This window comes from Pseudomonas sp. H1_A03, from assembly GCF_054685145.1.
The window spans coordinates 1,197,692-1,313,034 of record NZ_CP162829.1 but is presented as its reverse complement, the minus strand read 5'-3'; the positions used below and the strand labels follow the sequence as shown (position 1 = coordinate 1,313,034).

99 protein-coding genes and 1 pseudogene (2 of these 100 running past the window's edge) are annotated in these 115,343 nt (G+C 60.2%); 52 read left to right on the top strand and 48 right to left on the bottom strand.

Features of this window, described 5'->3' with window-relative positions:
- Window positions 1–1,474, bottom strand: the 5' portion of a protein-coding gene (locus tag AB4O35_RS06125) for a CHASE2 domain-containing protein (RefSeq protein ID WP_065946091.1). 806 nt of this gene lie to the left of the window's left edge; the window shows 1,474 of its 2,280 coding nt (coding positions 1–1,474); its start codon is at window positions 1,472–1,474; its stop codon lies off the left edge, out of view.
- A 3-nt stretch (window positions 1,475–1,477) separates the two neighbouring features.
- Window positions 1,478–2,410, bottom strand: coding sequence for a FecR family protein (locus AB4O35_RS06120; protein WP_065946090.1), 933 nt, complete (start codon window positions 2,408–2,410; stop codon window positions 1,478–1,480).
- Window positions 2,411–2,695: 285 nt separating this feature from the next.
- Between AB4O35_RS06120 and AB4O35_RS06115 the strand changes: the two genes are divergently transcribed.
- Window positions 2,696–3,418 (top strand): response regulator transcription factor, encoded by a 723-nt coding sequence (locus tag AB4O35_RS06115; protein WP_049710807.1) that lies wholly within the window; start codon window positions 2,696–2,698, stop codon window positions 3,416–3,418.
- Window positions 3,419–3,523: 105 nt separating this feature from the next.
- Here the strand turns inward: AB4O35_RS06115 and gyrB are convergent, their stop codons facing one another.
- The 4 genes from gyrB to dnaA are packed head-to-tail and all read right to left on the bottom strand — an operon-like array spanning window position 3,524 to window position 9,723.
- Window positions 3,524–5,941, bottom strand: coding sequence for a DNA topoisomerase (ATP-hydrolyzing) subunit B (gyrB, locus tag AB4O35_RS06110; RefSeq protein WP_065875581.1), 2,418 nt, complete (start codon window positions 5,939–5,941; stop codon window positions 3,524–3,526).
- Window positions 5,942–5,945: 4 nt separating this feature from the next.
- Window positions 5,946–7,049 (bottom strand): DNA replication/repair protein RecF, encoded by a 1,104-nt coding sequence (gene recF / locus AB4O35_RS06105; protein WP_012721452.1) that lies wholly within the window; start codon window positions 7,047–7,049, stop codon window positions 5,946–5,948.
- 20 nt (window positions 7,050–7,069) lie between these two features.
- Window positions 7,070–8,173: a DNA polymerase III subunit beta gene (dnaN, locus tag AB4O35_RS06100; RefSeq protein WP_065875580.1), complete on the bottom strand. Its 1,104-nt coding sequence runs from the start codon at window positions 8,171–8,173 to the stop codon at window positions 7,070–7,072.
- 38 nt (window positions 8,174–8,211) lie between these two features.
- Window positions 8,212–9,723, bottom strand: a complete 1,512-nt coding sequence (gene dnaA, locus AB4O35_RS06095; RefSeq protein WP_065875579.1) for a chromosomal replication initiator protein DnaA — start codon at window positions 9,721–9,723, stop codon at window positions 8,212–8,214.
- Window positions 9,724–10,308: 585 nt separating this feature from the next.
- Here dnaA and rpmH point away from each other — a divergent pair.
- The 5 genes from rpmH to mnmE all read left to right on the top strand — a co-directional run bounded on the left by rpmH (window position 10,309) and on the right by mnmE (window position 14,258).
- The gene (gene rpmH, locus AB4O35_RS06090) at window positions 10,309–10,443 is read left to right on the top strand and encodes a 50S ribosomal protein L34 (RefSeq protein WP_003213577.1); all 135 of its coding nucleotides are present in this window, start codon (window positions 10,309–10,311) and stop codon (window positions 10,441–10,443) included.
- Between the two features lie 13 nt (window positions 10,444–10,456).
- On the top strand, window positions 10,457–10,864 hold the full coding sequence (gene rnpA / locus AB4O35_RS06085; RefSeq protein ID WP_020302575.1) for a ribonuclease P protein component: 408 nt from the start codon (window positions 10,457–10,459) through the stop codon (window positions 10,862–10,864).
- Window positions 10,857–11,102, top strand: coding sequence for a membrane protein insertion efficiency factor YidD (gene yidD / locus AB4O35_RS06080; RefSeq protein ID WP_083207160.1), 246 nt, complete (start codon window positions 10,857–10,859; stop codon window positions 11,100–11,102). The genes rnpA and yidD overlap by 8 nt, the downstream gene beginning before the upstream one ends.
- Window positions 11,103–11,104: 2 nt before the next feature.
- On the top strand, window positions 11,105–12,808 hold the full coding sequence (gene yidC, locus AB4O35_RS06075; protein ID WP_065875578.1) for a membrane protein insertase YidC: 1,704 nt from the start codon (window positions 11,105–11,107) through the stop codon (window positions 12,806–12,808).
- 79 nt (window positions 12,809–12,887) lie between these two features.
- Entirely contained in the window at window positions 12,888–14,258 is a 1,371-nt protein-coding gene (mnmE, locus tag AB4O35_RS06070) for a tRNA uridine-5-carboxymethylaminomethyl(34) synthesis GTPase MnmE (protein ID WP_065946088.1), read from the top strand.
- A 17-nt stretch (window positions 14,259–14,275) separates the two neighbouring features.
- Here the strand turns inward: mnmE and AB4O35_RS06065 are convergent, their stop codons facing one another.
- From AB4O35_RS06065 to AB4O35_RS06055, 3 genes are all read right to left on the bottom strand, one after another.
- Window positions 14,276–16,714, bottom strand: coding sequence for a TonB-dependent siderophore receptor (locus tag AB4O35_RS06065; RefSeq protein WP_065946087.1), 2,439 nt, complete (start codon window positions 16,712–16,714; stop codon window positions 14,276–14,278).
- A 90-nt stretch (window positions 16,715–16,804) separates the two neighbouring features.
- A complete protein-coding gene (locus tag AB4O35_RS06060) occupies window positions 16,805–17,749 on the bottom strand; it encodes a FecR domain-containing protein (RefSeq protein WP_065910160.1) in 945 nt (314 codons plus the stop codon).
- Window positions 17,749–18,255, bottom strand: a complete 507-nt coding sequence (locus tag AB4O35_RS06055; protein WP_065875574.1) for a sigma-70 family RNA polymerase sigma factor — start codon at window positions 18,253–18,255, stop codon at window positions 17,749–17,751. Before AB4O35_RS06055 ends, AB4O35_RS06060 begins: the two co-directional genes overlap by 1 nt.
- 563 nt (window positions 18,256–18,818) lie before the next feature.
- Here AB4O35_RS06055 and mnmG point away from each other — a divergent pair.
- The 17 genes from mnmG to AB4O35_RS05970 all read left to right on the top strand — a co-directional run bounded on the left by mnmG (window position 18,819) and on the right by AB4O35_RS05970 (window position 35,073).
- Window positions 18,819–20,711, top strand: coding sequence for a tRNA uridine-5-carboxymethylaminomethyl(34) synthesis enzyme MnmG (mnmG, locus tag AB4O35_RS06050; protein WP_065880387.1), 1,893 nt, complete (start codon window positions 18,819–18,821; stop codon window positions 20,709–20,711).
- Window positions 20,708–21,352 carry a 16S rRNA (guanine(527)-N(7))-methyltransferase RsmG gene (rsmG, locus tag AB4O35_RS06045; protein WP_065880334.1) on the top strand — a complete coding sequence of 215 codons (645 nt, stop codon included), beginning with the start codon at window positions 20,708–20,710 and terminating at the stop codon, window positions 21,350–21,352. Before mnmG ends, rsmG begins: the two co-directional genes overlap by 4 nt.
- An 18-nt stretch (window positions 21,353–21,370) precedes the next feature.
- Window positions 21,371–22,168, top strand: coding sequence for a ParA family protein (locus tag AB4O35_RS06040; protein WP_065880333.1), 798 nt, complete (start codon window positions 21,371–21,373; stop codon window positions 22,166–22,168).
- Between the two features lie 9 nt (window positions 22,169–22,177).
- Window positions 22,178–23,050 carry a ParB/RepB/Spo0J family partition protein gene (locus tag AB4O35_RS06035; RefSeq protein WP_065875572.1) on the top strand — a complete coding sequence of 291 codons (873 nt, stop codon included), beginning with the start codon at window positions 22,178–22,180 and terminating at the stop codon, window positions 23,048–23,050.
- 148 nt (window positions 23,051–23,198) lie between these two features.
- Window positions 23,199–23,606: a F0F1 ATP synthase subunit I gene (locus tag AB4O35_RS06030; protein ID WP_003177069.1), complete on the top strand. Its 408-nt coding sequence runs from the start codon at window positions 23,199–23,201 to the stop codon at window positions 23,604–23,606.
- 16 nt (window positions 23,607–23,622) lie between these two features.
- Window positions 23,623–24,492, top strand: coding sequence for a F0F1 ATP synthase subunit A (gene atpB, locus AB4O35_RS06025; RefSeq protein ID WP_049710820.1), 870 nt, complete (start codon window positions 23,623–23,625; stop codon window positions 24,490–24,492).
- 133 nt (window positions 24,493–24,625) lie between these two features.
- Window positions 24,626–24,883 carry a F0F1 ATP synthase subunit C gene (gene atpE, locus AB4O35_RS06020; protein WP_002555987.1) on the top strand — a complete coding sequence of 86 codons (258 nt, stop codon included), beginning with the start codon at window positions 24,626–24,628 and terminating at the stop codon, window positions 24,881–24,883.
- 55 nt (window positions 24,884–24,938) lie between these two features.
- A complete protein-coding gene (locus tag AB4O35_RS06015; protein ID WP_008439543.1) occupies window positions 24,939–25,409 on the top strand; it encodes a F0F1 ATP synthase subunit B in 471 nt (156 codons plus the stop codon).
- A gap of 12 nt (window positions 25,410–25,421) precedes the next feature.
- Window positions 25,422–25,958: a F0F1 ATP synthase subunit delta gene (locus tag AB4O35_RS06010; RefSeq protein WP_049710821.1), complete on the top strand. Its 537-nt coding sequence runs from the start codon at window positions 25,422–25,424 to the stop codon at window positions 25,956–25,958.
- Window positions 25,959–25,979: 21 nt separating this feature from the next.
- Window positions 25,980–27,524: a F0F1 ATP synthase subunit alpha gene (atpA, locus tag AB4O35_RS06005; protein ID WP_053127456.1), complete on the top strand. Its 1,545-nt coding sequence runs from the start codon at window positions 25,980–25,982 to the stop codon at window positions 27,522–27,524.
- 50 nt (window positions 27,525–27,574) lie between these two features.
- Window positions 27,575–28,435, top strand: coding sequence for a F0F1 ATP synthase subunit gamma (gene atpG / locus AB4O35_RS06000; RefSeq protein ID WP_028618578.1), 861 nt, complete (start codon window positions 27,575–27,577; stop codon window positions 28,433–28,435).
- Between the two features lie 27 nt (window positions 28,436–28,462).
- Complete coding sequence (gene atpD / locus AB4O35_RS05995) at window positions 28,463–29,839, top strand: F0F1 ATP synthase subunit beta (RefSeq protein ID WP_057725772.1); 1,377 nt, start codon at window positions 28,463–28,465, stop codon at window positions 29,837–29,839.
- 44 nt (window positions 29,840–29,883) lie between these two features.
- Window positions 29,884–30,300 (top strand): F0F1 ATP synthase subunit epsilon, encoded by a 417-nt coding sequence (locus AB4O35_RS05990; RefSeq protein ID WP_003195825.1) that lies wholly within the window; start codon window positions 29,884–29,886, stop codon window positions 30,298–30,300.
- Window positions 30,301–30,423: 123 nt separating this feature from the next.
- Window positions 30,424–31,791, top strand: coding sequence for a bifunctional UDP-N-acetylglucosamine diphosphorylase/glucosamine-1-phosphate N-acetyltransferase GlmU (gene glmU, locus AB4O35_RS05985; protein WP_065946086.1), 1,368 nt, complete (start codon window positions 30,424–30,426; stop codon window positions 31,789–31,791).
- Window positions 31,792–32,024: 233 nt separating this feature from the next.
- Window positions 32,025–32,792 (top strand): DeoR/GlpR family DNA-binding transcription regulator, encoded by a 768-nt coding sequence (locus AB4O35_RS05980; protein ID WP_065891283.1) that lies wholly within the window; start codon window positions 32,025–32,027, stop codon window positions 32,790–32,792.
- A 10-nt stretch (window positions 32,793–32,802) separates the two neighbouring features.
- On the top strand, window positions 32,803–34,635 hold the full coding sequence (gene glmS / locus AB4O35_RS05975; RefSeq protein ID WP_065891284.1) for a glutamine--fructose-6-phosphate transaminase (isomerizing): 1,833 nt from the start codon (window positions 32,803–32,805) through the stop codon (window positions 34,633–34,635).
- Window positions 34,636–34,695: 60 nt separating this feature from the next.
- On the top strand, window positions 34,696–35,073 hold the full coding sequence (locus AB4O35_RS05970) for a hypothetical protein (protein ID WP_065875569.1): 378 nt from the start codon (window positions 34,696–34,698) through the stop codon (window positions 35,071–35,073).
- On the opposite strand, the gene pbpC is transcribed toward AB4O35_RS05970, so the two are convergent.
- The 3 genes from pbpC to AB4O35_RS05955 all read right to left on the bottom strand — a co-directional run bounded on the left by pbpC (window position 35,070) and on the right by AB4O35_RS05955 (window position 43,859).
- Entirely contained in the window at window positions 35,070–37,367 is a 2,298-nt protein-coding gene (gene pbpC / locus AB4O35_RS05965; RefSeq protein WP_065875568.1) for a penicillin-binding protein 1C, read from the bottom strand. The two genes, AB4O35_RS05970 and pbpC, sit on opposite strands and share 4 nt — an antisense overlap.
- Window positions 37,348–43,152: an MG2 domain-containing protein gene (locus AB4O35_RS05960; RefSeq protein ID WP_065880386.1), complete on the bottom strand. Its 5,805-nt coding sequence runs from the start codon at window positions 43,150–43,152 to the stop codon at window positions 37,348–37,350. Before AB4O35_RS05960 ends, pbpC begins: the two co-directional genes overlap by 20 nt.
- A gap of 77 nt (window positions 43,153–43,229) precedes the next feature.
- Entirely contained in the window at window positions 43,230–43,859 is a 630-nt protein-coding gene (locus AB4O35_RS05955; RefSeq protein ID WP_065875567.1) for a LysE family translocator, read from the bottom strand.
- Between the two features lie 136 nt (window positions 43,860–43,995).
- On the opposite strand from AB4O35_RS05955, the gene AB4O35_RS05950 reads away from it, so the two are divergent.
- Window positions 43,996–44,469: an Lrp/AsnC family transcriptional regulator gene (locus AB4O35_RS05950; protein WP_065875668.1), complete on the top strand. Its 474-nt coding sequence runs from the start codon at window positions 43,996–43,998 to the stop codon at window positions 44,467–44,469.
- A gap of 149 nt (window positions 44,470–44,618) precedes the next feature.
- Here AB4O35_RS05950 and AB4O35_RS05945 read toward each other — a convergent pair whose 3' ends face one another.
- From AB4O35_RS05945 to AB4O35_RS05920, 6 genes are read right to left on the bottom strand one after another with little or no spacing between them, the layout of a single operon-like run.
- On the bottom strand, window positions 44,619–45,551 hold the full coding sequence (locus AB4O35_RS05945; protein ID WP_065910146.1) for a phosphatidate cytidylyltransferase: 933 nt from the start codon (window positions 45,549–45,551) through the stop codon (window positions 44,619–44,621).
- 1 nt (window position 45,552) lies between these two features.
- Window positions 45,553–46,173, bottom strand: coding sequence for a lysophospholipid acyltransferase family protein (locus AB4O35_RS05940; protein WP_065875565.1), 621 nt, complete (start codon window positions 46,171–46,173; stop codon window positions 45,553–45,555).
- Between the two features lie 9 nt (window positions 46,174–46,182).
- Complete coding sequence (locus AB4O35_RS05935; protein ID WP_065875564.1) at window positions 46,183–46,626, bottom strand: hypothetical protein; 444 nt, start codon at window positions 46,624–46,626, stop codon at window positions 46,183–46,185.
- On the bottom strand, window positions 46,616–47,914 hold the full coding sequence (locus AB4O35_RS05930) for a phosphatase PAP2/dual specificity phosphatase family protein (protein ID WP_065875563.1): 1,299 nt from the start codon (window positions 47,912–47,914) through the stop codon (window positions 46,616–46,618). Before AB4O35_RS05930 ends, AB4O35_RS05935 begins: the two co-directional genes overlap by 11 nt.
- Before the next feature lie 2 nt (window positions 47,915–47,916).
- The gene (locus AB4O35_RS05925; RefSeq protein WP_065910144.1) at window positions 47,917–49,671 is read right to left on the bottom strand and encodes a bifunctional alpha/beta hydrolase/class I SAM-dependent methyltransferase; all 1,755 of its coding nucleotides are present in this window, start codon (window positions 49,669–49,671) and stop codon (window positions 47,917–47,919) included.
- Between the two features lie 10 nt (window positions 49,672–49,681).
- Window positions 49,682–50,299 carry a CDP-alcohol phosphatidyltransferase family protein gene (locus tag AB4O35_RS05920; RefSeq protein ID WP_065875561.1) on the bottom strand — a complete coding sequence of 206 codons (618 nt, stop codon included), beginning with the start codon at window positions 50,297–50,299 and terminating at the stop codon, window positions 49,682–49,684.
- Window positions 50,300–50,545: 246 nt separating this feature from the next.
- On the opposite strand from AB4O35_RS05920, the gene hflK (AB4O35_RS05915) reads away from it, so the two are divergent.
- From hflK (AB4O35_RS05915) to cfaB, 8 genes are all read left to right on the top strand, one after another.
- The gene (gene hflK / locus AB4O35_RS05915) at window positions 50,546–52,450 is read left to right on the top strand and encodes a protease modulator HflK (RefSeq protein WP_065875560.1); all 1,905 of its coding nucleotides are present in this window, start codon (window positions 50,546–50,548) and stop codon (window positions 52,448–52,450) included.
- Window positions 52,451–52,462: 12 nt separating this feature from the next.
- Entirely contained in the window at window positions 52,463–53,443 is a 981-nt protein-coding gene (gene hflC, locus AB4O35_RS05910) for a protease modulator HflC (protein WP_065891291.1), read from the top strand.
- Complete coding sequence (gene hflK, locus AB4O35_RS05905; protein WP_065891292.1) at window positions 53,440–54,474, top strand: protease modulator HflK; 1,035 nt, start codon at window positions 53,440–53,442, stop codon at window positions 54,472–54,474. Before hflC ends, hflK (AB4O35_RS05905) begins: the two co-directional genes overlap by 4 nt.
- Window positions 54,471–56,357, top strand: coding sequence for a cation-translocating P-type ATPase (locus tag AB4O35_RS05900; protein ID WP_065946085.1), 1,887 nt, complete (start codon window positions 54,471–54,473; stop codon window positions 56,355–56,357). The genes hflK (AB4O35_RS05905) and AB4O35_RS05900 overlap by 4 nt, the downstream gene beginning before the upstream one ends.
- A 117-nt stretch (window positions 56,358–56,474) precedes the next feature.
- A complete protein-coding gene (bufA2, locus tag AB4O35_RS05895; protein ID WP_065875556.1) occupies window positions 56,475–56,726 on the top strand; it encodes a BufA2 family periplasmic bufferin-type metallophore in 252 nt (83 codons plus the stop codon).
- Between the two features lie 64 nt (window positions 56,727–56,790).
- Entirely contained in the window at window positions 56,791–57,636 is an 846-nt protein-coding gene (bufB, locus tag AB4O35_RS05890; protein WP_065875555.1) for an MNIO family bufferin maturase, read from the top strand.
- Window positions 57,627–58,415: an HvfC/BufC N-terminal domain-containing protein gene (locus tag AB4O35_RS05885; protein WP_065891294.1), complete on the top strand. Its 789-nt coding sequence runs from the start codon at window positions 57,627–57,629 to the stop codon at window positions 58,413–58,415. The genes bufB and AB4O35_RS05885 overlap by 10 nt, the downstream gene beginning before the upstream one ends.
- 87 nt (window positions 58,416–58,502) lie before the next feature.
- A complete protein-coding gene (cfaB, locus tag AB4O35_RS05880; protein ID WP_065946084.1) occupies window positions 58,503–59,684 on the top strand; it encodes a C17 cyclopropane fatty acid synthase CfaB in 1,182 nt (393 codons plus the stop codon).
- Here cfaB and AB4O35_RS05875 read toward each other — a convergent pair.
- Both AB4O35_RS05875 and cls read right to left on the bottom strand, forming a co-directional pair.
- Window positions 59,675–60,142: a hypothetical protein gene (locus tag AB4O35_RS05875; protein WP_225930662.1), complete on the bottom strand. Its 468-nt coding sequence runs from the start codon at window positions 60,140–60,142 to the stop codon at window positions 59,675–59,677. The two genes, cfaB and AB4O35_RS05875, sit on opposite strands and share 10 nt — an antisense overlap.
- Window positions 60,143–60,253: 111 nt before the next feature.
- Window positions 60,254–61,693, bottom strand: a complete 1,440-nt coding sequence (gene cls, locus AB4O35_RS05870) for a cardiolipin synthase (protein ID WP_065891296.1) — start codon at window positions 61,691–61,693, stop codon at window positions 60,254–60,256.
- 130 nt (window positions 61,694–61,823) lie between these two features.
- Between cls and AB4O35_RS05865 the strand changes: the two genes are divergently transcribed.
- Window positions 61,824–62,345 carry a DUF3617 domain-containing protein gene (locus AB4O35_RS05865; RefSeq protein WP_065875551.1) on the top strand — a complete coding sequence of 174 codons (522 nt, stop codon included), beginning with the start codon at window positions 61,824–61,826 and terminating at the stop codon, window positions 62,343–62,345.
- Here the strand turns inward: AB4O35_RS05865 and AB4O35_RS05860 are convergent.
- Genes AB4O35_RS05860 through folE2 form a run of 6 tightly spaced genes read right to left on the bottom strand, consistent with a single transcriptional unit; the run spans window position 62,342 to window position 67,551 of the window.
- Complete coding sequence (locus tag AB4O35_RS05860; protein ID WP_065875550.1) at window positions 62,342–63,679, bottom strand: dihydroorotase; 1,338 nt, start codon at window positions 63,677–63,679, stop codon at window positions 62,342–62,344. The two genes, AB4O35_RS05865 and AB4O35_RS05860, sit on opposite strands and share 4 nt — an antisense overlap.
- Before the next feature lie 3 nt (window positions 63,680–63,682).
- A complete protein-coding gene (locus AB4O35_RS05855) occupies window positions 63,683–64,243 on the bottom strand; it encodes a gamma carbonic anhydrase family protein (protein ID WP_049710848.1) in 561 nt (186 codons plus the stop codon).
- Window positions 64,240–65,118, bottom strand: coding sequence for a metal ABC transporter substrate-binding protein (locus tag AB4O35_RS05850; RefSeq protein ID WP_065875549.1), 879 nt, complete (start codon window positions 65,116–65,118; stop codon window positions 64,240–64,242). The genes AB4O35_RS05855 and AB4O35_RS05850 overlap by 4 nt, the downstream gene beginning before the upstream one ends.
- 11 nt (window positions 65,119–65,129) lie before the next feature.
- Window positions 65,130–65,996 (bottom strand): metal ABC transporter permease, encoded by an 867-nt coding sequence (locus AB4O35_RS05845; RefSeq protein ID WP_065880322.1) that lies wholly within the window; start codon window positions 65,994–65,996, stop codon window positions 65,130–65,132.
- Window positions 65,996–66,664 carry a metal ABC transporter ATP-binding protein gene (locus AB4O35_RS05840; protein WP_065875547.1) on the bottom strand — a complete coding sequence of 223 codons (669 nt, stop codon included), beginning with the start codon at window positions 66,662–66,664 and terminating at the stop codon, window positions 65,996–65,998. Before AB4O35_RS05840 ends, AB4O35_RS05845 begins: the two co-directional genes overlap by 1 nt.
- A complete protein-coding gene (folE2, locus tag AB4O35_RS05835) occupies window positions 66,661–67,551 on the bottom strand; it encodes a GTP cyclohydrolase FolE2 (RefSeq protein WP_065946082.1) in 891 nt (296 codons plus the stop codon). The genes AB4O35_RS05840 and folE2 overlap by 4 nt, the downstream gene beginning before the upstream one ends.
- 127 nt (window positions 67,552–67,678) lie before the next feature.
- Here folE2 and AB4O35_RS05830 point away from each other — a divergent pair, with 127 nt between their 5' ends.
- The gene (locus AB4O35_RS05830; protein ID WP_065875545.1) at window positions 67,679–68,881 is read left to right on the top strand and encodes an N-acetylmuramoyl-L-alanine amidase; all 1,203 of its coding nucleotides are present in this window, start codon (window positions 67,679–67,681) and stop codon (window positions 68,879–68,881) included.
- Here the strand turns inward: AB4O35_RS05830 and AB4O35_RS05825 are convergent.
- Complete coding sequence (locus tag AB4O35_RS05825; protein WP_065875544.1) at window positions 68,878–69,246, bottom strand: glutamine synthetase; 369 nt, start codon at window positions 69,244–69,246, stop codon at window positions 68,878–68,880. The two genes, AB4O35_RS05830 and AB4O35_RS05825, sit on opposite strands and share 4 nt — an antisense overlap.
- A gap of 142 nt (window positions 69,247–69,388) precedes the next feature.
- Between AB4O35_RS05825 and zigA the strand changes: the two genes are divergently transcribed.
- Genes zigA through AB4O35_RS05810 form a run of 3 tightly spaced genes read left to right on the top strand, consistent with a single transcriptional unit; the run spans window position 69,389 to window position 72,247 of the window.
- Window positions 69,389–70,597, top strand: a complete 1,209-nt coding sequence (gene zigA, locus AB4O35_RS05820; RefSeq protein ID WP_065875543.1) for a zinc metallochaperone GTPase ZigA — start codon at window positions 69,389–69,391, stop codon at window positions 70,595–70,597.
- Window positions 70,597–71,241 (top strand): DUF1826 domain-containing protein, encoded by a 645-nt coding sequence (locus tag AB4O35_RS05815; RefSeq protein WP_065875542.1) that lies wholly within the window; start codon window positions 70,597–70,599, stop codon window positions 71,239–71,241. The genes zigA and AB4O35_RS05815 overlap by 1 nt, the downstream gene beginning before the upstream one ends.
- 43 nt (window positions 71,242–71,284) lie before the next feature.
- Window positions 71,285–72,247: a CobW family GTP-binding protein gene (locus AB4O35_RS05810; protein ID WP_065946081.1), complete on the top strand. Its 963-nt coding sequence runs from the start codon at window positions 71,285–71,287 to the stop codon at window positions 72,245–72,247.
- Here the strand turns inward: AB4O35_RS05810 and AB4O35_RS05805 are convergent.
- Window positions 72,241–72,636, bottom strand: a complete 396-nt coding sequence (locus AB4O35_RS05805; protein ID WP_015886608.1) for a DUF3301 domain-containing protein — start codon at window positions 72,634–72,636, stop codon at window positions 72,241–72,243. The two genes, AB4O35_RS05810 and AB4O35_RS05805, sit on opposite strands and share 7 nt — an antisense overlap.
- Window positions 72,637–72,752: 116 nt before the next feature.
- Between AB4O35_RS05805 and pdxY the strand changes: the two genes are divergently transcribed.
- A complete protein-coding gene (pdxY, locus tag AB4O35_RS05800) occupies window positions 72,753–73,625 on the top strand; it encodes a pyridoxal kinase PdxY (protein ID WP_049710858.1) in 873 nt (290 codons plus the stop codon).
- 82 nt (window positions 73,626–73,707) lie between these two features.
- Entirely contained in the window at window positions 73,708–74,739 is a 1,032-nt protein-coding gene (locus tag AB4O35_RS05795) for a hypothetical protein (protein WP_065880318.1), read from the top strand.
- Between the two features lie 3 nt (window positions 74,740–74,742).
- On the opposite strand, the gene AB4O35_RS05790 is transcribed toward AB4O35_RS05795, so the two are convergent.
- Window positions 74,743–75,228: an acyl-CoA thioesterase gene (locus AB4O35_RS05790; RefSeq protein WP_065946080.1), complete on the bottom strand. Its 486-nt coding sequence runs from the start codon at window positions 75,226–75,228 to the stop codon at window positions 74,743–74,745.
- A 289-nt stretch (window positions 75,229–75,517) separates the two neighbouring features.
- Here AB4O35_RS05790 and AB4O35_RS05785 point away from each other — a divergent pair, with 289 nt between their 5' ends.
- Window positions 75,518–77,281 (top strand): cation:proton antiporter, encoded by a 1,764-nt coding sequence (locus AB4O35_RS05785; protein WP_065875539.1) that lies wholly within the window; start codon window positions 75,518–75,520, stop codon window positions 77,279–77,281.
- A gap of 18 nt (window positions 77,282–77,299) precedes the next feature.
- Here the strand turns inward: AB4O35_RS05785 and AB4O35_RS05780 are convergent, their stop codons facing one another.
- The 3 genes from AB4O35_RS05780 to uvrD all read right to left on the bottom strand — a co-directional run bounded on the left by AB4O35_RS05780 (window position 77,300) and on the right by uvrD (window position 81,086).
- On the bottom strand, window positions 77,300–77,707 hold the full coding sequence (locus AB4O35_RS05780) for an SMI1/KNR4 family protein (RefSeq protein ID WP_017739032.1): 408 nt from the start codon (window positions 77,705–77,707) through the stop codon (window positions 77,300–77,302).
- A gap of 136 nt (window positions 77,708–77,843) precedes the next feature.
- Complete coding sequence (locus AB4O35_RS05775; RefSeq protein WP_049710861.1) at window positions 77,844–78,713, bottom strand: Tim44 domain-containing protein; 870 nt, start codon at window positions 78,711–78,713, stop codon at window positions 77,844–77,846.
- Between the two features lie 189 nt (window positions 78,714–78,902).
- The gene (gene uvrD / locus AB4O35_RS05770) at window positions 78,903–81,086 is read right to left on the bottom strand and encodes a DNA helicase II (RefSeq protein ID WP_065946079.1); all 2,184 of its coding nucleotides are present in this window, start codon (window positions 81,084–81,086) and stop codon (window positions 78,903–78,905) included.
- Window positions 81,087–81,333: 247 nt separating this feature from the next.
- Between uvrD and AB4O35_RS05765 the strand changes: the two genes are divergently transcribed.
- From AB4O35_RS05765 to AB4O35_RS05755, 3 genes are all read left to right on the top strand, one after another.
- The gene (locus tag AB4O35_RS05765; protein ID WP_065880316.1) at window positions 81,334–84,210 is read left to right on the top strand and encodes an EAL domain-containing protein; all 2,877 of its coding nucleotides are present in this window, start codon (window positions 81,334–81,336) and stop codon (window positions 84,208–84,210) included.
- 158 nt (window positions 84,211–84,368) lie between these two features.
- Window positions 84,369–85,235: a transcriptional regulator HexR gene (hexR, locus tag AB4O35_RS05760; protein WP_010168370.1), complete on the top strand. Its 867-nt coding sequence runs from the start codon at window positions 84,369–84,371 to the stop codon at window positions 85,233–85,235.
- A gap of 161 nt (window positions 85,236–85,396) precedes the next feature.
- A complete protein-coding gene (locus AB4O35_RS05755; protein ID WP_082224397.1) occupies window positions 85,397–85,594 on the top strand; it encodes a PA3496 family putative envelope integrity protein in 198 nt (65 codons plus the stop codon).
- Here AB4O35_RS05755 and AB4O35_RS05750 read toward each other — a convergent pair.
- Window positions 85,524–86,498 (bottom strand): LysR family transcriptional regulator, encoded by a 975-nt coding sequence (locus AB4O35_RS05750; RefSeq protein ID WP_065875535.1) that lies wholly within the window; start codon window positions 86,496–86,498, stop codon window positions 85,524–85,526. The genes AB4O35_RS05755 and AB4O35_RS05750 overlap by 71 nt on opposite strands.
- Window positions 86,499–86,693: 195 nt before the next feature.
- Between AB4O35_RS05750 and AB4O35_RS05745 the strand changes: the two genes are divergently transcribed.
- A complete protein-coding gene (locus AB4O35_RS05745; RefSeq protein ID WP_049710865.1) occupies window positions 86,694–88,109 on the top strand; it encodes an acetyl-CoA carboxylase biotin carboxylase subunit in 1,416 nt (471 codons plus the stop codon).
- Between the two features lie 11 nt (window positions 88,110–88,120).
- Window positions 88,121–89,929, top strand: a complete 1,809-nt coding sequence (oadA, locus tag AB4O35_RS05740) for a sodium-extruding oxaloacetate decarboxylase subunit alpha (protein ID WP_065875534.1) — start codon at window positions 88,121–88,123, stop codon at window positions 89,927–89,929.
- 71 nt (window positions 89,930–90,000) lie between these two features.
- Here oadA and AB4O35_RS05735 read toward each other — a convergent pair whose 3' ends face one another.
- From AB4O35_RS05735 to AB4O35_RS05725, 3 genes and pseudogenes are all read right to left on the bottom strand, one after another.
- A complete protein-coding gene (locus AB4O35_RS05735) occupies window positions 90,001–91,284 on the bottom strand; it encodes an autotransporter outer membrane beta-barrel domain-containing protein (protein WP_065946078.1) in 1,284 nt (427 codons plus the stop codon).
- 188 nt (window positions 91,285–91,472) lie between these two features.
- Window positions 91,473–92,297, bottom strand: coding sequence for an amino acid ABC transporter permease (locus AB4O35_RS05730; protein ID WP_065875532.1), 825 nt, complete (start codon window positions 92,295–92,297; stop codon window positions 91,473–91,475).
- A pseudogene (locus tag AB4O35_RS05725) lies at window positions 92,294–93,114 on the bottom strand (ABC transporter substrate-binding protein). The gene AB4O35_RS05730 and the pseudogene AB4O35_RS05725 overlap by 4 nt, the downstream one beginning before the upstream one ends.
- A 114-nt stretch (window positions 93,115–93,228) precedes the next feature.
- Between AB4O35_RS05725 and AB4O35_RS05720 the strand changes: the two are divergent.
- A complete protein-coding gene (locus AB4O35_RS05720; RefSeq protein ID WP_065880312.1) occupies window positions 93,229–94,125 on the top strand; it encodes a homocysteine S-methyltransferase family protein in 897 nt (298 codons plus the stop codon).
- A 303-nt stretch (window positions 94,126–94,428) separates the two neighbouring features.
- Here AB4O35_RS05720 and AB4O35_RS05715 read toward each other — a convergent pair whose 3' ends face one another.
- From AB4O35_RS05715 to AB4O35_RS05705, 3 genes are read right to left on the bottom strand one after another with little or no spacing between them, the layout of a single operon-like run.
- The gene (locus AB4O35_RS05715) at window positions 94,429–95,100 is read right to left on the bottom strand and encodes a GNAT family N-acetyltransferase (protein ID WP_065946077.1); all 672 of its coding nucleotides are present in this window, start codon (window positions 95,098–95,100) and stop codon (window positions 94,429–94,431) included.
- Between the two features lie 10 nt (window positions 95,101–95,110).
- Complete coding sequence (locus AB4O35_RS05710) at window positions 95,111–95,557, bottom strand: GNAT family N-acetyltransferase (protein ID WP_065946076.1); 447 nt, start codon at window positions 95,555–95,557, stop codon at window positions 95,111–95,113.
- Window positions 95,554–96,192 (bottom strand): FMN-binding negative transcriptional regulator, encoded by a 639-nt coding sequence (locus AB4O35_RS05705; RefSeq protein ID WP_065946075.1) that lies wholly within the window; start codon window positions 96,190–96,192, stop codon window positions 95,554–95,556. The genes AB4O35_RS05710 and AB4O35_RS05705 overlap by 4 nt, the downstream gene beginning before the upstream one ends.
- A gap of 87 nt (window positions 96,193–96,279) precedes the next feature.
- On the opposite strand from AB4O35_RS05705, the gene pdxR reads away from it, so the two are divergent.
- Complete coding sequence (gene pdxR, locus AB4O35_RS05700) at window positions 96,280–97,818, top strand: MocR-like pyridoxine biosynthesis transcription factor PdxR (RefSeq protein WP_065946074.1); 1,539 nt, start codon at window positions 96,280–96,282, stop codon at window positions 97,816–97,818.
- On the opposite strand, the gene AB4O35_RS05695 is transcribed toward pdxR, so the two are convergent.
- From AB4O35_RS05695 to aspA, 7 genes are all read right to left on the bottom strand, one after another.
- On the bottom strand, window positions 97,819–98,910 hold the full coding sequence (locus AB4O35_RS05695) for a polyamine ABC transporter substrate-binding protein (RefSeq protein WP_065946073.1): 1,092 nt from the start codon (window positions 98,908–98,910) through the stop codon (window positions 97,819–97,821).
- Entirely contained in the window at window positions 98,907–99,944 is a 1,038-nt protein-coding gene (locus AB4O35_RS05690; protein WP_065946072.1) for a histone deacetylase family protein, read from the bottom strand. Before AB4O35_RS05690 ends, AB4O35_RS05695 begins: the two co-directional genes overlap by 4 nt.
- A gap of 147 nt (window positions 99,945–100,091) precedes the next feature.
- Window positions 100,092–101,084, bottom strand: coding sequence for an AraC family transcriptional regulator (locus tag AB4O35_RS05685; protein WP_065880307.1), 993 nt, complete (start codon window positions 101,082–101,084; stop codon window positions 100,092–100,094).
- 72 nt (window positions 101,085–101,156) lie between these two features.
- On the bottom strand, window positions 101,157–105,764 hold the full coding sequence (locus AB4O35_RS05680; protein ID WP_065946071.1) for a hypothetical protein: 4,608 nt from the start codon (window positions 105,762–105,764) through the stop codon (window positions 101,157–101,159).
- A 108-nt stretch (window positions 105,765–105,872) separates the two neighbouring features.
- Window positions 105,873–106,850 (bottom strand): asparaginase, encoded by a 978-nt coding sequence (locus tag AB4O35_RS05675; protein WP_065875521.1) that lies wholly within the window; start codon window positions 106,848–106,850, stop codon window positions 105,873–105,875.
- Between the two features lie 77 nt (window positions 106,851–106,927).
- The gene (locus AB4O35_RS05670; RefSeq protein ID WP_065875520.1) at window positions 106,928–108,379 is read right to left on the bottom strand and encodes an alanine/glycine:cation symporter family protein; all 1,452 of its coding nucleotides are present in this window, start codon (window positions 108,377–108,379) and stop codon (window positions 106,928–106,930) included.
- Window positions 108,380–108,769: 390 nt separating this feature from the next.
- On the bottom strand, window positions 108,770–110,194 hold the full coding sequence (gene aspA / locus AB4O35_RS05665; protein WP_025854459.1) for an aspartate ammonia-lyase: 1,425 nt from the start codon (window positions 110,192–110,194) through the stop codon (window positions 108,770–108,772).
- A 182-nt stretch (window positions 110,195–110,376) separates the two neighbouring features.
- Between aspA and AB4O35_RS05660 the strand changes: the two genes are divergently transcribed.
- The 5 genes from AB4O35_RS05660 to AB4O35_RS05640 all read left to right on the top strand — a co-directional run bounded on the left by AB4O35_RS05660 (window position 110,377) and on the right by AB4O35_RS05640 (window position 114,108).
- Window positions 110,377–111,285 carry a LysR substrate-binding domain-containing protein gene (locus AB4O35_RS05660; RefSeq protein WP_065875519.1) on the top strand — a complete coding sequence of 303 codons (909 nt, stop codon included), beginning with the start codon at window positions 110,377–110,379 and terminating at the stop codon, window positions 111,283–111,285.
- Between the two features lie 268 nt (window positions 111,286–111,553).
- The gene (gene purE, locus AB4O35_RS05655; RefSeq protein WP_003176980.1) at window positions 111,554–112,045 is read left to right on the top strand and encodes a 5-(carboxyamino)imidazole ribonucleotide mutase; all 492 of its coding nucleotides are present in this window, start codon (window positions 111,554–111,556) and stop codon (window positions 112,043–112,045) included.
- An 11-nt stretch (window positions 112,046–112,056) separates the two neighbouring features.
- On the top strand, window positions 112,057–113,142 hold the full coding sequence (locus tag AB4O35_RS05650) for a 5-(carboxyamino)imidazole ribonucleotide synthase (protein ID WP_065946070.1): 1,086 nt from the start codon (window positions 112,057–112,059) through the stop codon (window positions 113,140–113,142).
- A gap of 106 nt (window positions 113,143–113,248) precedes the next feature.
- Complete coding sequence (locus AB4O35_RS05645; protein ID WP_003231726.1) at window positions 113,249–113,494, top strand: GlsB/YeaQ/YmgE family stress response membrane protein; 246 nt, start codon at window positions 113,249–113,251, stop codon at window positions 113,492–113,494.
- A gap of 77 nt (window positions 113,495–113,571) precedes the next feature.
- Window positions 113,572–114,108 (top strand): DUF3299 domain-containing protein, encoded by a 537-nt coding sequence (locus AB4O35_RS05640; protein WP_010207590.1) that lies wholly within the window; start codon window positions 113,572–113,574, stop codon window positions 114,106–114,108.
- A gap of 117 nt (window positions 114,109–114,225) precedes the next feature.
- Here the strand turns inward: AB4O35_RS05640 and AB4O35_RS05635 are convergent, their stop codons facing one another.
- On the bottom strand, window positions 114,226–115,125 hold the full coding sequence (locus tag AB4O35_RS05635; RefSeq protein ID WP_065875516.1) for a D-hexose-6-phosphate mutarotase: 900 nt from the start codon (window positions 115,123–115,125) through the stop codon (window positions 114,226–114,228).
- A 57-nt stretch (window positions 115,126–115,182) separates the two neighbouring features.
- On the bottom strand, window positions 115,183–115,343 hold the final stretch of the coding sequence (locus AB4O35_RS05630; protein ID WP_003176975.1) for an acyl-CoA thioesterase. 244 nt of this gene lie beyond the right edge of the window; 161 of the gene's 405 nt are visible here — the last part of the coding sequence; the start codon falls outside the window, past its right edge; the stop codon is at window positions 115,183–115,185.

The window sequence follows — 115,343 nt, the reverse complement described above, 5'->3', positions numbered from 1 at the left end:
GGCGGACGCCATTGTGCAGCGGCGGGTAGCCGAGGTCTGCCAGTTGCTCCAACAGGTTTTCATTGACCAGGACATTACCGAATACTTCGCGGGCGATGCGGTTGGCCAGCAGGATATTGCCCTTGGGATCGGTAATCAGCGTCGCTACCGGCAAACACTCCAGACCGTCGGCCATGAAGCGTCGTGTGTCGCGCGTGCGGCTTACGGCTTGTTCCAGGGCAAAGATACGCGCCTGTAACACGTCGCCTTTGCTGGCGGGCGCACGGCGACGTTCGGGCAGTACTTTGGGTTCGTTATCAAGCCGGGTCAGTTCCCAGCCGAAGTAGGCGATGATCACGCTGAGACGACGCCAGTTCCAGATCAGGTAGCTGAGCAACAAGCCGATCAAACAGGCCGCGGGCGACCACCAATGGCCGAGGCGCAACAACGCCCAGGCACCCAGCAGTGAGGTGGCCATGCAGCCCAGGGTCATCCAGAGCGCATAGCGCGGTCGGTAGAGCAGCAGGCCCAGCAGCAACGCCACCAGAGAGGTCGCCATCAGCGCCGCGAGCCAGCCCGGCAGATCAACGATGCTGCGGCCTTGCAGCAAGCCATTGAGCACGTTGGCCTGGATCTCCACGCCTGCCGTGTTGCCGACCGTGGAGGAGAGCGGCGTGACGAACCGATCGCCCATCCCGGAAGCCGTCGACCCGACCAGGATCAGGCGATTGCGCAGCTGCTCGGGAGGTACTTCACCGCGCAGGACACTGACATAGGACACACTGGGAAAACGCGCCTGTGGCGCGATAAACGGGATACGGATGGCATGTTCACGATGCCAGGATTGGGTGATCGACTGCTGAGGTTCACCCGGCATCTCTGATAACTCGCCACTCATCTCGTAGGCCAGCCAGGCCAGTTGCGGCGCCGTGGCATCGGGTGGACCTTCACGCATATATAGGCTGCGGACCACGCCATCACTGTCCGCCTCTACATTGATATGGCCCACGCCCTTGGCGCATTTGAGCAACGGCAGCATCTGCGCGCCGGGTTGGCTGTAGCTCGCTGTACCTTCGCGCACCAGCGGCAACACAACATTGCCGGCGTTGCAGACCGACTCGGCCAGGCGCTTATCATGGGTGGGGTCGCCGGGTTCGCTGAAGATCACATCGAACAGAATACCCGCCGGCTGGGCGGCACTCAGACGGTCGATCAGATCCGCGTGCAGGCTTCGCGGCCAGGGCCATTGGCCAAGCTTTTTCAGGCTGGGATCATCGATGGTCACCAGCAGGATGCGCGGGTCGACCGGCAGGGGAGTGAGACGGCGCAGGCTGTCGTACAACGGATTATTCAGAGCCAGGCCTGGGCTCAATGACAGGTAAGCGGTAAAGGGCAGCAGCAGCAAACCGATCCATAACCACTCACGCACCAAGCCGTGGAACAGGCGCTGAGCATGGGTAGGATGACGTTTCTCGGTCTTGCGCCAGAGCATCATTGGTCAATGTGCCTGAGTGGTGGGCGGGTAGTAAAAAATGTCATAGACCCCGGTTTCTCCCTCCAGGCCGTTTTCGTCGTATGCCGATAGGCGCACGTGATAGAACGAGGCTTTGAGCCCAGTGAAGCTCATTTTCGGCACGCTGGAAAAATTTTCCTGCTTGATGTTCATAAAGGCTTTATCAGTGGCGACTTGGGCGCGGTATCGCTGGGCGCCGGGCAACGGCCGAAGGTACAAACTCCAGACGGGTGCGTCGCCTTTCTGGCCATCCTGCCCAACAAGCTTCGGTGCGGCGAGCAGTTCCACGGGTTTCAGCTCACCCTGTGTCTTGAAAAGCAGACCTTGGCGGGCGCCCACTTTTACCTCGTTTTCCACTGGCTTGCTTTTCATCTCGCGTTTGACCGCTACCTGGCCGTCCAGCACTTCGAGCACCGATTGCTGCGCGTCATTGCGCACCCGAAAGTGGGTACCTCGCACGCCCAGCACACCCACCGGCGTCACGATCTGGAAACGGTCATGGTCACTGGCGCGCTTGATCACATAGGCCTCGGCCTGGCCCTGTTCGAGCACGACCTGGGGAATCGAAAGCTTTTTCTCCAGGTGCAATCGCACTTGGGAGCTGGCGGGCAACACCACACGGGAACCATCGCCGAGCAACAGGCTGACAAACGCGGTCGACGAGGTCTTCACGCCTTCCTGTTCATCAATGGTCATGCCTTCAAGCAAAGGGCTCGCCTTGCCCTTGGGATCGAGCTTCCAGGCGTCCCCCGTGAGGTGCAGGACTACTGCCGGCAAAGGCTGGGCGCGACACAGCTGGTTGTCATCAATGTAAGGCGAGCGAATCTTGGCGGCAGCATCCACAGAACCGAACACCATGATCAACAATGAGGGGAGGGCAAGGCGCAAGCAGTTGGGGGAAAGGATCATGGTGCTCATCACGGTTGGGATTCCAGAGGGCATCTGACATCAGCACACACGAGTTTACGACAGCGCATGCGTCGGCTGATCCTTTTCCTTACGGTCGGGAGCCGGTATCTTTCCCCCATCGGTATCGAAGACTTTCAATGGGTTAATAGCTCATTGATGTCATCGTATAGAGAGATCCAAGGGGTCGACGAATCTGAGCACAATTATTCAGATTCAAAGACCGGCATCTGCGCTGTATGTGCCTGTAAATAAACCGGCCGACGGCTGCTGTACTCTTCAAGAAAGGACCCACTCATGCGTGTCGCAATACTGGATGACGAGCCCGCGGAATTGCGACGGGTGGAACAGACACTGCGACAAATCCCCAGCACCGCCGAACAGCCCTGGACCCTGCATTGCTTCGAACGCGGTGAAGACCTGCTACGCCAACTGCGTCGCGAAACCTTCGACCTGTTGATACTCGACTGGCAACTGCCGGACATCACCGGTATCGCGCTGCTGCGCTGGACCCGTGAACACATGGAGTCGCCACCCGCGGTAATCATGCTCACCAGCCGTGATGCCGAGAGCGATATCGTCACTGCGCTGAACAGCGGCGCCGATGATTACGTCAGCAAACCCTTTCGTCCTAATGAGTTGAAAGCACGAGTCACCGCGGTTCTACGTCGCCACGGCCTGCAGAAGTCAGCAACTCACGAAGTACAGAGTTTTAATGACCTGACCTTTGACGATGCTGAACTGACAGTGACGCGCGCAGGTAAACCGATCAACCTCACCGAACGTGAGTATCGTCTGGCTAGCTGCTTGTTTGCCAACCTGGCGCGGCCACTGTCCCGAGAGTATCTCTACGAGCGGTTCTGGACCCATGAAGAAATGGTCTCGTCGCGGCCGCTCGATACGCATATCTATCGGCTGCGCAACAAGCTGGGGTTGACCGCAGACCGCGGTTGGCAGTTGCTGACGATCTACGGGTACGGGTATCGGTTGGAGAGTGTGGCAGCGGCATCTCAAGACTGAAAATGATGATGTTCCACGTGGAGCATTTGGAAAGTCACCCATCTGCACTCAATAAAAAAGGCCAACGCTAAGCGTTGGCCTTTTTTGTGTTTGCGATTATCTGTATCAGAAGTCCAGGTTAGAAACCGCCAACGCATTGCTCTCGATGAAGTCACGGCGAGGTTCGACCGCATCACCCATCAGGGTGTTGAAGATCTGGTCTGCGCCAATGGCGTCTTCGATGGTCACACGCAGCATGCGGCGCTGAGCGGGGTCCATGGTGGTTTCCCACAGCTGGTCGGGGTTCATCTCGCCCAAACCTTTGTATCGCTGGATGGTGTGGCGCTTGGTGCTTTCAGCCATCAGCCAGTCAAGGGCTTCCTTGAATTCCCTGACCTGCTTCTTGCGTTCGCCACGCTGAATGTAAGCGCCGTCATCCAGCAGGGTGCTCAACTGCGCGCCCAGGGTAACCACTGTCTTGTAGTCATTGCTGCCGAAGAAGTCGCGGTTGAAGGTGACGTAGTTGGAAAGGCCATGGGAGATCAGTTCAACCTCTGGCAGCCACACGTTACGTTCACGGTCTTCACGCAGGCTGGCTTTGTACACCAGGCCAGACTTCTCGACAGTGCGCAGGCGCACTTCGTACTGGGCCAGCCAATCCTGCATATGCGCATGATCGCCCAACTGTTCCAGGCTCACGGCTGGCAGGTAGATGAAGTGCTCGGTCAGTTCCTGAGGGTACAGGCGCGACAAACGCTTGAGGGTTTTCATCACCATGCGGAAGTCGTTAACCAGACGCTCCAACGCCTCACCGGAGATGCCCGGGGCTTCGTCGTTCAAGTGCAAGCTGGCATCTTCCAGAGCCGACTGCGTCATGTACTCTTCCATGGCGTCGTCGTCTTTGATGTATTGCTCTTGCTTGCCCTTTTTCACTTTGTACAACGGCGGCTGGGCGATGTAGATATAGCCACGCTCGATCAGCTCCGGCAACTGACGGAAGAAGAAGGTCAGCAGCAAGGTACGGATGTGCGAACCGTCGACGTCAGCATCGGTCATGATGATGATGTTGTGATAGCGCAGCTTGTCGATGTTGTACTCATCACGGCCAATACCGCAGCCCAACGCCGTGATCAAGGTCCCGACTTCCTGAGAGGAAATCATCTTGTCAAAGCGAGCCTTCTCGACGTTGAGGATCTTGCCTTTCAACGGCAGGATGGCCTGGGTGCGACGGTTACGACCCTGCTTGGCGGAGCCGCCAGCAGAGTCACCTTCCACCAGGTACAGTTCGGAGAGGGCAGGGTCTTTCTCCTGGCAGTCAGCCAGTTTGCCCGGCAGGCCGGCGATATCCAGCGCACCTTTACGACGGGTCATCTCACGGGCCTTACGCGCAGCTTCACGGGCGCGTGCAGCATCGATCATCTTGCCGACAACCAGCTTGGCTTCGTTCGGGTTTTCCAGCAGGAAGTCGGAGAAATATTTACCCATCTCCTGTTCCACTGCGGTCTTCACTTCGGAAGACACCAGCTTGTCTTTAGTCTGGGAACTGAACTTAGGGTCCGGCACTTTCACCGAAATGATCGCCGTCAGGCCTTCGCGAGCATCGTCACCGGTCGTGGCGACTTTATGCTTCTTGGCCAAACCTTCGGCTTCGATATAGGTATTGAGGTTACGCGTCAGTGCGGAACGGAAACCCACCAAGTGAGTACCACCGTCGCGCTGTGGAATGTTGTTGGTGAAGCACAACAGGTTCTCGTTGAAGCTGTCGTTCCACTGCAGGGCGATTTCCACGCCGATGCCGTCTTCACGCTGGATGTTGAAGTGGAACACCTGGTTGACCGCAGTCTTGTTGGTGTTCAGGTATTCAACGAACGCACGCAGACCGCCTTCGTATTTGAACAGCTCTTCCTTGCCGCTGCGCTCGTCCTTGAGGACGATACCCACACCGGAGTTAAGGAAGGACAACTCGCGAATACGCTTGGCCAGGATGTCCCAGCTGAAGTGGATATTCTTGAAGGTTTCGGCAGACGGTTTGAAGTGAATCTGCGTACCGGTAGTTTCGCTGTCACCGACAATTTTCATCGGTTCTTGTGGAACACCGTGCACGTAGGTCTGTTCCCAGATCTTGCCGCTACGGCGAACAGTCAGGATCAGCTCTTCGGACAGCGCGTTCACGACTGACACACCTACGCCGTGCAAACCACCGGAGACTTTATAGGAGTTATCGTCAAACTTACCGCCGGCGTGGAGCACAGTCATGATGACCTCTGCCGCCGAAACGCCTTCTTCTTTGTGCACGTCTACCGGAATACCGCGACCGTTGTCGCGCACGGTAATAGATTCATCCGGGTGGATGATGATGCTGATGTCGTCGCAGTGACCGGCCAGAGCTTCGTCGATGGAGTTGTCGACCACCTCGAACACCATGTGGTGCAGACCGCTACCGTCATCAGTGTCGCCAATGTACATACCGGGACGTTTGCGTACGGCATCCAAACCTTTCAGCACTTTAATGCTGGTCGAGTCGTACGTGTTTTCTTCGCTCATGCCTTCACTCCCGATGGTCGTGGGTCTGGGTGATACGGCCTTGTTCCACGTGGAACAAAGCGACTGGCGTTTCCGTCTGCCAGCCTTCCCTCAATAATTCGTGGTCTACACAGGTGATAAACACCTGGCAGCGTAATTCTTCCAACAAACGGCATAACGCGCGGCGATGTTGCTCGTCTAGTTCGGACGGCAAGTCATCCACCAGATAAATACACTGACCGCGCCGGGCCTGGCTAACCAAATGGCCTTGGGCGATCCGCAGCGCACACACCACCAACTTTTGCTGACCACGGGACAAAATGTCCGCAGCATTGTGAGCGCCTAATCTAAGACGCAAATCAGCCCGTTGGGGTCCGGCCTGGGTATGGCCAATTTGCTGATCCCGCTGTAAGGACGTCGCGAGCACAGCACTCAGCTCACGCTCTTTGTCCCAACCACGGTAGTAACTCAGCGTCAGGCCCTCGAGGTCCAACAACTCACTCAAGGTCTGCTCAAAGACTGGTTTCAAGGCTTTGATATAGGCACGGCGGTATTCATCTATTTCGTCGCTGGCCAGGCACAGTTCCCGGTCCCAGGCCGCTTGCGAAGCGGCGTCAAGTGTACCATGCCGCAGCCATGAGTTCCGCTGCCGCAGGGCCTTCTGCAGGCGCTGCCAAGTGGCCATGAAACGCGGTTCCACGTGGAACACTCCCCAATCGAGGAATTGCCTACGGATTTTCGGCGCGCCTTCCAACAGACGAAAGCTGTCAGGGTTGATCAGTTGCAGTGGCAGGATTTCCGCCAACTGCGCAGCACTGCGAGCATTTTGCCCATCAATGCGAATCTGGAACTCTCCGCCGCGGTCACGGGATATTCCAAGACTGCTGTGCCCACCCTCAGCCAGTTCGACCTGGCCAAACACCGTGCACGCCAATTGTTCATACTGGATAACCGGTAGCAGGCGGGCACTGCGAAATGAACGGGCAAGCCCCAGCAAGTGGATGGCTTCCAGCACGCTGGTTTTGCCACTGCCATTAGCGCCGTGGAGGATATTGATGCGGGGAGAAGGGGAGAAGGTCACCGGGTGCAGATTGCGCACCGCGGTGACCGAGACGCGACTGAGGGACATCTAGCTTCTGCTGAGCATGATTACAGGCGCATCGGCATGACAACATAAGCCGAGTCGTCGTTATCGGATTCCTGCACCAGAGCGCTGCTGTTAGAGTCCGACAAGATCAGGCGAACCTGTTCAGTGGTCATCACACCCAGCACGTCCAGCAGGTAACTCACGTTAAAGCCGATTTCCAGCGAACCGCCGTTGTAGTCGACGCCCACTTCTTCTTCCGCTTCTTCCTGCTCAGGGTTGTTGGCCTGGATTTTCAGCTGACCGTTGGCCAACTGCAGACGAATACCACGGTACTTTTCGTTGGAAAGAATCGCGGTGCGGCTGAAAGCTTCACGCAGGGCCTGACGGTCACCGATCACCAGCTTGTCGCCACCTTTAGGCAGCACGCGCTCGTAATCCGGGAATTTGCCATCGACCAGTTTGGAAGTGAAGGTGAACTCGCCGGTGGTGGCGCGAATATGGTGCTGGCCCAGCACAATGCTGACATTACCTTCCGGCTCGGTGAGCAGGCGCGCCAGCTCGAGAATACCTTTACGCGGCACGATCACCTGGTGACGGTCTGGCTGACCGATATCGGCGCGCATCGAGCACATCGCCAGGCGGTGACCGTCGGTAGCCACGGCACGGATGATGCCTTCCGACACTTCCAGCAGCATGCCGTTGAGGTAGTAACGCACGTCCTGCTGCGCCATGGCGAAACTGGTGCGCTCGATCAAGCGACGCAGTTTGCTCTGCTCCAGGCTGCAGGTCAGCGAACCTGGGCCTTCTTCAACCGTTGGGAAATCATTGGCTGGCAAAGTGGACAGGGTAAAACGGCTGCGACCCGCCTTGACCACCAACTTGGCTTCATCAACCTTGATGTCGATCAACGCGTCATTTGGCAGGCTTTTGCAGATATCCATCAGCTTGCGCGCAGGCACAGTGATCTCGCCAGGTTCGGCAGGCTCTTCCAGCTGCACACGACCGACCAGCTCCACTTCCAGATCGGTACCGGTCAGGGACAACTGCTGGCCTTCGACGACCAACAATACGTTGGAAAGCACCGGCAAGGTCTGTCGGCGCTCGACGACGCCTGCGACCAGTTGCAGGGGTTTCAACAGGGCTTCGCGTTGAATGGTGAAATGCATGGTCTAGTCCCTTGCCTTAATAAGCTGCGCTGGTGTCATCAAGTTGTCAGTGTACGCAGCAGGTTCTTGTAGTCCTCGCGAATATCCGCGTCGGATTCCTTAAGTTCATTGATCTTGCGGCATGCGTGCAAGACTGTCGTGTGGTCACGCCCGCCAAACACATCACCGATTTCCGGCAGGCTGTGGTTGGTCAGCTCCTTGGAGAGCGCCATGGCCACCTGACGGGGACGTGCTACCGAACGCGAACGGCGCTTGGACAGCAGGTCGGAAATCTTGATCTTGTAGTACTCGGCCACAGTGCGCTGGATGTTATCCACACTCACCAGTTTGTCCTGCAGTGCCAACAAGTCTTTGAGGGATTCACGAATCAGCTCGATGGTGATGTCGCGGCCCATGAAGTGCGAGTGCGCGATAACCCGCTTGAGCGCGCCTTCCAGCTCACGAACGTTGGAACGAATGCGTTGGGCGATGAAGAACGCCGCGTCGTGCGGCAAGTCGACCTTGGCCTGGTCGGCCTTTTTCATCAGGATCGCGACACGGGTTTCCAGTTCCGGCGGCTCTACAGCTACGGTCAAGCCCCAGCCAAAGCGCGATTTCAGACGTTCTTCCAGGCCTTCGATTTCTTTCGGATAACGGTCACTGGTCAAGATGACCTGTTGGCCGCCTTCGAGCAGGGCGTTGAAGGTGTGGAAAAACTCTTCCTGGGAACGTTCCTTGCGGGCGAAGAACTGAATGTCATCGATCAGCAAGGCGTCAACCGACCGGTAGAACCGCTTGAATTCGTTGATGGCATTGAGCTGCAAGGCCTTGACCATGTCAGCCACGAAGCGCTCCGAGTGCAGGTACACGACCTTGGCATTCGGGTTCTTCTTTAATAGGTGGTTACCCACAGCGTGCATCAAGTGAGTCTTACCCAAGCCAACGCCGCCATAAAGGAAGAGTGGGTTGTAGCCGTGCTTGGGGTTATCGGCTACCTGCCAAGCAGCTGCACGAGCCAGCTGGTTGGATTTACCCTCAACGAAGTTCTCGAAGGTAAACGTGCGGTTCAGGTAACTCGTGTGCTTGAGCGCGCCTTCTACCTGCACGGTGCGCTGTTCAGCGCGAACCGGTGCTTGCTGGGAGGCGGCCCCGGCCATCGGGTCAAAACTGTCACGGGACGGCTCTTCATGCTGTGCTGCATTCTTTTGCGCAGAGGACTTGGAGGCTGTCGGCGCAGGTGCACTGGGGGCCGGTGCAGCAGCGGCTTGAGCGTGCGACGCAGCAGCGGCCAACGGCGCATTCGGCGCAGCACGAGGTGCGGAGCTGCGTTTGCTGCCTATTAATAAGGAAAGCACGGGCGCGAGGCCGTTGCCATGTTCGTCGAGCAATTCGAGAACGCGGCTCAGGTACTTCTCGTTGACCCAGTCGAGGACAAAACGATTGGGCGCGTAGACACGCAACTCGTCGCCTTCGGCTTCGACCTGTAGCGGACGGATCCAGGTGTTGAATTGCTGGGCAGGCAGCTCATCGCGCAAAAGCTCCACGCACTGCTGCCAAAGTTCCACTGACACGGATATCCCCTAAGTTGAAAGCCGGTGAGGCAAAAACAGCCGCCATTGTAGCGGCGAGCCGCCCACTTATCCACATGTAGGTTGATCAGAGGCCAGCCAAAATCAACGTCTTAACGGTAAAGAAGTCGACCAATGGTCTGTGCATAAGCTCTGTGGATAAGCGCTCCTAAGGTCGTTGTACAAGTGGGGGCGAAAGTCTGTGGGTAACTGGCCTGTGGATAACAGACCATTCCACACACAGCTTATCCGACAGCGCAGCACAGGCAGAGCACCGTTTCTCCCCCGTGTTGTCATTCTCTGTACATCACGTGGAATATGGCCTAAAGGCACTTATCCACAGAGGATGGCCTGCCTAGCTTTTATAAGCTTTACAGAAAAGCTTTAAATAACTTCCTTTTTTATTTTTATATCTATGCCACTGCCCGTGAAGGCCAAGCAGACAGAAAAGGCCAAATGGAGCCTAGAGATCTAATTGAAGGAAAAGCTGGTTGGAAATTGACCTAGAGGCTTGCTTTCTCTAGAATCGCCGGTCTCTTAAAACGGGGGCCATTCCGGCCCGTTGTGGACGAACCAGGTAACAACGCCATGAAACGTACTTTCCAACCAAGCACCATCAAACGCGCCCGCACTCACGGCTTCCGTGCTCGCATGGCTACCAAGAACGGCCGTGCTGTCCTGTCGCGTCGTCGCGCTAAAGGTCGTGCGCGTCTGGCAGTTTGATAATCCGGTACTGGTGGTGAGTCAGGACTTCAGTCGGGAAAAGCGTTTGCTGACCCCCCGGCATTTTAAGGCAGTCTTTGACTCCCCCACCGGCAAGGTTCCGGGGAAAAATCTCCTGCTCCTTGCGCGTAACAACGATCTTGATCACCCCCGTCTCGGGTTGGTGATCGGCAAGAAGAGCGTAAAGCTCTCCGTTGAGCGCAATCGCCTCAAGCGTCTGATGCGCGAATCGTTTCGCCTCCACCAGGACACTCTGGTTGGTTGGGATATTGTTATCGTCGCGCGCAAAGGCTTGGGGGACGTAGAAAACCCCGAATTGATTCAGCATTTCGGCAAGCTCTGGAAACGTTTGGCGCGTACCCACAAGCCAGCACCAGCAGTCAGCACCGAAACTGTAGGGGTAGACAGCCTTGATGCGTAAACTGGCAATCGTTCCGATCCAGTTTTATCGCTATGCCATTAGTCCTCTGATGGCCAGCCACTGTCGTTTCTACCCCAGTTGTTCCTGCTACGCGTTAGAGGCCATAGAAAATCATGGTCTTCTGCGCGGTGGCTGGCTGACCTTTCGTCGTTTAGGTCGCTGTCATCCGTGGAATCCCGGTGGTTATGACCCGGTTCCATCTATCCCTACCTCCCGTTCTTCTTCGATGGCCGAGTAATCATGGATATTAAACGCACGATCCTGATCGTCGCCCTGGCAATCGTGTCCTACGTCATGGTTCTTAAGTGGAACCAGGACTACGGCCAAGCTGCCCTGCCGACTCAGAATGTTGCTGCCAATGCTGTTCCTGCGGGGCTTCCCGACACAGTGAGTGGCACCAAAACTGCCGCCAGTGACGACATTCCACGTGCACCGGGCGAGACAAACGCACCTGCCGAAGTTCCAGTTGCCGCCAGCACGGACCTCATCCAGATCAAGACGGATGTATTGGACCTGGCTATCGACCCGCAAGGTGGCGATGTTGCCAAGCTGACGCTTCCGCTGTATCCGCGCCGTCAGGATCATCCGGAAATTCCATTCCAGCTGTTCGATAACGGTGGCGAGCGTGTTTACCTGGCTCAAAGTGGCCTGATCGGCACCAACGGTCCCGATGCAAGCGCTACCGGTCGTCCGGTTTTCTCTTCGGAGAAGAAGAGTTACCAACTGGCCGACGGCCAGGACCAATTGGTTGTTGACTTGAAGTTCAGCAAGGACGGCGTCAACTACATCAAGCGGTTCACCCTCAAACGTGGCCTGTACGACGTTGTTGTCACCTACTTGATCGACAACCAGAGCGCTCAGCCTTGGACCGGCGCGATGTTTGCGCAGCTCAAGCGTGATGCCAGCTCCGATCCGTCGTCCAGCACCGCCACTGGCACCGCGACGTACCTGGGCGCAGCCCTGTGGACAAGTTCGGAGCCTTACAAAAAAGTGTCGATGAAAGATATCGACAAGGTCAACGAAGACAAACAAAAGGCACCGATCACCTATAACGTGAACGGCGGCTGGGTTGCCTGGTTGCAACACTACTTTGTGACCGCGTGGATTCCTCAGCCTGGCCAGAACAATGTGGTTGCGGCTCGCAAGGACACCAAAGGCAATTACATCATTGGCTACACTGGCCCGGCATTGACCGTTGCTCCAGGTGCCAAGGCAGAAACCAGCGCCACCCTGTACGCCGGTCCGAAAAGCCAGGCTGTACTGAAAGAGTTGTCCCCAGGTCTCGAACTGACTGTGGATTACGGCTTCCTGTGGTTCATTGCCCAGCCGATTTTCTGGCTGCTGCAACATATCCACAGCATTGTCGGTAACTGGGGCTGGTCGATTATCTTCCTGACCATGCTGATCAAAGGGATCTTCTTCCCTCTGTCGGCAGCCAGCTACAAGTCGATGGCGCGCATGCGTGCCGTGGCGCCGAAACTGGCGGCACTGAAAGAGCAACATGGCGATGACCGGCAGAAAATGTCGCAGGCCATGATGGAGCTGTACAAGAAAGAGAAGATCAACCCGCTGGGTGGATGCTTGCCGATTCTGGTACAGATGCCGGTATTCCTGTCGCTGTACTGGGTACTCCTGGAAAGCGTGGAAATGCGCCAGGCACCGTTCATGCTGTGGATAACTGACCTGTCGATCAAAGACCCGTTCTTTATCCTGCCGATCATCATGGGCGCAACCATGTTTATCCAGCAGCGTCTGAACCCGACTCCGCCGGACCCGATGCAGGCCAAGGTAATGAAAATGATGCCAATCATCTTCACCTTCTTCTTCCTGTGGTTCCCAGCTGGTCTGGTGCTGTATTGGGTGGTCAACAACGTGTTGTCGATCTCTCAACAGTGGTACATCACACGTAAAATCGAAGCGGCTACCAAAAAAGCCGAGGCGTAATTTACTCTGTGGATAACCACTCAAGACGCCCCCTAGTGGGGCGTTTTGCTTTCCGTCACTTTTGTTCTGGAACCTGCTGATGAGCGCTCGTCGTGAAACCATCGCTGCTGTCGCTACCGCTCAAGGTCGCGGCGGTGTCGGTATCGTTCGAATTTCCGGGCCGCTCGCGGGCTTGGCAGCGAAGGCCATCAGTGGTCGTGAGTTGAAACCGCGCTATGCGCATTACGGCCCGTTCCTGGACGCTGACGAAAGCGTATTGGACGAAGGCCTGGCAATTTATTTCCCGGGCCCAAATTCCTTCACCGGCGAAGACATCCTCGAATTGCAGGGCCATGGCGGCCCCGTTGTGCTGGATATGTTGTTGCAGCGCTGCCTGCAATTGGGCTGCCGCTTGGCCCGCCCAGGAGAATTCAGCGAACGCGCGTTTTTGAACGACAAGCTCGACCTGGCTCAGGCCGAAGCGATCGCTGACTTGATCGAAGCCAGTTCTGCACAAGCGGCGCGCAATGCGTTGCGCTCGCTGCAGGGGGCGTTCTCCTTGCGTGTGCATAACTTGACCGAACAATTGATCAGCCTGCGTATCTACGTCGAGGCGGCGATTGATTTTCCCGAGGAAGAAATTGACTTTCTTGCCGATGGCCACGTATTGGCGATGCTGGACAAGGTGCGCGACGAGTTATCCACAGTGCTGCGCGAAGCCGGGCAGGGCGCCTTGTTGCGTGATGGAATGACGGTAGTGATCGCTGGGCGGCCCAATGCGGGCAAATCCAGTCTGCTCAACGCACTGGCGGGACGTGAAGCAGCCATCGTCACTGAGATCGCCGGCACGACCCGGGATATCCTGCGCGAACATATCCACATCGACGGCATGCCACTGCACGTGGTTGACACTGCGGGTTTGCGCGATACCGATGACCAGGTTGAAAAGATCGGCGTGGAACGCGCCCTTAAGGCCATCAGCGAAGCGGATCGGGTGTTGCTGGTGGTGGATGCGACGGCGCCCGAGGCTGTGGATCCTTTCGCCCTATGGCCGGAATTCCTCGAGCAACGTCCAGACCCGGCCAAGGTCACGTTGATTCGCAACAAAGCCGATTTGACGGGTGAAGCCATCGCGATGGAAACCAGCGCGGATGGCCATGTCACTATCAGCCTCAGCGCAAAGTCAGCAGGTGATGGCTTGGAATTGCTGCGTGATCACCTCAAGGCCTGCATGGGCTACGAGCAGACCTCGGAAAGCAGCTTCAGTGCGCGCCGCAGGCACCTGGAGGCGTTGCGCCACGCGAGCGCAGCCTTGGAGCACGGTAGGGCACAATTAACCTTGGCGGGCGCAGGGGAGCTGCTGGCTGAGGATTTACGTCAGGCGCAGCAGCTGCTGGGGGAAATCACCGGCGCATTCAGCTCCGATGATTTGTTGGGCCGGATCTTCTCCAGCTTCTGCATTGGTAAATAACCGAGTTATCCACAACCTTACCAGTTGTAAGACACCGTACCGAGCAAGGTACGGCTGTCACCCCAATAGCAACGCCCTGCATCGTTGCAACCAGATACATATTCCTTGTCGAACAGGTTCTTGGCGTTTAAATCGACTGACCAGTTTTTGTCGATTTGATAGCCAACTGCAGCGTCTACCAGCGTCACGCTGCCGGCATCCAGTTTTCCGTAAAGGCTGGGTGCCGTGTAGGAAAACGTACTGTCGAAGTAGCGCACACCACCCCCCAGGGACAGACCTTTGAGTTGACTGTCGAGGAATCGATACTTGCCCCAAATCGACGCTTGGTTACGCGGCACGCCGGTCATCTGGTGCCCCTCAACCAGAGAGGTGGCCGAATCCTTGGTAATCCGCGCGTCAGTGTAGGTGTAGGCAGCAGTCACATTCAGGTTAGGCGTGATGGCGCTGTTCACTTCAACTTCCACGCCCTTGGCCCGGCTTTCGCCGACTTGACGATAGCTGTTGGTGGTGGCATCGAGGTAAGTGTCGTCCTGCTTGCGCAAGTCATACACCGAAACCGTCATCGCCGTATCCCATCCGATCGGCTCGTATTTCACGCCCACTTCGTATTGGCTGCTGGTGATCGGTTTCAACGGTGAACCCGCGTTGGAAATCTGCTGCACCGGGACGAACGCAGTGGAGTAGCTGACATAGGGCGTAAGCCCATTGTCGAACTGGTACATCACCCCACCCTGGTAGGTGAACTTGCGGTCTTCGGAGCCTGTGTTGCTGGCCTTGTTCACCTTGTCGCGATAATCGCTGTCGACCCAATCCTGGCGACCGCCAAGCAAGAACAACCAGTGGTCATACTTGCTCTGGATCTGTGCATAAACCCCTTTCATCTGTTGTTCGAGCAAGGTGTTTTGCACAGCCACCGGCGTCAAAGGATCTCGCAAGTACACAGGGTTATACACATTGATGGTGCCGGCAGAGCCTGCGTCCCAATCCTGGTTGAACGAGGTACGGTCATAGCTCGCGCCGAACAGCACGGTATTTTCCAGCCCGCCGACCTGGAATTTGCCTTCCAGTTGGTTATCCAGGGAGTAGACCATCGACTTGTTGTAGCGGTCGTAGGCAGTCATGTTCAGCTGAGTGCCAAAGCCACGGTTATTCAACGCGCCAGGCCAGGTTTCATGACGGTTAATGCGCGACTGCATATAGCGCGAGTTCTGGCGGAACTGCCAATCGTCGTTGAAGCTGTGGCTGAATTCGTAGCCGGTGCTCCAGGATTCGCGTTCAAAGGTGTTCCAATCCGGGTTACCGAGCATGGTGTGCTTGGACAGCTTGCCATTGGGGTTTGTAAGCAAGGTACCTGCGGCTGGTAGGCCAAGTTCGAGGTTGGTGTGGTCCTTCTGGTAATTGGCCAACAGGGTGAGGGTGTTGTAGTCGTCAAAATTCAGGGTCAGGGAAGGCGCAATGTAGAGTCGATCGTCTGGGACGTGATCGGTCTGTGTATCGGACTTGCGGCCAAGCATCACCACTCGCCCAAGAATGTTGTCGCTGTCATTGAGCGGGCCGGAGATATCCACACCCACTTGGCGTCGGTTGTTTGAGCCGGAACCCAGTTGCAACTCACCTTGCGGTGTGGCGGTCGGGTGTTTGCTGACCAGGTTCACCAACCCACCTGGTGCGTTTTCACCGTAGAGCAGGGAAGAAGGGCCGCGGAATACTTCGACTCGCTCTAGACCGTAAGGCTCGCTCGTGGTGTCGTACCGATTGCCTTGTACGCGTAGGCCGTCTCGCAGTAGGCCGTAGCCGTAATCCGTGGCGTTGAAACCGCGGATGAAGAACAGGTCACCGGCCAAGCCATCGCCGGCCGCAAAAGGGGGGGCGAAGATGCCAGGCACATAGCCCAATACTTCAGTCAGCGTTTGCGACTTCTGGTCCTTGATGCGTTGGCCGGTGACAACCGAAACCGAACGTGGTGTTTCTGACAAAGGCGTGCTGGTCTTGGTGCCGATGCGACTGTTTTGCGCCTTGTAGCCCACGTCACCGGCGATCTCCTGATTGAAACCAGCCTGTTGATAAGTGCTTACCGTGGTGGGCGCCAGTGTGAGTTCGCCAGCAGGCATGGCCTGCAGGACATAACTGCCGGGCGCCTGGACGACCGCCTGCAATCCCGAGTTTTGCAGCAGTAGCGCAAAGCCTTGATCCACCGAATAGTCACCTTCCAACCCTGGCGTGTTCAAACGCGTGGTTTGCTGGGGCGAAAAAGACAGAATCACATTCGCCCTGGCAGCAAATTGGCTCAAGGCATTATCCAGCGGGCCTGCAGCAATGGCGTAGTGTTGCACCGTGCTGGCGGCCATGGCGCTGGTTGATAGCAAAACAGCGGCCGTGGCTGCAGTACTGAGCAGTAGGCTGCCGGTCAAACCGTGGTAGGAAAGCCGCTGGCGAAACTTGGTAGGGAGGCGCATAGGTGGGTTAGCCCTGAAGGTTGCGTCGTGATTACCTGTAGGGCCGCACCAGGCAAAAAAAGATAACCCCCTTATGGATAATTTTTCCAGTCAGCTGATTCGCTTCACCGAAACCCAATAGCGAGTGAAATACTTCACTTTGATCGGCAAGGTCGCTTGCAGATTGGCCAGTACCGCATCCGTTGAATCCAGGCGCAACGTACCGGAAACGCGCAGACGTGCCGAAGCCACGTCGCATTGCAATACGCCCGGCCGATAACGCGCGAGCTCGTCGAGTACATCCCCGAGTCGAGCATCCAATACGATCAACTGGCCATCGACCCAGGCCGCCTGGGAACCGCGATACACAATGTTCGGCCCGACGTTTTGGCGATCAAAGTCAGCGCTTTCACCTGCTCCGAGCACGCGGACATGGTTGGGCTGGTCACCTGGCGACACGCTCACGCGATCCTCCAGAACGCCGACACGTGTGGTGTCCGACAGTTGGCGCACGGTAAATCGGGTACCCAATGCCTGGACTCGCCCTTGGCGGGTTTCGACATAAAAGGGCGTGTGCCCGCTCAATTTTCCCGTGTGGATAAGTACTTCACCTTCGCGCAGGCGGATCAAACGCTGACGCCCGTCGAACACCACATCAATCGCCGTGCCGGTGTTGAGATCAAGCCGCGTGCCATCGGCCAATTCGATACGCCGGCGTTCACCCACGGAAGTCCGGTAGTCGGCCAATACATTGCCCAGAGACGTGTGTTGCTGAACATTCCAGCCCAAGTACCCGGTACCGCCCAACACCAGCATCCACTTCAGTACCTGGCGACGTTGCTGCGTGGTCGACAATGCACGGCGGGTTAAATCCTGGGGCAGAGCGCCAAGACTGCGCTGTAATTGCTCCATCTGGTTCCATGCCGCCTGATGGGCCGGATCATCGTTGAGCCATTGCTGCCAGGCCTGGCGTTCTGCGGGTGTAGCCGGTTGGGATTGAAATTGCACATACCAACTGGCTGCGGACTCGAAGGTCTTGCGATCGGGAATCGCCATTACAGGCTGGCCATGATCAGCGAACACTCAGTCAATGCCCGAATCATATGCTTCTTCACTGTGGTCAGTGACACCTGCAGTTGATTGGCGATCTGTTGATAAGTCAGCCCTTCGATCTGCGACATCATGAAAATCCGCCGCGCCCGCTCGCCGAGTCCGGACAGGGCTTTATCCACAGCCACCAGGGTCTCAATGATGATGGCCTTGTCTTCTTCACTGATGGCGGTGCCTTCAGGCCGTTCAGCCAGTGTTTGTCTGTAGGCCTGTTCGATGGCGTGCCGGCGATAACGATCAATCACCAGGCCCTTGGCGATGGTCGCCAGATAGTCCCGCGGTTCAACGATCTGCGCCGCATGCCGTCCGCCTAGTATCCGCACGAACGTATCGTGCGCCACATCGGCGGCATCGCAGGCGTTATGCAACTTCCCTTTGAGCCACCCGTGCAACCAGGAATGGTGCTGCTCATAGATATGCTGGACTGCAACCGTGTGTGAAGAAGGGGACATAGGGCATGACGAACTAGGTTAATGATAATCGCTATTATTAACTGCCCTACGGTGTTCCCACAATAGATCTCTACTTTCTGCGCTTACCAACGAATGTGAGGATTTGGTTGGCCTGCGTGTGGGCGAAATACACACGGTTGAACCAATTTCTGTGGATTAAACCCTGTGAATAACCGCCCTTGTGCCCAGTTGATAACAGGGCCTGAAACCTGAGTAAAAACCTGCCTGTGGATAACCACCTGTTTAATCCACAGGCTTAAACCACTTATCCAAGGGCCTCATTGGCACATGACCACAGACTTTTGAATCTCTGTACACATAGTAAATAGGGGCTTGTAGAGATCTATCCACAGAAAAGGTGATCAGTAGAAATAAACATAAAAACAAAGATTTAATAAATTTCTCTCTTTTAATTTCTATTGTCTGTGATTCATCCACAGCTGGTTAAATTTTGTGCAAAGGGTTCTTTAGCAAGGGCTAAGTCCCTATACTTGCCGGCATTGCTCCAATCTCTTTCAACAGACAATTCCTGATTACCTACATAAGCAGGCACGAGGTGCGTGGTGGATTTCCCTTCCCGTTTTGAAGTGATCGTCATCGGCGGCGGTCATGCCGGTACCGAGGCAGCACTGGCGTCAGCACGCATGGGTGTCAAAACCCTGTTGTTGACGCATAACGTGGAAACCCTCGGTGCCATGAGCTGCAACCCCGCCATCGGTGGGATCGGCAAAAGCCATCTGGTCAAGGAAATCGACGCCCTTGGCGGCGTGATGGCCATGGCGACTGACAAAGGTGGTATTCAATTTCGCGTGCTCAACAGCCGCAAAGGCCCGGCCGTACGGGCTACCCGGGCTCAAGCCGACCGCATCCTGTACAAGGCGGCGGTACGCGAAACCCTGGAAAACCAGCCGAACCTGTGGATATTTCAGCAGGCAGCGGATGACCTGATCGTCGAGCAAGACCAGGTACGCGGTGTTGTCACGCAGATGGGCCTGCGTTTTCACGCAGAATCCGTGGTGTTGACCACCGGTACGTTCCTCGGCGGACTTATCCACATCGGTATGCAGAACTATTCCGGCGGCCGTGCGGGTGACCCCCCCTCGATCGCCCTGGCTAAACGACTGCGTGAATTGCCGCTGCGCGTCGGCCGTTTGAAAACCGGGACCCCGCCGCGTATCGACGGGCGTTCTGTGGATTTCTCGGTGATGACCGAACAAGCCGGCGATACACCGATCCCGGTCATGTCGTTCATGGGCTCCAAAGAACAGCACCCCAAACAGGTCAGCTGCTGGATCACCCACACCAATGCACGCACCCACGAAATCATCGCGGCGAACCTCGACCGTTCGCCGATGTATTCCGGGGTGATCGAAGGCATCGGCCCACGTTATTGCCCGTCGATTGAAGACAAGATCCACCGCTTTGCCGACAAGGAAAGCCACCAGGTCTTCATCGAGCCCGAAGGCTTGACCACCCACGAGCTGTACCCGAACGGGATTTCCACCTCACTGCCGTTCGACGTACAGATCCAGATCGTGCAATCGATTCGCGGTATGGAAAACGCGCACATCGTGCGTCCGGGCTACGCCATCGAGTACGACTACTTCGACCCGCGTGACCTGAAGTACAGCCTGGAAACCAAAGTCATTGGCGGTTTGTTTTTCGCCGGGCAAATCAACGGCACCACCGGTTACGAAGAAGCCGGCGCCCAAGGTTTGCTGGCCGGGACCAACGCGGCATTGCGCGCGCAGGGCAAAGACAGCTGGTGCCCGCGCCGCGATGAAGCGTATATCGGCGTATTGGTCGACGACCTGATTACCCTGGGTACCCAGGAACCGTACCGGATGTTCACTTCCCGGGCGGAATACCGATTGATCCTGCGCGAAGACAACGCCGACCTGCGTCTGACCGAAAAAGGCCGCGAGCTGGGCCTAGTCGATGACGCACGCTGGGAAGCTTTCTGCAAAAAACGCGAAAGCATTGCGTTGGAAGAGCAGCGCCTGAAAAGCACTTGGGTTCGCCCGGGCACCGAGCAGGGCGACGCGATCGCCGAAAAATTCGGCACGCCGCTGACCCACGAATACAACTTGCTGAACCTGCTGTCCCGTCCGGAAATCGACTACGCTGGCTTGGTCGAAGTGACCGGCCACGGCGCAGAAGACCCACAGGTTGCCGAGCAGGTCGAAATCAAGACCAAATACGCCGGTTACATTGACCGCCAGCAGGACGAGATCGCTCGGCTGCGTGCCAGTGAAAACACCAAGCTGCCTGTGGATATCGACTACACCGGGATTTCCGGGCTGTCGAAAGAAATTCAAAGCAAGCTGGGGATAACTCGGCCAGAAACCTTGGGGCAGGCGTCACGTATTCCCGGTGTCACCCCGGCAGCCATTTCGCTGTTGATGATTCATTTGAAAAAACGCGGCGCGGGCCGTCAGTTGGAGCAAAGCGCTTGAGTTCGTCTGTTACCTCGCAACACGCCGAAGAGTTATCCACTGGGGCGCTCCAGCTGGGCGTTGACCTGACCCCGGCCCAGCACGAATTGCTGTTGGGCTACCTGGCCCTGTTGATCAAATGGAACAAGGCTTACAACCTGACTGCTGTGCGTGACCCTGATGAAATGGTTTCGCGTCACTTGCTCGATAGCTTGAGCGTAATGCCATTCATCGAAAACGGTCGCTGGTTGGACGTGGGCAGTGGCGGTGGCATGCCTGGCATCCCGCTGGCCATCCTGTTTCCCGAGTCGCAAGTGACCTGCCTTGACAGCAACGGCAAGAAAACCCGCTTCCTGACCCAGGTCAAACTTGAACTCAAACTGGACAACCTGCAGGTTATCCACAGCCGCGTCGAAGACTTCACGCCTGAACAGCCCTTCAACGGAATTGTTTCCCGGGCGTTCAGCAGCATGGAGAACTTCAGCAACTGGACTCGCCACCTTGGCGACCGTGACACGCGCTGGCTGGCAATGAAGGGCGTTCATCCAAGCGACGAGCTGTTAGCATTGCCGGCAGACTTCCACCTCGATAGCGAACACGCCTTGGCCGTACCCGGTTGCCAAGGCCAACGCCATCTGCTGATACTGCGCCGCACGGCATGATTGGGAACACAAGCAAGAATGGCTAAGGTATTCGCAATAGCGAACCAGAAAGGTGGCGTGGGTAAAACCACCACCTGCATCAACCTCGCAGCATCCCTGGTCGCCACCAAGCGTCGGGTGCTGTTGATCGATCTCGATCCACAGGGCAACGCCACCATGGGTAGCGGTGTGGATAAACACGGCCTGGAAAACTCGGTGTACGACGTGCTGATTGGCGAGTGCGACCTGGGCCAGGCCATGCACTACTCCGAGCACGGCGGTTATCAACTGCTGCCGGCCAACCGCGATTTGACCGCGGCGGAAGTGGTGCTGCTCGAAATGCAGATGAAAGAAAGCCGTCTGCGCAGCGCCTTGGCGCCGATCCGCGAGAACTACGACTACATTTTGATCGACTGCCCACCGTCGCTATCGATGCTCACGCTCAACGCGTTGGTGGCCGCCGATGGGGTGATTATCCCCATGCAGTGCGAATACTTCGCACTGGAAGGTTTGAGCGACCTTGTGGATAACATCAAGCGAATCGCCGAGTTGCTCAACCCGAACCTGCAGATCGAAGGCTTACTGCGCACGATGTACGATCCGCGCCTGAGCCTGATGAACGATGTGTCGGCGCAGCTCAAGGAACACTTCGGCGAGCAGTTGTACGACACCGTGATTCCACGCAACATCCGCCTGGCCGAAGCGCCAAGCTATGGCATGCCCGCGTTGGCCTATGACAAAACGTCGCGCGGTGCCATTGCTTACCTGGCACTGGCCGGCGAGATGGTTCGTCGCCAACGCCGCAACTCACGCACCGCTGCAGCCCAGCCAACTTAAGGAATCCCCATGGCCGTCAAGAAACGAGGTCTCGGACGTGGACTGGATGCACTGCTGAGTGGTCCGACCGTCACATCGCTTGAAGAACAAGCGGTGCAGGCCGACGAGCGCGAGCTGCAACACCTGCCCCTGGACCTGATCCAGCGCGGCAAATACCAGCCACGCCGGGACATGGACCCCCAGGCGCTGGAGGAGTTAGCCAATTCGATCAAGGCCCAGGGCGTGATGCAGCCAATCGTGGTACGCCCGATTGGTGACGGCCGTTATGAAATCATCGCCGGTGAACGCCGCTGGCGCGCGAGCCAGCAGGCTGGCAAGGAAACCATCCCGGCGATGGTGCGCGATGTGCCGGATGAAACCGCCATCGCCATGGCGTTGATCGAGAACATCCAGCGTGAAGACCTCAACCCGATCGAAGAAGCGATTGCCTTGCAGCGTCTGCAGCAGGAATTCCAGTTGACCCAGCAACAAGTCGCGGACGCGGTGGGCAAGTCCCGCGTGACCGTGTCCAACTTGCTGCGCCTGATCGCATTGCCGGAAGTCATCAAGACCATGTTGTCCCATGGCGACCTGGAAATGGGCCACGCCCGTGCCTTGCTCGGTTTGCCGGAAAATCAACAGGTTGAAGGGGCGCGACACGTTGTCGCACGGGGTCTCACCGTTCGTCAGACCGAGGCCCTAGTTCGCCAGTGGCTCAGCGGCAAACCCGCACCGGTTGAAACGGCCAAACCTGATCCGGATATCGCGCGTCTTGAGCAGCGTCTGGCCGAGCGGCTGGGCTCTTCGGTGCAAATTCGTCACGGCAAGAAGGGCAAAGGGCAACTGGTTATCGGGTATAACTCGCTGGATGAGCTTCAGGGTGTTCTTGCTCACATCCGCTGAAACATTTGCTCATGTAGCGCGCGATCGGAAATCACTACCCGGCAGTTGAATAGGGGCTGAACCGCCCCTATACTCTGCGCGCATTTTGTCGGCACAAATTATGCCAAGTTATTGATTTCCGGCAGCCGACCATTGAGGAGCAAAAGTGATGGAAACCCGCACGCCAAACACGTTGCCGTTCCATCGCTTGGCCGTTTTTCCGGTTTTATTGGCTCAATTTGTGATTTTACTGATCGCCGCTTTGGCGCTTTGGTACGGGCATGGAGTCGTAGCCGGATATTCAGGACTCTGCGGAGGCCTGATAGCCTTGCTGCCCAATATGTATTTTGCTCACAGGGCCTTTCGGTTTTCCGGCGCCCGAGCAGCCCAGGCTATCGTCCGGTCTTTTTATGCCGGCGAGGCGGGGAAACTGATTTTGACGGCAGTGCTGTTTGCACTGACCTTTGCAGGTGTGAAGCCATTGGCGCCGCTGGCTGTATTCGGCGTCTTCGTGTTGACCCAACTGGTCAGCTGGTTCGCTCCCCTGCTAATGAAAACAAGACTTTCGAAACCTTAGGGCGTTTGAGGCAACCATGGCAGAAACAACCGCTTCGGGCTATATCCAGCACCACTTGCAGAACCTGACCTTCGGTCAGCTTCCTAATGGCGGCTGGGGCTTTGCCCACTCCGCAGCAGAAGCCAAAGAAATGGGTTTCTGGGCTTTCCACCTGGATACTCTGGGCTGGTCGGTCGCATTGGGTCTGATCTTCGTTCTGATTTTCCGCATGGCGGCCAAGAAGGCAACTTCCGGTCAGCCAGGTGCTTTGCAGAACTTCGTTGAAGTATTGGTCGAATTCGTCGATGGCAGCGTGAAAGACAGCTTCCATGGCCGTAGCCCGGTGATTGCACCGCTGGCACTGACCATCTTCGTCTGGGTGTTCCTGATGAACGCCGTCGACCTGATCCCGGTTGACTGGATTCCTCAGCTGGCCATCCTGATCTCCGGCGACCCGCACATTCCATTCCGCGCGGTATCGACCACTGACCCGAACGCTACCCTGGGCATGGCCTTGTCGGTGTTCGCGCTGATCATTTTCTACAGCATCAAGATCAAGGGCATCGGCGGCTTCATCGGCGAACTGACCCTGCACCCGTTCGGCAGCAAGAACATCTTTGTTCAAGCCCTGCTGATCCCGGTGAACTTCCTGCTGGAATTCGTGACCCTGATCGCCAAGCCGATTTCCCTGGCTCTGCGACTGTTCGGCAACATGTATGCCGGCGAGTTGGTGTTCATTCTGATCGCTGTGATGTTCGGCAGCGGCCTGCTCTGGCTTAGCGGCCTGGGCATCGTTCTGCAGTGGGCGTGGGCTGTGTTCCACATCCTGATCATCACCCTGCAGGCCTTCATCTTCATGATGCTGACCATCGTCTACCTGTCGATGGCGCACGAAGAGAACCATTAAGGCCAGTCTCGACTAGTCTGATGTCCTTCCCGGTGAAACGGGAAGGTGGCCCACCAGGGCTATGAAACGATTTGTTTTACCGCTTTAAAATCTAAAAAACCTAAACCATACGACGTAAAAGTCGGGAGGAAAGATGGAAACTGTAGTTGGTCTAACCGCTATCGCTGTTGCACTGTTGATCGGCCTGGGCGCCCTGGGTACTGCCATTGGTTTCGGCCTGCTGGGCGGCAAATTCCTGGAAGGCGCCGCGCGTCAGCCAGAAATGGTTCCAATGCTGCAAGTTAAAATGTTCATCGTCGCCGGCCTGCTCGACGCCGTGACCATGATCGGTGTTGGTATCGCTCTGTTCTTCACCTTCGCGAACCCTTTCGTTGGTCAACTCGCCGGTTAATCACTCGTTTTTCGAGTGATTGGTGTGTTGTGCAACGAATGAGCGAGGTATTGGCGTGAACATTAATGCAACCATTATTGGTCAGTCCTTAGCGTTCTTGATTTTTGTCGTTTTCTGCATGAAGTTCGTATGGCCTCCGGTCATCGCAGCTCTGCACGAGCGTCAGAAGAAGATCGCGGATGGACTGGACGCTGCAGCCCGAGCAGCTCGCGACCTGGAGTTGGCCCAAGATAAAGCGGGTCAGCAACTGCGCGAAGCGAAAGCCCAAGCAGCCGAGATCATTGAGCAAGCCAAGAAACGCGGTAACCAGATTGTTGAAGAGGCTGTTGAAAAAGCCCGTATCGACGCTGACCGTGTGAAGGTTCAGGCTCAGGCCGAGATCGAGCAGGAACTGAACGGTGTCAAAGATGCGCTGCGTGCCCAACTGGGTGCTCTGGCCGTCGGCGGTGCTGAGAAGATCCTGGGCGCCACAATCGATCAAAACGCGCACGCGGAGCTGGTTAACAAACTGGCTGCTGAAATTTAAGCGAGGGCGATCATGGCAGAATTGACCACGTTGGCCCGACCTTACGCTAAGGCAGCCTTCGAGCACGCCCAGGCCCACCAGCAGCTGGCCTCTTGGTCAGCCATGCTCGGCCTGGCTGCAGCAGTGTCGCAAGACGACACCATGCAGCGCGTGCTCAAGGCCCCGCGACTGACGAGCGCAGACAAGGCCGCCACGTTTATTGACGTGTGCGGCGACAAGTTTGATGTGAAAGTGCAGAACTTCTTGCACGTCGTTGCCGAAAACGACCGTCTCCTGCTTTTGCCGGAGATTGCCGCTCTGTTCGACCTGTACAAGGCCGAGCAAGAGAAGTCGGTAGACGTTGAAGTGACCAGTGCTTTCGCATTGAACCAAGAACAGCAAGACAAACTCGCCAAGGTTCTCAGTGCACGACTCGACCGGGAAGTGCGCCTGCAAGTTGCGGAGGATGCCACCCTGATTGGTGGTGTCATCATTCGCGCCGGCGACCTGGTTATCGATGGTTCGATTCGCGGCAAACTCGCGAATCTTGCCGAAGCATTGAAATCTTGAGTTTGAAGGGGCAGCAGAGCAATGCAGCAACTCAATCCTTCCGAAATAAGTGAAATTATCAAGGGCCGCATCGACAAGCTCGATGTGACCTCCCAAGCCCGTAACGAAGGCACTGTCGTCAGCGTATCTGACGGTATCGTGCGGATTCACGGTCTGGCCGACGTAATGTACGGCGAGATGATCGAGTTTCCGGGCGGCGTCTTCGGTATGGCCCTCAACCTGGAGCAAGACTCCGTAGGTGCCGTTGTATTGGGCGCTTACACCAGTCTGGCTGAAGGCATGAGCGCCAAGTGCACTGGCCGCATCCTGGAGGTTCCGGTAGGTAAGGAACTGCTGGGTCGCGTAGTCGACGCACTGGGTAACCCTGTTGACGGTAAAGGTCCACTGGGCAACACCGAGACCGACGCGGTCGAGAAAGTTGCTCCAGGCGTGATCTGGCGTAAGTCGGTAGACCAGCCTGTACAGACTGGCTACAAGGCTGTCGATGCCATGATCCCAGTCGGCCGTGGCCAGCGTGAGCTGATCATCGGTGACCGTCAGATCGGTAAAACCGCTCTGGCCATCGACGCGATCATCAACCAGAAGAACAGCGGCATTTTCTGCGTCTACGTAGCGATCGGTCAGAAGCAATCGACCATCGCCAACGTGGTTCGCAAGCTGGAAGAAAACGGCGCCCTGGCCAACACGATCATCGTGGCTGCCAGTGCTTCGGAATCTCCTGCGCTGCAATTCCTGGCACCGTACTCCGGTTGCACCATGGGTGAATTCTTCCGCGACCGCGGTGAAGACGCGCTGATCGTTTATGACGATCTGTCCAAGCAAGCAGTGGCTTACCGCCAGATTTCCCTGCTGCTGCGCCGTCCACCAGGCCGTGAAGCTTACCCAGGCGACGTGTTCTATCTCCACTCCCGTCTGCTGGAGCGCGCATCCCGCGTTTCGGAAGAATACGTAGAGAAGTTCACCAACGGCGCAGTGACCGGCAAAACCGGTTCCCTGACCGCACTGCCGATCATCGAAACCCAGGCTGGCGACGTTTCCGCGTTCGTTCCGACCAACGTGATTTCCATCACTGACGGTCAGATCTTCCTGGAATCGGCCATGTTCAACTCGGGCATCCGCCCAGCAGTGAACGCCGGTGTTTCGGTATCCCGTGTGGGTGGTGCCGCTCAGACCAAGATCATCAAGAAGCTCTCCGGTGGTATCCGTACCGCTCTGGCTCAGTACCGTGAATTGGCGGCATTCGCCCAGTTTGCTTCTGACCTGGACGAAGCGACCCGTAAGCAACTTGAGCATGGTCAGCGCGTTACCGAGCTGATGAAGCAGAAGCAATACGCCCCAATGTCGATCGCTGACATGGCGTTGTCGCTGTATGCCGCTGAGCGTGGGTTCCTGACCGACGTTGAAATCGCCAAGGTTGGCAGCTTTGAACAAGCGCTGATTGCTTACTTCAACCGCGATCACGCCGAATTGATGGCGAAGATCAACGTGAAGGGTGACTTCAATGACGATATCGACGCTGGCATGAAAGCCGGTATCGAGAAGTTCAAGGCCACCCAAACCTGGTAAGCCGCAGCGGGAGCCGCAAGGCTCCCGCTTGCTAACCTGATAGGTGTTACATGGCAGGCGCAAAAGAGATTCGCAGTAAGATTGCGAGCATCAAAAGCACGCAAAAGATTACCAGCGCCATGGAAAAAGTGGCGGTCAGCAAAATGCGCAAGGCACAAATGCGCATGGCTGCTAGCCGTCCTTATGCGGAGCGTATCCGCCAGGTAATTGGGCATTTGGCCAACGCCAACCCGGAATACCGCCACCCATTCATGATCGAGCGTGAAGTCAAGCGCGTCGGTTATGTGGTTGTGAGCAGTGACCGTGGTTTGTGCGGTGGTCTGAATACCAACCTGTTCAAGGCCCTGGTCAAGGACATGGCGGTAAACCGCGAAAACGGCGTCGAGATCGATCTGTGTGTTGTTGGTAGCAAGGGTGCGGCCTTTTTCCGCAACTTCGGCGGTAACGTCGTTGCAGCTATCAGCCACCTGGGTGAAGAGCCGTCGATCAATGATTTGATCGGCAGTGTGAAGGTGATGCTGGATGCATACCTGGAAGGCCGGATTGACCGCCTCTCCGTGGTATCCAACAAGTTCATCAACACCATGACCCAGCAGCCAACCGTGGAGCAATTGATTCCACTGGTGGCGACTCCGGATCAGGAACTCAAGCACCACTGGGACTACCTCTACGAACCAGACGCCAAAGAGCTGCTTGACGGCTTGATGGTGCGCTACGTGGAGTCGCAGGTGTACCAGGCGGTGGTCGAGAACAACGCAGCTGAACAAGCAGCGCGGATGATCGCGATGAAAAACGCTACCGATAACGCCGGTGATCTGATCAGCGATTTGCAGCTGATCTACAACAAGGCGCGTCAGGCTGCGATCACCCAAGAGATCTCGGAAATCGTCGGCGGCGCTGCCGCGGTTTAACGGTTCAAATATTCAGAGGATCCAGCTATGAGTAGCGGACGTATCGTTCAAATCATCGGCGCCGTTATCGACGTGGAATTTCCACGCGACAGCGTACCGAGCATCTACAACGCGCTGAAAGTACAAGGCGCGGACACTACTCTGGAAGTTCAGCAGCAGCTGGGCGACGGCGTAGTTCGTACCATTGCGATGGGTTCCACCGAAGGCTTGAAGCGCGGTCTGGACGTAATCGACTCTGGCGCAGCCATCTCCGTACCGGTCGGTAAAGCGACCCTGGGCCGGATCATGGACGTACTGGGCAACCCGATTGACGAAGCTGGCCCGATCGACACCGAAGAGCGTTGGGGCATTCACCGTCCAGCACCTTCGTTCGCCGAACAAGCTGGCGGCAACGACCTGCTGGAAACCGGCATCAAGGTTATCGACCTGGTTTGCCCGTTCGCCAAAGGCGGTAAAGTCGGTCTGTTCGGTGGTGCCGGTGTAGGCAAGACCGTAAACATGATGGAACTGATCCGTAACATCGCCATCGAGCACAGCGGTTATTCCGTGTTCGCCGGTGTGGGTGAGCGTACCCGTGAGGGTAACGACTTCTACCACGAGATGAAGGACTCCAACGTTCTGGACAAAGTGGCACTGGTTTACGGTCAGATGAACGAGCCGCCGGGTAACCGTCTGCGCGTAGCACTGACTGGCCTGACCATGGCCGAGAAGTTCCGTGACGAAGGTAACGACGTTCTGCTGTTCGTCGACAACATCTACCGTTACACCTTGGCCGGTACTGAAGTATCCGCACTGCTGGGCCGTATGCCTTCCGCAGTAGGCTACCAGCCGACCCTGGCTGAAGAGATGGGCGTTCTGCAAGAACGTATCACTTCGACCAAGGAAGGTTCGATCACTTCGATCCAAGCGGTATACGTACCTGCGGATGACTTGACCGACCCGTCGCCTGCGACCACCTTCGCCCACTTGGACGCCACCGTCGTTCTGTCCCGTGACATCGCTTCCCTGGGTATCTACCCAGCGGTCGATCCACTCGACTCGACTTCGCGCCAGCTGGACCCGAACGTGATCGGCCAGGAGCACTACGACACCGCTCGCGGCGTTCAGTACGTGCTGCAGCGTTACAAAGAACTGAAGGACATCATTGCGATCCTGGGTATGGACGAGCTGTCGGAAGCCGACAAGCAGTTGGTAAACCGTGCTCGTAAGATCCAGCGCTTCTTGTCGCAGCCGTTCTTCGTGGCTGAAGTCTTCACCGGTGCTTCGGGTAAATACGTTTCCCTGAAAGACACCATTGCTGGCTTCAAAGGCATCCTCAACGGTGACTACGACCACCTGCCAGAACAAGCGTTCTACATGGTCGGCGGCATCGAAGAAGCGATCGAGAAAGCCAAGAAACTGTAATCCAGGCGCCCGGTAACGGGCGCTCATCAGGTTGAGGCAATCAGATGGCTATGACAGTCCATTGCGATATCGTCAGCGCGGAAGGGGAAATTTTCTCCGGTCTGGTCGAGTTTGTTACAGCGCACGGCGACCTGGGTGATCTTGGTATCGCCATGGGTCATGCCCCGCTGATCACAAGCTTGAAACCAGGTCCGATCACGCTGACCAAGCAAGGCGGGGAACGTGAGGTGTTTTACATCTCCGGTGGTTTCCTCGAGGTTCAGCCGAATATGGTCAAGGTACTTGCCGACACCGTGCAACGTGCTGGCGACCTGGATGAAGCCTCCGCTCAGGAAGCCGTCAAGGCTGCCGAGAAGGCCCTGAACGAAAAGGGTGCCGACTTCGACTACAGCGCTGCTGCTGTACGTCTGGCCGAGGCTGCAGCTCAGCTGCGCACGCTCCAGCAGATCCGCAAGAAGTAAGCGGCCATGCCGTCATGCTTTATGCGCGATTGATTAAAAAGGGTAGCCTCGGCTACCCTTTTTCTTTTTTTGCAAAACACTTCTCTGGTCTGAAGTCGGACCGCCCAGGATTGGTAGCCACTCATGTCTCTTGAAATCGTCATTCTCGCCGCAGGCCAGGGCACCCGTATGCGTTCGGCCCTACCCAAGGTGCTGCACCCGGTGGCCGGCAATTCCATGCTTGGCCATGTTATCCACAGCGCCCGGCAACTCGACCCGCAACGCATCCACGTGGTGATTGGCCACGGTGCCGATGTGGTCCGTGAGCGCCTGGCCGCGGATGACCTGAATTTCGTTTTGCAGAACAAACAACTCGGCACCGGCCATGCCACCGCACAAGCCGTGCCCTTCATCACTGCCGACACCGTGCTGATCCTGTACGGCGACGTACCGCTGATTGAAGTGGAAACCCTGCAACGCCTGCTCAAGCATGTCGTGCCTGGCCAGATGGGCCTGCTGACCGTTGAACTGGATGACCCTACCGGTTACGGGCGCATTGTGCGCAATGCCGACGGCAAGGTCGCGGCCATCGTTGAGCACAAGGATGCCAGCGAAACTCAGCGCGCCATTACCGAAGGCAATACCGGAATTCTGGCGGTCCCTGCCAACAAGCTCGCCGACTGGATGAGCCGCCTGTCCAACAACAATGCCCAGGGCGAGTACTACCTCACCGACGTCATCGAAATGGCCGTGAGCGATGGCCTGCTGGTCGCGACCGAACAGCCACACGACCCGATGGAAGTGCAGGGCGCCAACGACCGCAAGCAGCTTGCAGAGCTTGAACGTCACTACCAGCTGCGCGAAGGCCGCCGCTTGATGGCCCAGGGCGTGACCCTGCGCGACCCGGCGCGCTTCGATGTGCGTGGCGAAGTCACTGTCGGCCGCGACGTGCTGATCGACATCAACGTGATCCTCGAAGGCCGCGTGATCATCGAAGACGACGTGGTGATTGGCCCGAACTGCGTGATCAAGGACAGCACCCTGCGCAAAGGCGCGGTGGTCAAGGCCAACAGCCATATCGACGGCGCCGTGATGGGCGAGGGCAGCGATGCTGGGCCGTTTGCGCGGTTACGTCCAGGAAGCGTATTGGGCGCTAAAGCCCATGTGGGTAACTTTGTTGAATTGAAAAACGCCACATTGGACGACGAAGCCAAAGTCGGACACCTGACCTACTTGGGTGATGCCACTGTAGGTGCGCGAACTAACATCGGGGCGGGCACCATCACCTGCAACTACGATGGCGCCAATAAGCACCAGACCACCATTGGTGCGGATGTATTTATCGGTTCCAATAATTCGTTGGTCGCCCCGGTTACCCTCGACGATGGCGCCAGCACAGCCGCGGGCTCAACCATCAACCAGGATGTGGATAAGTCCCAACTGGCAGTCGCCCGTGCCCGCCAACGCAACATTGATGGCTGGAAACGCCCGGTCAAAATCAAAAAGACCTGAGTTATCCACAATCTGTCTGGCTGAACGCTGCCTCCTGTGGGAGCTGGCTTGCCTGCGATAGCGGTCTGGCATTCAACATTTATGTTGCCTGACACTCCGCTATCGCAGGCAAGCCAGCTCCCACATTTATTTTGGGGTGTGCACCTAAAAATTTCGCACGCCCCACTTGACGATGTTTCGCCAATAGGTTTTGATTGCCTTCGTTATCTTTCGAAACGAAACTTACCATCACCATGTCGAAACGAAATACCCCCCAACGACGCCACAACATCCTGACCTTGCTCAATGAACAGGGCGAAGTCAGCGTGGACGAATTGGCCAAGCGTTTCGAAACGTCGGAAGTGACCATCCGCAAGGACTTGGCTGCCCTCGAAAGCAACGGCCTGCTGTTACGCCGTTACGGTGGCGCAATTACCATGCCCCAGGAACTGGTCGGCGACGCCGCCCAACCCATCTCGATCTACAAGCGCGCCATCGCCCGTGCCGCCGTGACGCGCCTGCGCGAACACGCGCGCATCATCATCGACAGCGGCAGCACCACCGCCGCGATGATCCCCGAACTGGGCCACCAGCCCGGCCTGGTGGTGATGACCAACTCCCTGCACGTGGCCCGCGCCTTGAGCGAGCTGGAGCACGAGCCGGTGCTGTTGATGACCGGCGGCACCTGGGACCCGCATTCGGACTCGTTCCAGGGCCAGGTCGCCGAGCAAGTGCTGCGTTCCTATGACTTTGATCAACTGTTTATCGGCGCCGACGGCATCGATCTGCAGCGCGGTACCACCACCTTCAACGAACTGCTGGGCCTGAGCCGCGTCATGGCAGAGGTCGCCCGTGAAGTGGTGGTGATGGTCGAATCCGACAAGATCGGCCGCAAGATTCCCAACCTGGAACTGCCCTGGAGCAGCGTCCATACCCTTATCACCGATGATCGCCTGCCGCTTGAGGCCCGCGACCAGATTCAAGCCCGCGGCATTACGCTGATATGTGCGGCAATCATCTAGGAGAAACACCATGTGTGGCATCGTAGGCGCAGTCGCTGAACGCAACATCACTCCCATCCTGCTCGAAGGCCTCAAGCGCCTGGAATACCGTGGCTACGACAGCGCCGGTGTGGCCGTCTTCTCCAACGCCGGCAAGCTTGAGCGCATGCGTCGCCCGGGCAAAGTCAGTGAACTGGAGCAAGCCCTGGCCGGTGAGCCGTTGGTTGGCCGTCTGGGCATCGCCCACACCCGTTGGGCTACCCACGGTGCGCCGTGCGAACGCAACGCCCACCCACACTTTTCCGGCGACCTGGCGGTGGTGCACAACGGCATCATCGAAAACCACGAAGTGCTGCGTGAGCAACTTAAGGGGCTGGGCTACGTATTCACTTCGGACACCGACACCGAAGTCATCGCCCACCTGCTGAATCACAAGCTCAAAGACCTGGGCGACCTGACTGTCGCCCTCAAAGCCACCGTAAAAGAACTGCACGGCGCCTACGGCCTGGCCGTGGTCAGCGCCAGCCAGCCCGATCGCGTGGTTGCCGCCCGCAGTGGCAGCCCGTTGGTGATCGGCCTGGGCTTGGGTGAGAACTTCCTGGCTTCCGACCAGTTGGCCCTGCGCCAGGTCACCGACCGCTTCATGTACCTGGAAGAAGGCGATATCGCTGACATCCGCCGTGAAAGCGTGCAGATCTGGGACGTTAACGGTCAGTCTGTCGAGCGTGAAGCGGTGCAATACCGCGACGGCGCCGAAGCCGCCGACAAAGGCGAATACCGCCACTTCATGCTCAAGGAAATCCACGAGCAACCGGCCGTGGTGCAACGCACGCTGGAGGGTCGCCTGGGCGACAAGCAAGTGCTGGTCAACGCCTTTGGCCCACAAGCCGCCGAGTTGTTCGCCAAAGTGCGCAATGTGCAGATCGTGGCTTGCGGCACCAGCTACCACGCCGGCATGGTTGCCCGTTATTGGCTGGAAGAACTGGCCGGCATTCCATGCCAGGTCGAAGTGGCCAGCGAGTTCCGCTACCGCAAAGTGGTGGTCCAGCCTGACACCCTGTTCGTGACCATCTCGCAGTCCGGCGAAACCGCCGACACCTTGGCCGCCTTGCGTAACGCCAAGGAGCTGGGCTTCCTCGCCAGCCTGGCGATCTGCAACGTCAGCATCAGCTCCCTGGTGCGCGAATCCGACCTGACCCTGCTGACCCAGGCCGGTCGCGAAATCGGCGTGGCCTCCACCAAAGCCTTCACCACCCAGCTGGTCGGCCTGTTGCTGCTCACCCTGTCCCTGGGCCAAGTACGTGGCACCCTCGCCGCAGGTGTTGAAGCCACCCTGGTCGAAGAACTGCGCCGCCTGCCAACCCGCCTGGGTGAGGCCCTGGCCATGGACAGCATCGTGGAAAAAGTCGCCGAGCTGTTCGCCGACAAAAACCACACCCTGTTCCTCGGCCGTGGCGCGCAATACCCGGTGGCAATGGAAGGCTCGCTCAAACTCAAGGAAATCTCGTACATCCACGCCGAAGCCTACCCGGCCGGCGAGCTCAAGCACGGTCCATTGGCCCTGGTGGATGACGACATGCCAGTCGTCACGGTCGCGCCAAACAACGAACTGCTGGAAAAGCTCAAGTCCAACCTGCAGGAAGTCCGCGCCCGTGGCGGCCAACTGGTGGTGTTCGCCGACGAGAAAGCCGGCATGACCAATGGTGAAGGCACCCACGTCATCAACATGCCGCACATCAACGACACCCTGTCGCCGATTCTCTACACCATCCCGCTGCAACTGCTGTCTTACTACGTCGCCGTGCTCAAGGGCACTGACGTTGACCAGCCGCGCAACCTGGCGAAGTCGGTGACGGTGGAGTAATACGGCACGCGCCTGGAGGCCCTTGGGGTCTCCAGGTTCCAGCGAAAGGATGCGACCTCGATGCAACCCTCTTCCCAGATTCACGCACGTTTGAACAATCGCCGGTTTGCGGTCGCAAACAATACCCAAGGTCTCTCAGGTACGGGCACGGTGTTTCATTACCTTGTCGATGGCGATGCCATCTCGAGCACTTACCAAGGCGCAAGGATTCGTCTGGGCCAGCAGGTCGGGCGTGTAACCGGCCCTGATACCATCGAATTGCTTTATCAGTGCGTGACGACAGAAGGCGCACTACTGGCCGGTTGGTCTCGTGGCACGGTCGACGTCGACCAGGCCGGGCGTACCACGCTGAGCTTCGTCTGGGGGTGGTTATCGGGTGCGACGGGAGGCGGGGAGTCAAGCTACGTTGAACTTGCTGAGTGCGACAACCACTCCTAAGGCACAAACTCCACCCGCAACCCCCGGCTCGCACTGCGCCCCTGATCATCACTGACTCGCAACCGATACTCCCCCGACTTGCCCGGCCGCCAATTCAGCGTGGTTTGCGGCGGCCCTTGGCCGATCAAGGTTTGATCAGCGAACCAGTACAACGTCGCCGCATCGCTGGCCGCATTGGCATTCAGCGGGATGCTTTCCTGTGGCTGGGACAGGCGCAGCTGATAGCTCACCTGGGTCAGCGGCGAACGGATCTGCGGCGCTTCGCTCTGGTCGCTGATGCGGTTGGGTTGGCAGTTTTTCATCACGTTGGGCGGCGTGCGCCGCGGCAGGCCGGCGGCGCGGTACAGGCGTTGCACGTCGCTGGGCCAGAACTCGAAGACTTCTTCGCGGGTGTATTGCGCCTCGAACGGCGGGCAGGCGGCTTTACCGGTGCGGGTGTCGATCAGCACCGGGCGGTGCAGGTTGGACACGCGAATCGGCGAGACGCCGGGGATATACCAAGTCTTGCGGGTTTGCGGGCACCAGCGGTTGGGCAACTCGCCGGAGGCGGCGCAGATGTCGATGCGCACCAGTCCGGCGGGTGGCTTGTCGGGTTTGATCACCACATTCGGCAGGGCCAGGGGCAGGGCGTCGGCGATGCGGAAAAACAGCGGCGCAGCCGTCTTGGCGCCGATAAACGCCGGGTTTGGCCGGCCATCAAAGTTGCCCACCCACACCACCAGCACGTACGGCCCGACCAGGCCTGCGCTCCATGCATCATGGAACCCCCAAGAGGTGCCGGTTTTCCAGGCGGTGCGCCAGTGGCGGCCAGGCAAGCCATCCGGGCGTGGGTTGCGACGCAGCATGTCGCGCACCATGAAGGCGGCTTGGGGCGTTAGCAGTTGGGCGCCGGTGGTCTGGGGCTGTTCCTGCAAATAGCGCAAGGGCCGCAAGTGCCCGTCACCGGCCACCATCACATACAGCCGCGCCAGTTCTTCCGGGGTCATCTCACCGCCGCCGAGGGCCAACGCCAGACCGTAGTGGCTTTCGTCGCGCAGGCCTTTGATACCGGCGCGCTGCAGCAATCCATATAAGGACGGCGACTTAACCTGGCTGGCCAGCCACACCGCCGGGATATTTCGACTACGGATCAACGCATCCCGGGCTGTCAGCGGCCCGACAAAACTGCCGTCGAAATTTTCCGGCTGGAAGTAGCCGAAATTACTTGGCAGATCCTTGAGGATACTCATTGGGTGGATCACCCCCTGGTCCAGCGCCAGGCCGTACAAAAACGGCTTAAGCGTCGACCCCGGCGAGCGTCGCGACAGCACTCCATTCACTTGACCGTGGAGGCTTGTGGATAAGTAATCCGCCGACCCTACCAGCGCCTTGACGCTCTGGTCGCGGCTGTCGATCAGGATGGCCGTAGCGTTTTCCACACCGGTGCTGCGCCGCTCGGCGATAAACCCGGTGATCAGGCGTTCGAGTAACTGTTGCAAGGGCAAGTTGAGGGTGCTGTTCAACTCGTTGCCGGGCTGGGATGCCAGCAATTGCTCGCTCAGGTGCGGCGCCAGGAAAGGAATCTGCTGGCGGTTGCGCGCCTCCAGAGGCAGGTCCAACAAACTGTCGTTACGCGGGTCCTGTGGATAAGTCTCGCGCCAGTCAGCCATCAAGCGCAGCCGCGCGTTTTGCAATGACGGCCCGAAGCGCGCACGTCGCCCCGGTTGCTGCGGGATCACCGCCAACGCCAGCGCTTCGGACAACGACAACTGCGCCGCCGACTTACCAAAGTAGATACGGCTGGCCGCTTCGGCGCCCTCGATATTGCCGCCCATGGGCGCCAGGTTCAGGTAGGCCTCAAGAATATCGTGCTTGCTGTAGCGTGCTTCCAGCCATAGCGCCAACGCCATCTGCTGCAACTTGCCTGGCACTTGGCGGGTGTTCAGATCCCACAAGCGCCGCGCCAGTTGCATGCTCAAGGTCGACCCGCCCTGGCGTTGGCCACCGCTGTAGGTGGCCAGGGCTGCGCGCAGCAACGCCGGGGGATTGATCCCCGGGTGCCAGTAGAAATTACGGTCTTCCTTGAGCAGCAAGGCCTCTACCAATGACGGCGACATGCGCTCCAGCGGCAGCCACAGACGGTATTGCCCGTCATCCGCCAACGTCATGCGCAGCAGTGAACCGTCGTCGGCCAATACCACCCGTGACGAGGTCACGGCCTGTTCCAGCGGGGCATGGGGCCACAGCCGCAACCCCGCCAGTAGAACCGCCGCTGCCAGCAGCGGCGTCAGGCGCTTAAGGCTTGGTAATTTCAAGCTGGCCTACTTTGCCGCGCCCTTGCAGGGTGGTTTCGTACATGCCTTCGGCGTAGGCCGGTGGCGTATTGAAGGTGCCGGCGTTGGTGGCGCGCACACGGTAGACGAAAGTGCCTACATCGCGCAGCGCAGTGCCGTACAACACCACTCGATCATCACGCACATCCACATAGTCCGGCTGCCAGGTGCTCAGCTCGGTTTCGCCGATGGGCGCTTGCCATGTGTCCGCTTCCTGGCTGTCTTCTTCCACGTATTCGGACGCTTCGCCTTCACCTTCCTCACTGCTGGCGGCTTCCGGCTCCGGCGGCAAGTTATACACAGGCTCTACGCCACCCGGCAGCAAGTCGACCACGGCCACTTGCTGCACCTGATCACGGTTTGTAGCACGCAGACGCAGGCGCACCAGGAACTCATCACCTACCGCCACCTTGCTCACCGGCTCGCCCTTGAGGTCGAGGTATTCGTGGATGATTTCCAGGCCATTGTTGATCGGCTTGAGCTTGGCGCCCTTGTCGAAACCGGCTTCGCTGAGCATGTAGAACGCGGCCGGGCCATCGGATTTTTCCATCACCAGCTTTTGCGTGGTGCCTGGCACGGCGGCGCGCGGTGGCTGACCGGCCATCTCCAGCAATTGCTGCTGCTTGTCACCCAGCCAGGCGGTGGCCTTGAGGGTCATATCGCTTTGCGCGCGCTGGCCATAGTTGTCCAGGGCGCGCAGCAACAGCGCCGCCGACAGCGAGTTGTAACGCTGCTCATTGAGGCGCTTGCCGAGTTTATCCAGCAAGGCCGTGGGCACATCGTCCATCAGCTCGGGGAAGTGGCGCGCCAGCAGGTGCAGGTGTTCGGCATCATGCACCAGCGGGTCGTAATACAAACCGTCGCTGTCCCACTTATCCACAAGCGAACGCCATGGGATTTTGCGGAACAGTGCATCGGCCTGGCGATCCTGCTTGAGCAATTTGTAGCTGGCAGCCAGGTAAGCGGCGCCCAGGTCGTTCTGCCAGGTGTCCTTGAAGTAGCTCTCGTAGCGCTCGCGGATATCGCTCAATGCACCACTTACCAGAATCCCCTGACGGCTCAGCAGGTAACTGGCGTAGGCGCGGTTGCGCAATTCCGACAGGCCTTCGCTAGGACCGTTGGCCAGGTCTGTCAGATACGCGTTCGAGCGCACCAGCAGATCTTCCGGTACCGGCAACCCGCGCTCCTTGGCTTCGATCAGGAAGTCGGTGGCGTACAGGCTGGCGTACGGCGCCACGTCCGGGTTGGCTGCCCACAAACCGAAGCCACCGGCCTGGTTCTGGCGTTGGCGCAGCATGCGCACGGCACTGCTGAAGGCTTGTTCGGCTTCCGGTGCGTTACCGCCCCAGATCACCGCCGGCATGGCCTTGGACACCCATTGCTCGGTGCAGGCATAGCCGTAGTCATCCAGGTAATGCTTGAGGCCATTGGCCCATACCAGCGGCGAGGCGGCCACGCCCAGTTGCACGTCACGCAGCTGGCTGAACAGTTCGCGAGTAGGTTTGAGTTCTTTGCTGGCGCTGTCGAAGCGGCCCAGGCTCAGTGCCACGCGATGTTCGCTCAGCGGGCGGATCGAGGTAGTTTCCGCCACCTGGATACGCTTGCCGTTGGGCAATACGGCGACAAAGCGCAGGTCAGCCGAACCGAGGATTTCACCCACCTTGATCTTGAACTCGGCCGTGCCTTCCTTGCGCGGTTGCAGTGACAACGTGCTGCCCTTGTCGCCCTGTACCTTCAGGCCATCGCTGGTCTGAAGTTCAAACTTCACGTCCGCCGCTGCATCGAGGTTGCTGAACACCCCGGCGCTGACGTTGAACACATCCCCCGGCGCCACAAAGGCCGGTACGTTTGGCGTGATCACGATCGGCCCGCGCACCTCGGTATTGGCTTCGCTGACACCGACGCTGTCGCTGTCCACTGCCACCGCAAACAGGTGCAGCTTGCCGTTGAAGCTGTCCGGCACCTGGTAATGCAGCAGGGTTTCGCCGGCTGGCAGGTCTACCAACCCAGACCACCACGCCACGGGCGGCTGATGTTTACGCTTGAATGGGTTGAGGTGATTGGCCAGGGCGCCTTCCGTATCGCCACCGGGCGCCGCCCCACTCAGCAGGCGGCTGAATTCCGGCAGGATCAGGTCAAGGATCTGACTGGTGCCTACCTCCAGCGCACGCTTCTGGAAGAAGAAGCCCAGCGGGTCCGGCGTCTGGTAGCGCGCCACTTGCAGGATGCCTTCATCTACCGCGTACACCACTGCGCGGCCCGGGCGGTCGGCGGTGACCTTGATATCCAGCATCTGCCCCGGCTCGATTTTCGCCGGGCCTTCAACCTTCAGCGCCATGCGTCGCGCATCCAGGTTGATGCTGAACGGCACCACACCATAGGACAGCGGGCTCATGTACACCTCGGCCGAACCCATATCGCGCACAAACTGCACGTTGACGTAGGCATTGCCCTCAAGCCCTGCCGGCACACGGATATGTTGCACGCTGTTGGTGCTGTCGGCCTTGAACCACTGCTGGGTGTAGACCTTGTCGCGCTCGATGGTGATCAAGCCGGCGCCGGTGTAGGGCGCACGGATGCTGATGGCGATCTCATCACCGGTGGCGTAGCTGCGTTTATCCAGGCGCAGTTGCAGCTCGGCGTTGCGTTCCAGTGAGCGCGAAGTGTTGCCACGCCCGGCCACGCTGTAGTCGATCTGGTTGAGCAGGTTGCCGTTGGCGTCTTTGAGTTGCAGAGTGAAATCGCCCGGGGTTGCGGTGTTCAGGGTCTGCTTAGCGCCTTGCGCGGTCATCACCAGTGGCTGCGCCGGCTGGCTGATGTTCTTGATGCGCGACTCGTACTTGTAGGTGCCGTTGGACTGTTTCACCAGCACCGACACATAACGGTGTTCGACCACTTCGCTGGTCAGGCCGTCCACCGCCAGCGGCGTAAGGTCTGGCGCGACAGCCAGCCATTGCACCTGGCGCGGCGCGTCTTTGGCGACGTACGACAGCGAATCCTGACTTTTCACACCGACCAGGTAGGGCGCGGATGACACCAGCAAGGCACTCTGCGCCGCCACATTGCGTCCGCCTTCGGCTTCGAACACCTGGGTCATCACCTGCAGGCGATAGGTGCTGTTGGCGAAGCGTTGCAGGTTGAGGTCGAGCACGGCCTGGCCGTTGTCGTCGACGGTGGTTTCAGCCAGGTCTTCGGTGCTGGCCTCTTCCAGGGAGTCGTTGAGGCGGAAACGGTAATCGGGGTAGCGATCAAACGCCGCGAGCGTTGGGCTCAGGGACATTTTCGCGGTGACGCGGCGGCCGGACGCCGGGGCGCCGAACAGGTGCATAGCGGTGACTTTGGCCACCACTTGGTCCGGTGGAATCCAGCCCTGCACAGGCGTGTCGTGCAGGCTCAGGCTGACCTTCATGCGGTCCGGCTCGAAGTCGCGGACCTTGAAGCTCACGCTGCCCAGGTCGGTGCGGGTCTGCTTCTGGCCAATCAGTTGCAAAGTAGCGGTGTACTCCCCGGCAGGGGCCACTTCGCTGCTCGGGAAATCAAAGGTTTCAAAGCCGCTGGCGGACAGCTTCAACGGCTGGCGGATGACTTCCAGGCCACGCGGGTCGGTGATTTGCAGCTCCACCGGCAGGCCTTGCAGCGCGCCTTTCCAGTTGCCGCTGCGCACGATCATGCCCAGGTGCGCGGTTTCGCCGGGCCGGTACAGGCCACGGTCGGTAAACAGGTAGGCGCTGAGGCGATCAATCGCACCGTCTTCTTCCAAACCACCTACGTCGAAGCGCGACAAATCCAGTTGCTGGGACTGGCGGGCAATCGGCAGGAACGACTGGTCATTACCGCGCGTGACCACATACATCAGTGGCGTTTTCTCACGACGCAGTTCATCCAGCTTGGCGAAATGCGCGTGGCCTTCGCCGTCGGTATGGCCGCTGGCGACCGGCAACCCGTTGCGACCGATGATATCGACTTGCGCATCGGACACCGGCGAGCCATTGCCGATGGATTGCACATACACATCATGGCTGCCGTCGCTGGAGCGCTTGGCGATGATGCCGAGGTCGGTCACCACGATAAAACGCAGGTCGCTGGTGCTGTTGCGCTCGTACTCGAACGTACGCTCGGCGGGATCGTCCTGCGGGCTGAGCTTGAGGACAAAAATACCGCGACGGCCACCATTGGCGGTGAGGTAGTGGCTGAGGTCGACATTGTCGTAGACGGTTTTTGCCGGGTCATTGGATGACAGAGGAATATCCAAAGACTGACGCTCGACCATGCGATCGAAGTACTCATTGCCAAAGTTCGGCCGCGCAAAGCTGCCGCTGCTCTGGTCCACCAGGTGTTGCAACTGGTTGGGCAGCAAGCGGGCGATTTCCACATGGGCGCCGGGCACGCCACGGGCCATGAAGCCCAGGCGTTTTTCGCCATTGAGGCTGAGCAAGGCGCCGTCAGACAAGAACTGCAAGGTGCGTGGATACGCCGGCATGCTGATCAGCGACGCCGTAGGATTCTTCGCCAGGTAGCCACCGATGGCTTCCAGGTTGGCGGGCACTCGCACATACACTGCGCGACCGGCCGGGGCCTTGAATTTAAAGGCGTGCAGGGTGTTCAGCGGTTCGACGCTGGGCACGTGGGTCAGGTTGACCTTGGTGCTGCGGGCGAGCAGGGCGTCGTCGATCTCGTTGCTGTTGTAGGGACGCGTGTCGTCCTGGGCTTTTTCTGGCAACAGCCAGGCCTGCACCTTACCGGCGATGGTCTCGTCGGCTACGGCACTGGAGCTGCTGAACATCAGCACCGGCTCCGGCTCGCCACGTTCGTTGTCGACAAAACTCACTTCGGCCCCGGTAAAGGTCAGGCGATAGCGACCGGGTACGGTGACCTCCGCCACCAGCGGTGCGCTGCTGGCGTTGCCGCCGTCGCGGGCCTTGATGCCTTCGTCGAGCTTGGCGCTGACCGGCGTGCTTTCCAGGGGCGTGGCGAGGGCGGCGGAGCGTACGTAGGCGTTGAGCTTTTTCTCGTCGAAAGTGATTTCCGGGCGGTTGGGCAATTGGGCGTCGCGGTAGGCCAGGCCTTTGCCAAGAGTCACCGTTACGCGTTTGCGTAGGTTGTCTTCATCCACAGGGTGGGAAAAATGGAAGGTGGCCACCAGCTGTTTCAGCGTCGGATTGGACGGGTCTTGGTACAGCTCGTTTTGCGCCAGGGTCGCGCGGAACGGTTGGGTGGAAAACTGCGTGCTGTATTGGTCCAGCAACACGCCGTCGGCCAGCAGGTTTTTCTTCGCCAGGTCGAGGGTGTAATGGGCGTCGATGGGCCAGTCTTTCTCAGGTACGAACTGCAGGGTGCGGTCGTCGGACCAACGCCAGGTGCCCGCAACCGCAGGGTTGAGGGTAATGCCATCGGTGACCGGTTTGCCGATGGCCGCCAACGGGGCCACGGATTCGCCGAAACGCACCTGCAAGTTATCCACAACCGGCGGCTGCTGGGTGTAGTCGGTGAGGTTCGGTTTGTGCAGCGAATAGCTCGCGGTGTGCGGCTGCGGCAGGTTGGAATACCAATGCCAGCCGTAGAACCCGGCGGCGGCCAGCAGGACCAAGCCTAATAAGCCGGCACCGGTCTGGCGCGGATAAGCGCGGGCTTTGCTGCCCAGGTTCGCCAACCCACGGCCGGTAGCGCGCAGCCAAAGCGGCGGATGCCATTGGCCAAAGACGGCCCCCACCACTGTCAATAACGCGCCGACAATACGGCGGCTGATCGCTTTGAACGAATCGAACATGGTGAGCATCCCTGGCTAAGTGCGGCGTATCTTACACGCGTCTTTGATACAAAAGATGACGCGATACGCCGACGTGCTCAGGCGTGTTGCACAAAGGTGAGACGCACCGCAAAACCGATCAAAAGACTGCCGAATAACCATTGCTGCATCCGCTGCGCCGAGCGGCTGCGTGCCAGCCATTGGCCGAGGCGCGCACCGGCCAGGGCGTAGCAGCAGTCGAAGGCGAAACCGACTGCCACCAGAATGACCCCCAGCCACGCAAATTGCCCAGCCACCGGGCCGGCATGCGGATTGATGAACTGCGGCAGCAGTACCGAGCAGAACAGCAGGGCCTTTGGGTTCAACAGATTGGTCAGCAAACCGCGCTGAAACGCTGCGCGCCAGGCATGCACCGTTGACGGAGTATTAGCAGTGTCGAGGGCCGGCAGCATGTTCGCCCGCAGGCACTGCACACCCAGCCACAACAGATAGGCCGCGCCACCCAGGCGCACCACGTCGAAGGTCCACGGCGCGACCTTGAACAACGTCGCCAGCCCCATGCCCGCCAACGCCACATGGCACGCGCGGGCCAGCCCCAGGCCAATCGCCGTGGTCAGCGCCAAGGCCTTGCCCTGGCGCGCGCCGGTTTGCAGCAACAGGATCATGTCCGGCCCGGGCAACAGATACGCCACCGACAGGGCCACCAGAAATAACCAGAGTTCCGCCATGTTCCACTCCCCTTATGTGCCGGCCAATTCTAGGGCCGAAGGGGGACGCAGGTGCTTGCGTAGTCAGCCGGAAAAGCGTCTAGTCTTGGCACTATCTGCCACTGATAACAATGCCGGCCATTCACTTATGCCAAATCTGAAATTCGATGCGTTCGACCGCAAGATTCTAGAGGCCCTGCAACGCGATGGCCGCTTGAGCAATGTGCAACTGGCCGACGAGATCGGCCTGTCCGCCTCACCTTGCCTGCGACGCGTGCGGTTGCTGGAAGAAGCCGGGGTGATTCGCGGCTATCAGGCCACCCTCGACCGCGATGAGGTGGGGTTGGGGATGATGGTGTTCGTGGGCGTGAAAGTTGAGCGGCATAACGACACCGAAGCCAATGCCTTCCGCGAGGCGGTGATGGCATTGCCGGAAGTGATCTCAGCGTTTCTGGTCTCGGGGGAATCGGACTTTTTGCTGCAGGTGGTGGTGCCGGATTTGCGCGGGTATGAGCGGTTTGTCACTGGCAGCCTGCTGAAGCTGCCGGGCGTGAGAGATATCCGCAGCAACTTCGCGATCCAGACCGTGAAAACCCCAGGGGCTTTGCCGCTGGGGCATTTGCCGGGTTAATAAGTTCTGAAACCAACACAAAACACATGTGGGAGCGGGCTTGCTCGCGAATGCGGTGGATCAGTCAACCTATCCAGAGACTGACACACCGTATTCGCGAGCAAGCCCGCTCCCACATTTTGATCTTCATAGGGCTTGAGGTCGGTGGGTCAGGTCCACCAATACCGCACAAGATGAAAGAAAATCGGCGCCGCAAAACACACCGAATCCAGCCGATCCAGCATCCCGCCGTGCCCTTCGATCATATGCCCCCAGTCCTTCACGCCCCGGTCGCGCTTGATCGCCGACATGACAATGCCGCCGGCAAACCCCAGCAAGTTGATCAACAACGCAATCAGGAACGACTGCCACGGATTGAACGGTGTGGTCCACCACAGTGCCGCGCCGATCAGGGATGACAAGAGGATGCCGCCGACAAACCCTTCCACCGTTTTCGACGGTGACAAGTTAGGCGCGATCTTGTGTTTGCCGAACAGCTTGCCGCACACGTACTGCAGCACGTCTGACAGTTGCACCACGATCACCAGGTAGGCAATCAACAAGAGGTTGCGGCCTTCGTAGCCGGGGATGTCGAGGGTGAGCAAGGCGGGCACGAAGGATACGCAGAACACCGCGATCATCAGGCCCCATTGCACCTTCGACGCGCGCTCAAGGAAGTGCGTGCTGTCGCCGCCCAGCGAGGCGAGGATCGGCAACAGCAGGAACACATACACCGGGATGAAGATCGAGAACAACCCGTACCAGTCCGAATAAATCAGCAGGTATTGCAGGGGCAACGCCAGGTAGAACGCGGCGACCAGTGCCGGGTAGTCGCTGCGGCGGGTGGGCGTGAGCGTGAGGAATTCGCGCAGGGCGTAGAACGACACGGCGTAGAACAGCAGGATCACCGCGCCGGTGCCGAGCCAGAAGGCGACACCGATGACCACCACCATCACCCACCAGGCGTTGATGCGCGCGTTGAGGTTGTCGATCACCGCGTTCGGGTTGCCACGGGTACGCAGTTTGAGGATCAGGCCGATCAGCGAGGCGAGCACCAGGATCGCGCCGATGCCGCCGAACAACATCAGGGTTTGGCTATCCATCTCAGGAATGCTCCGGGGCAAGGGCGAGCAGAGCATCGCGAGTACGGGCGAGGAAGGCGACTTTGTCTTCACCTTCTTCCAATTGCAGCGGCGCGCCGAAGCTGGTGGTGCACAACAATGGCAGCGGCAATACGCGACCTTTGGGCATTACACGGTTCAGGTTGGCGATCCACACAGGAACCAGTTCGGCCTGTGGGTAACTTTTCGCCAGGTGGTACAGGCCGCTTTTGAACGGCAACAGGCCATCCTCAAGATTGCGCGTGCCTTCGGGGAAGATGATCAGCGAGTCGCCGCCTTCCAGGGCATTGAGCATGGGCTGCAATGGGTTATCCACAGGGTCTTTGCGTTCGCGGTCGATCAGCACGCCGTTGAACACGCGGTTGATGATGTAGCGGCGCAAGGCGCTTTTATTCCAGTAATCGCTGCCGGCTACCGGGCGCGTGAATTTGCGCAGGTTTTGCGGTAACGAGGCCCACAGCAGCACAAAGTCGCCGTGGCTGCTGTGGTTGGCGAAATAGATGCGTTGCACCGGCACCGGCGCGCAACCGAGCCACAGGCTGCGGGCGCCAGTGACGGTGCGGGCCATGGAGGTAATCAGCGTGGCGACCACGGGTTCGAACATGGGGATTCCTTATCCGGCGAAAGGCAGCCAAGGGCTGGCGAGGATCACGGCCAGGGTCAGCAGCGCTTGCGCACCGAGCAGCCAGGCTTGTTTGCGCAGCAGTTTGAGCGCGCCGCGACGGCGCTCGGTCCAGGGCCGGCCAGCGCGTTTGGGCGACTGCAGGCTGAGGTTTTGCAGGGCCTGGTCGAGGTCGGCGGTGCGCTCGATGTCGCGCGCCAGCAGGGCGAAGAGGTCAGCGTCAAACGCCACACGCAGCGCCCAGTACTTTTGCAGCAGCCCGAGGATAATCATCCACAGGCTCAGCAGCAGGCAAATCGGCGAAATACTCGCCATCAACAGTTGAGCCAAGCCGAATAATACGCCGACCAGCGTCAGGCCTGTGGATAACTGATCCAGCGAACGGCCGCGACGCAGCAGGCTGGCGACGACCTGGAGTTCCATATCAGCGGGCATGGGACAAATCCTCCAGCGCTTCTCGGTGAGCAGGGTGCAGGACCACTTCGGCCCGCGCTGTACGAATGATAGTCAGCGCATCCTCTACCGTCGCGGCACGTCGGGTATGCAACAGCCAGGCGGCGACGGCGGTGGCGCTGCGCGAATAGCCAAGCGCGCAGCACACCAGCAATGGGCCGCTGGCGCGCAAGCGTTCGATGGCGTGTGCGGCTTGTCGGCATTCGTCGGGTGTCGGTGCGATAAGGTCCAGCACGGGAATGGACTGATAGGCGCGCCCCTGTGGATTAATCGGCAATTCGGCGCAGAGATCGACGATGGCCATGAAGGGCGCCTGCTCACTTGTCGTAGGAATGCGCCCAAGCCAGACGTTATCCACAATCAAATCGGGTTGTGGATGTTTGCGTGTCCACAGGCGTGAGTTGATCCAGGCAGCTGCCAGGTAGGGCGCGTATAGCCAGCGCGCGGCGGGGGTTAATTGGCCATCTGCGCGTTTCTGAAAGCCGGAAGCACCGAGTACTAAATAATTGGTTTTGATCAACGCGAGAGAAACCGCCGGCCAGAGTATCCACAGCCAGCCACCGCCCAGTACAAAGGCAAGAATCGCCAACAGCAACCCGCCCACGCCGTAACGCACGCCCAACCGCCAGCGCTTGGGGTCGCGCGTCAGCCGGGCACTCAACAATGGGCTCGGGTGTTCAACCGGCCACAACCACACGCAAATCCACCCCGCGAGGGCGCCTGTGGGTAAGTCAATAAAGTGATGTTGATAAGTGGTCAGTACCGAAATACCGATCAACGCGAACCAACCATGCACCACCCACCGCCAGAACCCGTGGGTGTGGCGCTGGAACATGACCCACAGGATTACCAGCAGCGCGATATGCAGCGAAGGTGCCTGGTTGAACGGTTTGTCGAACCCGGCCAGCACCGCAAATAGCCAGCCGAATACGCCATCCAGTTCCGGCCGCTCGAAGGTAAAGCGCAGCGGCCAGATCAGAAAGCAGCTCACGGCAATCACCTGCGCACTCAGCAGCCGCAACGCATGTTGTTTCAACTCGTGGCGGGTATTGGGCAGCAGGAGTGAGAACCCATACAGCAGGTCAATGGTCCAGTAGGGCACGATGGTCCAAGCCCAAAACGGCATATGGGTTTCCCAGCCGAACACCAGCGTGCCGACGTCGCTGCGCTGGCTGGTGACCCAGGTGGCAAAGCCGTAGGTGCTGAAGAACAGCGGCGCCAACAGCAGCAGCCACAACACTGCGGGTTTCAATAAACCGGGTTCGCGCATGCTTAGATCTTCTGTGCCAGGGACACGGTAAAGATGCCCCACTCATCCACACGCTGGGTGATCTTGCGAAAGCCCGCAGCCTCGACCAACTGATCCATTTCCGCCTGGCTGCGGCGGCGCATCACCCAGGCCTGGCCCTGGCGGTGGCTGGTCAGCGCACGCGCGATCAGTTCCAGCTGCGGGTGCCACGGTTGGCCGGTGTACACCAGGTAACCGCCGGGCTCCATCGCTTCTGCCAGGCCGGCCAGCGAACCGCCGACCATGCCGTTATCGGCAAACAACTCATACAGCCCAGACACCACTGCCAGCGTCGGCTTGGGGTCCAGCGCGGCCAGGTCGAGGCGATCAAATGCATCGCCTTTGACGAACTGCGCGATATCCCCCAGGCCCTTCTCGCGAATCAAGGCGCCACCGTCGCGCACGTTGATGTCGCTGTAGTCGCGCAGCAGGATCGATTCCGGCAGCGGCGAAACGCCCTGCAGGGCTTCCAGGATGTAGCGACCATGACCGGCGGCGATATCCACGATGCGCACTTCGCGATCATCCGCGCGTAACTTGGCCATGGCCAGGCGCAGCAGTTCCTCGACGTTCAGCTTGCGCTGGCGAATGCCACGCCAGCCGATGGAGTTGAGGTAGTTGGAATCGATCATGCGCCCCAGCCCGCCCTTGCCGGTGGGCGTGTTGCGGTACACGTAGTCCAGGGTGCTGCCGGAGTCGAAGCCCGTGTCGAAACCCAGTTTCACCCCATCCGACAGGTTTTTGCCCAGGCCCATGCTGGCGCGGGTCATGCGCCAGTACAAATCGCGCAAGGAGTTGCGCGGCAGAGGCGCTGCAAGGGATTCAGATTCGGCGCAGGTGGCGCCGATTTTGTCGGCGTCGAGTAACGAGGCGCGGTCCAGCGGGTGTTCGAAGTTCTGCAGGATAAAGCGCTTGGCGCTGCTCACGGCGGTAGCGCGGTCGCGTTCGCCGAGCGTGTCGTGGAAAAAACCGGGAAGGATATGCAGCTCTTTTTTCAGGCTGCCGAGACGATCGAAAAATTGCTGCTGGGGTTTGCGGTGCACCACAAAGTCGGAGCCCGAGATCAGCAATTGGGTCGGCACCTGGATCGCCTGGGCATCGGCTACAACACGGTCGGCCGCTTCGTACAGGCCGAGCAGCACATTCACCGAAATGGCCTTGGTGATCAGCGGGTCACTGTCGTAGGACGCCACGCGTTCCGGGTCATGGCTGAGGAACTTGGCCTTGACGTAACTGTTGACGAAAAAGTTGCCACGAAACTTGCGCATCAGCGCCAGGCCCGGCCGGGCGAATGGCACGTAGAGCTTGACCTTGAACGCCGGGGACGCAAGTACCAGGGCGCGGATCTTCGGTGCGTAATCGTGCACCCAGGTCGCGGCAATCACCGCGCCGACGCTTTGGGCGATGACGGCGAAGTTTTCTTCTTCGATGCCATAGGTGGCGCCGATGTGATCGCAGAACGTCTGCACATCGCGGGCGCTGGTGGCGAAGCTCGGGCTGTCACCGCGCTCGCCGGGCGATTGGCCGTGGCCACGGGCATCCCAGGCGAAAAAGTCGAATTGCGGCAGGTCCAGTTCATCCACCAGATGGGCGATGCGCCCCGAATGCTCGTGGCCGCGATGGAACAGCACGATCGCCTTGCGCGGCTCCTCGCCAAACGCAGCGGTAGCGGGCCAGTGCCGGTAGAAAAGTTCGACGCCATCGTGGGTACTGAAGGTGTGCTCTTGCTGTTCGCGCATCGCAAAATCCTTATGCAGAAGGGGATGTCGTTTCTTTAAGACCTTGGCGCACGCGGTTGACCAGGGTGTAGGCGAGCAGGGCAGCGACCAGCCACATCACTGCATCGACCCAACCCGCGCCCAGCCAGCCCAGCGCCACGCCGGTGGCCAGTACGCCCAATACAAACGCTCGATCACTCTTGCCCATCGGCCCGTCATAGCGGCGCGATGCGCCCACCATCGGCCCAAGCACTCCGGCGTATTCGCTGAACACTGCGAGCAAAGCCACCAGCAACACCGGCGCCAGGCTTACGCCGGGGATCAACGCAAACGGCAGGATCAACGCGCTGTCGGCGATTACGTCGCACAGTTCATTGAGGTAGGCGCCCAGGCGCGACTGCTGGCCGAATTCGCGGGCGAGCATGCCGTCGATGGCATTGAGGGCCATGCGCAGGATCATCCACAGCGGGATCAGCGCAAACAGCCACAGGTGTTGGGCAAAGCTGGCGATCAACAGGCCGACCAGCAGCGAAATCACGCCGGCCAAAACGGTGATCTGGTTGGCGGTGGTGCCGTTGTCGTAGAGGCGCTGCACCAGCGGGCGCAGCAGGTTTTGAAAGCGCGGCTTGAGCTGATAGATCGAAATCATAAGGGGTGACGCTTCCTTGTCCGTTGACCCGCGAAAAACTGTTCTGGAGTGTGCCGATTAATCGTGGCGTGCACCAGTGATGGCGCGTGTTTATGGGGGTTTAGTCACGATCTTGAACACAACAATGTTCCACACAAGCCCGCATCCACAGGAATTTAGGGTGTACTGAAACTGCCGGTTTTCGAACAAAAATTTCACGCGTCGTGTTATATCGTAACGAATTGTGTACATGCGGACGCTAAGTGGATGCAAATGGATCTGGAAGCTGACGGCGCTTCGGTGGAAGGCCTTCCGCGGTTTCAACAGGGGCTGTTCCATGCCCGTCGATTGCGCCAAGCCGGTATCAGCCTGACGGTGCTGGCCGTTGCCGGCTGGGTGCTGGCGCTGTTTGTCGCGCTGTTTGCGCCGCTGTCGATTTGGCCGGTGGTGTTGATCAACGGTGCGTCGGCGTTGCTGCTGCTGGTGGCTGGTTTGCAATCGGCATGGTGGGTGGCGGATTGGCGCGCCCAGGCGTTGGAAGCGCCGGCGGTTGAAGAACCGGTTGAAGACACCGGCCGGTACGCGCGCCTTGCAGAGCGTTTTGGCAAGCAGATCGGCGCGCCGGTGCTGTGGCTTGGCGGTTGGTCGCTGCTGGCACTGGTCAGCGTTATCGAGTTCTGGAACCTGGCCTTGCCCGCCGCGCCGGTCGGTCAATCGGCAAGCATCGGTGCGGCGCTGGCGCTGGCCTTGGCATTTGGCCTGCTGGTGTTCGAACGTCGTCTGGCCCAGGAAACCGCTGCGCAGTGGCCGGAAGCCGCGCAACTGGCGCAGCTAAGCCGAGTGGCGATTATTTGCCTGGTGATCAGTGCGATTTGCCTGCTGTTCGCAGGGGCGAATTCCGTCTGGCCCCTTAGGTTGGCCGTGTTGATCGGCCTGCTGCCGGCGCTGGTCTCGCTGGAGTTTCTTTTAAGAGCAGTGCTGTCACTGTTTAGCCCGCGTCAGCCACGCCTCGAACCCCGCCTGATGGCGCAAAGTTTTATCGCGGGGCTGCTGCGCTGGCCGCCACAACCCTTGCTTGCGTTGCAGCACGAGTTGCACAACCGCTTCGGTATCGATTTGCGCCAGATCTGGGCGTTTACCTACATGCGTCGCGCGTTTCTGCCGGTGCTGTTGGTGGTGCTGGCGGTAGGCTGGGGGCTGACCGGCGTGCACGAAGTGCCGCTGCAAGGGCGTGGGATTTATGAGCGCTTCGGCAAACCGGTGCAGGTCTTCGGCCCTGGCCTGCATGCGGGTTTGCCATGGCCGTTGGGCCGCGTAATAAGCGTGGAAAATGGTGTGGTGCATGAGCTGGCCACCAGCGTCAGTGAAGCCGCCGCCCCGGAACTCGCCCCCGCCGAAGGCCCACCGCCGCTGATCGCCAACCGCTTGTGGGATGCCAGCCATGTGAATGACAAATCCCAAGTGATCGCCAGCAGCAGCGGCGACAAACAGAGCTTCCAGATCGTCAATATGGATGTGCGTTTTGTCTACCGCATTGGCCTCACCGACCAGGCCGCGCTTGCCGCCACCTATAACAGTGCGGATGTGCCGACCCTGATCCGCAGCACCGCCAGCCGCATCCTGGTGCACGACTTTGCCTCGCGCACCCTCGATGAACTGCTCGGTGAACAACGCACCAGCCTGGCCGACGAGATCGGCCGCGCGGTGCAGGCGGACCTGCAAAAGCTCGACAGCGGCGTGGAAATCCTCGCCACCGTGGTCGAGGCGATCCACCCACCGGCCGGTGCCGCCAACGCCTATCACGGCGTGCAAGCCGCACAAATTGGCGCCCAAGCGTTGATCTCTCGCGAACGCGGCGCGGCCAGCGAACAAACCAACCAGGCCTTGCTCCAGGCCAGCACCGCGCGCGACCAGGCCCAGGCCACTGCACGCGAAGTGAATGCGGGCGCCCAAGCGGCCGACCTGCGTTTTATCGCCGAACAAAAGGCCTACGCCACGGCCGGCCAGGCGTTCGTGCTGGAACAGTATTTGGGCCAACTCAGCCAGGGCCTGGCTCACGCCAAGCTGTTAATTCTGGATCATCGCTTGGGCGCCGATGGCGCGCCGACGATCGATCTGCGTTCTTTTACCTTGCCGGCCGATCCCTCGGTGCCGCGTAAAGCCGTTCAATAAGGAGTTTGTCTGTTGAGCGCTCATTCTCACGATCATCATCACGGCCATCACCACCATCATCACGGTAGCGAGCAAGCCGCCGGCCCATTCCCATGGCGGCGCATGGCCTGGGCGCTGTTGCTGGTGCTGTTTGCGGTCGCGGCCGCCAGCCTGGTGCAGGTGCGCTCCGGCGAGGCCACGGTGATTACCCGTTTCGGCAACCCATCGCGGGTGCTGCTGGAACCGGGCCTTGGCTGGCGCTGGCCGGCGCCGTTCGAAGCAGCGATCCCGGTGGACTTGCGCCTGCGCACCACCTCCAGCGGGTTGCAGGATGTGGGCACCCGTGATGGTCTGCGCATCATCGTGCAGGCCTATGTGGCGTGGCAGGTGCAGGGTGACGCCGAGAATGTGCAGCGCTTTATGCGCGCCGTGCAGAACCAGCCGGATGAAGCGGCGCGACAGATCCGTACCTTTGTGGGGTCGGCGCTGGAAACCACGGCGGCCAGTTTCGACTTGTCCAGCCTGATCAACACCGATGCCAGCCAGGTGCGCATTGCCGATTTCGAAGCGCAGTTGCGCCAGCAGATTGATCAACAATTACTCACCACTTACGGCGTGCGCGTGGCCCAAGTGGGGATCGAGCGGCTGACCCTGCCGTCGGTGACCCTCACCGCCACTGTCGACCGCATGCGCGCCGAGCGTGAAACCATCGCCACCGAACGCACCGCTGTGGGCAAGCGCGAAGCGGCGCAGATCCGTTCTGCCGCCGAGCGCGATGCGCGCATCGTACAGGCCGATGCCACGGTAAAAGCCGCCGATATCGAAGCGCAGTCGCGGGTCGAAGCCGCGCAGATTTATGGCCGCGCCTACGCCGGTAATCCCCAGCTGTATAACCTGCTGCGCTCGCTGGATACCTTGGGCACCGTGGTCACGCCGGGGACCAAGATCATCCTGCGCACCGATGCCGCCCCGTTCCGCGCCTTGGTGGACGGGCCGAAGGACGTTCAGCCATGACCGAGCGTGCCAGTCCGGACAGCCCATGGATCCAAGCCGGGCGTCTGACCTTCCTGGCGTTGTACGCGGTGACCGTGTTGGCGGCGTTGGCTTGGGCGTTTTCCAATGTGCGCCAGATCGACCCGCAGAACCGCGCCGTGGTGCTGCACTTTGGCGCCCTCGACCGTATCCAGAATGCCGGGTTGCTGTTGGCGTGGCCGCAGCCGTTCGAGCAGGTGGTGCTGTTGCCGGCCGCCGACCGGGTGATCGAACGTCGGGTGGAGAACCTGCTGCGTTCCGACGCGGCGATCCAGGCCGACCGCGTGGCCAGCTTCGCCACGCCGTTGAGTGATGCGCTGGCCGGCTCCGGCTACCTGCTGACCGGCGATGCCGGTGTGGTGCAGCTGGATGTGCGGGTGTTCTACAAAGTCACTGAACCTTACGCCTTTGTGTTGCAGGGCGACCATGTGTTGCCGGCTTTGGATCGGCTGGTGACCCGCAGCGCCGTGGCCCTGACGGCCGCGCGTGACCTGGACACGATTTTGGTGGCGCGCCCCGAACTGATCGGTACCGACAATGGCGCCGCCGAGCGCCGTGAGCGGCTGCGCGGCGATCTGGTGCAAGGCATCAATAAGCGCCTCACGGAGCTGGCTTCCACAGGCTTGGGATTGGGCATCGCAGTGACCCGCGTCGATGTGCAATCGAGCCTGCCGGGCCCGGCGGTGAATGCCTTCAATGCCGTCCTCACTGCCAGTCAACAAGCCGATAAAGCCGTGGCCAACGCTCGCACCGAAGCCGAAAAGCTCACCCAAAATGCAACCCAACAAGCTGATCGCCTGGTGCAAGTTGCCCACGCCCAGGCCAGCGAACGCCTGGCCAATGCCCAGGCGCGAACCGCAACCGTCGCCAGCCTGGCCCAGGTGAAAGACCCGGGCCTGTTGTTGCGCCTGTACCGTGAACGTCTGCCGAAGATTCTCGGCCAGGCCGGTTCCGTGACCACGGTCGATCCAAAAGACGACTCCCGCTTGATCATCCAGGGAGCCGAACAATGAGCGTGCTCATGCTGACCTCCGCCGAACAGCGCAGCGCCGCCCGGCAATTGACCCTGGCCATGTTGGCCTTGGGCTTGCTGATACTGGGCCTGGTATGGCGCTGGCTGGCACCGGACCAGAACGGTGTGAGCCAATTGCTGCTGGGCGTGGCGTCCTTGCTGGTGGCCGTGCCGGTGATGCGTTCGGCCTGGTACAGCCTGCGGTTCCCCAGCCTGCATGGCATCACCGACCAACTGATCGCCCTGGCCATGCTCGGTGCTTGGGCTACGGGGGATCTGCTGACCGCCGCGCTGTTGCCGATCATCATGATTTTCGGCCACGTGCTGGAAGAACGCAGCGTAATCGGCTCACAGGAAGCGATCCATGCCCTGGGCAAACTGACCCGCAGCCATGCGCGGCGGGTGCAGGCTGACGGCAGCATTGTTGAAGTGGATAACGGCACGCTGAACACTGGCGATGTCGTCGAGGTGCGCGCGGGTGATCGGGTGCCCGCCGATGGCGTGGTGCTGTCGGGCCAGGCGAGCCTGGACACGGCGCCGATTACCGGTGAGTCGGTACCGTTGGAAGCCAGCGCAGGGGTGCTGGTGTTTGGCGGCGCGATCAACCTCGACGGCCTGCTGCGCCTTGAGGTGACCCGCACCGGTAACGAATCCACCTTAGGCAAAGTCATCGCGCTGATGCAGAACGCCGAGCGTTCCAAGCCACCGATTACGCGGCTGCTGGAGCGCTATGCCGGCAGCTATATGGTGTTGGTGTTGTTGCTGGCGGCGGTGACCTGGTTTGTGACCAATGACGCCCAGGCGATGCTCGCCGTGCTGGTGGCGGCATGTCCATGTGCGCTGGTGCTGTCGGCGCCGGCCACGGCGATTGCCGGAATTGCGGTGGCGGCGCGGCACGGGATTCTGATTCGCAGCTCGGCGTTTCTGGAGGAGTTGGCGGACCTGACTTCACTGGTGGTCGACAAGACCGGCACCCTGACCTTTGGCACCTTGCGTCTGCAATCCATCGAAACCACGGCGCCGGATCGGCAGGTGGTGTTGAACCTGGCTGCCAGCCTGGGCTCGGCCAGCAGCCACCCGGTCAGCCGGGCGTTGGCGGGGTTGGCGACGCAGGACCAGATGCACGTGTTGACGGACATTCGCGAACGCCAGGGGCTGGGCGTCGTGGCGCAAACCCAGCAGGGCGAAGCGGCCTTGGGCCGGCCAGAGTTATTCGAGCAACTGGGCATTGTCACCACGGCTGTGCCGAACCACGATGGCCCGATCGCCGGGCTGGCGCTGAACGGGCAATTTCTGGCCTGGCTGCTGCTGGCCGACAGTGTCAAACCGGAAGCACGCCAAGCCCTGCAAGAGCTGCGCGAGCTCGGCCTCGGTCGGCAACTGCTGCTCACGGGCGATCGCCAAAGCGTGGCCGACAGCCTCGCGCTGGAGGTGGGCATCAGCGACGTCGAAGCCCAGGCCCTGCCGGAAGACAAGCTCAACCGCGTGCTGGGGGAAATCGGCAGCGGTTTTCGCCCGATGGTGGTGGGCGACGGCATCAATGATTCCCTGGCGCTCAAGGCCGGTGTGGTCGGCGTGGCCATGGGCGCGGGCGGCGCGGATATTGCGCTGGCATCGGCTGACGTGGTGCTGATCGGCAGCGACCTGCGGCGCCTGGGTACTTGTGTGCGCTTGAGTCGCCAGTGCCGGCAGACGTTGCAGGTCAATGTGATCATCGGCTTGGGCTGGACCTTGGCCATCGTCGTGTTTGCGGCGTTCGGTTGGCTGGGTGCGGCGGGCGCGATGATTGCGGCGGTGCTGCATAACCTCAGCACGTTGCTGGTACTTGGAAATGCCGGGCGTTTGTTGCGGTTTCAGGAACCCCTGTTGAAGCTTGAAGAATAATCTTCAGAAATAGTTGAAAGGCGCTGTAACGCCGATGGGGGACCTCGCTCTAGTGGTGTGTCGAGACTGAACAATCCGTTCAGACCGACACCCACACTGATCCCTGAGGACTACAAAATGAACATCAAAAATGCCGTTTCCGGTGCTGCCCTGGCTTTCGCTGCCGCCACTATGTTTGCCGGTGTCGCCACCCAGGCACAGGCCGCCGACGCTACTGTTCATTGCTACGGCGTAACTTCCTGCAAAGGCATGAACGACTGCAAGACCGCTGAAAATGCCTGCAAAGGGCAGGGCTCCTGCAAGGGTCATGGTTTCAAGGCCATGACCAAGGCTGCCTGTGACGCCGCTGGCGGCAAAGTCGGCGAGTAATCGCAAGCCGAGTGCTACCGCAGCGGTTTACCGTCCGCTGCGGACACTTTCCCAGGAGTGTCTTATGCCTACCCCCCTTGCGAGCCTCGGTTACGGCCTGGGTTTACGCAGTGAGTACTACCCGCAGATTCTTGAACAGTCGCCGCCCGTGGATTGGTTTGAAGTGATCTCCGAGAATTATCTGGTCCAGGGCGGTAAAGCCTTGTACTACCTGGATGCGATAGCCGAGCGCTATCCCCTGGTGATGCACGGCGTGTCCTTGTCCATCGGCGGGCCCCATGCCCTCGATACCGATTACCTGAAGCAAATCAAACAGCTCGCCGAGCGTATCCAGCCGGCATGGATTTCCGATCACCTGTGCTGGAGCCGCGGCAGCGCCCACCAGTTACATGACTTGCTGCCGCTGCCTTACACCGAAGAAAGCCTCTACCACGTCGCTGCCCGCGTGCGCCAAGTACAGGACGTGTTGCAACGCCCTCTGGTGCTGGAAAATGTCTCCAGTTATGTGCGCTCCAAGGCCGACGAATTCACCGAGTGGGAGTTCCTCAACGCGTTGGCTCACTTGTCGGGGTGCCAGTTGTTGCTGGACGTCAACAATGTGTATGTCAGCTCGCGCAATCATGGCTTCGACGCTTGGACGTTTATTCGTAACCTGCCACCTGAGAGCATCCGCCAGCTGCACCTGGCGGGGCATATGGACTACGGCGACTACGTGGTCGACACCCATGACCATCCTGTGTGTGACCCGGTGTGGGCGCTTTATCAACAGACGCTCGAGCACCTGGGGCCTGTGTCGACGCTACTGGAGCGCGACGACCATTTCCCACCCTTTGAAGAGCTGCTCACCGAATTAAGCAAGGCCCGTGAGTTGGGCGCTAAGGCCCTGGCCGGGAGGCATTTATGCGCCTGACCGATTGGCAGCTGGCCTTCGAACAGCACCTGTTAGCCGAAACACCGACCGCCAGCAGTGGCTTCGCCGCCAGTTTGCTGGGTGGGCCGACGCTGGATGTGGACACGGGCCTGGCGATTTACCACAACGCCTATATCGCGCGGCTGCAGGAAGTTTTGCGGCATGACTTCCGCGCTATCCATTATTGGTTGGGCGATGATGAATTCGCCTCGCTGACCCAGGCCTATGTGCGCCGTTACCCATCGGCCCATTACAGCCTGCGCTGGCTGGGTCAGCGTTTCCCTGGGTTTATCCTTGAGCATTTGGTGGCGGCACAAAGTGCGCCGCTGGCGGAACTGGCGCGGTTGGAGTGGGCGTTTACCCTGGCCTTTGATGCACCGCAGGGCGAAGCGCTGACGCTGAACGATATGGCGTTGTTGCCACCTGAAGAATGGCCAGTGTTGCAGGTCACCCTGGCGCCATCGGTGCAACAAGTGCTGTGTCATTTCAATAGCGTGGCGATCTGGCGCGCCAGCAAGGACGAGTCGGATTTTCCCGACAGCCAGGCGTTGAGCCCGGCACAGATCTGCCTGGTGTGGCGCCATCAGAATGTTTGCCATTACCGTAGCCTGGAACCTGAAGAAGCCTGTGCCCTGGCGGGAATGGCGACCACCGGCTGGACCTTTGCCGAACTGTGCGCAGCGTTGGCAGTCAGTTACGCAGAGGGTGCACCGTTGCAGGCCGTCACGTGGCTTAAACAATGGGTTCAGGACGGCTTGCTCGAGCGCCGGGCCTTATAGGCGAGCGCTATCAAATCGATAGCCTCCTACTTTGTCTTCGGATGGTCTACCCTCAAGCCAGACGTCTGAAACAAGGGGGGACTACTCATGCTCGCGCAACTTCCACCGGCCTTACAGAATCTTCAGCTACCGCTGCGTCTGCGACTCTGGGATGGCCATGAATTCAACTTGGGCCCCGAGCCCAGTGTGACCATCGTGGTGAAGGACCCCGCGGTTGTCAGCCAATTGACCCATCCCACGCTCAACTCACTGGGCGAAGCCTTTATCGAAGGCAAGCTGGAGCTGGAAGGCTCTATTGCCGAAGTGATCCGGGTGTGTGATGAGCTGAGTCACGCGCTGGTGCACGACGATGAAACCCGTCCGGTGCGCTCGATTCACGATAAGGCCACTGACGCAGCCGCTATTTCCTACCATTACGACTTGTCCAACGCGTTCTACCAGCTGTGGCTGGACCAGGACATGGCGTACTCCTGCGGGTATTTCGAAACCGGCAGCGAATCCATCGATCAGGCCCAACAAGACAAATTCCGCCACTTGTGCCGCAAATTGCGGTTGCAGGCCGGCGAGTACTTGCTGGACGTCGGTTGTGGCTGGGGCGGCCTGGCGCGTTTTGCCGCGCGGGAGTTCGGGGTCAAGGTGTTTGGCATCACCTTGAGTAAAGAGCAGTTGGCACTGGCCCGCGAGCGGGTGAACGCCGAGGGCCTGGAAGATCAGGTGGACCTGCAACTGCTCGACTACCGCGACCTGCCGCAAGACGGTCGTTTCGACAAGGTGGTCAGCGTGGGCATGTTTGAACACGTCGGCCACGCCAATCTGGCGGAGTACTGCAAGACGTTGTACGGCGCCGTGCGTGAAGGCGGCCTGGTGATGAACCACGGCATTACCGCCAAGCACACCGACGGTCGCCCTGTGGGCCGTGGCGCGGGGGAGTTTATCGAGCGTTATGTGTTCCCCAACGGCGAGCTGCCGCACCTGGCGATGATGACCGCCGAAATCAGTGAAGTCGGGCTGGAAGTGGTCGACGTCGAGAGCCTGCGCCTGCACTACGCCCGCACGCTGGACCATTGGAGCGAGCGCCTGGAAGACAACTTGGAAGCGGCGGCGAGGATGGTGCCGGAGCAAGCGTTGCGCATTTGGCGGTTGTACCTGGCTGGTTGCGCGTATGCGTTTGCGCGGGGCTGGATAAATCTGCATCAAATCCTTGCAACCAAGCCCCATGCAGATGGCAGCCATGAACTGCCGTGGACGCGCGAGGATATTTATCGCTGATCGAGTTTCGGGTGAGGGATGTTATCCCAGGTGAGCGGGCGCGGGTCGATGACGTTGTTTGACGTCACGTGGAACCTGCCGTGCTGCTTGGGAATGTCTGGATCAACTTGCAGATAAGCCTGCTGTCCGAATACTTTGCTGGTTCTGTTGAAGGTGAGGTCATGCCGCGCCACGTTGCCACCCCAGTCTGGATGAGGGATGGAAAGGAAGGTTATCTCCCATCGTTCCCCACTGATTTCTCCCTTGATGACATAGACACCGTAGTGGTTTTCACCGGGGGAAATGATTTTGTAGACGCCGTTGTCGTAGAGATACACGACGGCGTCCTCAAAGGGTTTGGCGTCGTAAAGCACCTCGTACCGCAGGTAGATAATGTAGGTGGGGGCGCCGATATCTACCTCTATCGAGATGGCCGTCTGAGTGGGTCGTTGGGGTTGGTCCATCAATGAGGGTGCCATGATTAGCTCCAATTGTCGGAAGTGACAGATTTGAGCCTAGAGCAGGTGCTGCACGAATGAAGATGTCACTGGTCGGCTATCGACAAATCAGTCGTAAATCGGCCGTGCTGCCTACAATATGGGCGAAATCAGCCGCGCCACCCGCATACCCAGCTGTTGCAGGCGTCGGGTCTCGCGGCTTTCTTCCTGGCTGACCTCATGGGCCAGGGCGAAGTCGTCCAGCAGCATGTGCTCGACTTGTTTAGCGAACGCTTCGTCGACCGTCAGCAGCATCACTTCGAAATTCAACCGGAACGAGCGGTTGTCCATGTTGGCACTGCCGATGGCGCTGATTTCGCTGTCCACCAGCACCACCTTCTGATGCAGAAAACCTGGCGTGTAGCGGAACACGCGCACTCCGGCGCGCACGGCTTCGGCCGCATAAAGGCTGGACGCGGCGTAAACGATGCGGTGATCGGGCCGTGACGGCAGCAACAGGCGCACATCCACACCCCGCAGAACCGCCAGGCGCAGGGCGGCGAATACCGCCTCATCGGGCACAAAGTACGGGCTGGTGATCCACACGCGTTGGGTGGCTGCGTGAATGGCTTCTACGAAAAACAGTGAGCAGGTTTCATAAGGATCGGCGGGGCCGCTGGCGAGTAATTGGCAGAGCACGCCGTCCTCGGGGTAGGCGTCCGGCAGAATCAATGGCGGCAGTTCTCGCGCGGCCCAGAACCAGTCTTCGGCAAATGACTCCTGCAAGCACGCCACCACCGGGCCGGTGACCTGCACATGCGTATCACGCCACGGCGCCAGCGGCGGTTTTTTGCCCAAGTACTCATCGCCGACGTTATGCCCGCCCACAAACCCGGTGATGCCGTCCACCACCACGATCTTGCGATGGTTACGGAAGTTGACCTGGAAGCGATTAAGCCAGCCGCTGCGCGTGGCGAATGCTTTGATATGCACGCCGGCTTCACGCAGTGATTGCACATAGCGATGGGGCAGGGCGTGGCTGCCGATACGGTCGTACAGCACGTAAACGGCTATGCCCTGAGCGGCTTTTTTGTTCAACAAGGTGTGCAATTGGCGGCCCAGTTCGTCGTCATGAATAATGAAAAACTGGAACAGCACGGCGGTTTTCGCGTTTCGGATGGCTTCAAAAATCGCGCTGAAGGTCGCGTCGCCGTTCACCAGCAGACGCACCTCATTATTGGCCAGGCACGGCATGCGGCCCAGCTTGGGCATGGCGCGCAGCGAGGCGTAGGCGCTGGAGTTACGCGCAGCAAGTGCCTCCTCGACCCACGGGCGCCAATTGAGTGCGGTGATTGCCTTGTGCATTTCCTGGTTGGCCTGGCGACGCGCCTGGATGTAAGCATCGAACGTGCTGCGACCAAAGATCAGGTAAGGGATCAGCGTGAGGTAAGGCATGAACATCAGCGACAAGGCCCAGGCGATCGAGCCTTGGGCGGTCCTGACGGTCAGCACCGCATGAATCGCGGCGAGGGTCCCGAGAAAGTGCAGCGTGGCAATGAAGTAGGCAAGCAGGTGCGGGCCAAAGAAATCCATGGACGACGGTACTCCAGGCAATCCAATGCCTAACAGACCATGTCTGGTCACGAATGTCGCTATTTTATTTGCCGTGCAACACTGGCGCTTTTGCGGCGTCTAACGCCCACAATTGCCCAGGAGTTACCCGATGAATGCTCGTCTGCTAGGTTTGGCCATGGTTGTTGGTTTGTCGCTGCCCGTGGCAGCGCAGGCGCAGATGCTGGCGCCGGGCTTGTGGGAATTGACCACCAGCAATATGAAAGTCGATAACCAGGACCTGCCGGACTTGTCGCTGATCCTCGGTCAACTCAAGCAACAGATGACCCCCGAACAGCGCGCCATGCTCGAAAAACAAGGCATCACCATGGCCGGTAAAGGTGTGCAGGTGTGCCTTACACCGGCACAGGTCGCCTCCGATTCGATCCCCCTGACCGACCCGCAATCGGGCTGCAAACAGGAAGTGACCGACAAGACCGGCAACCAGTGGAAATTCCGCTTCAGTTGCCCGAAAGCCCAGGGCACGGGCGTGGCGACGTTCCAGAGCCAGAAGGAATTCACCACCACCGTCAACGGCACCTTCAATGCCACTGGCATCCAGCAGAAGGGCAGCCTGGACAGCCATGCCCAGTGGCTGGGTACCGATTGCGGTACGGTCAAGCCCCGCGCTTAACGCAGAAAATGCAGGGGTAAACCCTGACAGCTATCGACCACTTGGCCGTTGTGCCAGGCCAGGTGGCCGGATACCAGGGTGGTGCTGACGCTGTGGCGAAAGCTGCGTTCAGCGAAGGGCGTCCAGCCGCAGCGGGCCAGGATCGGCTGGCTGCTGACGGGCTTTCCCTCGGGCTCGGGTTTGATCAGTACCAGATCGGCCCAATACCCTTCGCGTAGATAACCTCGGTCCGGGATGGCAAACAGGTCGGCGACCCGGTGGCTGGTCTTCGCTACCAAGGTGGTGATGGGCAGCAGCCCGTCCGCAACCAACTCCAGTAATGCCGGCAAGGCGTGCTGCACCAACGGCAGCCCTGACGGCGCTTCGCGATATCCCAGCTGTTTTTGCGCCCAGGTATGCGGTGCGTGGTCGCTGCCGATCACATCCAGACGATCACTCAACAACGCTTGGCGTAAGGCGTCGCGGTCGGCGCGGGTCTTGATCGCCGGGTTGCATTTGATCTGGTGGCCGAGGCGGTGATAGTCGCGGTCATCGAACAGCAGATGATGCAGGCAGACTTCGGCGGTGATGCGTTTTTCGGCCAGTGGCTTGTCTTCGAATAGCGCCAGCTCACGGGCGCTGGTCAGGTGCAATACGTGCAGGCGGGTGCCATGACGCTTGGCCAATTCCACCGCAAAAGATGAGGAGCGATAGCACGCCTCGGCATCGCGGATCAGCGGGTGCGCGACGGCGGGGATGTGCTCGCCGAAGCGTTCGCGCAGGCGCAGCTCGTTGGCCTGGATGCTCGGCGTGTGCTCGCAATGGGCCAACAGAATGGTCGGCACTTCGGCGAACAGACGTTCCAGGATGCGTGGATCGTCCACCAACATGTTGCCGGTCGAGGCGCCCATGAACACTTTGACCCCGGCCACCTCCCGCGGGTCGAGCGCGGCGACGGTGTCGAGGTTGTCGTTGCTCACGCCGAAGTGAAAGCCATAGTTGGCCACCGAGTGCAGGGCGGCGCGGCGTTTTTTATCGGCCAGGGCATCAAGGTTCAGGGTAGCCGGGCTGGTGTTGGGCATGTCCATGAAGCTGGTGATGCCACCGGCCACCGCGGCGCGGGATTCGCTGTAGAAGCTGCCTTTGTCCGGTGCCCCGGGGTCGCGAAAATGCACTTGGTCATCAATCATGCCCGGCAGCAGCCACTGGCCCTGGGCGTCGATGGCCACGGGCGCGTTGCAGCCTTCGATGCTGCTGGCGATCTTCTCGATACGACCATTGGCAACAAAGACATCGGCGTCGAATGCCTGCCCTTCATTCACCAGGCGGGCGTTGCGGATCAGCAGGCGGCTCATGGTTCAGAACTCGTTTTGCAGGGCTTTGTAGCCGCGCACCAGATCGACATTGGTGCGTGCCACGTCTTCGGAGAACTCCGAGGCACTGACACTCACCGGCGGGAATTGCGACAGGTCGGTGGTGGGCCCGATACGGGTGGTGGAGGGCACGTAGAACGCGGCGGGCAAGTCGCGCCCGTCGACCACCGAGTTATGGCGCACCACGCAGCCGTCGCCCACGGCGCAGTTGAACAGCACGCTGTTGAAACCGATGAACACGCGGTCGCCAACGCTGCACGGGCCGTGGACGATGGAACGGTGGGCGATGGAAGTAAATTCTCCGATGGTCACCGCCGCGCCGGACTTGGAATGGATGACCACGCCGTCCTGGATGTTGGAGTTGGCACCGATGGTGATCGGGTCCATGGCGCCGCTGGCGTCGACTTCGTCGGCACGGATCACGGCGTAGGGGCCGACGAAGACGTTCTCGCCAATGATGACTTTGCCGCAGATGATCGCGGTCTTGTCGACGTAGGCGGATTCGGCAATCACGGGCAGATCGCCCGACGGGTTCTTGCGGATCATGGCTTGCCCAACGCGGCGCACAGGGTGTTGAGGTTGTATTCGAACAGTCCTGTGAAGGTGCTGGCCGGGCCTTCCGCGGCGAGGGCGTCGGAGTACAACGTGCCGCCTATCTGCGCGCCGCTTTCATCAGCGATCTGCTTGAGCAGGCGCGAATCCTTGATGTTTTCCATGAACACGGCTTTGACGTTGTCTTTGCGGATCTGAGTGATCAGCGCAGCCACTTCGGCAGCGGACGGCTCACGTTCGGTGGACAGGCCTTGGGGGGCGAGGAACTCGATACCGTAAGCCTGGCCCAGGTAACCGAAGGCGTCGTGGGAGGTGACGATGCGGCGGTTGCCGGGTGGCAGTGCGCCGAACTTGGTCTTGGCCTCGGCGAGTAGGCGGTAGATTTCTTTCAGGTAGGTTTGGCTGTTGCGCTGATAGTCGGCCTTGTTGGCGGGGTCGGCAGCGATCAGCGCCTTGGTGATGTTGTTCACGTAGATTTCGGCATTGGCCAGGTTATGCCAAGCGTGTGGGTCGGGAATGGTTTCGCCGTCTTCATCCATGGTGTGGGAGATCACGCCTTTGCTGGCAGTCACTACGGTGGCTTTGGTTTCGGTGCTGGTCACCAGGCGGTCCAGCCAAGGCTCGAAGCCGAGGCCGTTCTTGATGATGACTCTGGCCGTGAGCAGCGCTTTAGCATCGTCCGGCGTTGGCTCATAGGTATGGGCGTCGGCGTCGGGGCCGACCATGTTGCTGATCTGGATGTGATCGCCACCGATCTGGTGAGTGATGTCATCGAGGATGCTGAAGCTGGTAACCACCTGAAGCTTGTCTGCGGCCTGAGCCGTCGATAACGACAAGACGAGACTGAACAGCACGAATAGAGCGCGCATCGGGAAACACCTCATTGGGATGACAGCAAGGGCGGGCGGCGCAGCAAACCGTGCACCGGACCGAAGACCACGGACAGCAGATACCCGGCACCCGCCACCAGCACGATGGCCGGGCCGCTGGGTAACGAGTAGTAGAACGACAGCAACAAACCCAGCCACACCGACACGCATCCCAGTACTGCCGATACTGCGATCAATACGGGCAGGCGCCGGCTCCAGAAACGTGAAGCGATGGCCGGCAACATCATCAGGCCCACCACCATCAAGGCGCCGATGGCCTGGAAGCCGATCACCAGGTTCAGCACCACCAGGGTCAGGAACAGCCCGTGAGCCAGGGGGCCGAGGCGACTGATGGTTTGCAGGAACAGCGGGTCGAGGGTGTCCAGCAGCAGCGGCTTGTAGATCACAGCCATGACGCTCACGCTGAAACCTGTGACCCAGAGCATGCCAGTGAGGGTGGTTTGGTCCACGGCCAAGGCGGAGCCGAACAGCAGGTGCAGCAGGTCCAGGCGCTTGCCGGCGATGCCGAGGATCAGCACGCCGGCGGCGAGCGAGATGGGGTAGAGGGCGGCGAGGCTGGCGTCTTCGCGCAGGCCGGTGCGGCGGGTGATCCAAGCGGACAGTCCAGCCATGCTAAGGCCCGCGCCGAGGCCACCGATGGTCAAGGCGGGCAGGCTGAGCCCGGCAAACCAGAACCCAAGCGCGGCGCCGGGCAGAATGCCGTGGGCGACGGCGTCACCGATCAGGCTCATGCGCCGCAGGATCAAAAACACGCCCAACGGTGCGGTGCTGCAGGCGAGCACCAGGCCGCCAATCAAGGCGCGACGCATGAACACGAAATCAACGAATGGCATCCACAGGTGGGCGGCGAAATGCATCAGGCCACCTGCATCTGAGGCTTCGGGCGGATCAGCTCTTTGCTCGGACCAAACACGCAGCCGGTGCTTTTGATGTGCACCACTTGCTGGGTGTGCTGGCGCACGGATGCAAGGTCATGGCAGACGACGATCAGCGTGCGGCCTTGCGCGTGCCAGGCGTGGATGTGTTTCCAGCACAGCGCCTGGCCTTCTTCGTCGAGGGCGGCGTGAGGCTCGTCGAGCAGCAACACGGGCGCTTCGGCCAGGCTCATACGGGCGAGCAGGGCGCGCTGCAATTCGCCACCGGACAAGGCCATCAGCGGGCGGTGCTCCAGGCCGCTGAGGCACCAGTCTTGCAATACCGCCTCTAGGCGCTGGCTGCGTTGTTGTGGGGAGAGTTGAGTGCCCCAGAAACCGGCGGCGACCAATTCTTGAAGGCTGATGGGGAACTGGCGGTCGAGCTGTTGCTGCTGGGGCAGGAACGACAGGCCGCCACGGCGTGGAGCGTCCACGCTGACTTTGCCCGCCAGAGGTTTTTGCAGGCCGGCGATAACCTTGAGCAGGCTGCTTTTACCGGTGCCGTTGGCCCCGATGATGCCGGTCAGGCTGCCTTTTTCCAGGGTGAGGTTTATGGCGGGCGTCAGTGGTTGGCCTGGGGCGCCCCAGCGCAAAGCGGTGCAGGTGATCATGCAGGGTTTCTCGTCCAGCGGCTTTCGGCCACGGCATCGTGCGCGTGCAGGCTTTCGGCGTGGATCACTTTCAGGTGGAAGGCTTTGACGGCATCCGAGCGTTTCAAGGCGAGGTTCAGGCGGCGGGCGGCGTCTTCGCAGAACATCAGGTTCTGCCCATTGGCCAGGGCGAAGGCTTGTTCGTCCGCACGTTTTACAGCGGTTTGTACGGCGGTGCCGAGGGCGGCTTCGACCTTATCGATCAACTCTGTAATAGGTAATTGCTCGCCTTGCAGCTGAACATGCAATTGCGCATTGCTGCGCTGGCTGTGGGGCGTGGCGACGATGCCGTTGGCGCTGCCGAGCCAGGTCAACACGTCGTCGTGCCGCAACGGAGTGTTGGCGAAATCTTCGAGAAACTGCTGCTGAATCAACTGCCTGGCGAGGGCAGCGGAGCACGGGCACGTCGAGGAATAAGTAACGTCAATTTTTAGTTCCACGTGGAACATCTGGTTTTCGAGACGCGCTTCGATGCTGATCGGGTAGCGCTTCCACCCAGCCAAGGGGCTGACTAGGGCGGCGCGTTTCAGCAGAAAATCGGTGTGGATACGCAGGTAGGCGTTCTTAGATAAACCTTCATGACTGTCGAGAAAACGCTGCAGTACATTACGCAGATGTGCAGGCGTAAGAGACTGCTGGTCGAGCATCTCCAGCGCCAGGTACAGGCGTGACATATGAATGCCACGGGCGTTGCCATCCTCCAGGCTCACGCCAGCGTCGGCGGTGGCCGTCAGGTGCTGGCCGTTGATCAGGATCGGCAACGCGATGCCGCACATGCCCACCCAATCGAGTGGCAAGGCTTGGCGTGAAGCCTGCGCGGCGATATCCGGCAGAGTCAGCGCATTCATGAGCAGGTCCATCGTTGGAAATAAAAAGACATGTTATATTATAACTATTGAGTCGACGATGATTTTTCTGCTCCAGCCTTTTTTCAGTCATGTCGAGTAGGGACGCTCCTTCATTTGCGGTATCCGTATGCACAGACGTCAGCTCCTGAACCTGCTCTTGGCCAGCCCTCTTTTCACGCTGCCGTTTGCGGCCCACGCCACGCAGATACGCAACGCCCGCTTGTGGCGCTCGGACGACAAGCTGCGGCTGGTGTTCGACCTCAGCGGCCCGGTGCAATACAAGACTTTTACCCTGAGCGCACCGGAGCGTGTGATCATCGACCTGAGCGGCGCCGGGCTCAGTGGTGATTTCACTCAGTTGGCGTTGAAGAACAGCGGGATCACCTCAATCCGCTCCGGGCATTTCGGCAAAGGCGATACGCGCATCGTGCTGGACCTGGCGGCGCCGATGCAGCTCAACAGCTTTCTATTGCCGCCCCAGGACGGCCAGGGTCATCGCCTGGTACTGGACCTGACCAGCGCCACCCAGGCGCCTCGACAAATCGCCGCCGAACCTGCGCCGTTAGTGGATAAGGCGCACCCCAAGCGCGACATCATCGTGGTGGTCGACCCCGGCCACGGTGGCAAGGACCCAGGCGCCGTCGGCTCCAAAGGCCAGCGCGAGAAAGACGTGGTGCTGTCCATTGCCCAGTTGTTGGCCAAACGCTTGAAGCGCGAAAAGGGCTTTGACGTGAAGCTGGTGCGCAACGACGACTTCTTCGTACCGCTGCGCAAGCGCGTGGAAATCGCCCACAAGCACAATGCCGATATGTTCATCTCAGTGCATGCGGATGCCGCGCCACGCATCACCGCATCGGGCGCTTCGGTGTATGCCTTGTCCGAGGGCGGCGCCACTTCAGCCACGGCGCGATTCATGGCGCAACGGGAGAACGGCGCCGATTTGCTCGGGGCTACCAGTCTGCTCAATCTGAAGGACAAGGACCCGATGCTGGCCGGGGTGATTCTGGACATGTCGATGAACGCCACCATCGCCTCCAGCTTGCAGCTGGGCAGTTCGATTTTGGGCAGCTTGGAAGGCATCACCAGCCTGCATCAGAAGCGCGTGGAACAAGCTGGGTTTGCGGTGCTCAAGTCACCGGACGTGCCGTCGATCCTGGTAGAGACCGGGTTTATTTCCAATGCAAGGGACAGCGCGCGCCTGGTTACCGCGCGCCATCAACAGGCGGTTGCGGATGGTCTGTTTGAAGGCCTGAAAAAGTATTTCCAGAAGAACCCACCGATGAACAGCTACATGGCGTGGGTGCAGGAGCAGAAGAACGGTCAGGTCTAACAGCCGGTCATGCGGCTGCAGGTGAATTTGGCGCTGGCGCCGCCCGAACTGGAAAACCGGTTGAGGGTGGTCCAGCCCACGCGCCGCGTGTAGCCGACCCATGCCTCACCGTCCGATGCCAACCCGGTAAAGAACGTCAGTTGCCCGTATCGGCTGTTGGTCTGTGCCCAATAGCGTTTGCCGATTACCTCGTACCCGCGCAAGTACGTGGTGCTGCCGACTGTCGCTACGCTGTAGGCGTTACCCAATGGGTCGACGCAGGCCAGCAGGTTGGCGCTGCGCGTGCAGTTGGCCAGCAGGCTCGGCGCTTGGGCGCAGGCAGTTCCTACCGCCACCAATAACAGGGCGCACACCAAGTATTTCATCGGGCTTCTCAAGGGTGGGAAAGTGTTCAAGCATTGCGCCCTTCGTCGTGGCAAGCAAGACAGGATTGGCTTATTTGTATTGTTATACTATAACATAAAAATACAGCCTGGCTTGACCGGGCGGCCTGATGAGAATGTCCTGATGCCCAATCGTCTCCCCGTTACTGTGTTGTCCGGCTTTCTCGGCGCCGGTAAAAGCACGCTGCTCAACTACGTCCTTCGCAACCGTGAGAACCTGCGGGTGGCGGTGATCGTCAACGACATGAGCGAAATCAACATCGACGGCAGCGAAGTCCAGCGCGACGTCACGCTCAACCGCGCCGAAGAAAAGCTGGTGGAAATGAGCAACGGCTGCATCTGCTGCACCTTGCGGGAAGACTTGCTGGAAGAAGTCGGAAAGCTCGCCAAGGAAGGTCGGTTCGATTACCTGCTAATCGAATCCACCGGCATCTCCGAACCGTTGCCCGTGGCCGAAACCTTCACTTTTCGTGATGAAAACGAACAAAGCCTGACCGACATCGCGCGCCTGGACACCATGGTTACCGTGGTCGACGGGATGAACTTCCTGCTCGACTATCAGGCCGCTGAAAGCCTGGCCTCACGCGGCGAAACCCTCGGTGAAGAAGACGAACGCTCCATCACCGACCTGCTGATCGAGCAGATCGAATTCGCCGACGTGATCCTCATCAGCAAGATCGACCTGATCAGCAGCCGCGAACGCGAAGAGTTGATAGCGATCCTCGAGCGTCTTAATGCCCAGGCGGAAATCATCCCGATGGTCATGGGCGAAGTGCCTTTGCACAAGATCCTCAACACTGGGCGTTTCGACTTTGAACGCGCCGCCCAAGCCCCGGGCTGGTTGCAGGAACTGCGCGGTGAACACGTGCCGGAAACCGAAGAGTACGGCATCGCGTCCACCGCCTACCGTGCCCGCCGCCCCTTTCATCCGCAGCGTTTTTTCGACTTTATCGACCGACCCTGGGTTAACGGCAAACTGCTGCGCTCCAAGGGCTTTTTCTGGCTGGCCAGCAAGCACCAGGATGCAGGCAGTTGGTCCCAGGCCGGCGGCTTGATGCGCCATGGTTTTGCCGGCCGCTGGTGGCGCTTTGTGCCGAAAAGCCAGTGGCCGCAGGACGAAGAAAGCGTCGCGGCGATCATGGGTAACTGGCAACTGAGCACCGGCGATTGTCGCCAGGAACTGGTGTTTATCGGGCAGAACATTGATTTCGCCTTGATGCGCGTCGAGTTGGACGCCTGCCTGCTCAACGATGAAGAAATGGCCCTGGGCGTCGAAGGTTGGCGCCTGCTGGCCGATCCCTTTGGCCCTTGGTATGAAGAGGCAGCCGCCTGATGCTGGCCCCGGTGACTCCCCTGCGGCCCGTGATTCGCCAGGTCTTTGGTGAAACGCCGCTGGCGCTCTCTGACATTCTCGAAGACGGCGTGAACCTAGCGTTGTGGCAGCGCCAATTGCCGCTGCACATCGCTGAGTTCGGCGCCTTGCTGGTGGCGCTCAATGAGCCGCTGGCCGATTCCATGGTCATCGAGCTCAACAACGAAGACGCCCTGCCCAACTTGCAGGGCTTGGCGTCCAGTTGCCGCGATCTTGAAGGCTATGAAGGCTTTGTCGCCGATGTATCGTGGCTGGTCAGCGCGTTTGCCTGCTTACTGGGTGCCAAGCGCATTGGTGTGCGGCTGCGACTGTTGGACAAGGCCATGTGCCCGCGTTTTCACGTCGATCATGTGCCGGTGCGGCTGATCACCACCTATGCCGGCATCGGCAGCCAGTGGTTGCGCGAAGGCGTGATGGAGCGTCGCCAGCTGAGCCAACCGGACGCGGAGCCCAGCGAGCGTATCGAACAGATCCACTGCGGCGAAGTCGCCCTGCTCAAGGGCACCAAATGGCATGGCAACGAAGGCCACGGTTTGATTCACCGCTCGCCAGCCCTCAAAGCCGATGAACGCCGCTTGATCCTGACACTGGATTGGCTCGCATAACCGCGTAGGATCAACGCTCTACACGGTCCGAACGATGCCCCTCATGCTGCAGAACATTCCTACCCACGTGATTGCCGGGCCCCTGGGCGCCGGCAAGACCAGCCTCATCAAGCACCTGCTCGCCCAGCGTCCGGTACACGAGCGTTGGGCCGTGCTGATCAATGAGTTCGGGCAGATCGGCCTGGACGCCGCCTTGCTCACTCAGGATGACGACGGCATTGCCCTGGGCGAAGTCGCCGGAGGCTGTCTGTGCTGTGTGAATGGAGCCCCGTTTCAGGTAGGACTTGGTCGCTTGTTGCGCAAGGCCAAGCCTGATCGGCTGTTTATCGAACCGTCGGGCCTGGGCCATCCGGCGCAATTGCTCAAGCAACTGCGCGCAGCGCCGTGGCAGGAGGTGCTGGCCGTTCAGCCTTGCGTGATGGTGTTGGATGCGCAGGCCCTGGCGGCAGGCAAACCCTTACCGACAGCGCAACAGGAAGCGCTGGCCCATGCAGGACTGCTGGTATTGAACAAGGATGAAGCGCTGGACGCCGCACAGCGCCAGGCGATTGAGCGGTTGTTACCGGAATGTCCGCTTTACTGGACGCGCCAGGCCCGGCTGCCTCTGGAGCAATTGCCAGGCCTGTACGAACACGCGAGCCGCGCTGTGGATAACTTCGCAGAGCCAAAAGGCCTGGCGCAAATGCCGGCCATCTGGAGCGATCCCACGTTACCGATTTGCCTCAGCCAAGCCCAAGAGGGCGGCTGGAGTATTGGCTGGCGCTGGCACCCGAGCCAGCAATTCGACGCGCAACGCCTGTATCAATGGCTCACACACCTTGAATGGCGCCGCGCCAAACTGGTTATCCACAGCACAGAAGGGTGGGTATCCACCAACGCTGTGGATAACAGCCCGCTCGCCTGGCAACCCAGCGAATGGCGGCGTGACTCGCGGATCGAGTTGATTTTCAGCGAGCCACAGGACGTGGTCACATTGAAGGCTGCGCTGGCGGCCTGCCGTCACTGACGGTTCTTGGTGCCGTGGTCCTGACGCCACTGGCTCAGCTCGATCACTTCGGCGCTGGGCAGCGGCGTCTTGATCTCGAACGGGTAGGGCGCGAGTTCGATCTGTGCACTGTGGGCGCCAAATTGGGTAATCGTCCCAGGATGGCGGGTTTCCCCGGTCACGGTGAACTCAAAATTGTAGATACGTGCCAGGCGCCGCCGCCCGTTGGCATCCTTCACAAAACCGATGCGCTTGAGCGCCACCGCGCCGTCCAACAGTTCGATGTCGAGCTTGGCGCAATGCTGCTTGACCCGCTCCAGCGCCCGTTCGCGCAAGCCGTGGTTGTGCCACACCCAGGCGGCGCCGGTCGCCAGCAGCATCAACACGAAGATGTTTCCCAGGGTCAGCATGCGATGAACTCCAACAAAGTGAGAGCAGCTTAACTGTGTCGCCGGTCTGTCGTATAGGCCGTGTTTAGTCGCATACTGCGCGCCCAGAATTTCAACGGCTTGACGGAATCCCCTGCATGAAACGCACACCTCATCTGCTTGCGATCCAGTCTCATGTGGTCTTTGGCCACGCCGGAAACAGCGCCGCCGTGTTCCCCATGCAGCGGGTTGGGGTGAACGTCTGGCCATTGAACACAGTGCAGTTCTCTAACCATACGCAGTATGGCCAGTGGGCGGGCGAAGTGTTGGCGCCGCAGCAGATTCCGGCGCTGGTGGAAGGCATTGCCGCGATCGGCGAGCTGGGCAACTGCGACGCCGTGCTGTCCGGCTACCTCGGCAGCGCGGACCAGGGCCGGGCGATCCTCACCGGCGTGGCGCGCATCAAGGCCCTCAACCCCAAAGCCCTGTATTTGTGCGACCCGGTGATGGGCCATCCGGAGAAAGGCTGCATCGTGCCCCAGGAAGTCAGCGATTTCCTGCTGGACGAAGCCGCGGCCATGGCTGACTTCCTGTGCCCCAACCAGTTGGAGCTGGACAGCTTTGCCGGGCGCAAGCCGCAATCGTTGTTCGATTGCCTGGCCATGGCCAAAGCGTTGCTGGCGCGCGGGCCGAAGGCAGTATTGGTCAAGCATTTGGATTACCCCGGTAAGCTGCCGGATGGTTTCGAGATGCTGCTGGTGACCGCCGAAGGCAGCTGGCACCTGCGCCGACCGCTGCTGGCGTTTCCGCGTCAGCCAGTGGGCGTTGGCGATTTGACCTCGGGGCTGTTCCTGGCGCGCGTGTTGTTGGGCGATAGCCTGCTGGCCGCCTTTGAGTTCACCGCCGCAGCGGTGCATGAAGTGCTGCTGGAGACCCAGGCTTGCGCCAGTTACGAGCTGGAGCTGGTGCGCGCCCAGGATCGCATCGCCCATCCTCGGGTGCGTTTTGAAGCCACCGCCATCGGCCTGTAGGAACATTCCTGATTGAGCCAGGCAAAGGGCGTCCGGTACTATCAGGCGCCTCTTTGTCCCCTGTGCTTTTCAAGGAAGAACCATGTCGCATTTCCTACGGGCTTTTTCCGCGCTGAGCCTGGTTTCGCTGCTCAGCGCTTGCAGCATCAACGGTAGCTACCCGGACGCCACCGAACCCGATGCCGCCAAGTTGCGATTCGTCTCCAATACCCAAAATTCCACGCTCGACTTCTTCGACGCGCAGCACTGCGCAGGCCGCACCACCGGCATGCTCAACAACTCCCTGATGACCGACACCAAGCGTCGGGTTGGCATGATCGTGCCGCCGCCGGAAAAAGCCCGTGGCCTGCTGGAAGTGAAGCTGGCGCCTGGCAAGCCGCTATTCATGCGCATCAACACCAATGGCGGCGGCTATGTGTGTGCCAAGGCGATCAGCTTCACACCGGAAGCGGGCAAGGAATATGAAGTGACGTTCGACGTGGCGGGGGGCAGTTGCATCACGACCTTCCAACGCCTGCAACGCTTCAACGGTAAAGACGAGCGCATTCCGCAGCCGATGATCGAAACCCCGCTGCAAGCGTGCGCCGGCAGCACGCCGATGTTCCCCAAGCAGATTCCGGAAACGCCCAAGCGCGCTGCGCTGATCAACACCATCGTCGACACCAACGTGCAGTTGTTCAAGATGATGAACCCGGACACACCCGTCGAGCCGCCGTCGACACCCACGTCGCTTGAAGCGCAGATTGCCAAGCGTAAGGCGGCAATGGGCTCGTTCACGTTGCCAGAAGCCTACTGGACTCAATATCGGCAGAATTTCACACTGCTGAATGAAGAGGCGGCGGCGCAAGAGGCGCGGACGATGGGCCTCTATGTAGAGGTTTTTCGCTATCGACTAAGCGTCACCGAGGACGCCGTGTTGGAGCAATGGCTGAACCCGACGGACAACGCTACGCGCGATCTTGTGGCGGCGAACGACAAGGTGATGACGGCCTATTACACCAACACTCGCAAGTCAGTGATGATTGAAGTGCTCAACCATCACCTGGCGCGCATGGGGCAGTTGGATCAGCGCTTTGATGTGTGCGCGCACTTCGACAAGTGCTGGCACTACTGATGCCTACAGCGCGTCTCCCTTGATTTCCTGGTAGCGCTTTTCCAGCTCCTGGCGGATCTGGCGGCGCTGCTGGGCTTGCACGAACCGGCGTTTATCTTCGCTGTTATGCGGTTGCAGCGGCGGTACGGCGGCCGGTTTGCGCTGGTCGTCCACGGCCACCATGGTGAAGAAGCAGCTGTTGGTATGGCGCACCGAGCGCTCGCGGATGTTCTCGGTTACCACCTTGATGCCCACCTCCATCGAGGTGTTGCCGGTGTAGTTGACCGACGCGAGGAACGTCACCAGTTCGCCGACATGGATCGGCTCGCGGAAAATCACCTGGTCTACCGACAACGTGACGACATAGCGGCCGGCGTAACGGCTGGCGCAGGCGTAGGCGACTTCGTCGAGGTATTTGAGCAGGGTACCGCCGTGGACATTGCCTGAGAAGTTGGCCATGTCAGGGGTCATCAATACCGTCATCGACAGCTGGGCGTTTCCGGGTTCCATAGCACACTCACGGGTTGTAGGCATTGGTTGGGGGGCACCTCTGCGGGTGCTGGAATCTTTGCAGCGCCATCCCTAACGGGACGCCGGTGGGCGGCTTGCCGTCACGCTTCTACCGATCTGTTTCCATATATTGCACCGGCTTTCTGCCGGAAGTCGCGGTGTTAACCTTCAAAAGTCCATCTCAGGGCATTTCTTACGATTAAGGCCGACTTTTCCTTCCGCTCTCTGCGACCGTTCAACGGCGTGCGGAAGTGGGAAAAGCGCCAGTACCCTCAAGGAGCCCCTCGCCATGCACGCCATCAGCTTTATTCAGGATTTGGCCGTGATCATGCTGGTGGCAGGGGTTGTCACCATCCTGTTTCACCGCCTCAAACAGCCGGTGGTGCTGGGCTACATCGTCGCCGGCTTCATTATCGGCCCCCACACCCCGCCGTTCGGCCTGATCCACGACGAAGACACCATCAAGACCCTCGCTGAGCTGGGGGTGATCTTCCTGATGTTCTGCCTGGGCCTGGAGTTCAGCCTGCGCAAGCTGTTCAAGGTGGGCGCCACGGCGTTTATCGCGGCCTTCCTGGAGATCATCCTGATGATCTGGATCGGCTACGAAATCGGCCAGTGGTTCGACTGGAACACCATGGATTCGTTATTCCTGGGAGCCATCCTGGCGATTTCCTCCACCACCATCATCGTCAAGGCGCTCAATGACCTGAAGATGAAAAACCAGCGCTTCGCCCAGCTGATTTTTGGCGTGCTGATCGTGGAAGACATCCTCGGTATCGGCATCATTGCCTTGCTGTCGAGCATCGCCGTCAGCGGAACGGTCAGCTCCGGCGAGGTGTTTTCGACGGTCGGCAAGCTTTCGCTGTTCATGATCGTTGCGTTGGTCATCGGCATTTTGCTGGTCCCGCGTTTACTGGCCTACGTGGCCAAGTTCGACAGCAATGAAATGCTGCTGATCACCGTACTGGGCCTGTGTTTCGGGTTCTGCTTGCTGGTGGTCAAGCTGGAATACAGCATGGTGCTGGGCGCCTTCCTGATCGGCGCGATCATGGCCGAATCCCGGCAGTTGATTAAGATCGAGCGCTTGATCGAGCCGGTTCGCGACATGTTCAGCGCCATCTTCTTTGTGGCGATCGGCTTGATGATCGACCCGCAGATCCTGCTGCAATACGCCTGGCCGATTGCGGTGATCACCGTGGCCGTGGTGCTGGGCAAGATGTTGTCTTGCGGCCTGGGGGCGTTTATCGCCGGCAATGACGGCCGTACCTCACTGCGCGTAGGTATGGGGCTGTCACAGATTGGCGAGTTTTCCTTCATCATCGCGGCGTTGGGGATGACGTTGCAGGTGACAAGCGACTTCCTGTATCCCGTGGCGGTGGCAGTTTCGGCGATTACCACCTTGCTCACGCCGTACCTGATCCGTGGTGCTGACCCGCTGTCATTGAAGATCGCGGCGGTCATGCCCAAGCGCATGAGCCGGGTGTTCGGCATGTATGGCGAATGGCTGCGCAGCATTCAGCCACAGGGCGAGGGTGCGATGCTGGCGTCGATGATCCGCAAGATCATCCTGCAGGTGGGGGTGAACCTGGCGCTGGTGGTCGCGATCTTCTTTACCGGCAGTTTTTTTGCGGCGCGTATCGGCGGGTATCTGGAGGGTTGGATCAGTGATCCAAGCTGGCAGAAGGCGTTGATCTGGGGCGGGGCATTGTTGCTGTCGCTGCCCTTCCTGATTGCGGCGTACCGCAAGCTCAAGGCGCTGTCGATGCTGCTGGCGGAGATGAGCGTGAAGCCGGAAATGGCCGGGCGGCATACTCAGCGCGTGCGGCGGGTGATTGCGGAGCTGATCCCAATCCTCTCGCTGCTGGTGATTTTCCTGCTATTGGCAGCCTTGTCGGCCAGTATTCTGCCGACCAACAAGTTGCTGGTGCTGATCGCCGTGGTCACGGCAGCGGTGGCGGCCGTGCTCTGGCGGTGGTTCATCCGCGTGCATACGCGGATGCAGGTCGCTTTGCTGGAGACGCTGGATAATCACAAAGATACGCCAGAGCACTGACCCGGCCTGGGTGTGGACTCAGCTTTCCAGCCAGACGTCCCGCGCCCAGTGCCACACCGATTCCCAGGTTTCTTCGGTGACAAGCTCTTCTTCGCCGGACCACAGCACCACGGTGCCGTCTTCCTCGACGCAGTAATAGTCGTCACCGTCCTGGCAGATCGGGATCATGCTGCGATCAACGCCGGCATCCCAGGCGTTTGCCGCCACGTCCGGCAGGTAGGTGTGGGATTGTGGGTCGGTGACAGTCACCGGCTCCAGGCTGCCGTACACCACGTCGCTGACGGTCAGCAGGAATTCACGGAAGACAAACGGGATGTCGATGAACAGTTGTTCCTCGATTTCCACCAATTGGTCTTCATCAGGCAGTTCCAGGGGAACCGGGACCGGTTCGTTGGCTTCACGCAATTGTTCGATGATTTCTTCCACGGCCGGGATCCTCTTGCTAGATGGCGCGGTTTATAGGGGCGTTTTATACAGTAGCTCGCTATAAGTGCAACCGTGAAATAGAAAACCCCGGACAGGTCCGGGGTTTTTTGTGACTGCGTGCTCAAGCGTGCAGGGATCAGCCGTTCTGACGGATACCGGCGACCAGCCATGGCTGGTTGTCGCCTTGTGGGCGTTCCATGTTCCAGCTTTCGCTGAACACTTCACCCTGGTCGAAGCGCGAGGTCTTCGACACACCGCTGAACGTCAGGGTGGCGATGGTCTTGTCGGCGCGATCATCCACACCGTCCAGCTGTACGCGCAGGTCTTCGATGTAGGTCGACTGGAAAGCGTCGCCCAGGTCGGCACGTTCGCGCTTGAGGAACTCCAGCAGTTGCGGGGTGACGAACTCGGCGATCTTGTCCATTTCGTTTGCGTCCCAGTGCTGCTGCAGGGACTGGAAGTGGCTGCGGGCCGCTTCGACGAAACGTTCTTCGTTGAACCAGGCCGGTGCGTTGATCACCGGGCGGGCTGCAGCAGGTGCTGCCGAACCACCGAAGATCGAACCCATGGCTGGTTTTTGCTCGAACACTTCACGCTGCATCGGCGCGCCGGCTGGAGCCAGGTGCTCCTGCTGCTTGCGGCGACGGGCGGCAATAAAGCGGAAGATCACAAAGGCGATGACGGCCAGGATCAGCATGTCGAAGATCTGCATGCCCTCGAAGCCGCCGCCCATGAACATGGAAGCGAGCAGGCCACCGGCGGCGATACCGGCCAGAGGGCCTAACCAGCGCGAAGCACCGCCAGCCTTGGCAGCAGCGCCCGCAGCACCGGCTGCGCCTGCGGTAGCCGCAGCACCGCCGGCACCGGCGGATGGAGCCATTTGGCTGGTCTGGTGAGTCGGTGCTGCACCCGAACTTTTGCCGCCACCGAAGCGCTTGGCGTTGGCGTCGATGCTCATCGTCAGGCCGATGCACAACGCCATGGCGATGCTAAGAAAACGTTTCATAAAGGGAATTCCCATTTGTGGATTGCACGCGCGCCATGTTGCACAGGTGTAGTGACAGTGGCTAGCGACATAATGTTTCGGGCTTTTGCGTAGGACTGATTCAGAATAGTCTGTAGGACTTATTACAGATATTGGCCCGCGCTTGTTAAAAACAAGGGCGGGCCACTCACCTTCATGTAGGCAAATGTTTCAAATGGCTTCGAGCTTCGCGTAACCCATCATCAGCCACTTGCTGCCTTCGGCGAAGTTCACCTGCACCCGCGCCTGGGCACCCGCGCCTTCGAAGTTGAGGATCACGCCTTCGCCGAACACCGAATGCCTGACCTGCTGGCCAAGGCTGAACTGGGTTTTCGGAATTTCGGAGCCGGCGAACAGGCTGCTGGCGCTTTGCTGCTGGCCTCCGCCGAACGGGCGGCTGACGCTGTTGGAGAGGCGCACTTCCTGAATCAGACCCTTCGGCACCTCACGTACGAAGCGTGACACCTTGTTGTAGGTCTCGCTGCCATACAGGCGTCGGGTTTCAGCGTAGGTCATCACCAGGTTCTGCATGGCGCGGGTGATGCCGACGTAGGCCAGGCGACGCTCTTCCTCAAGACGGCCGGGCTCTTCCAGGCTCATCTTGTGGGGGAACAGGCCTTCTTCCATGCCGACCAGGAACACATACGGGAATTCCAGGCCCTTGGCGCTGTGCAAGGTCATCAGTTGGATGCTGTCTTCATGCTCATCGGCCTGGGTGTCGCCGGCTTCCAGCGACGCATGCCCGAGGAATGCGGCGAGCGGGGTCAGCTCCTCGTCTTCCTCGGTGTTTTCGAACGCACGCGCGGCGCTCACCAGTTCCTCAAGGTTTTCTACCCGGGCCTGGCCTTTCTCGCCTTTTTCCGCTTCGTGGTAGGCGATCAGGCCGGACTGTTCGATCACGGTCTGAGTCATCAGGTGCAGCGGCATTTCCGCGCATTTGGCCGACAGGTTCTCGATCAGCTCGACGAACACGCCCAGTGCGCCCGCCGCGCGGCCGGTCAGGCCTTTATTGGCGATCAGCAAGCGCATGGCTTCCCACATCGACACATCTGCATGGCGAGCGTGCTCGCGAATCGCCTCGACGGTTTTCTCGCCGATGCCCCGCGCCGGGATATTGATGACGCGCTCCAGCGCCGCATCGTTGCCACGGCCTTCCAGCAAACGCAGGTAGGCCATGGCGTTCTTGATTTCGGCGCGCTCGAAGAAGCGCTGGCCGCCATAGATGCGGTACGGGATGCGCTCGCGCAGCAAGGCTTCTTCCAATACCCGCGATTGGGCGTTGGAACGGTAAAGAATCGCGATGTCGCTGCGCGCCAGCCCAGTTTTCAGCGCGCTTTCGATGGTTTCCACCACATAGCGCGCTTCATCGTGCTCGTTGAACGCGGCGTAGAGGTTGATCGCTTCGCCTTCGCCGCCGTCGGTCCACAGCTCCTTGCCCAGCCGCCCGGTATTGTTGGCGATCAGGGCGTTGGCGGCCTTGAGAATCCCGGCGGTGGAGCGGTAGTTCTGCTCCAGGCGGATAGTGACCGCGTCCGGGAAGTCTTCGGAGTACTGGTAGATGTTTTCGATTTTCGCGCCACGCCAGCCGTAGATCGACTGGTCGTCGTCGCCCACCACCATCAGGCTGTCGCCGCCTTTGGCCAGCAGGCGCAACCAGGCGTACTGAACGGCGTTGGTGTCCTGGAACTCGTCCACCAGAATGTGTCGGAAGCGTTTCTGGTAATGGGCCAGCAAGCCTGGGTTGTCGCGCCACAGGTCGAGGGCGCGCAGCAGCAGCTCGGAGAAGTCGATGACCCCGGCGCGCGCGCAGGCGGCCTCGTAGGCTTCATAAATGCTGCGCATGGTGGCCAGGAACAAGTCGCCGCTGGCCTGGATATGTTGCGGGCGCAGGCCTTCGTCTTTCTGGCCGTTGATAAACCATTGCGCCTGGCGCGCCGGCCAACGCTGTTCGTCCAGGCCCAGTTCGCGAATCACCCGTTTGACCAAGCGTTGCTGGTCATCGCTGTCGAGGATCTGGAAGGTCTGGGCCAGGCCCGCTTCCTGCCAGTGCGCGCGCAACAGGCGGTGCGCCAGGCCGTGGAAGGTGCCTACCCACATGCCGGCCGGGCTGATGCCCATCAACTGCTCGATGCGGTGGCGCATCTCGGCAGCGGCCTTGTTGGTGAAGGTCACCGACAGGATGGAATGCGGGGACGCGTTCTCGACCTGGATCAACCAGGCGATACGGTGCACCAGCACTCGGGTTTTACCGGAGCCAGCACCGGCCAGGACCAACTGACGGCCAACGGGGGCTGCTACGGCCTGGCGTTGGGCATCGTTGAGGGAGTTAAGCAAAAGAGAGAGATCATCGCGCATCGGCGCATTCTATGGCCCACGGGGAAGTGGGGCAAATACCAATGCCGGGTGGTCGACGGAAAACAATCAGGGTGATGACCGGTTGGTCAATGGCCACAGCCCGCGCAGCGTCTCGCTCAAGCCGTCTGGCCCCGAAGTTTGCGGCGCATGACCGTGCCGTTTTTATGACGTAGAGCAGTTTGGCCCAAGCGTTTGCTTGTGTATGCTCCGTCGACGTTTCGGGCTCACCATTATAAGAACACTGCCTATGACCCTCAGCACCGACCTGTTTGGCCCCTCGGCGGCGCCTGCGCAGGTTCTTCGCAAACACTACGCCACGGAGATGGCGGTCGAGCGCACACGCCTGCTGTATCAGGGCTCGCTGCTGCCGACCCTGTTGATGTTGGTCAATGGCCTGGTCTGCGCCTGGCTGCTCTGGAACCCCAAGCAATACCTGTTGGACAGCATCTGGCTGGTCTGGCTGCTGGCCCTGGTGGCCATGCGCGTGATCCAGGTGGCGGCGTTTGATTCAGCCATGCCCAGCCGCCAGGCCCAGCCGGTATGGCGGCGCATGTTCATGCTCGGTTCGGCGGTCAGCGGCCTGACCCTGGCCACCGCCGCCATCGCGCTGGTGCCGGCGGACAGCTTTATGCAGCAGGCCTGGGTGTTCGGCCTGATCGGTGCCGCGACGCTGTCGGCCAGCGTGGCCTATGCCGTGAGCCTGCCGGCGTTTTTGTCATTCGCCTTGCCGTGCCTGGTGCCGGCGATCATCTACCTGTTCTGGAGCGGCGACCCGCGGCAGCGCGGTTGGGGTGTACTGGGCCTGATCCTGCTGGCGTCCTTGAGCCTGGTGGCGTGGCAGGTCAATCGCCTGATCCAGCGCGGGCTGCTGCGACGCTTTCAGAACCAGGCGCTGATCGAGCACCTGCAACAGGCGCAGCAGCGCAGCGAACAACTCAATCAGGACTTGGTGCGCGAAGTCGAACAGCGCCGCCAGGTCGAGCAGGAGCTGCGTGACGCGCAAATCGGCCTGCAGGACCGCGTGGCGCAACGTAGCCAGGAGCTGGACGCCGCCAGCCTGGCCCTGAATAAAAGCGAAGCGCGCCTGGCCATGGCCCTGCAAGCCAGTGAACTTGGCCTGTGGGACTGGAACCTGCAAACCGACGAAGTCCACCACACCCAGCTCAAGGAATTGTTCGGTCTGGAGCCGGAGTACGTCACGGCGATGCTCGGCCATCTCAAGCCGCGCCTGCATCCCGAAGACCTGCCGCTGCTCAAGCGCGCCCTGGTGGAACACCTTAAGGGTCGCAGCGAGGACTACCAGGTGGAATACCGCGTGCGCCACGGCGATGGGCACTGGGTATGGATCGAAGACCGTGGCCGTGCCGTGGAGCGCACGGCCAGCGGGCGGGTCACGCGCATGCTTGGCACGCGCCGCGATATCAGCGCCGGCAAGGCCCTGGAGGAGCAACAGCGCTTGGCGTCGACCGTGTTCGAGGCGGCCAGCGAAGGGATCGTGATTCTTGACCCAGACTACAAGCTGGTCGCCGTCAACCAGGCATTCAGTCGTGTGACCGGTTTTGAAACCGACGACATGATCGGTCGCAATGTCGTGGAGCTGCCCAGCAGCCGCGATGCCCGCCGCCACTTCCCGGTGATCCGCCAGGCGCTGCTCAGCCACGGCACCTGGCAGGGCGAGCTGGTGGAAACGCGCAAGAATGGCGAGCTGTACCCGCAGTGGCTGCAATTGAACGTGGTGCGCGATGTCCGGGGGAAAGTCAGCCATATCGTGGGCTTCTTCGCCGATCTCTCGGCCAGGCGTGAGTCCGAAGAGCGCATGCGCTACCTCACCCACTATGACGAATTGACCGGCCTGGCCAACCGCTCGCTGTTCCGCGAACGGCTGCGCGAGGCTCATCAGCGCGTGCGTCAGGGCGGGCGCAGCCTGGCGCTGCTGCATATCAACCTGGACCGCTTCAAACTGCTCAATGACAGTTTGGGCCATGAAGTCGCCGACCAATTGCTGCAGAAAATGGCGCGCCGCCTGATCAACGCCTTGCCCGAGGCCGACACCATCGCACGCCTGTCCGGGGACGAGTTCGCCGTGTTGTTCGACGCTTATGGCAACCTGTCGAGCCTGGCGCGAGTCGCCACACGACTGCTGGCCAAGCTGCGCGTGCCGGTGACGGTGGACGGGCATGAGCTGGTAGTGAGTGCTTCGATGGGTGTCAGCCTGTTGCCGGACAATGCGCGTGAAATTTCCGCGCTGGTCAGCCAATCGAACATGGCGATGCAGCACGCCAAGCATCTGGGCGGTAATAATTTCCAGTTCTACACCGACAGCCTGCAAGCCAGCACCCTGGAGCGCTTACAGCTGGAAAACCACCTGCGCAAGGCCATCGAGGAGCGCCAGCTCACGGTGTTCTACCAACCGAAACTGTGCCTGGCCACCGGTAAGCTGAATGCTGCCGAAGCGTTGATCCGCTGGGAGCATCCGCAGTGGGGCATGGTGCCGCCGGGGGACTTTATCGGCCTGGCCGAAGAAACCGGCTTGATCGTGCCACTGGGTGAATTCGTGCTGCGCGAGGCCTGCTGGCAAGCCTGTGAATGGCAGCGTCAGGGTCTGGCGCCGATCCGCGTGTCGGTGAACCTGTCGGTGCATCAGTTGCGCCAGGGCAAGGTGGTCAGCCTGGTGCGCCAGGTGCTTGAAGAAACCGGGCTGGACCCGCAATACCTCGAGCTGGAGCTGACCGAAAGCCAGTTGCTCGACAGCGTTGAACACATCATCGCGACCTTCCAGCAACTGCGCGACCTGGGCGTGAAGTTGGCCATTGATGATTTCGGCACCGGTTATTCGTCCCTCAGCTACCTCAAGCGCATCCCGGTGGACTACGTGAAGATCGACCAGAGCTTTATCCGTGGGCTTGGCCAGGGGCGTGAAGACGCGGCCATCACCCGGGCAATCATTGCGATGGCCCACGGGTTGGCGCTCAAAGTGGTGGCCGAAGGTGTGGAAGATCAACAGCAGCTGGATTTTCTGCGCGGGGAGCGTTGTGACGAAGTGCAGGGCTATTTGATCAGCCGGCCGATGCAGGCCGAAGGGTTGGCAGATTTGTTACGGAAAAATGCAGATTTTCCTGAGTGACGCCAAGGCCGCCCCTGTGGCTACAACTTGGCCGCCCTTAGATTCAAAGGGGAGCAGGGCGATTTAGTGATGCTTCGGGCGGGCAAAACGACAATTCTTGTAGTATAACTACAAGCTTGCTACATCCTTGGCCCTGCCCATAACAAGAGTCCTGCCCTTTGAACCTGTTGCAACATATCGCCCAGTCGCGCCACCTGTTACGCAAATCGGAACTCAAGGTTGCCGATCACGTGCTGCTTGACCCTGCGGCTGTGATGCACAGTTCCATGGCTGACCTGGCCCACAGCGTGGGCATCAGCGAGCCGACCATCGTGCGCTTCTGCCGCGCCATCGGTTGCTCCGGGTTCCAGGACTTGAAACTCAAGCTGGCCCAAAGTTTGGCCGCCGGTGCCAGCTTCGGGCAATTTGCGATTCACGAAGACGATTCCGTCGCCGACTACAGCCTGAAAATCTTCGACACCACCCTGCACACCCTGATGGAAGTGCGCGAGAAGCTTGACCCGGTGGAGTTGCAAAAGGCCGTGACCGCTATGTCCCAGGCCCAGCGTGTCGAGTTCTACGGTTTTGGTGCTTCGGGCGCAGTGGCCGCTGACGCCCAACACAAGTTCTTCCGCCTGCTGCTCACCGCCGCCGCCTACAGTGACCCGCATATGCAGGCGATGTCGGCGGTGACCTTGAAGCCTACCGACGTCGCCATCTGTATTTCCCAGTCAGGCCGCTCCAAAGACCTGCTGATCACCGCCAACCTGGTGCGTGAAAGCGGTGCGACCCTGATCACCCTGTGCCCGAGCCAGACGCCGTTGGCGGAACTGTCTACGGTCAACCTGGCAATCGATGTGCATGAAGACACTGAGATTTATACGCCGCTGACCTCGCGTATCGCCCACTTGGTGGTGATTGATGTGTTGGCAATGGGCGTGGCCATGGCGCGTGGGCCGAGCCTGGTCAACCACCTCAAGAGTGTTAAGCGCAGCTTGCGTAGCCTTCGCCTGTCGCCTAAGTCGGTCAAAGCCCTCGACGATTGATTCAAAGTCACACTCGGTCAAATGTGGGAGCAGGCAAGCCAGCTCCCACAGTGGATTTGCGTCAGCTATAGAATATTCATCGTCCTGTAACCCCCGCGCCGCCAAACCGTCATCCCCTGCGCCCATCCTGTACTCCCCGCACTCGCATTGGGAGACTCCAAATGGCCCGGCCCTACGAAGACAGCAACAGCACCGTAAAGACCCGTCGTCAGCAGGAAGACCAACGCCGCATGGCGTTCCGTCGCGCAATCGAAGACCGTTGCGAGGAGCGCCAATTGCTCCAGAGCATCAGTGACTACCCGGAACTCCACTGGCAGGCACCCGCGGCTGCCCAGCGAAGCGCTCAGCCAGCGCGCTGATCTGCACCCGTTCGCTGCGGATAAAGCCCAGGAACGCATGGGCCACCGGTGACAGGCGCTTGGCTTTGGCTTGCACCAGGCACCAACTGCGGTACAGCGGCAGCTCTTCCACCGGCAGCTCCTTGAGCCCGCCGGTGGCCAGTTCCATGTTGACCGCGTGGCGCGTCAGCAAGGCCACGCCCAATCCCGCGCATACACACTCGCGCTGCGCCTCGGCCGAGGCTACTTCCACCGTCTGGGTGAAGTGCACGCGTTTCTCCTTGAAGTACTCTTCGCAAGCCATCCGCGTGCCGGAACCCGGTTCACGCAGCAGCAGCGTGTAAGGTTCCAGATCTTGCAGGCGCAATGGGCCTTGCAGGCTCAATGGATGGTCGAGGGGTGCCACGGCGACAATCGGGTTGTTGAGGAAGGGCAGGAATTCCAGGCCCATGTCCTGGGGCACCATGGACATGATCACCAGATCGTCGCGGTTGTCCGACAGCCGGCGGATCACCTGGGCACGGTTGACCACCGTCAGGTGCAACTGCACCTCAGGGTGCTGGCGCTTAAAGGCAGCAAACAAATGCGGCACAAAGTATTTGGCGCTGGATTCCACGGCCAGCTTCAGTTGGCCCTGCAGCGAGCCCTGCATGTCCGACAGCTGCATATCGAGGTTCTCCAGCCGTCCGAAGATATCGCGACTGGCCCGTTGCAGCGCTTCAGCGGCCTCGGTCATGTAGAGTTTTTTGCCGACATAATCGAACAGCGGCTGGCCGATCAGCTCCTCAAGCTGACGAATTTGTAGGCTCACGGCGGGCTGTGTGAGGGACATTTCCTCGGCGGCGCGGCTGTAAGAGCGCAAATCACACACTTCATGAAAGATCTGCAGCTGACGCAATGTCAGTCGCATCAATGATTTACGCATGTTTCGCTCTCCTCATCCCAAGCCGGCGGCACAACTATAAGTCTTTACTTATGCGTGACCCAATAATTATTGATTTTTGTTAATCCCTCCACGGGCTTAGTGTGTGTCTCGCGACTGTCATGAAACATTTGGTCACGCGCCGACCCAGCTTCAGTGGGTCGAAGAACGCAGCAATCGGCTCAAGGGAATTTCCAAGTGATAAAAAAGATCCTGATCGCCAACCGTGGTGAAATTGCCGTACGAATCGTGCGTGCCTGCGCCGAGATGGGCATTCGCTCGGTCGCGGTCTACTCCGACGCCGACCGCCATGCGTTGCACGTCAAGCGTGCCGACGAAGCCCACAGCATTGGTGCCGAGCCACTGGCCGGTTACCTGAACCCGCGCAAGCTGGTGAACCTGGCGGTGGAAACCGGTTGTGATGCGCTGCATCCCGGCTATGGCTTCCTGTCGGAGAACGCCGAACTGGCGGATATCTGTGCCGAACGCGGGATCAAATTCATCGGCCCGTCCGCTGAAGTGATCCGCCGCATGGGCGACAAGACCGAAGCGCGCCGCAGCATGATCAAGGCTGGCGTACCGGTCACGCCCGGCACCGAAGGCAACGTCGCCGACATCGCCGAAGCCCTGACTGAAGGCGACCGTATTGGTTACCCGGTGATGCTCAAGGCCACCTCCGGTGGTGGCGGTCGTGGTATCCGTCGTTGCAACAGCCGCGAAGAACTTGAACAAGCCTTCCCCCGTGTGATCTCCGAAGCCACCAAGGCGTTCGGCTCGGCGGAAGTGTTCCTGGAAAAATGCATCGTCAATCCCAAGCACATCGAAGCGCAGATCCTCGGTGACAGCTTTGGCAACGTGGTGCACCTGTTCGAGCGCGATTGCTCGATTCAGCGTCGCAACCAGAAGCTCATCGAAATCGCCCCAAGCCCTCAGTTGACCCCGGAACAGCGCGCCTACATCGGCGACCTGTCGGTGCGCGCGGCCAAGGCCGTGGGTTACGAGAACGCCGGCACCGTGGAGTTCCTGCTCGCGGAGGGCGAGGTGTACTTCATGGAGATGAACACCCGGGTGCAGGTGGAACACACCATCACCGAAGAAATCACCGGGATCGACATCGTCCGCGAGCAGATCCGCATCGCCTCCGGGTTGCCGCTGTCGGTGAAACAGGAAGACATCCAGCACCGGGGTTTCGCGTTGCAGTTCCGCATCAACGCCGAAGACCCGAAGAACAACTTCCTCCCAAGCTTCGGCAAGATCACCCGTTACTACGCCCCCGGCGGTCCTGGCGTGCGCACCGACACGGCGATCTACACCGGCTACACCATCCCACCGTTCTACGACTCCATGTGCCTGAAACTGGTGGTGTGGGCGTTGACCTGGGAAGAAGCCATGGACCGCGGCCTGCGTGCCCTGGACGACATGCGCCTGCAAGGCGTGAAGACCACCGCCGCCTACTACCAGGAAATCCTGCGCAACCCGGAATTCCGCAGCGGCCAGTTCAATACCAGCTTCGTTGAAGCCCACCCTGAACTGACCAACTACTCGATCAAGCGCAAACCCGAAGAGCTGGCCCTGGCCATCGCTGCCGCCATCGCCGCCCACGCAGGCCTGTGAGGAATATAAGAATGAGCAAGAAAATCTTTGTCACCGACACCATCCTGCGCGACGCCCACCAATCGTTGCTGGCGACCCGCATGCGCACCGATGACATGCTGCCGATCTGCGACAAGCTCGACAAAGTCGGCTACTGGTCCCTGGAAGTCTGGGGCGGCGCGACCTTCGACGCTTGCGTACGTTTCCTCAAAGAAGACCCGTGGGAGCGCCTGCGCAAACTGCGTGCCGCGTTGCCCAACACACGCCTGCAAATGCTGCTGCGTGGCCAGAACCTGCTGGGCTATCGCCATTACAGCGATGACGTTGTAAGAGCGTTCGTGGCCAAGGCCGCCGTAAATGGCATCGACGTGTTCCGTATTTTCGACGCCATGAACGACGTGCGTAACCTGCGCGTGGCCATCGAAGCGGTGAAGGCCGCCGGCAAACATGCCCAGGGCACTATCGCCTACACCACCAGCCCGGTGCACACTGTCGAAGCGTTTGTGGCCCAGGCCAAACAGCTCGAATCCATGGGCTGCGACTCGATTGCGATCAAGGACATGGCCGGCCTGTTGACCCCGTACGCCACCGGCGAACTGGTCAAGGCGCTGAAAGCCGAACAGAACCTGCCGATCTTTATCCACTCCCACGACACGGCTGGTTTGGCCGCGATGTGCCAACTCAAGGCCATCGAGAACGGTGCCGACCACATCGACACCGCCATTTCCAGCTTTGCCTGGGGCACCAGCCATCCGGGCACTGAGTCGATGGTCGCCGCCCTTAAAGGCAGTGAGTTCGACACCGGCTTGAGCCTGGAACTGCTGCAAGAGATCGGCCTGTACTTCTACGCCGTGCGCAAGAAATACCACCAGTTCGAAAGCGAATTCACCGCCGTCGACACCCGTGTGCAAGTCAACCAAGTGCCAGGCGGTATGATTTCCAACCTGGCCAACCAGTTGAAAGAGCAGGGCGCCCTCAACCGCATGAGCGAAGTGCTGGCCGAAATCCCGCGTGTGCGTGAAGACCTTGGCTTCCCGCCGCTGGTGACCCCGACTTCGCAGATCGTCGGCACCCAGGCGTTCTTCAACGTGTTGGCCGGCGAGCGCTACAAGACCATCACCAACGAAGTGAAGCTCTACCTGCAAGGCGGCTACGGCAAGGCGCCGGGCACCGTGAATGAGAAACTGCGCCGCCAGGCCATCGGCAGCGAAGAGGTGATCGACGTACGCCCGGCCGATTTGCTCAAGCCGGAAATGACCAAGCTGCGTGGCGAAATCGGCGCGCTGGCCAAGTCCGAAGAAGACGTGCTGACCTACGCCATGTTCCCGGACATCGGCCGCAAGTTCCTCGAAGAGCGCGACGCCGGCACCCTGGCGCCGGAAGTACTGTTGCCGATTCCTGAAGCGGGCGGCGTGGCCCGTGCCGGTGGCGAAGGCGTACCGACCGAGTTCGTCATCGACGTGCACGGCGAGAGCTACCGCGTCGACATCACCGGTGTCGGCGTGAAGGCAGAAGGCAAGCGCCACTTCTACCTGTCCATCGACGGCATGCCCGAAGAAGTGGTGTTCGAACCGCTCAACGAGTTTGTCAGCGGTGGTAGCAGCAAACGCAAGCAGGCCACCGAGCCAGGCCATGTCAGCACCGCGATGCCGGGCAATATCGTCGACGTGCTGGTCAAGGAAGGCGACGTGGTCAAGGCCGGCCAGGCTGTACTGATTACCGAAGCCATGAAGATGGAAACCGAAGTGCAGGCAGCGATTGCCGGCAAGGTGACCGCCGTTCATGTCGCCAAGGGCGACCGGGTCAACCCTGGCGAAATCCTGATTGAAATCGAAGGCTGACACAGCCTTCGACACGACCGTTTAATCCTCGGGGGGGCAGGTGCTCCCCTTTTTTTTCGCCTGTAGTTTGCTTAGAAACGTATCCGCCACTGGCCTATCAAGCCTTGGCTGCTGCTCTGAGTGCCGTTTTCCGCGCTGTAGGCCAGGCCGACGGTGTGGTTGGCTGAGAGTGCCAGATCGAGCCCAGCCTGCAGGTTCAGGCTGTTGCGGTCGAGGGACGCGCCCTGAAGGGTGAAACCGTCAATGCCGCCGTGGCGAAAGGACTGGCGCACCTGGCTGTCGACGTCGCCATAGAGGTGTTTCCAGTGCGTACTCAGATGGGGTGTGAGGGTCATCTGGTTGTCGAACCGGAACAGTTTGGCCAGGCGCAGACCAAAGGTGCTGCTCAGGTTCTGTTGGGTTTGCGCATCGACGTTCAGTGCGGCCGGACCGCCGTGTTCCTTGAAACTGTCACGGCTGTAGCGCTGGTAGCCAAGGCCAGCAAACGGCTCGATGCTGATGTCGCCACTGCCCAGTTGGTAGCCCATTTCGCTGAAGACATTCTGGCTGTTGGCAGTGTAGCTACCCTTGAGCGTGTCCTTGTAACCCAGGATATCCACGCCACGTTTGTTCTGCCCCGCATGGCTGCTGTAGATCGCCCCCAAGCGTAACGCCAACGGGCCGTCCTGGCGCACGGCGTAACCGCCCAGATGCCAGCTGTCCAGGTCTGCGGTAAAGCGCTGCGTATCGAAACGGCTGCTGGACTTTGCCCCTAGCACACCGACGCGCCACGCAGGGTCGACCGACCAATCTGCGCCCATTAAAACGCCTTGGTTGGCCGTATTCAGACCGGCAGTACCGCGCTGGCTGTCGAGACTGCCTTCGCTGCCGAGGTTTTTTACCCAGAAGTGGCCGTCAGAGTCGGTGGGCAATTCGCGCAGGGTCGAGAGCACTCGGCTGCTGAGTTGCTGGGTGGTGTTCTGGGTTGCTGCCGCCAGGTTCGCGTTTTGACTGCCGGCCAGTTGCTCAAGCGCCGCGCCGAACGCACCGGGTTTCTGCGCGAGTTCGGCGTTGAGTTTTTCCAGGGCCTTGATTTGCTCGGAGCTCAGCTCGCCGGACTCCAGCAGGCGAGTCAGTGCAGGCTCGAGCACCTTCGCCACCTGCCGGCCATTGTGGGTGGTCGCTTGTCCAGTTAGATAGCCGTCGATGGGCGCCGCTTCAACTTCGGGAAGGCCGAACGACTCAAAAGCCGGTGCGTCGTAGGGTTGATACCAGTACGGCATGTATTCGATATCGCCGCGCGCCTGTGCATGCTGAAGGTTGGCCGTAGCGATAAGGCTGAAGGCAAGTACGATTCTGCGGAGTGTAGTGGGCATGAATTCCCAACCTCTTGGTGAATGAGGCGGGGAATTTAGCGACGTGAAGGAGGGATAACTGTCAGGCCACGGAGTCGCGGTGCGCGGGAGTTGTCGCTATCGGTCGGCGATAAGAGACGTCTGCATTTTATTGCGTAATCACGCTCCTAAAAGCACACCAATATGCATGTTAATGCAGCTTTTGGAGCTTAACTACGGCGCACATACCCCTTGCCATAATGCCGTTCCATCCGCGCCTGGATCAGCTCCAGGCCCAGCGACAGCACCCAGTAAATAATCGCCGCCGTGGTCAGCATCTCGATATAGCGATAGCTCGAGCGGCCATAGGACTGCGCCAGGAACATGACCTCCCACACGCCCATCACCGAGATCAGGGACGAGTCCTTGAGCATCGAGATGAACTGGTTGGTGGTCGGCGGAATGATGGTGCGCATGGCCTGGGGCAGGGTGACGTGCCAGAAGATCACGCTGTCACGCATGCCCAGGGCGAGTGCCGCTTCACGCTGACCGTGGGCGACACCGAGGATGCCGGCGCGGAAGATTTCGCTCAAGTAAGCGCCGTAGTTCAGCGACAACGCGATGATCCCGGCGACGATGGCGCCCGGCACCAGGCCCAGTTGCGGCAGGCCGAGGTAGATCAGCAGGATCTGGATCAGCAGCGGCGTGCCGCGAAAGAACGATGCATAAAAACTGGCGATGCCAAAGGCCACGGCGCTTTTCGACAAGCGTCCCAGTGCGGTGACAAACCCCAGCACCGACGATATCCCGATCGAGCACAGGCACAAGAACAGCGTCAGCGCCGCGCCTTGCAGGAAGCCGTTGGGCGCCAGGTGCACGCCCACCAGGTTGGGCAGCTTGTCGAGGATGATCGAGAACTTCAGGTCAAAGCTCAGGAAGAAACTGGCGAACAGGCAGAACAGCGCGGCCCAGGTCAGGTAAAGCCGCGTGCGAAAGCCGAAGAGCCGCTGCAGCCGCGACTCCTTGAGCTTGGGAGGTGTGGGAAACGCAGTCATTGGCTGATGTCGGCGCCGATCCATTTTTGCGACAGCTTGCTCAGGGTGCCGTCCTGTTTCAACTGGGCAAAGACTTCACGCACCTTGGCGTCCCATTCAGCGTCGCCTTTTTCGATGGCGACCGAGTTGGGCTCGGAGTACAGCGGCTCGCCGGCCAGCTTGAAGCGTTTGTCCTCGGTCAGGCGCGGCTGGGCGGTGACCAGGTTGGTGAGGATCGCATCCAGGCGCACGCCGGCGCCCAGGCCGAGGTCTTGGAAAGCCACGTTGTCGGTGTCGTAGGGCGCTATCTGTACGTTGTCGAATGGATACTGCAACTGCGTGTCTTCGGCGCCTTCAATCACCAGGTTTTTGTTCAGGTAGCTTTCATAGCTGGAGGCGCTGGTCAGGCCGACTTTCTTGCCGCTCAGATCCTTGGCGCTGTGGATGCGATCATCCTTGGCGTTGACCACGATCACCGCCGGCGAGGCGTAGTACTCCACCGGGAAGTCGAACACCTCGGCGCGGGCCTTGCTCGGGGTCATGGAGCAGATGCAGATGTCGTAACGCCCACTCCAGCGGCCGGCCGCGATCACGTCCCAGGAGGGCGTCTCCAGGCGCAGCTTCACACCGAGTTTTTGCGCCACGGCCTTGGCCACGTCGACGTCGAAGCCATCGAGTTGGTTTTGCTCATTCAGAAACGAGAACGGCGGGTAGCTTTCCATCAGCACGCCCACCAGTTCTTTTTCTTTTCAATACGGTCCAGCGCGGCACCGCCAAAGGCTTGCGTTGAAGCGGCCAGAATCGTCAGGCCCAAGGCCAGCAGCGGTTTCAGTTTCATGGATCGGTACCTGAATGAAAAAAGAGTTGTTATGAAGCGGATTGGACGTATTAAATAGTTATAAGAACGACTCTCATAGTGAGTTATTTTCATAAGCTTATGAGTAAAAAGCATATGGCCACAGCAACAGTAATTCTTGATGGCGGCATGGGCCGTGAACTGCAACGCCGTGGCGCGCCGTTCCGGCAGCCGGAGTGGTCAGCGTTGGCCTTGAGCGAAGCGCCCCAAGCGGTAGAGGCGGTGCATGCAGCGTACATTCAGAGCGGTGCCAACGTCATCACCAGCAACAGCTACGCGGTGGTGCCGTTCCATATCGGCGAAGCGCGGTTTGCCGAGGAGGGCGAAGCCCTGGCGGCGCTGGCCGGTGAACTGGCAAGGCGAGCCGTGGACGCTTCCGGCAAGGCCGTGCGCGTGGCGGGTTCGTTGCCGCCGCTGTTTGGTTCGTATCGCCCCGACCTGTTCGAGCCACAGCGCGTATCCGAATTGCTGACACCGTTAGTGCGAGGTCTCGCGCCTTTTGTTGACGTGTGGCTGGCGGAAACCCAGAGCTCGATCGTTGAAGCCCGTGCGATCCACGCCGGTTTGCCCGAGGACGGCAAACCGTTCTGGCTGTCGTTTACCCTCAAGGACGAAGACACCGACGACGTACCGCGCCTGCGCTCCGGCGAACCGGTGGCGGATGCGGCCGAAGCCGCGGCGCAGTTGGGTGTGCAAGTGCTGTTGTTCAACTGCAGCCAGCCGGAAGTGATCGGTGATGCCATTGACGCAGCGCGCCAGACGTTCGAGCGCCTGGGCGTGCAGATTGAGGTGGGCGCCTACGCCAATGCCTTCCCGCCGCAGCCCAAGGAAGCTACGGCCAACGATGGTCTTGACCCATTGCGTGAGGACCTGGACCCGCCGGGTTACCTGCATTGGGCAGCGGACTGGCAGGCTCGCGGTGCCAGCCATTTGGGCGGATGCTGCGGGATCGGGCCTGAGCACATTGCGGTGTTGGCCCAGAAGCTGGGGTAGTTAAGACAACACAGATCAAAAGTGTGGGAGCTGGCTTGCCGGCGATAGCCATAGGTATCTACATATCTTTAGTCATACCCTGGCGTAGCAGCTGTCGAGCCGCGGCGAGGCTGCGTCCGCGGTGTGTCAGACAGGCCGCAAACGCAGCCTCGCTGGGGCTCGACAGCTGCTACGCACTATCACAGTGAAAATGTGTAGACACTTATGCTGCGATAGCGGTGTTTCAGCAATGGATGTGTCCATTGATCCACCGCCATCGCAGGCAAGCCAGCTCCCACCTTTATCTTGTAGTGCCTGTAGGTATTAAGCCCGGCACTCCGCCAAGCTTTTCACCTGGCCTGAACCTGTCTGGTTCGCCTCGGACAACCACGCCTCAAACCCCGCCCCAATCGCCGGCCATTCGGTATCGATGATCGAATACCATGCGGTATCCCGGTTCTGCCCCTTGACCACCATGTGCTGGCGGAACACCCCTTCAAAACTGAACCCCAAGCGCTCTGCGGCGTACTTGGAGCGGGCGTTGCCGTTATTGCACTTCCATTCCAGCCGACGATAGCCCTGCTCGAACGCATACTTGGCCAGCAGGTATACCGCTTCGGTGCTTCTCGGTGAGCGCTGCATCGGCGCGCCAAAGGTGACGTGGCCGATTTCGATACGGCCCTGGGCCGGGACGATGGACATCAGGCTGAGGATGCCTTGCACCTGACCCGTCTTGAGGTCGACCACGCTGAAGAAGTACGGCTCGTTGTGTTGAGCGTGGTTGTTCAACCAGTCATTGAACGCACTGCGCTCAGGAAAAGGCCCGTAGGGTAAATAGTCCCACAGCTTGGGATCGGCACCGGGGCCTTCAAGGGCTTGCCACACGTCATCGCCATGGCGCGCCGGGTCGAGTTTTTCCAGGCGGATAAAACGCCCTTGAAGCAGTTGCACGGTAGGCGCGGGGACGCCTTTCCAGTCGGCGAGGGAAGTGGGCATGCTGCGCTCCTTAAAGACCTTTGCGAAATTGGATGAAACCAGGGCGTTCGGCGACGCGTTCGTACAACTGGATCGCGGTGGCGTTGGTCTCGTGGGTGAGCCAGTGAACCTTACAGCAGCCGTCAGCCTTGGCGGTGGCGTAGACGAACTCAATCAGCTTACGGCCCACGCCGGTGCCCCGTTGAGCGGGGTCTACGAGCAGGTCTTGCAGGTAGCAGGCGTTTTCGATGCTCCAATTGGAGCGGTGGTAGATGAAGTTGACCATGCCCACCGCCTTGCCGTCCTGCCAGGCCAGTGCGGAATGGGTCGGCTCGTTGGCGTCGATCAGGCGCTGCCAGGTGCTTTGGCTGACGGCGTCCGGCAGTTCGGTGTTGTAGAACTTCAGGTACGCCTGCCACAGCGGCAGCCAGGCGCCATGGTCAGCGGCGGTGACCTGGCGGATGTCGATCTGACTCATTCTGGGACTCCTTGGGGGATAAAGTGGGCGAGGGTCTGGTCGCGTACGTCGACGCTGGCGGCCAGCCCCTCGCGAACGCCGGCGATGTCGGCAGCGCTGCGGTTCTGGCTGAGTTTGCGTTTACCGATCAGGCGCTCGATCGGCAACGCAAAGCCGACAATGGCCTTGAGCATGCCTTCAATGTAGTCGGCCGGGGCGTCGCTGACTTTCCACGGCTGAGCGCGGCTGCCTTCATGGCGATCGGTCAATGCACTGACCACCCCAAGCAAACGCTCGGCATCGGTAAACACCTCGGCCTTGCCGTAGGCATGCACGGCGATGTAATTCCAGGTGGGCACGACTTTGCCGTGCTCGGCCTTGGCCGGGTAAAACGACGGGCTGATATACGCCTCGGCGCCGGCGAAGATCACCAGGGCTTCGCTGCCGTTTTGCAGGTCCTTCCATTGCGGGTTGGCCTTAGCCAGGTGCCCGTAGAGTGTGCCATCAGGGCCTTCATCGGGGTTGAGCAGCAGCGGCAAATGGCTGGCTTGCAGGCCTTGCTCGCCTACGGTCACCAACTGCGCCAAGCGGGTGTGCTGGATCAATTGCTGCAATTCGGGCAAGTCTTCGAGGGCAAAGGCACGGGGCGTATACATAGAAATTTTCCTTGGCGAATGCCTGCATCCTAGGCAGGCTAATGGTTCGTTGTAAGAGCCATCTAGCGCTAATTTCATAGGTCCAATATGCCGCCCATTACGCCGCCGTTGTCGTTCAACCCTGCCGGTATCGAGCTGGATCGCCGTCAAGGGCTGACGCGCCAGCTGTATGAAGCGCTGCGTCAACGCGTGCTGGACGGGCGATTGGTCAGCGGCACGCGCCTTCCCGCCAGTCGTGACTTGGCGGCTGCACTGTCGATCTCGCGCAATAGCGTGGTGCGCGCCTACGATCAGCTGTACGCAGAAGGGTTTATTGAAAGCCGAGTAGGCGATGGCACTTACGTCGCTCAATTGCCTACGGCAAAAAAACTATCCACAAAAGTATCCACAGGGTTTTCAACAGGCTTATCCCCAGCCTTATCCACAAATTGGTTGGATTTGCCGGTTAATTCCGCCAGTGAAGTTATCCACAGGCCCGCTTTGGGGCGTGTGCAAACTCACCATTTACCGGCGCCGCCTCCCGGGCCGCCACGGGCGTTTCGGGTCGGTGTTCCAGCATTCGATCTGTTTCCATTTGAGGTATGGGCCAAGCTGAATGGGGCTTTCTGGCGCAAGCCCGACTTGGCAAAACTCTGTTATGGCGATCCGGCGGGAGACGACCGCTTGCGTGGCCTGATCGCCGCGTACCTGCGCAGTTCACGGGGCATGCAGTGTTCAGCTGAACAAATTGTGATCACCAGTGGCGCGCAGCAGGCAATCAGCCTTTGTGCACAGCTGCTGGTGGAGCCCGGCGATGGCGTGGCGGTGGAAAACCCCGGCTACCGCGCCGCAGGGCATGCGTTCGCCCTGGCCGGCGGGAAGCTGCACGGTGTGCCCGTGGACGGCGAGGGCATCGATTGCCAGGTGCTCAACCGCTTGCAGGATTGCCGTGTGGCCTATGTCACGCCTTCACATCAGTATCCGTTGGGCGTGGTAATGAGCCTGGCGCGGCGCCTGGAATTGCTGGCCTGGGCCGAACGCATGGATGGCTGGATCATCGAAGACGATTACGACGGAGAGTATCGCTACAGTGGCGCGCCGCTCTCGCCGTTGGCCGCCTTGGACCGCAACGGGCGGGTGCTCTACGTCGGCACCTTTGGCAAAGTGGCCTTTCCGGCGTTGCGCCTCGGTTACCTCGTATTGCCGCCGGCATTGGTGGACGCCTTCGCCCGGCGCCGCGCCGTGGACATGCGCCACTCCGAGGTCAGCACTCAGGCGGTGATGGCTGAATTCATGGCGGCCGGGCATTTCCAGCGACACATTCGCCGCATGCGCCGGGCCGCGTTGAGCCGACGCAATGTGTTGTTGGCGGGTTGGCCCAGCGGCCTGCCCGGTGTGGGAGAACTGCCCAGCGTTGCGGCGGGGCTGCATATGACGGTGCGTGTCGACAGCTTGGCCCGCGAGCAGCAATTGCTGGCGCAGGCACACGCGGTGGATGTCGAGGTCAATGGCTTGAGCAGCTACTGGCTGGCGCAGTCGACCACGCCTGCGGACCAACGCGCTGGTCTGGTGTTGGGGTTTGCCGCGGTGCCCGAAGCCGATATCGCCGCGGCACTGGCGCGGTTGCGCCAGGCCTGGCGATGCTGATCAGGTGCCCGATTTGATCTTGGTCCAGGCCCGCGTCCGCGCGCGCTCGGCATCACGCCCCAGCGGTTTGAGGGTGTACAGCGTGGCCATCGCCGCCTCGGTGGGGTACAGGTTTGCGTTGTTGCGAATCGCCGGGTCGACCAACTCGGTCGCGTCCTTGTTGGGGTTAGGGTAGCCGACAAAATCGCTGACCGGCGCGATCACCTGGGGCTGTAGCAGGTAGTTGATAAAGGTGTAGGCGTCCTGCGGGTTTTGCGCGCCCTTGGGGATAGCGAGCATGTCGAACCAGATCGGCGCGCCTTCTTTAGGCAGGCGCATGTCCACCGTCACACCATTCTTGGCTTCCTTGGCGCGGTTGGCGGCCTGGGAGAAGCTGCCCGAGTAACCCACGGCCACGCAGATGTCGCCGTTGGCGATATCGGCCATGTACTTGGAGGAGTGGAAGTAGGTGATGTAGGGGCGGATCTTCATCAGCAGCGCTTCAGCCTTGACGTAGTCCTTGGGGTTGCTGCTGTTGGGGTCCAGGCCCAGGTGCTGCAAGGCCAGTGGCAGGATCTCCGAGGGCGAATCGAGAAAGGCCACGCCGCATTGCTTGAGCTTGCTGAGGTTTTCTTCCTTGAAGATCAGGTCCCAACTGTATACCGGTGCGTTCGGCCCCAATGCGGCCTTGACCTTGTCGGGGTTAAAGCCGATCAGGATGGTGCCGTACATGTAGGGCACGGCGAATTTATTGCCGGGGTCGTTGGCTTCGATCAGCTTCATCAGCTTGGGGTCGAGGTGGTTCCAGTTGGGCAGCTGGCTGCGGTCCAGAGGCTGGAACACCCCGGCCTCGATCTGCTTGGCCAGGAACACGTTGGACGGCACTACCACGTCATAGCCGGAGTTGCCGGTGAGCAGCTTGGCCTCCAGGGCTTCGTTGGTGTCGAAGATGTCGTAGACCAGTTTGATTTTCGGGTTCTGCGCCTTGAAGTCCTCAAGCGCCTTGGGGGTGATGTAGTCGAACCAGTTGAAGACCTTGAGGGTTTTTTCTTCAGCCTGGGCCGCGCCGCTCAAGACGGTGGCGCATAGGGCGAGGGTAGTGAGCAGCTTCATCGGGTAGCTCCTTGTTCGAAACCTTCGAGCACGTTGACGGCGTTGATGCCGATTTCTTCCACCGCGTAGCCGCCTTCCATCACGAACAGGGTGGGTTTGCCAAGGCGAGCCAGGCGCCGGCCCATGGCCAAATAGTCTGGGCTGTCGAGTTTGAACTGGGAGATCGGATCGTCCTTGAACGTGTCTACGCCCAGAGACACCACGATGACGTCGGCGTCATAGCGTTCGGTTTCCTTACAGGCTTCTTCCAGCGCCGCGCTCCATTGATCCCAGCCCGAACCGGCAGGCAGCGGATAGTTGAAGTTGAAGCCTTCTCCCGCGCCTTCGCCCAGCTCGTCGGCATAGCCGAGGAAGAACGGAAATTCCGCTTCCGGGTGGCCGTGGATCGAGGTGAACAGCACGTCGCTGCGCTCATAGAAAATCGATTGGGTGCCGTTGCCGTGATGGTAGTCCACGTCAATGATTGCGACCTTCTTGTGGCCCTGGTCGAGAAATGCCTGGGCCGCGATGGCGGCGTTGTTGAGGTAGCAATAACCGCCCATCAAATCGCTGGCGGCGTGATGCCCCGGCGGGCGGCACAGCGCAAAGGCACTGTGTGCGCCTTGCTGGATTGCCTGTTGCGCGGTCAGCGCCACCTGCGCCGCGCTGTACGCCGCTTGCCAGGTGCCGGCGGTGATCGGTGCGCCGCCGTCGAAGCTGTAGTAACCCAGTTGGCCGTGCAGGCTGGTCGGCAATACCCGGCGCAACGTACGGGCTGGCCAGGTATACGGCAGCAGATCGCCGTCGGTGGCGAATTCAGTCCAGCGCGCCCAGGCACCTTTGAAAAATTCCAGGTAGTCGCTGCTGTGGATACGTTGCAGCGGCGCCAGGCCGAAATCCTGCGGCGCCTGCACCGGGCCGAGTTCGCGGTCCTTGACCCGTTGCAACACGTGGTCGGCACGCGACGGCATCTCGAAACAGGGCATCAGTTGCCCATCCATCAGTTCACAGCGGCCGTGGTGCAAATGGTGATCGTCGGAATAGATCGTCAGCATTGTTGTTGTTCTTCGCAGGCTCAGTGGGATGCTGGCAGTGTTGCGGGGCGCGGGCTTCCAGAGAACGGCAGGAGCGGCCAAAAGGGGATCGAAGTGGCCAACGGGTGTGTCCGTTATTCGCCCCTTGCTTGTGCGCCCGTGCGCTTATCAAGGGCGGAAGTGACTCGGGGCCACGCCGCTCCAGCGCACGAAGGCGTGGCGAAAGCTTGCGGTCTCACTGAAACCCAGTTGCTCGGCGATGCGCCAGATCGGCAGTTGATCCTCCCCCAGCCATTGCTTGGCGCGCTCGAAGCGCAGTTCGTCGAGCAGTTCCTGGTAGCTGCACCCGAGGGCGTGCAAGTGTCGGCGCAGGGTGCGTGGTGAGCAGTTCATCTGCCCGGCCAGCCCTTCCAGGCCCGGCGCCGCATGCAGTTGCGCGCCGAGTAGGTGGCGCACGCGCCCGAGCCAGGCTTGGCGCCCGGTGAATTCGGTGTTCTGTTTACGGCAACGCTCAGCCATGGCGCGATGGGTGACGGTGTCGGCCAGGGGCAGCGGTTGATTGAGCCAGCTTCGGTTGAAGGCAAAGGCATTGGACGGCCCATTGAACTGCAGCCGGCAATCGAATGATTCGGCGTAACGGGCCTGGTAGTTCGGCGCCGCATACTCAAAACGTGCGCCCAGCAACGGCAGGGGCCTTCCTAGCAGGTCATCGCAGATCACCTTGAGCGACACCAGGCACAGTTCCACGTTGAACGCGGTCAGGGCCGGGTTTTCCCGGTAGTCGCTGGCGGTCAGCCAGATACATTCCCCATCCGCCTCCAGGCTCAGTTCGAAAAGTGTTCCCAACAGCGCCGGGTAGCGTAGCGCCAACCTCAAAGCGTCACCGAAGGTGGCACAGGTGAGCAGGGCGTAACCGAGCATGCCGTAGGCTGACACATGCATGCGCCGGCCCAGATCCAGGCCAATGTCACGTTTGCGCGCCACGGCGTTGGCGCACACCTGCATCTCCTGGAAGGTGGTGATGCGCGTGTCGGCGTGGCTCAAGTCTGCGGTGCCTATGCCGCTGCCGGCGAGCAGAGCCTCGCTGGGCAAGCCCAGGTCCTTGAAGGTCGCCAGCACCAGCGAGACGGCATTGAGGGTGGTCAGGTGTGAATGCAGCATAGGAACTCGGCGCCGGGGTATAGGGGGCAATGGAGCAAGTTGTGTGCCGCGTGCCCTGACGCGGGTTGCCGGTCAGGGTTGAGTCGCCAGCTCGGTGTTCTCGAAAAACAGCTGGCGTGCCTGTTCCAGGCTGATCTCGCTGCGGTAGAACGCGGTTTTCTGTGCATTGTTCAGGCGCGTTGGACTGTCGGCAGCGAGGCCCACGCGGTGTTCCTCCACGGTTTTGAGGCGCGCACTGAGGTATGCCTTGGCCGGAATCCAGCTGGTGCTGTAGTGAAAGTGTGCATACCAAAGCACTTGCTGGGTGCCGCGTTCGCTGATGGTGTACTCGTCCAGGTAGTCCGGACGCAGGCTTTTCACGCGGCGACGAGTCTGGGTTTTCTTGATGCTGATCGCGTTATGGCTTTTGAGCCATTGCACCGCCGCCACCGTCGGCGGGCGCTGCTTGAGCAGTTTTTCCACGTGCACGTTGCTTTGCCGGTAGAGATTTTCAGCCGCCGCATTCAGCGCTTTGTTAACCGTGCTGGCCGACAGGTTCGAGCTGCCTGTCGCATTGCTGCGGGTCAACGCCGTGTCGATGGCGGCCATGGCCTTTTCCAGTTGCAGGGCGCGGTGGTGATACAGGTGTTCGATGCCGATGGGTGTGCGGTCTGCCTGGGCGGCATGGGTTTCGGCGCGTTGCAGGAAAGCGGGCAGCGTGTCGAGCAGGTCCTGGCCGTTGACGATGCTCTGTAGCAAATCCACCACCGGTGGACTGTGGGGGGGTGTTTTCAGGCGCTCGACCCATATGCCCTGGTTTTTTTCATGGTAGGTCGCGACCACTTTATGCGTCAGCGGCGAGCGAATATCCACCAGGCCGGTTTCCTGCCCGACATCCGATAGGCGCGGTTCACCGATCAGCAAGCCACTGTAGCGGGTGCGGATGAACTTTTTCTGCGGCCGGGGCGGGGTCGGGAGCGGCGTGGGGCGGTTTTTCAGGATAGTGCGTTCGGCACTGAGCAAGGCCAGGTTGCTGATCGCACGCCGGTTGAACGCGGCAAATTGCTCGCGCAGGCCTTGGACGGGGGCCTGGATGGCGTGATCGGCGTATTGCTCGGTGAAGTCCGTCAGGCGCTCATCAAGCAACTGGAACTGTTCCACCAGGCTGCTCAAGGTGTCGATGCGTTCATCGAGGCGGCTGTCGCTGTGTTCGCGCAAGGTGTCGCGCAGGCATTGCAGGGCCACATCGGCGCTGTCGACAATCTGGTCGATGGTCTGCCAGGCTTCCGGCAGGCTGGCAAGGGTATCTTTGGGCAGGCACAGGTTGCGCGCCATGGTCACTTGCAGGGCTTTTAGATCATCGACACTGTAGGCCGGCAAAGTGCCCTGGGTCGTACTGATCAGCCGGGTGCCGTCCTTGGCCAGTTTCTGCAGTTCAGTGAAGCGGGTCTGCATGTATTCCAAGTGCGTGAGCATTTCCTGGCTCAGGGTATTCATGCGCTGGGCTTCTTCAATGTAGCGATCCTGAGGCTCGTCGGCCTGGCGTTCAATCAGGTCCAGCACCGACCGCAGCGCGGGGGTGAACTCGGTCATGGTTTCGCGGATGCCGGCGCTGGTCAGTTCGGTCTGGGCCTTGACGTAGTTGAGGGCTTTTTGCGGGTAGTCCGGTAATGGCGCATGCAGGTTCAGCTCTTTGAGGTTCTGCAAGGCACTTTCGTAGTCTTCGCTCTGGGTGTGCAGTTTTTGCAGGTATTGGCGCCGCTTGGCGGCGGTCGATGTGGAAGGGCCGGGCTCTGACATGGCCCTGTGTGCCTGCTGCAATTCATCCTGGGCCTTTTTCTTCTCGGCCTCGAAATCGCTCAACTGTTTGCGCAACACCTCGGCGCGCTTTTGCGCGAGGGTCTGGGCTTTGCTGATCAAGCGCTTGGGGCCGCCACCGCGCAGGCGCAGGCGCGTATCGACAAACCAGGCACCCAGGCGGTTGCTGATCAGCGACGGTCCGGTGCGACCGGGGCGCTTGGGGTCGACGATAATCACGCTGTCGTTTTCATCGACGCGCACCTGGAACCAGCGCGCACCCACCAGGGCATAGTAGTCGTGACCGATCTGGCACAGATGCTGGAGGGGACCGGTGGTGCTGATGGGGTCGCCCAGGGCGGCGGGTTTTTCCACCTTGAAGCTGTCGAGTACGATGCCCAGGCGCGCAGGCGAGCGGTTCACCGCGCCGCTGGTGTGCACCGGGCGCGTATGGTTTTCGGCCAGTTGCTCGGGGGCGACAGTCGCCAGCTTGACCACCGCCGGTACGGGTTTGAGCAACGAGCGGGGTGGCGCATGGGGCGTGCTCGCCTTACCAGTGCGGCGTGGCGCGTTACGGCTCACACAGTGCAACGCGATCGCCACGCCGAGGTTCAGCAGCAGATCGGTGAAGGCCGCCCAGGCGGCTTGTTCATCCGGTTGCTGCTGCGCATCGGCAACCGCCTGCAACTGCTCCATGATCTGCCAGATCCACGCGGCGGCGCCCACCGCACCGCCGAGAAACGGCAAGGTGCTATTGAAGATCAACCAGCCAGCGTGTTTGAAGCTGGCCCAGCGCGCCTCGACATTGGACACCGACTGCCGGTCTGCCAGCTCTACCAAGGCATTGGCGTTGGCCTTGAACAAGGCGGCGAGCGGCTCGCCATTGAGCGGCGGCTCGCCTAAAACGATCGGCCCGCCCATGGTCCAGGCCTTGAGTGGGTCTACCAGGAAGTCCACCACCGCCCAAGGCGACGGCAATGCGCCGGGAAACACATAGCGGGCGTAGTCACTGCGCACGTCGTCAGGCAACCACGCCAGCACCGATTCGCGCAGGCTGGTGGATTGCTGGATGGCATACAGCAAGTTGCTGGGTGAAGGGTATTGGCTCAGGGGTTGGTCCAGCAGCGGCCGGTACAACAGGCAGGGCCCGGCTGAAGGGTCTTGCGGGGCGATCACGAACATATTCGCCACGACATCCTGCGAGTTATCCAGCCGCCGCGTGGGGGAAAACGCCAGTGGCCGTATGACGATCGGATAGCCATCCACCTGGCGGTCGGCCACCTCGTCTGCCATCACCGCGACCACGTAGCGGTAGCCACGCTCGTCGATCCCGGCTTCCCCGCGGATCTTGCATTGCAGTGCCAGCAACGGCAGTTGCACGCGCAAGTGCTGGCTGTAGAGCTGCTGGCGCTGGGCGCTGACCTGCGGGTCGTCGAGCAGTGTGGTTTTGATCAGGGCCGGGTAAGTGCGACCGATATCGACTTGGGTGATCAGGTTTTTCACATACTCAATGGTCAGCCAGTCGGGCAGGTCCTGGCCGCCTTTCGGGCGCAGTGCGCGGGAGCCCCAGGGCAGGGCGATAAGGTTTTGCAGGGCCAGGTCCACAAGGCTGAACACTGAAGTTTCAATCTGTCCAGGCACCACGAATGTGCCCCACATCACCGGGCGTTGCACCACGATGTCAAAGCGGTCGAGCATCAGGTGGGTGGCGTCGGGATGCTCCTTGAGCATCTGTGCCTGAAGCTGCTCCTGAGCGTATTGGCGGATCGGCACGATGCCATCCTGATAAGACGCCCCTGCATTGCGGTTATTGAGGGCCGCGAGGTCCTTCATATGCCGCGAATAAGCGATCAGGTCCGAGGTGGGCGCCACGCTGAGCCACGCCGGCAAGGCCTGCTGGAACCACTGCGGACCTGGGCCCTTGCCCGCAAGCTCGGTGCTGGGCGGCGCGGCAAGCGGCGCATCGCTGGCATCGTCCAGCAGGGTGGCAAAGTCGATGGCGCCGATGGCCTTGATCTGGAGCGTCACCAGTTCGCAGGCCAGGTAGTCGAAAAAGTCCCCCTCGGGTTCGACCAGGCGCCACTGGATTTTCGTGTGGTTCTTGGACGGATCCACCCAGTCGAGGACTTGCCCGCCCAACTTGGCCAGCGAGGTGTAGCGGTGATAGCCGAGCAACGGCGAATAGGAGAGGATGATTTCCTGTTCCTGCTGTTTGCCGATCAGCACCGTGATCAAGTGATCGTCCAGGTGGTGCGCGGTGCCGTCGGGGTCCACGCCATCGATGTCCAGCACATAGGCGCGGGTGGCGTAGGAGTTTTGGCTTTTTCGATAGGCCAGGTCTGGCGCGAGGGACACCTGGCGCGCGATCAGGCAATCGTCCTTGCTCCAGCCCGGTGCCTGCTCCACGTTCCACACGCTGCGCAGCGTGTCGGCCAGCTCATACCAGTGAGCGGCGCTGCTGCCGGTGGGCTGGTTCCAGAAATCCAGTTGCCGCTGCTGATAGGCCCGCAGCATCACTGGTGCCAGCAGGTTGAGGATCCTTGCGATGTCCTGGATGCGCACCGGCAGGTGCAACGCCGGCTCGACGATGGGTTGTTGCGTGAGGAAATGTTCGCCTTCGATGTACAGGGCAGGCACCCCCGACACCGCTTGGCGTTCGAGGATATCGGTCAGTGCATGGTAGTGGGTGGGGCCGGTGAGCACCTGGTCTTCGACGATTTTCCAGGTGGCCGTGCCGACCATGGCAATGTCGGGGTTGATGTCCAGGTGCGGGTAGCGTTCCTGCAATTGTTCGCGCAGCAGCAGGGCGGCGACTTCGCGAAAGGCGGGGCCGATGGACAGTTGGGTGAGCAGGGCGGCGGCGGCGTTGTGCCGTTGAGGGGCGGTGGAGCTGGCGGCGGGCATGGCAAGTCCTGATGAGCGAGTGATGGCAACGCCCGAGGTCGTGCCTCGGGTGCTGTCATGCTAGAAATCGCTCGGCCAGGCTTGGCGGTGTTTATGTACGGCGGCGGGTCAGCCCAGTTCGCCGCACAGGTTGGTTTCCACCAGGCTTCGAGTCTCGTCGGACGACAAACCGCTGCCGATCAGTGCATTGAGCTTGCCGAAGGCCGCTTCGCGGGTCATGCCGCCACCGGACAGCACGCCCACGCCGCGCAAACGGCTGCCGGCTTCGTAGACATCCAGTTCCACGCCGCCTTCATGGCATTGAGTGACCGCAACCACCACCACTCCCTGGTCCTGCGCACGCTGGAGGCTGGCGAGGAACCCAGGGTTATCGCTTGGCCCGGTGCCGCTGCCGAAGCACTCCAGGATCAACGCCTGAATGCCGCTGCCGATCACTGCGTCCAGCACCGCCGCGTCGATACCCGGCACCAGCGGCAGTACGCCGACCGTGGCGAGGCCCTTGGCTTGGCGATAGTCCAACGCAGCAGGCAAGGCGGTGGCGCGCGGCACACCGCCCTGGCGTTGCAAGGCGGCGAAGGGATGGCGCCCGAAGCTGCGGATTTTCGCGCAGCGCGTCGGGTCCATCAGCGCGCCATGGAAGTACAAGTGCACACCTGGCGCCAAGCCTTTGCCCAAGGCTTGCAGCGCGCCGCTGACGTTTTCCCAGGCATCACTGTCGGGCACGCCGGCGGGCAGCATCGAGCCGGTGAACACCACCGGTGCCGGCAGGCCCAGCAGTTGGAAGCTCATGGCCGCCGCACTGTAGGCCAGGGTGTCGGTACCGTGCAGGATCAATACGGCATCGCAGCCTGCGTCCACGGCCTCAACGACGGCGGTGCGCAGGCGCTGCCAGTAGGCGGGGGTCATATTGGCGCTGTCGATCAGCGGTGACATTTCCAGAAAGCGCCACGTCGGCACCTGCGCGTCGGCCAGTTGCTCGCGCATGCGCGCTTCGAAACCGGATGCCGGGGCCAGGCCGTTGGCGCTGGCCTGCATGCCGATGGTGCCGCCGGTGTAGAGCACCATCACGTTGTTGGCTGATTGCATCGAAGATTCTCCTGAACGAAAAACGCCGCCGGGCCCAGAGCATGCCCAAGGCCGGGCGGCGTGTCATCTCTCTAGGCTTAGCGTTGCGGTTGAGCGTTCAGTTCAGCCGACGCTTGAGCCGCTGGCTCGGACTTCACCGGGTTGGCCGGCCAGGCCTTGCGGTCCAGGTCCAGGTCAGGGAACTGGCTGGAATCGAACACCGGGGTCTTGATGCCCGCCGCGCGCTGGTTGTCGTAGTCATTCAGGATGCGCATAGCGATCTTGAACAGAAACGCCAGGGCGAACAGGTTAACGAACGCCAGCATCGTCATGGTGATGTCGGCGAAGGCGAACACGGTGCCGAGGTTTTCGATGGAACCCCAGAAAATCAGCACCAGCACCAGCGCGCGATAGCCCATCAACACCTTGCGGTTGTTGCCGACCAAAAAGCGCAGGTTGCTCTCGCCCAGGTAGTAGTTGTACATGATCGAGGTGAACACGAACAACGCCAGGGCCACCGAGATGAACATGCGGCCCCAATCGCCGACCACGGCTGCCAGGGAGTTCTGGGTCAGGGCAATGCCGTCGCCTTCAAAACCTGGGGTGTAGAAACCGGAAAGCAGGATCAGCAATGCCGTACAGGTGCAGATCACGAAGGTGTCGAGGAACACGCTGAACGCCTGGACCACGCCTTGGGCAATCGGGTGTTCCACGGAAGCCACCGCCGCCACGTTAGGCGCACTGCCCAAGCCGGCTTCGTTGGCGAACACGCCGCGTTTCACACCCATGATGATCGCGCTGCCCACCAGGCCACCGAAGGCTTGGTCGAGGCCGAAGGCACTCTTGACGATGGTCGCGAGCATGGCTGGCACGTGGTCGAATTGCAGCACGATCACGTACAGGGTTACCGCGATGTAGACCAAGGTCTTGACTGGCACCAGCAGGTCGGCGATCGAAGCGATGCGCTTGATCCCGCCGATGAACACCAGGCCCAGCAATACTGCCAGCGCCAGGCCGGTGTAGGTGGTGTCCAGGCCAAAGGCGTTGTTCAGCGAGTGCGTCACGGCGTGCGCTTGCAGGCCGTTGAAGGCAAAGCCGAACGTCACCAACAGCAGGAACGCCATGACCATCCCCAACCAGCGTTTTTGCAGGCCGTGCTGGATGTAGTAAGCCGGGCCGCCACGGTAGGTGCCTTCGGCGTCGGTGCGTTTGTACAGCTGGCCGAGGGAGCACTCGATGAAACTCGACGACATGCCCACCAACGCGGTGACCCACATCCAGAACACGGCGCCCGGGCCACCCAGGGTCACGGCAATGCCGACACCGGCAATGTTACCGGCACCCACACGGCCGGCCAGGCTGAGCATCAGCGCCTGGAACGAGCTGAGCTGGCCCGAGCTGCTCTTGAGGCTGTCTTTAAACACCGAAAACATGTGGAAGAAGTGACGCAATTGAACGAAACGCGAGCGAATCGTGAAATAACCGCCGAGCCCGACAATGAGCACGATCAGTACTTTCCCTGAGAGGAAGTCGTTGATGACTTCGAGCATGGAGTGTTCCTCGCTGATTTTTCTAATGGCAAACGCAGGACGGTTCAACGCCGTCGCATCGCACCAGGCAGTGCGCGACAGTTCGACCCCAATCCTTTTGCGGGTTGTTATTCATGCGGTTTCGCGCTGTTTGAGGGCCTCGTTACCGACGGCCGCAGACGCGAGAGGGGCGGCACTATACCTAGGCGAACGTGATTCGTCTGCTCGGGCTGATTAAAGGTTTCAGCCACGCAGTGGCGGTCAAGGTGGGTTTGCAGGGCGATATTGGAGTTTTTATGGGCGTCATTTCGCAACCTCAAGGCAAAAAAAGGGCCTGAAGAACGAGCCTTCAGGCCCTCAAAAGGTGAGAGGTGTCTAGTCCCTCAACCTGGTGAGCGGTGCAACAAACGCTTAGGCCTTCAACGGGACCAAACGTGGGGCAATCATGTTTTCGGGGCGCAGGATGTCGTCGAGCATGGCGTCGTCGAGCAAGCCTTCTTCGCGCACCAGTTCCAGCACGCCACGCCCGCTTTCAAGGGCGATACGTGCGATGCGGGTAGCGTTTTCGTAGCCGATGTAAGGGTTCAGCGCGGTGACCAGGCCGATGGAATGCTCCACCAGTTCGCGACAGCGGGCTTCGTTGGCGGTGATGCCGACGATGCAGTGCTCGCGCAGCATGTCCATGGCGCGTTGCAGCAGGCGGATCGAGTCGAAGATCTTGAAGGCGATCAGCGGCTCCATCACGTTCAGTTGCAGTTGGCCGCCTTCCGCTGCCATGGTCAGCGCCAGGTCGTTGCCGATGACTTGGAACGCGACCTGGTTAACGGCTTCCGGGATGACCGGGTTGACCTTGCCGGGCATGATCGAGCTGCCTGGCTGGCGTGCCGGCAGGTTGATTTCGTTGATGCCGGTACGTGGGCCGCTGGACAGCAGGCGCAGGTCGTTGCAAATCTTCGACAGTTTTACTGCGGTACGCTTGAGCATGCCGGAGAACAGCACGAACGCGCCCATGTCGGAGGTGGCTTCGATCAGGTCGGCGGCCGGTACGACCGGCTGGCCGCTGATCACGGCCAAGCGTTGTACCGCCAGGGCCTGGTAGCGCGGGTCGGCGTTGATGCCGGTACCGATGGCGGTGCCGCCCAGGTTCACTTCGGTCAACAGCTCCGGTGCCAGGGTTTTCAGGCGTGCGAGGTCTTCACCCAGGGTGGTTGCGAAGGCGCGGAATTCCTGGCCGAGGGTCATCGGCACGGCGTCTTGCAATTGGGTGCGGCCCATTTTCAGCACGTGGCTGAACTCGACGCCCTTGGCAGCGAACGCCTGGATCAGGCTGTCGAGGCTGGCCAGCAGCGCGTCATGGCCCAGCAGCAGACCCAGGCGGATCGCGGTCGGGTAGGCGTCGTTAGTCGACTGCGCCATGTTCACGTCGTTGTTCGGGTGCAGGTACTGGTATTCGCCCTTGTTGTGGCCCATGGCCTCCAACGCGATGTTGGCGATGACTTCGTTGGCATTCATGTTGGTTGAAGTGCCGGCGCCGCCTTGAATCATGTCCACCACGAACTCTTCGTGGAAATCGCCGCGGATCAGGCGGGCACAGGCTTCGCTGATGGCAGCGTGCTTGGCTTCGCTGAGCTGGCCCAACTCGCGGTTGGCGTCAGCGGCTGCTTGCTTGACCATTGCCAGGCCGACCACCAATTTCGGGTAATGCGAAATCGGAACGCCCGAGAGGCGGAAGTTATTCACCGCTCGCAGGGTCTGGATGCCGTAATACGCTTGGGCAGGTACTTCGAGTACGCCAAGCAGGTCTTTTTCTGTGCGGAATGATGCAGCGGAGGACATGACGGAAATCATCTCGATAGGGACCCGGAACAGGCCGGAACGCTGCGAATGCTAGGCGTGTAGACGTTTTTGGGCCAATGCTGTTAAACACTGGCCTATGCACAAACGGCATAATGCGCGTGTGACCCAGCTATGATGGCGGGCGTGTGTGCCAAAATGGTGCGTACCCGTGGGAGGAAGTGATGAACCTTGAGAGCAAATGGCTGGAAGACTTCAGCGCCCTGGCGGCAACGCGCAGTTTTTCCCAGGCGGCAGAACGGCGCTTCGTCACCCAGCCGGCGTTCAGCCGACGCATCCGCAGCCTGGAAGCCGCGCTGGGCCTGACCTTGGTCAACCGCTCCCGCACCCCCGTGGAGCTGACGGCGGCGGGGCAGTTGTTCCTGGTCACCGCGCGCACAGTGGTCGAGCAGCTCGGTGAAGTGCTGCGCCATTTGCATCACCTGGAAGGCGGGCAGGGAGAGGTCATGCAAGTGGCGGCCGCTCACTCCCTGGCATTGGGTTTCTTCCCACGTTGGATCGCGCAACTGCGCAACGAAGGCCTGAACATCGCCACGCGGTTAGTCGCCACTAACGTTGGTGACGCCGTGCACGCCCTTCGCGAGGGCGGCTGCGACCTGATGCTGGCGTTCTACGACCCCGATGCCGCCATGCAAATGGATGCCGAAATCTTCCCGTCGCTGCACTTGGGCAACACCGAAATGCTCCCGGTGTGCGCCGCCGATGCCGACGGCAAACCGTTGTTTGACCTGGAAGGCGAGGGCAGCGTGCCATTGCTGGCCTACAGCGCCGGTGCGTTTCTCGGGCGTTCGGTGCACTTGCTGCTGCGCCAGCGTGCGCTGCGCTTTACCACGGTTTACGAAACCGCCATGGCGGACAGCCTCAAAAGCATGGCCTTGGAAGGGTTGGGTATCGCCTGGGTGCCGCAGCTCAGCGTGCGCGCTGAACTGGCGCGCGGGGAATTGGTGGTGTGCGGCGGGCCGCAATGGCACGTGCCGCTGGAGATTCGTTTGTATCGCTGTGCGTTGGTGCGCAAGGCGAACGTGCGGTTGTTGTGGCGCAAGTTGGAAGGTGGCGCGGCGCAAGGCACCTGAGAGCGACGAACATCAAATGTGGGAGCGGGCTTGCTCCCACATGATTCTCCAGCGCCTTGGACTGACTCATAAGTCAATAAAACCGCCACTTTGCGCCGCTAGACAGATGGTCATCCAAGGGGCTGTTTATCTTAATTATTACGGTATACTGCGCGGCCTTCGGCCGGTCCAACCGGCCCAATTTCGTACAACAAGCCACGCCGGATTTCCCGCGTGGCTTGTTGTTTTTTGACGCGCCCGCGGGCGCCCAGAGAGAAGAGGCACGACGATGAGTGCATTGGTTGGCGTGATCATGGGCTCCAAGTCCGATTGGTCCACCCTTAGCCACACCGCCGATATGCTGGAAAAACTCGGCATTCCGTACGAAGTGAAGGTGGTCTCCGCCCACCGCACCCCGGATTTGCTGTTCCAGTATGCCGATGAAGCAGAATCCCGTGGCATCGAGGTGATCATCGCCGGTGCCGGCGGTGCAGCGCACTTGCCAGGCATGTGCGCGGCCAAGACGCACCTGCCGGTACTTGGTGTGCCGGTGCAGTCGGCGATGCTCTCGGGCGTGGATTCGCTGTTGTCCATCGTGCAGATGCCAGCCGGCATTCCGGTGGCGACCCTGGCGATCGGCAAGGCCGGCGCGATCAACGCCGCTTTGCTGTCCGCCAGCATCCTGGGCGCCAAGCACCCGCAGTTCCACGCGGTGCTGAAAAAATTCCGCGCTGAGCAGACAGACAGCGTGCTGGACAATCCAGACCCACGTATCGCCTGAGGTTGTTGACGATGAAAATCGGTGTAATCGGTGGCGGCCAACTGGGCCGCATGCTGGCCTTGGCGGGCACCCCGCTGGGGATGAACTTCGCTTTCCTGGACCCGGCGCCGGACGCCTGCGCGTCCGCCTTGGGTGAACACCTGCGGGCTGACTACAGCGACCCGGACCACCTGCGCCAGCTGGCCGACGAAGTCGACCTGGTGACCTTCGAGTTCGAAAGCGTCCCGGCTGAAACCGTAGCGTTCCTGTCGCAGTTCGTGCCGGTCTATCCGAGCGCAGAAGCCTTGCGCATTGCCCGCGACCGCTGGTTCGAGAAAAGCATGTTCAAGGACCTGGGCATTCCGACCCCGGCCTTCGCCGACATCCAGTCCCAGGCAGACCTGGACGCCGCTGTCGCCAACATCGGCCTGCCGGCCGTGCTGAAAACCCGCACCCTGGGTTATGACGGCAAGGGCCAGAAAGTCCTGCGCACTGCCGCCGATGTGGTCGGTACCTTTGCCGAATTGGGCAGCGTCGCGTGCCTGTTGGAAGGCTTCGTGCCGTTCACCGGCGAAGTCTCGCTGATCGCTGTGCGTGCCCGTGATGGCGAAACCCGCTTTTACCCGTTGGTGCACAACACCCACGACAGCGGCATTCTCAAGCTGTCCGTGGCCAGCACCGATCACCCGTTGCAGGCACTGGCCGAAGATTATTCCAGCCGTGTGCTCAAGCAACTGGACTATGTGGGCGTGATGGCGTTCGAGTTCTTTGAAGTCGACGGTGGCCTGAAGGCCAACGAAATCGCCCCGCGCGTGCACAACTCCGGGCACTGGACCACCGAAGGTGCCGAGTGCAGCCAGTTCGAAAACCACCTGCGGGCGGTTGCGGGCTTGCCGCTGGGTTCCACGGCCAAGGTCGGCGAAAGCGCCATGCTCAACTTCATCGGTGTGGTACCGCCGGTTGAGCGTGTGATTGCGATCGATGACTGCCACCTGCATCACTACGGCAAAGCCTTCAAGGCCGGGCGCAAGGTCGGTCACGCCAACCTGCGCTGCAAGGACCGCGCGACGCTGCAAGCGCAGATCCTCAAGGTCGAAGCGCTGATCGCCGAGCAATAAGCCGAGGGGCGGCGGGAACCATTGGTCACCGTCGTCTCTCTGATTGCAGGATGCTAAAGCCTGGCTAGGCTTTGGCATGACTCACATTCAATCAGAGGGAAATGCCATGGGTATCATCGGAACCATCTTCATCGGCTTGATCGTCGGTCTGCTCGCGCGTTTCCTCAAGCCTGGCGACGACAGCATGGGCTGGATCATGACCATCCTGTTGGGTATCGCCGGCTCCCTGGCCGCTACCTACGGTGGTCAGGCACTGGGTATCTACCAGGCGGGTCAAGGCGCAGGCTTCCTCGGTGCCTTGGTCGGCGCCATCGTGCTGCTGGTGATCTACGGCCTGATCAAAAGAAAGTAATCAGCCGACAAAGTCCTCTGCGCTGCGCAGGCGCAGAGGGCTAGAATGCTCGGCACTTGTACTTGCCGAGCTTCTCCATGCGCCGTCTTCTATTGACTCTCCTCTTGCTGGGCCCTGGCCTGGCACACGCCGGCGAACTGCCGGAAACCGACTGGCTCGACCTGATGCCGCTGTCGGATCAAAAAGCCCTCGAAGCCATGCCCGAGATCGACCACAACTCGCCCGAAGCCCAAGGCACCTTTACCGACAAAGGCGGCTTGAAGCAAAGCAAAGGCTTGCCGGCGGTGATGTATTCCACCAAGACCGTGGCGGCCATGAACGGCAAGAACATCCGCATCGGCGGTTACCCGGTGCCGTTGGAAACCGACGCCAAGGGCCGCAGCACGCTGTTCTTCCTGGTGCCGTATCCGGGCGCGTGTATCCATGTGCCGCCACCGCCGCCTAACCAATTAGTGTTGGTGCGTTATCCCAAAGGGCTGAAGCTGGATGATATCTACACACCGCTGTGGGTCACGGGCACGTTGAAGGTGGAGAAGGTCAACAACGATTTGGCCGACGCCGCCTATGCCCTGGATGCGGGGAAGGTGCGGGTGGTGAAGGAATCTGATCTCTAGGGCTCAACACCAATCAGTGTGGGAGCTGGCTTGCCTGCGATAGCATCGGCTCGGTATCACTGATACACCGAATCTTCTGCATCGCAGGCAAGCCAGCTCCCACATTTTGATCAGCGTTTACAGGGCGATACCGGCGATGCTCACGCCCAGCGTGTGGCTTTCACCGGGTGCCAGGCTTACCACATCATCCAGCACATTCGCTGTTTCGATGCACAGCATGCCTGTCCAGCCATCATCAGCCATGTCATCAAAGGCTTTGGCACGCTCGGTCCAAGGGTTCCAGATCACGGTCGACTTCGAACCCTGGCTGGTGAGCTGGATGCGGCGCTGCCAGTCGTTATCGATGATGCTCAACTGCGCTGGTGTATCCAGGTAGATTCGGTCGGTCTCGCCGGTGAAGTGCAGCAGCCCGAATTGCTGTTTTGTGCTCCAGCCGTCGGCGGTATCGATATACGCCGATCCGTCCAGCCCTTCGACCTGCACGTTGCGCACATCGCTCACGGCGAAATAGGTGTGCAGCGCCTGGCTGAAGGTCACGGTGTGAGTGCCACGGTTGTGGCTGGTGAGGCGGATATGCAGTTGGTCGTCGAGCAGCAGGCTCAGCCTCAGGTCGACTAGATGGGGCCAGCCAGGGAAGCCGCCCGTAGGTACTGGCAGCACCAGGTCAACACGCAATGCCTCGCCTTCAAGCTCGGTGCCGGCCAATTCCCAGCGTGCCGTGCGCGCAAAACCGTGCGCGCCGGCAGGCTGATCGCCTTGACGCATCGCCTTGACGCTCTGGGGGTTGCGGTCGAATACGCCAAACCACGGCCAGCACACTGGCACACCGGTACGAATGCCTTTGCCTTGCTTGAACACCGCGTCAGGGTTCGGCCAGATCAGCGGCTGCTCGCCGTCGCGTCCGTAACTGAAGATATGTGCACCCTGTTGGGCCACCATCAGTTCGGCGCCGTTGTGGCGGATGCGCCAGCAATCCAGCTCGTCGATTTTCGCGGTCTCAACGTGGGGCGTAGGCATAGCAACACTCTTCAATGGCAGGCAATGGGGCAATTGACCGTCAAAACCGTGTGAGGTTTAACGCGCGCGTGACGGTACCGAACGCGTACGGCCGCTGCCATCGATGGCGACAAACACGAATACGGCCTCGGTGACCTTGCGCCATTCGCTGGACAGCGGGTCGTCGCTCCACACTTCGACCATCATCTGGATCGAGCTGCGGCCGATTTCCAAGGCCT

Coding starts and splice junctions, on each gene's coding strand:
- oadA (WP_065875534.1), top strand. CDS start 88,121: ATGAGCAAGAAAATCTTTGTCACCGACACCATCCTGCGCGACGCCCAC.
- AB4O35_RS05955 (WP_065875567.1), bottom strand. CDS start 43,859: ATGGCGGAACTCTGGTTATTTCTGGTGGCCCTGTCGGTGGCGTATCTG.
- rpmH (WP_003213577.1), top strand. CDS start 10,309: ATGAAACGTACTTTCCAACCAAGCACCATCAAACGCGCCCGCACTCAC.
- hflK (WP_065891292.1), top strand. CDS start 53,440: ATGACCGAGCGTGCCAGTCCGGACAGCCCATGGATCCAAGCCGGGCGT.
- hflK (WP_065875560.1), top strand. CDS start 50,546: ATGCAAATGGATCTGGAAGCTGACGGCGCTTCGGTGGAAGGCCTTCCG.
- AB4O35_RS05930 (WP_065875563.1), bottom strand. CDS start 47,914: ATGCGCGAACCCGGTTTATTGAAACCCGCAGTGTTGTGGCTGCTGCTG.
- folE2 (WP_065946082.1), bottom strand. CDS start 67,551: ATGAATGCGCTGACTCTGCCGGATATCGCCGCGCAGGCTTCACGCCAA.
- AB4O35_RS05650 (WP_065946070.1), top strand. CDS start 112,057: ATGAAAATCGGTGTAATCGGTGGCGGCCAACTGGGCCGCATGCTGGCC.
- bufB (WP_065875555.1), top strand. CDS start 56,791: ATGCCTACCCCCCTTGCGAGCCTCGGTTACGGCCTGGGTTTACGCAGT.
- AB4O35_RS05645 (WP_003231726.1), top strand. CDS start 113,249: ATGGGTATCATCGGAACCATCTTCATCGGCTTGATCGTCGGTCTGCTC.
- AB4O35_RS05795 (WP_065880318.1), top strand. CDS start 73,708: ATGTCGCATTTCCTACGGGCTTTTTCCGCGCTGAGCCTGGTTTCGCTG.
- AB4O35_RS05730 (WP_065875532.1), bottom strand. CDS start 92,297: ATGACTGCGTTTCCCACACCTCCCAAGCTCAAGGAGTCGCGGCTGCAG.
- AB4O35_RS05840 (WP_065875547.1), bottom strand. CDS start 66,664: ATGATCACCTGCACCGCTTTGCGCTGGGGCGCCCCAGGCCAACCACTG.
- AB4O35_RS06030 (WP_003177069.1), top strand. CDS start 23,199: ATGGAAACCCGCACGCCAAACACGTTGCCGTTCCATCGCTTGGCCGTT.
- AB4O35_RS06035 (WP_065875572.1), top strand. CDS start 22,178: ATGGCCGTCAAGAAACGAGGTCTCGGACGTGGACTGGATGCACTGCTG.
- uvrD (WP_065946079.1), bottom strand. CDS start 81,086: ATGCGCGATGATCTCTCTCTTTTGCTTAACTCCCTCAACGATGCCCAA.
- AB4O35_RS05635 (WP_065875516.1), bottom strand. CDS start 115,125: ATGCCTACGCCCCACGTTGAGACCGCGAAAATCGACGAGCTGGATTGC.
- AB4O35_RS05685 (WP_065880307.1), bottom strand. CDS start 101,084: ATGCTGCATTCACACCTGACCACCCTCAATGCCGTCTCGCTGGTGCTG.
- AB4O35_RS05785 (WP_065875539.1), top strand. CDS start 75,518: ATGCACGCCATCAGCTTTATTCAGGATTTGGCCGTGATCATGCTGGTG.
- AB4O35_RS05925 (WP_065910144.1), bottom strand. CDS start 49,671: ATGCGCGAACAGCAAGAGCACACCTTCAGTACCCACGATGGCGTCGAA.
- atpE (WP_002555987.1), top strand. CDS start 24,626: ATGGAAACTGTAGTTGGTCTAACCGCTATCGCTGTTGCACTGTTGATC.
- AB4O35_RS05695 (WP_065946073.1), bottom strand. CDS start 98,910: ATGAAGCTGCTCACTACCCTCGCCCTATGCGCCACCGTCTTGAGCGGC.
- AB4O35_RS05690 (WP_065946072.1), bottom strand. CDS start 99,944: ATGCTGACGATCTATTCCGACGATCACCATTTGCACCACGGCCGCTGT.
- AB4O35_RS05860 (WP_065875550.1), bottom strand. CDS start 63,679: ATGAGCCGCCTGCTGATCCGCAACGCCCGCCTGGTGAATGAAGGGCAG.
- bufA2 (WP_065875556.1), top strand. CDS start 56,475: ATGAACATCAAAAATGCCGTTTCCGGTGCTGCCCTGGCTTTCGCTGCC.
- AB4O35_RS05885 (WP_065891294.1), top strand. CDS start 57,627: ATGCGCCTGACCGATTGGCAGCTGGCCTTCGAACAGCACCTGTTAGCC.
- AB4O35_RS05920 (WP_065875561.1), bottom strand. CDS start 50,299: ATGATTTCGATCTATCAGCTCAAGCCGCGCTTTCAAAACCTGCTGCGC.
- AB4O35_RS05970 (WP_065875569.1), top strand. CDS start 34,696: ATGCAACCCTCTTCCCAGATTCACGCACGTTTGAACAATCGCCGGTTT.
- dnaN (WP_065875580.1), bottom strand. CDS start 8,173: ATGCATTTCACCATTCAACGCGAAGCCCTGTTGAAACCCCTGCAACTG.
- AB4O35_RS06120 (WP_065946090.1), bottom strand. CDS start 2,410: ATGAGCACCATGATCCTTTCCCCCAACTGCTTGCGCCTTGCCCTCCCC.
- AB4O35_RS05680 (WP_065946071.1), bottom strand. CDS start 105,764: ATGCCCGCCGCCAGCTCCACCGCCCCTCAACGGCACAACGCCGCCGCC.
- glmU (WP_065946086.1), top strand. CDS start 30,424: ATGTCTCTTGAAATCGTCATTCTCGCCGCAGGCCAGGGCACCCGTATG.
- AB4O35_RS05720 (WP_065880312.1), top strand. CDS start 93,229: ATGGCCACAGCAACAGTAATTCTTGATGGCGGCATGGGCCGTGAACTG.
- pdxR (WP_065946074.1), top strand. CDS start 96,280: ATGCCGCCCATTACGCCGCCGTTGTCGTTCAACCCTGCCGGTATCGAG.
- aspA (WP_025854459.1), bottom strand. CDS start 110,194: ATGTCCTCCGCTGCATCATTCCGCACAGAAAAAGACCTGCTTGGCGTA.
- AB4O35_RS05660 (WP_065875519.1), top strand. CDS start 110,377: ATGAACCTTGAGAGCAAATGGCTGGAAGACTTCAGCGCCCTGGCGGCA.
- AB4O35_RS05755 (WP_082224397.1), top strand. CDS start 85,397: ATGGCCCGGCCCTACGAAGACAGCAACAGCACCGTAAAGACCCGTCGT.
- AB4O35_RS05990 (WP_003195825.1), top strand. CDS start 29,884: ATGGCTATGACAGTCCATTGCGATATCGTCAGCGCGGAAGGGGAAATT.
- atpG (WP_028618578.1), top strand. CDS start 27,575: ATGGCAGGCGCAAAAGAGATTCGCAGTAAGATTGCGAGCATCAAAAGC.
- cls (WP_065891296.1), bottom strand. CDS start 61,693: ATGGATTTCTTTGGCCCGCACCTGCTTGCCTACTTCATTGCCACGCTG.
- AB4O35_RS05940 (WP_065875565.1), bottom strand. CDS start 46,173: ATGTTCGAACCCGTGGTCGCCACGCTGATTACCTCCATGGCCCGCACC.
- yidD (WP_083207160.1), top strand. CDS start 10,857: ATGCGTAAACTGGCAATCGTTCCGATCCAGTTTTATCGCTATGCCATT.
- AB4O35_RS05790 (WP_065946080.1), bottom strand. CDS start 75,228: ATGGAACCCGGAAACGCCCAGCTGTCGATGACGGTATTGATGACCCCT.
- AB4O35_RS05855 (WP_049710848.1), bottom strand. CDS start 64,243: ATGATCCGCAAGAACCCGTCGGGCGATCTGCCCGTGATTGCCGAATCC.
- atpA (WP_053127456.1), top strand. CDS start 25,980: ATGCAGCAACTCAATCCTTCCGAAATAAGTGAAATTATCAAGGGCCGC.
- purE (WP_003176980.1), top strand. CDS start 111,554: ATGAGTGCATTGGTTGGCGTGATCATGGGCTCCAAGTCCGATTGGTCC.
- AB4O35_RS05765 (WP_065880316.1), top strand. CDS start 81,334: ATGACCCTCAGCACCGACCTGTTTGGCCCCTCGGCGGCGCCTGCGCAG.
- AB4O35_RS05825 (WP_065875544.1), bottom strand. CDS start 69,246: ATGAAATACTTGGTGTGCGCCCTGTTATTGGTGGCGGTAGGAACTGCC.
- AB4O35_RS05850 (WP_065875549.1), bottom strand. CDS start 65,118: ATGCGCGCTCTATTCGTGCTGTTCAGTCTCGTCTTGTCGTTATCGACG.
- AB4O35_RS05980 (WP_065891283.1), top strand. CDS start 32,025: ATGTCGAAACGAAATACCCCCCAACGACGCCACAACATCCTGACCTTG.
- gyrB (WP_065875581.1), bottom strand. CDS start 5,941: ATGAGCGAAGAAAACACGTACGACTCGACCAGCATTAAAGTGCTGAAA.
- mnmE (WP_065946088.1), top strand. CDS start 12,888: ATGAGCGCTCGTCGTGAAACCATCGCTGCTGTCGCTACCGCTCAAGGT.
- AB4O35_RS06065 (WP_065946087.1), bottom strand. CDS start 16,714: ATGCGCCTCCCTACCAAGTTTCGCCAGCGGCTTTCCTACCACGGTTTG.
- cfaB (WP_065946084.1), top strand. CDS start 58,503: ATGCTCGCGCAACTTCCACCGGCCTTACAGAATCTTCAGCTACCGCTG.
- AB4O35_RS05900 (WP_065946085.1), top strand. CDS start 54,471: ATGAGCGTGCTCATGCTGACCTCCGCCGAACAGCGCAGCGCCGCCCGG.
- zigA (WP_065875543.1), top strand. CDS start 69,389: ATGCCCAATCGTCTCCCCGTTACTGTGTTGTCCGGCTTTCTCGGCGCC.
- AB4O35_RS05845 (WP_065880322.1), bottom strand. CDS start 65,996: ATGCATTTCGCCGCCCACCTGTGGATGCCATTCGTTGATTTCGTGTTC.
- atpD (WP_057725772.1), top strand. CDS start 28,463: ATGAGTAGCGGACGTATCGTTCAAATCATCGGCGCCGTTATCGACGTG.
- AB4O35_RS05865 (WP_065875551.1), top strand. CDS start 61,824: ATGAATGCTCGTCTGCTAGGTTTGGCCATGGTTGTTGGTTTGTCGCTG.
- yidC (WP_065875578.1), top strand. CDS start 11,105: ATGGATATTAAACGCACGATCCTGATCGTCGCCCTGGCAATCGTGTCC.
- AB4O35_RS06010 (WP_049710821.1), top strand. CDS start 25,422: ATGGCAGAATTGACCACGTTGGCCCGACCTTACGCTAAGGCAGCCTTC.
- pdxY (WP_049710858.1), top strand. CDS start 72,753: ATGAAACGCACACCTCATCTGCTTGCGATCCAGTCTCATGTGGTCTTT.
- AB4O35_RS05875 (WP_225930662.1), bottom strand. CDS start 60,142: ATGGCACCCTCATTGATGGACCAACCCCAACGACCCACTCAGACGGCC.
- AB4O35_RS05705 (WP_065946075.1), bottom strand. CDS start 96,192: ATGTATACGCCCCGTGCCTTTGCCCTCGAAGACTTGCCCGAATTGCAG.
- AB4O35_RS05815 (WP_065875542.1), top strand. CDS start 70,597: ATGCTGGCCCCGGTGACTCCCCTGCGGCCCGTGATTCGCCAGGTCTTT.
- AB4O35_RS05715 (WP_065946077.1), bottom strand. CDS start 95,100: ATGCCCACTTCCCTCGCCGACTGGAAAGGCGTCCCCGCGCCTACCGTG.
- AB4O35_RS05750 (WP_065875535.1), bottom strand. CDS start 86,498: ATGCGTAAATCATTGATGCGACTGACATTGCGTCAGCTGCAGATCTTT.
- AB4O35_RS05960 (WP_065880386.1), bottom strand. CDS start 43,152: ATGTTCGATTCGTTCAAAGCGATCAGCCGCCGTATTGTCGGCGCGTTA.
- AB4O35_RS05640 (WP_010207590.1), top strand. CDS start 113,572: ATGCGCCGTCTTCTATTGACTCTCCTCTTGCTGGGCCCTGGCCTGGCA.
- AB4O35_RS06060 (WP_065910160.1), bottom strand. CDS start 17,749: ATGGCGATTCCCGATCGCAAGACCTTCGAGTCCGCAGCCAGTTGGTAT.
- AB4O35_RS05805 (WP_015886608.1), bottom strand. CDS start 72,636: ATGCTGACCCTGGGAAACATCTTCGTGTTGATGCTGCTGGCGACCGGC.
- atpB (WP_049710820.1), top strand. CDS start 23,623: ATGGCAGAAACAACCGCTTCGGGCTATATCCAGCACCACTTGCAGAAC.
- AB4O35_RS05935 (WP_065875564.1), bottom strand. CDS start 46,626: ATGCCCGCTGATATGGAACTCCAGGTCGTCGCCAGCCTGCTGCGTCGC.
- AB4O35_RS05945 (WP_065910146.1), bottom strand. CDS start 45,551: ATGGATAGCCAAACCCTGATGTTGTTCGGCGGCATCGGCGCGATCCTG.
- recF (WP_012721452.1), bottom strand. CDS start 7,049: ATGTCCCTCAGTCGCGTCTCGGTCACCGCGGTGCGCAATCTGCACCCG.
- AB4O35_RS05675 (WP_065875521.1), bottom strand. CDS start 106,850: ATGCAATCAGCCAACAACGTGATGGTGCTCTACACCGGCGGCACCATC.
- AB4O35_RS06115 (WP_049710807.1), top strand. CDS start 2,696: ATGCGTGTCGCAATACTGGATGACGAGCCCGCGGAATTGCGACGGGTG.
- AB4O35_RS05830 (WP_065875545.1), top strand. CDS start 67,679: ATGCACAGACGTCAGCTCCTGAACCTGCTCTTGGCCAGCCCTCTTTTC.
- AB4O35_RS05775 (WP_049710861.1), bottom strand. CDS start 78,713: ATGAAACGTTTTCTTAGCATCGCCATGGCGTTGTGCATCGGCCTGACG.
- AB4O35_RS05670 (WP_065875520.1), bottom strand. CDS start 108,379: ATGCTCGAAGTCATCAACGACTTCCTCTCAGGGAAAGTACTGATCGTG.
- AB4O35_RS06040 (WP_065880333.1), top strand. CDS start 21,371: ATGGCTAAGGTATTCGCAATAGCGAACCAGAAAGGTGGCGTGGGTAAA.
- AB4O35_RS06055 (WP_065875574.1), bottom strand. CDS start 18,255: ATGTCCCCTTCTTCACACACGGTTGCAGTCCAGCATATCTATGAGCAG.
- glmS (WP_065891284.1), top strand. CDS start 32,803: ATGTGTGGCATCGTAGGCGCAGTCGCTGAACGCAACATCACTCCCATC.
- AB4O35_RS05810 (WP_065946081.1), top strand. CDS start 71,285: ATGCTGCAGAACATTCCTACCCACGTGATTGCCGGGCCCCTGGGCGCC.
- AB4O35_RS05710 (WP_065946076.1), bottom strand. CDS start 95,557: ATGAGTCAGATCGACATCCGCCAGGTCACCGCCGCTGACCATGGCGCC.
- AB4O35_RS05735 (WP_065946078.1), bottom strand. CDS start 91,284: ATGCCCACTACACTCCGCAGAATCGTACTTGCCTTCAGCCTTATCGCT.